This is a genomic window from Desulfovibrio sp. (assembly GCF_019422935.1).
In the GTDB taxonomy this organism is placed as follows: domain Bacteria; phylum Desulfobacterota; class Desulfovibrionia; order Desulfovibrionales; family Desulfovibrionaceae; genus Desulfovibrio.
The window spans coordinates 57,672-173,014 of the sequence record NZ_JAHZCJ010000004.1; the positions used below are offsets into that span (position 1 = coordinate 57,672).

Genomic DNA, 115,343 nt, shown 5'->3' on the forward strand with positions numbered 1-115,343 from the left:
TCCTCTTCGCGCATGTTGTCTTCAAAACGGCGGCACAAGCCCGGCACGATACCAAGGGTTGTGGTGTCGTTTTCTTCACTGCGGTCAAGCAGAATCTGGCAGCCCAGACAGATGCCCAGCAGGGGCTGGCCGCGCTTGACGCACTCGCGCAGCAGCACGTCAAGGCCCGTGGGGTGCAGGGCGCGCATGGCCTGCCCGGCAGCGCCCACACCGGGAAAAATGATGCCGTGGGCGCCTTCCAGTGTTGCGGGGTCCGCCGTGATGGCGCAAGGTATACCCAAATGTTCAAGGGCGCGGCGCACGCTCGTCTGATTGCCTGCCTTGTAGTCCAGAATGGCCAGCATGGTGCATCCTCTGCTTGTTGTTGCCGTGGGGGGATTGGCGGCTGGTGGCGTTGAAAAGTGCATCATACCTTTTTGCTGGTGCGCAGGCAACGCGCAGACTGGCAGGATGCCCCGGCGAAGCAGGGAAAATCAGCGCGCCCACACGCGCCAGCGGTAAACCTTTTGCGGAATGGCGTGACAATTTCAATGTTCACGGTTATTATAGAAACCGTGAACATTAGATTTTCAAGTTCAAAGAAAATTTTTAATATTTAAAAATAGTTATCATGCCATCTGCGCAGGAGGCCAGCATGTATTTTCCAACTGCAGGCATTGAGTGCAACCCGTTTGTTCCTTTTGCGGTGGCCCTTGGCATTTCTTTTTTCACATCCATGGGCGGCATCTCGGGTGCTTTTTTGCTGCTGCCGTTTCAGATGAGCGTTCTGGGCTATACCAACCCCAGCGTCAGCGCCACCAACCAGTTCTTTAACGTGCTGGCCTGTCCCTCGGGCGTATGGCGCTACTGGCACGAGGGGCGGCTTGTGTGGCCGTTGGCCTTTACCATTGCCATTGGCACATTGCCGGGCGTGTTTATAGGGGCCATCGTGCGCATCAATCTGCTGCCCAATCCCCAGAGCTTTAAAATCTTTGCAGGTCTTGTGCTGCTGTACATTGGCGGGCGCATGGCCATGACCACATGGCAAGGCAGGGCCTCGCTGTGGTCGCGCAAGGAAAAGAAAGAAAACATGCCCACCTGCGAAGACAAAAACGGCAGGCTCATGTGCTGTCACGTGCTCTACTGGAACATGAAGGAAGTGGCCTTTGTTTTTCAGGAAACCAAGTATGTTGTCGCCACCCGCGCGCTTATACTGCTGAGCCTTGTGGTGGGCCTTGTGGGCGGCATCTACGGCATCGGCGGCGGGGCCATCATGGCGCCGTTTCTGGTTTCGTTTTTCGGGCTGCCTGTCTATGTTGTTGCTGGCTCCACGCTCTTTGCCACCTTTGTAACTTCCGTGGCGGGCGTATCTTTTTACGCACTGCTCGCGCCCTTTTATCCGGATATGGCCGTTGCGCCCGACTGGCGCATGGGCGTTCTGGTGGGCCTTGGCGGCATGTGCGGCATGTATGCCGGGGCGCGTTGCCAGAAGTTTGTGCCTTCCATTGCCTTGAAGGCTCTTCTGACCGCAGTTTTGCTCTTTACAGCTGTGCGCTATTTGGGCCAAGGTTTCTAGCGCCGCTGCCGCCCGAGTTATTCTGGCCGGAGCGCTTTCGACCTGCCGCAGGGCAGCGCCGGAGGCGCTTCGCCTGTTTTGGGCAGGCAGCAAAGCCCCCAAGGCGTGCGTTTTGCAGTATCGCGCGCGGCACAGTAAAGGAAATTGCAATGAATGATTCTTCCCGGCTGCCCATTGGTCTTTTCGATTCCGGCATGGGCGGCCTCACGGTTTTCAAGGCCCTGGCAGAATGCCTGCCAGGCGAAGATCTGCTCTACCTTGGCGACACCGCCCGCCTGCCCTATGGCACCAAGGGGCGCGACACCATCACGCGCTATACGCTCAAGGCCGCCCAAAAGCTGGTGGACATGGGCGTTAAAATGCTCGTGATTGCCTGCAACACGGCAACCTCTGCGGCGCTTTCCGCAGTGCGGGAGCAGTTTGCCCCGCTGCCGGTCATGGGCGTGGTGGATCCCGGCGCGCAGGCGGCTGCCGCAGCCAGCGCTAACGGTCATATAGTTGTAGTGGCGACAGAGGCCACCATCTCCGGCGGCGCATACCAAAAGGCCATTGCCCGCATCCGGCCTGACGCAGTGGTGACCGGGCGCGCCTGCACCCTCTTTGTGCCCCTTGCCGAAGAAGGCTGGATGAACGGCCCCATTGTGGAAGGCGTTGCAAGACGCTATCTGGCTGACATTTTCCCACTTGAGGGAGCCGCCCCCGCAGGCGATCTGGAACCAGATACCCTGCTGCTTGGCTGCACGCACTTTCCACTATTGCAGGAAGCACTGCAAAACGTGGTGGGGCCGCAGGTGCGCATAGTGGACTCTGCCGCAACCACGGCACAGTGCGTGGCTGACGAGCTGCGGGCCACCAACCTGCTGAGGCATGCGGATAGCGGCGCGCACTACCGCTTTTTGACCACTGATAATGCCGCCCGCTTTGCCCGGACAGGCAGCCTTTTTCTGGGTCGAAACCTCGGCGATGACGAAGTATGCCTGGTTGATCTATAACAGTATTTTTTAATCATTATATTTCGGGTAGATAAAAAACTTCCAGTAAGGGGCAGACTCTTGTACCGAGCCTGTTTGCCCAAACGGTATTTCGTGAAAAGCTAGAGCAGACGCGGGATTCTGCGCTTTTTCGTTGACAGGAAACCGCCCCTAACGTAAGGAAACAAAAGTTCTGACCGCTGCAGAAGCGGTTTTGCTTACGATTCCCCCATGACGTGAAAAAGCCTTGGCGGCTTTTTTGCGGCTGTTTCTTTTGAGTGCGGCGAATCGGCCTCGGCCCCAGACTTCTGGCAGTCGATCCGGTCCGGCTTGCAGGGAATAACCGAAATCCTTTATGGAGTAGCATCATGACCAAAGCTGAGCTCGTAGAAAAGATCCATGCCAAAGCCGGCCTGCCCACCAAGGCCAAAGCCGAAGAAGCTCTTGACGCCGTGGTGGCCTCGCTGCGCGAAGCCCTGGCCTCTGGCGAATCCGTAACCTTCACCGGTTTCGGCAGCTTCAAGGTGGTTGAGCGCGCCGCCCGCAAGGGTCGCAACCCCCGCACCGGCAAGGAAATCACCATTCCTGCCAGCAAGGTTGCCAAGTTCACGCCCGGCAAGGGCCTGAAAGACGCCATTAAGTAAGTGGCGTAGCGACACAATTTTTTCGGCGGCGCTATTGCCTTCACACAGGGTAATCGCGCCGTCGATATTTTCTCCTGCCATGTACGCGGCATTTTGGCCGCCTCTGCATAAAGCCGGAGAAAACACCCCTGCGGAGGGGTGGCAGAGCGGTTGATCGCGGCGGTCTTGAAAACCGTTGAAGGTGTAAGCCTTCCGGGGGTTCAAATCCCTCCCCCTCCGCCAGAAATATCGGCAATTATTGCATTCAAAAGGCGACCCTGACACAGGATCGCCTTTTGACGTTTTAGATAAGGCGTCGGCGCAACAGAGGATCCACAGCAACAGCAAAAGCGTCTTCTCTTCCGGCAGACCGGGCCAGTTCATACGCCTGCGAGGCTTCGGCAAGCCCGTCATCAAGAAGAAAAGTATTCAGGCAGGCTGTGGCGTAAGCCAGACTGGAGCGCCAATCCTCCGGCGCGTCAAGGCTGATCTGCGCCTTGTAATCGAGCGCCAAGGAATAAAATGGCGTTTTATCCGTACATTGCGCTATTTTTTGTACCCACTGGCGGGCGCTTTCGTCCCCTGTGATGAACTGCTGCGCCATCTGGGCCATCTCAAAGGCTGTCTCCGGGCAGTGCCGCGTTCTGTCAAAATGAAATCCCGGCTGACAGATGCGCCCGGTGCCTGCAAGTAAATCGGCCCAGGCAATGCAGGCCTCAAAGAGGTCTCGCGGAACTGGAAGGTCAGGGCAAAGATGCCACTGTTGCTCGAAGCAAGTCAGGAACAACGGCAACTCGCCCAGGCGGAGCGCCGCCACGGCGCAGGCGGTGTGCAGATCAAAGGAGCGTTCGCCGTCATTCGGACGGGAGCTGCTGTCATCAGCTTTCAAAATCATGACAAGCAGGCTCCGTGCGTGTTCCAGCTGCCCGCTTTCCATAAGCAGGCGCAGGCGCATGGCCTGCACATCCGGATGCGGGGGCAGGTGCTCAAGTAGAGCGCCCAGCGCGGGGAGGTGCTTTTCATAAGCGGGATTTGAGCGCGCCCACTGAATGCAGGCCAAGGCAAAGACGCGCTCAGCAGTACTGTGATCCATTGTCTGCGCCGCAAGAGAAGGGAGCATGCCCATGAGCCTGGCAGTCCGGTGCTCGTGAAGGTGGCTCTTCAACACCCGCTGCTGGGCTGCTTTGCCGATTTTCTCTGCAATGGCCGGACGCGCAGCCAGAAAGGAAAGAAGATCGTCCAGCTCGAGAGCATGCTTATATGTCAGGACCTCACTGCCAGGCTCAAAATTTACCGCCAAATCTTCGCCAATGTCTTCGGTGAGCACACAACAACCGCAGGAAGCACCTTCCATGATACGGAAGTTGAATTCCCGGCAAATGGATTCATTGGGCAGTGTGCGGGTGTCGTCATACAAAGCCAGCATGTCCTGAAAAGAAAGAATGCAGGGGACGACACCATGCCTCTGCTCCAGCAGCTGCGCAAAACGGAAACGCTGGAGCCGATTCTGATCGATACGCCCTACGAACGAGGCCGCATGACTGCGCGCGCCATGAGGACGCCACTGACGGGCAGAGCCTGGAATGGCAAGACTGCGTACGTCCCGCAGCCTCCATTCCCCTGGCATTGCGGCGAACAGGCTCTTATGGGGTGTAAGCACCACATCAAATAGCCTCCCGTACCATCGCTGCCAGAAAAGATTGAGATGACTGTCTACCGCCCAAAATATCTTGGGGCAGCCCAGCTCGGCCAAACCGCTCAAAAAAATCCTGCGGCCAATATGCTCCATCTGGATGACCACATCCGGCCGAAAGATTCCTCCTTCTGACGAGGAATCTTCCAATAACCGTTGCACAGGCACAATACCGGCGGCATCAAGATTAACTCTCCGCACATTGTGCCCTGGCATTTCCCCAAGGTCATAATCAATCAACAGAATATTCATACACCTTTGCAGCCGGGTTGATATCTGACAAAAAATCTGAATCCCGTGACTGCGCGCAAAAGCTCATTCAGCAATCTGCGGCACATGGAGATTCCTGCCCTGCGCCACCGTAATGCACTTTCCTTTCAGACGCTATCATTCATTACTGCAGCTGCATTCTACAAGTGAAACGTCGCAATTTGACCATCTTTACACGACTCACGCGCTGTACTCATGCCCTTTTGCTCCAACGTGCGCTTAGCCCACTGGTCATCCCGCATATTGGCTGTTATGTTGCAGCAATCACCGCAATACTGGAACGCAGCATGCCAACCACTCTCATCCAACAAGTAGCAAGAACGCTTGCGCCCCATCCAGAAATCCAGTTGGCGTTCGTGTTTGGCTCCGCAGCCCGTGACACTCTGCGGCCCGACAGCGATGTGGACGTGGCTGTACTTGCGGCATCTCAACTCTCGCCCGAGGCGCGGCTTGAACTCATGGCAGAGCTTAGCCTTGCCGTGAAGCGCGAAGTTGACCTTGTTGACCTGTCCACGGCCTGGGGGCTGATTTTACGTCAGGTGCTGACCACAGGCACACTGGCCCTCAAGCGGTCAGACACTGCACATGCCATGCTGCTCAAGCGCATGCTTTTTGATCAGGCGGACATGGAGCCGCTACGCCAAAGAATCATTGAAAAAAGTCTGGAACGGGGGTTCTGATGGATACGGATGTCATCAAGGCAAAGCTTGTTTCACTCCAGCGCTGCATGGAGCGCATCCGCCAGAAAACCCCGGCAAATGCGCAGCAACTCGCAGAGGACTTTGACCTCCAGGACATTCTCATTCTGAACCTGCAACGCGCAGTGCAGATCAGCATTGATATTGCCACCAGCATCCTTGCCGACTCCCCAGCGGTGCCTTCAACGATGGCGGAGGCCTTTTTGCTGCTGCACCGGCAGGGGGTACTCTCCGAAGCTGTAGCGCGCAAACTCGCCACGAGCGTTGGCCTGCGCAATATCGCCGTGCATGAATACACCAGTCTGGACTGGAATGTGGTCTACGCCGTGGCGCATACGCACATTGAAGACTTTGCGGAATTTGGCCGCGAGATCAGCGCCTGGGTGAAATCGCGGGCATAAATGCTTGCTCATTGCCTTATACAATCGAGAACAGCATGCAAGACCTGTCTTCGTTGCGAGATCAGCTCAGAGCGCAATACCCCGGTATCAGCATTGGGAAAAATTTAAAATTCTTGAGACAGAACTGTCCAATGTTTCAAGGTACATCAATATCTGCGAAGATAATCTAAAAACACATTCCTTTGAGCTTTCTGCCCTCATTCTTCGGGCTTGCACAGACGTAGAAATCATTCGCAAACGTATGACTGAGAAAAAAGATAACGGGAGCGCGGCAACGCGACTGTTTGAGCTATATCCCGACATCCGTGATGCTGAAGTTTTTTTGCCCTTATGGTCACTTACGGTTGCACCGTGGTAAAGCCTACCGGACAGCAAGCCTGACTGGTGGAAAGCCTACGAAGACATAAAGATGACAATCGCTCATCAATACAGGCTGGAAACCTTGAATATTTTTTGAAATCTCTTTCTGGCTTATATATTTTATTACTTTATTATGATCGGCTCCTTTATTCAAATAAAGATGGCAACAAAGACAGTATATATTTTGAGTATGCTGCTATTGAAAGCACATATTTCAAAGCGAGATCTCCCAATATCCACTTGGATATAACTGGTTGGGGCAATATTGCTGTTATTACATGGAGTTCACACGAGTCTCCATAAATATTTATAATATTTAATCTATTATTATAAGTTAGTTGCCCACAAAAACGGCATCGACCACCAAAATAGCCGATGCCGTTAGCGCTACCTCAAAGGCAAAAGGCTGTTGGATACCTAGCACCCCTGCGTATAGAACAAAGCCAGCCCGCCGCGCGCAGTTTCGCGGTAGTCGTCCTTCATGTCGCGGCCTGTCTGGTTCATGGTGCGGATGCAGAGGTCAAGCCCCACAGGGTGCTTGGTGCCCTGCCCGGTGCGGGCCATCATCCAGGCGTTCCATGACTTCACTGAGCTCATGGCGTTGCGCGAAATACAGGGAATCTGCACATAGCCACCCACAGGGTCGCAGGTCATGCCCAGGTGGTGCTCCAGCGCAAATTCCGCCGCATTTTCAACCACATCGGGCGTTTCGCCCATCACCTGCGACAGCATGGCAGCCGCCATACTTGAGGCAGAGCCGATCTCGCCCTGACAGCCCACGTCCGCGCCCGCCACACTGGCGTGCCGCTTGATGAGTGTACCCACCATGGAGGCCACCAGCAGGCCGTCCACAAGGTCGGCCTCTGTTTTGCCACGCTCCTTGATGAGCATGTGCACCACCGCAGGCATGACCCCGGCCGAACCTGCCGTAGGCGCTGTCACAATGGGGTGGCCCATGGCGTTTTCTTCCGACCCGGCCTGCCCGTAGGCCGACAGCCGCGCCGCAAAGGCATCCGCTGGCTCTGGCGAGCTGGCGGCCTGCTCCAGCATGAGCTTGGCCCGGCGCTCCAGACCAAACGGCCCCTTGAGTTTGCCTTCCAGCCCAAGGCCCGTGGCGGCGCAACTGTCCATCACGTGGATGATGCGCTGCGCGCCCTGCCGGATGTTCTGTTCCGACTGCCCGGTGATGGCCATTTCGTTTTCCAGCATAATGAGCGGGATGCTCTTGCCCGTGTTCTTCACGATTTCAAGCAAACCATTCATGGAATCAAAGGCATGCACGGGCTTGCCTTTGTCCGGGGCCTTCCAGCCCTTCCACTGCAAAAATCCGCCGCCCACGGAATAGTATTCACGCGAAGCAAGCTGCTTGCCCTTGCCCAACAACTCAATGATCAGCACGTTGCTGAACGGGGCCTCGATGGTGCCCTGCTCAAAGATCACGTCCGAATCCTTGAGCGGAATCCGGGCCGGGCCAAGCACTACCGTGCGAGTGTCGTCCGGTTTTACAAAAAGGTTGTCCAGAAATTCGGCCTTGCATTCATCGGGCTTTTGCCCGAGCAGACCCGCCGCCACGGCGCGGTCAGTGCCGTGCCCCTTGCCCGTGGCCGAGAGGCTGCCGTACAGATGCACCTTGACGGCGTCCGCCTGAGCAAGCTGCTCCTGCGGCAACTGGGCGCACAGATGGATAAAGTCATTACCTGCCGACATGGGCGCGATGGTGTGCGAACTGGAGGGGCCAGGGCCAATCTTGAACATCTCGAACACGGTCACATCAATGGGATTGGCGCACACGCCACCCGGTTTCCACAGGGGGTCAAAACCTGCCCACGTGAGTGAGGGCAAGCACAGGCCCGCGCCCGTCACAGCCATTGATTGCAGGAAACGCCGACGATTACAGTACATACACGCATCCTCCTGAGTTATCTGGCAGATTGCGAAGCCTACTGCCGGGGCTTTTTATACGAGACCGGGCCGGTGGAATAGTTGGTGCGGGGCAGCCATGCATCAGGGTAGCCGATGTTCTGGGCCATTTTGTCCGGGCTGTTGAGAAAACCCTGACAGTGCCGCGCCACCAGTTGGGGGAAAAATTCTCGCCAGTCGCGCAACGCGCCCTCTGCCTGCGCCCGCAGTGCCTTGGCAAAGGCAGCCTGCGCCTGCGCCGGGGATGATGCCGCCTTGGGGGCCAGTTCCTTTTGCAGCGCGGCTACGCGGGCGGCAAAGGCGGCTTCCATGCTGGCAGCTCTGGTCTGAATCTCCTGAGAAATCACGTCGTAACGGATGTTGGCGTAATCGCTCACCAGGGAATAGGCCCACCATGCGGAATCATTGGCAAAGCGGCGGGTGTCGCCCTGTTCGTAGCCTGCGGGCATGGGGCCGACCGCCAGCGGCACAAAGACAGATTCCGCCGCCGGAGCGAGCGCAACCCAGCACACCAGCGCGAGCGGTTCCGGCACATCGGGCCGATACTGCGCAATGGTCGTGTAGCCCACATAGTACATGCCCATGGGCCGTTCCCACGCGCCTTCAAGCTTGGTGGTCGGGCTCACGTCGCCGCTGGGATCCTTGGGGCCGATAATGCGGTTGGGATTACCAAACGGCCCCGCCGCAGTGCCCTTGGTGAGGTCGAATTCCGTTCCCTCGTAGTGGTCGCGGTGCATGCGCTTGATGTCGTTCAGGCTCAGCAGCTTGTCCGGCTTGACGGAAAAGGGATAGGCGCGAGTTGCGCCGTTTTCCACCCATGCGGGCAGCTTCAGCGAAGGAGCCGCCAGAGAGAGCGCCCGCCACACGCGCCGCAGCGAATAGTAGGGGTGGTTATATTCGCCATCGCTCACAGTGGTCAGCCAGTCCAGAGGCTTGGACGCGTCCTTGGGGCTGCGCATGTTGTACTTGTCCACCGTGGCAAACAGGCTTTTGCCGTACATCTGGTCGGGGTTGCCGGGCGTGATGTCGCGGATGCGAAATTCGTTGGCCGCCACAAAAAACTGACCGTCAGGCACGCGCTGGGCCACCCACAGGCCGCCGGTTCCCGCCGGGGAAGGGGCCATTTCCATAACCCAGGCTTCGTTTTTGTCGGCCACGGGCAGGGTTTCGCCCGTTCCGTAGTAGCCATACTGCTCAATGAGCGCGCCCATCAGCTCAATGGCCTCGCGGGCGGTTTTGCAGCGTTCCAGCGCCACGCGCGCCAGCTCGGATGAATAGAAAATGCGCTTGCCCGGCTCTGCCGTGCAGGTATTGTGCGCCCCATCTGTGCACTCGCCAAACATGAGGCCATGCTCGTTCATGATGGCGTAGTTGCCGTCAATATAGGCAAAGGTGTGCCGCACCTGAGGGATAAAACCGATGGCAACCGTGCGCGGCGTATCCGGGTGGTTATAGCCCGGCGCGCGCTTGGGGTCGGAAAGGCGAGGAACAAGAAAAGTATTGGTGGCGGGATTTTCCTTCACCGCCACGGCGGAATCATATACCGGGCGCTGCGCGCCTTCCGGCCAGTCGCGGGCGGGAACGTATACAATGGACTGGTCGTTGAGATCGTTGTCGTCAGAATGGCTTACCATCACGGAGCCGTCTGCGCTGGCCCCCCTGGTGACAATAAAGGTGGTGCAGGCATGGGCTGCCTGAGGCAGCAGCAGGGCCAGAGAAACACAGCATAAGACGATCAGCCGCTTCATGGAACCTCCATAAAAAAATCAGACCGTAAAATCCCGCATGCTCAAACCGATACGCAAAAACGCCAACAACCCCAGCGGAGGCGCTGAAATGCTGTAAATCAAATCAGCAAACTGTTTTTCTTTTTTGTAACGCAGGGGCGGCAGGGGCACAAGGATTGCGCAGGTCGAAGTGCTTTTTGAATGTAAAACAGTAGCAATCCGAGCCGAGAATTGTTATTGGTAATCTATTGTCATCTCCAGATCAGCACACCCCGCATTTGCAGAAATGCCGGGGTTCCCATCCAGGTTTCAACGGCAGTAATTCCCCGCCCAGCGCTATTTTAAGCGCCCACCCAATGACGGCATGAACCGCCACGGAGGTTTGTCCATGCTTGCTTCTCCCTACAAAGAATTCAAAGAAGCCCTTCTGGACTTTATTCCCAAAGACCGCATCCATACTGATCCCCTGCGCCTGCTGGCCTACGGCACAGACGCCAGCGTGTACCGCCTGATCCCCAAGATCGTGGTGGACGTGCTGGACGAGGCCGAAGTGGTGCAGCTGGTGGCTCTGGCCGACCGCATGCGCGTGCCTGTGACCTTTCGCGCCGCAGGCACCAGCCTGTCCGGCCAGGCGGTGTCCGATTCTGTCCTTGTGCGCATAGGCAAGGGCTGGCGCAACTGGCGCGTGGGCGAAAACGCCGAGCGCATCACCCTGCAACCCGGCATCATCGGCTCCGGGGCCAACAAGATTCTGGCAGAATTTGGCAAAAAAATCGGGCCTGACCCGGCCTCCATCGACAGTTGCTTTATCGGCGGCATCTTTGCCAACAATGCCAGCGGCATGTGCTGCGGCACCTCCGACAACTCCTATAAGACCGTTGTTTCCTCGCGCATGGTGCTGGCAGACGGCACCATGCTGGACACGGCGGACGCCAAAAGCCGCGCCGCCTTTGCCAGAACCCACGCCCATATTCTCAACGGCCTTGCCGACCTGCGCAAACAGATCATGGACAATCCCGAACTTGCCGACCGCATCCGGCGCAAGTTCAAGATCAAGAACACCACAGGCTACAGCCTCAACGCCTTGGTGGATTACGAAGACCCCTTTGAAATTTTGCAGCATGTCATGGTCGGCTCCGAAGGCACGCTGGGTTTTATTGCCGAAGTGACTTACCGCACGGTGGAGGAGGCCCCCTTCAAGGCCTCTGCCCTGCTGCTCCTGCCCACGGTCAAGGCCGCCTGTGATCTGGCCTCTGCCGTGGCAACCCTACCCGTTGCGGCTGCGGAACTTATGGACAGGGCGTCCCTGCGCTCGGTGGAAGGCACCCCCGGCCTGCCCGAAGGGCTGGAAACCCTGGACGACGATGTCTGTTCCCTGCTGGTGGAGACCCGCGCCGCCACCCACGAGCAGCTTGAAAAGAACATTGCCACCATCAATGCGGCTTTCAGCAACGTGACCTTTGTGCGGCCCTACGCCTTTACCGACAAACCCGAGGAATTCACCAAGCTGTGGCTCATCCGCAAGGGCATTCTGGCCTCGGTGGGCGGCATGCGGCCCGTGGGCACCTCCATTGTCATTGAAGACGTGGCCTTTACCCTCGACAGGCTGGGCGAGGCCGCCAAAGACCTGCAGGATCTTTTTGCCCGCCACGGCTACACGGTGGCCCCGCTCTTCGGCCACGCGCGCGACGGCAACCTGCACTTTGTTTTCTGGCAGGACTTTGGCGCTCCGGCAGAAGTGGCCCGCTACAAGGGATTCATGGAAGACTTCTGCAAGCTGGTTACGGAAAAGTACGATGGTTCGCTCAAGGCGGAACACGGCACTGGCCGCAACATCGCGCCCTTTGTGGAGCTGGAGTGGGGCAGCCAGGCCTACGCCATCATGAAGAGCATCAAGAGCCTGCTCGACCCCAAGAACATCCTCAACCCCGGCGTGCTGCTCAACAGCGATTCGCAGGGGCATCTCAAAAATCTCAAACCCCTGCACCCCGCCGACGAACTGGTGGACAAATGCATGGAGTGCGGCTTCTGCGAGTCTGTCTGTCCCTCGCGCGATCTGACGCTCACGCCGCGCCAGCGCATCACCGTCTACCGCGAAATCTGCCGCCTGCGCGAGGTTGCCCCTGATAGCAACGAGCTGAAAACGCTGCAAAAGGGCTACGAATACATGGGCAAGGCCACCTGCGCCACAGACAGCCTGTGCCGCCCCCGCTGCCCTGCGGGCGTGGATACGGGCGTGTTCATCAAGAGCCTGCGCAAAAAGGACGCCGGATCGCTCAGCAAAAAGATTGCCGGTTCCATTGCCGACCACTTTGCGGGAACCTGCAAGGCCATGTCCATTGCGCTCAACAGCGTGGACGCCCTGCACCGCGCCCTTGGCACCACCATCATGCGCGACGGCTCGCGCCTCCTGCGCTGCCTGACCTTCAACAAGGTGCCGCTGTGGAACAAAAACATGCCCAAGGGCGGGGGCTCGGTCTATCTGCCCACGCCATACTCCGGCAATGCCAAGAAGGTCGTCTACTTCCCCAGCTGCATCGCCCGCAATATGGGCCCCGGCGAGGAGCACAGCGACCGCCGTACAGAACCGGAAGCCGTCATCAGCGTGCTGCTCAAGGGCGGGTATGACGTCATTCTGCCCAATAATCTGGACAAGCTGTGCTGCGGCATGGCCTTTGCCAGCAAGGGTCTCGCAGACGCCGCCCACAAAAAAGAGCAGGAGCTGGAAAAGGCGCTGCGTCAGGCCAGCAACAATGGCGAATACCCCGTGCTGTGCGAAACCAGCCCCTGCCTGCTGCACATGAAGCAGACCCTCGACCCCAGCATCAAGCTCATGGAGCCTGTGCAGTTTATCCTTGAGAACCTCATGGACACGCTCAAGCTCAAAAAACTGCCCAAGACCGTGGCCCTGCACGCCACCTGCTCCATGCGCAAGATGGGCCTTGAGGGCAAGCTGGAAGAGCTGGCCCGCAAGTGCGCCGAAACCGTGGTTGTGCCGGACGGCATCAACTGTTGCGGCTGGGCGGGCGACCGAGGCTTTACCCATCCCGAACTCAACGAGGCCGCGCTCAAGGGCCTGCGCATGCAGGTAAGCACCTGCGAGGTGGGCTATTCCTCCAGCCGCACCTGCCAGATCGGCCTGTCGCTGCACGGCGGCATCCCCTACTACTCCATCGTCTATCTGGTTGACGAAGCCAGCGAATAAACAGCAAAGCGGGCGGTTCTCATGAGAGAGCCGCCCGCTGTTTTATGCAGGAAATGAGATGCCGTGCCTGACGGCGTTCCCCTTTACGACTGCCGCCGCTTGAACATCTTTTCCAGCTCGGCTGCGTCCCAGCGCAAGACGCAGGGGCGGCCATGCGGACAATATTCGCGGTCGGGAGTTTCCAGCCACTGCTGCAACAACCCGGCGGCCTCGTCGTCCGCAAGGCGCTGCCCGGCCTTGATGGCCCCCTTGCACGACATGGATATGAACATGTCGGCCAGATCATCCTTACGCCCGGCAAGGGCCTCGCGCAGAAAGTCCCTGGCTTCGGCGCGGGAGAGCACCGGGGGCATGGCGTTGACGCGCAGGTTGCCGCCGCTGACCTCAAGGGCAAAGCCCAGGGATTCCAGCCGGGGCCGCAGTTCAAAAAAACGTTCCGTTTCAGCCGGGTGCAGGGGCAGATCAAGCGGCAAGGCCAGCAACTGACCAGACCCGGCGAATCCACCGCGCCGCAAGCGGGCGTACAGCACTCGCTCATGCGCCGCGTGCTGGTCAAGCAGCAGCAACGCGCCGGATGCGTCCCGCAATACCAGGTAGGTCAGCGCCACCTGCCCAAGGTAGGCAAACGGCCCAACGCTCAAGGGCTGACGTTCCTGCGCGGGCGGGAAAATGTCTTCGCTGTGCTCGCCTGCCGTATCCGCAGCCTGATACGGGGCAGCATCAGGGGTGTGGTGCGCATAGGCAGAGGCGGCTTCCGCAAGGCCGGATACATCTTCCGGCGCGGCAACAAACAGGGCGCTTTCTTTCTGCGCGGGTGCTGACTCATGGGCTGATGCCGCATCACTCTGAACAGAATCGCCCCACCAGTTTGCCGCACTGTCCGGGCCTGCGGCTGGTTCGGGCAACCGGGCCTGCCACGAGGATTCCTCGTCCGGCCTGTCGTCCCGCTCCTGCGGCTTGATAAGAGGCGGGTTGTCCAGCCTGCCCCAGAAACCCTGCGGACGCGGGGCTGCTTGTTGGGCAGAGGGAGCCACGTCGCTTTCCGCTCCATCACCCTCAGGCGCATGCGACCACAGATTTTCGGCCACATCGTAGGAGGTCAGCAACGCCCCCTGCACGGCGTGCAGCACAGCGGAAAATACGGCGGATTCATCCCGAAAACGCACTTCAGACTTGGCGGGATGCACGTTCACGTCCACTTCCGCCGGGTCCATCTCCACAAACAGTGCTACCTGCGGATAATCCCGGCTGGTCATGCGGCCCTTGTAGGCCTCGCGCACCGCTGCCAGCAGGCGCTTGTCCGTCACCGAACGGCCATTGACGTAGAACAGCATGCGGTCGCCGCGCGGCTGACTCACATTGGGCAAGGCGGCCAACCCGCGCACGCGGATGCCGTGGCGGGTGCCGTCAAAGGGGCGCAGAGCCTCCACAATCAGCCGGGGCCAGAGCACGCCAAGGCGGTCGGCAAGGCTTTGCCCCGGCAAAAACCGCAGGGCCTCGCGCTCGCCGGAGCTCAGGCTCAGGCCCACGGCGGGGCGGGCCAGCGCCAGCCGGGCTAGCCAGTCCTGCGCACGTTTGAACTCCGTGGAAGGGGTCTTCAAAAATTTCAAGCGTGCTGGTATGTTGGAAAAAAGATCGCGCACTTCCACCCGCGTTCCCCGGTGCAGGGCTGCCGGGGCGGAAACCGTCAGCAAGCCGTGCTCCACCTCAACCCTGTGCGCCTGTGTCTGCCAGTCCGGGTCAGTCACCGCAGAGGTTATGGAAAAACGGGAAACCGAGGCAATGCTCGGCAGCGCCTCACCCCTGAAACCGTAAGAGCTGATGTGCTCAAGGTCAGACAGGCTGGCGATCTTGCTCGTGGCGTGCCGGGTGACGGCCAGTTCCAGATCGGCCGCGGCTATGCCGCACCCGTCGTCCTGCACGCTGATAAGGCTTTGCCCGCCGTTTTCAAGGCAAACGTCGATCTGCGCGGCATCGGCGTCAAGGCTGTTTTCAACCAGTTCCTTGAGCACACTGGCAGGGCGCTCCACCACTTCACCAGCGGCGATCTGATTGCGCAACTCAGGCGGTAGCAAACGTATATGACGATGTTTTTCAGACATAGGCCCAGTGTATTCGGGCGCGCTCCACAAGGCAAGCGACCCCGCCTGCGGCGCATGCGCGGCTGCGCGTGGAGAATAAATTCCCGTGGCAGGGCTTGCCTCGGCGCACGCTGTGCTTATGTATGGAAGACGAGGCTGCGTATGCGCGCGGCCAGGCTTCTGGCAACACGCAAAGCAAGCCGGGAGGTTTCTATGTACAGCAACACACTGAAAGCCATTGCCGAACCGCTGCGCGGCACACCTGTGCCCGCGGGCTTTGACCCTGAACTGCTCTATGTTGAGTGCGCCCATTGCGGCTCGCCCGTCATGTGGGAGCAGGGCAAGGCCACCCATATTCTCAGCTTGGCGGGCATTGACCCCCTTGAACTCGATTCTTCCTGCATGCTGGTCACAGACGGCTGCCCCATGTGCAGCGGCAAAGATCAGTATACGGTACAGATTTTCCGGGTCAGCGGCGATGCGCAGACGCGCCGCCCCCCATTCTTCGGCAACGCATAGCCAGCGCGGGTCTACCCCGCCCGCGTAAACCCTAGCAAAAGGCTGCCGGATCATGTGCCCGGCGGCCTTTTTGCGTTCTGTCGCAGGCAATACCACACAGGAGCGGCGGACGCGCTTTTTCCAGCCCGGAGGGATTCTCCGGGCTTTTTTTGTTACCCCGGCGGGGAGGCGGAACACAGTGCCCTGGATGGCCTCTCACTAATTAACAAAAAACAACATTTTTTTGATAACATAGATAAAAAGTACGAGTTAACTCCACAAAATCACCCCACTTGCCTTGACGATATCCCCATTCAGGAGCATAACATAAAGCAACAAATTTGAAACAAAATTAACACACACCCGACATACGCCGGAGCCGCCATGTTGCCAGCAGAACGCCGCAGAGAAATGGCCCGCCTCATCAAAAACCGGGGCGCGGTCAATACACGCGAACTTGCCGAAGCGCTGGGCATTTCCACCATGACCGTGCGCCGCGACCTCAAGCTGCTGGAAGAACGCAACCAGCTTGAACTCACCTGGGGCGGGGCTGTGCCCCTGAGTTTTGAAGCCAACGACATCCCCCGCGCCCGCAAGGCCGTTTCCATGCTTGAGGCCAAGCAGGTCATAGCCCGCGCCGCCTGCCAGTTTATCAAAAACGAAGACTTTATTGCCCTGGATGCGGGCACCACCAGCCTTGAGCTGGCCCGCCTGCTGCCCACCCTGCCCCTCACAAGCCTCGGCGTTGTCACGCCTGACCTTGAAATAGCCCTGCTGCTTTCGGGCTGCGACCATATTTCCGTCTTTCTTTCCGGCGGGCTTATTGATCCCGTCAGCCGCGCCTGCAACGACGGCGATGCCGTGGCCTACCTGCGTGGCCTGCGCCTTACCATGGCCTTTGTGGGCACCAACGTATGGGACGCCCACCACGGCGTCACCACCAGCACTTCCGCCAAGATGCATTACAAACGCCAGCTCATGACCAGCGCCGACAAAACTTTTCTGCTGGCGGACGCGTCCAAGTACGCCAAGTTCAGCCCATGGCTGGTGGCCGGAGTGGAACGCTTCGACCACATCATCACCGACAGCGGCCTGACCGCCGAAGCCCGCGCCGCCCTGCAAGACGCAGGCGCTCGCCTGTGTCTCGCCGACTAAGCCCGCCGCCGTCACAAAATCACCGGAAGGTGTCTGTATGATCATAGCTGTTATTGCCGACGATTTTACGGGAGCCAACGACAATGGTGCGCTGCTTGCCGCCAAGGGCTTTTCCAGCGCCACCTGTCTGGGCCTTGCCCATTGGAACCCCAAAAAATTTACGCAGTGCGACGCCGTTTGTCTGAACGCCGAGAGCCGCCTTCTGCACCGCGAAGACGCCCATAAAGCGGTGTATGACGCCGTGATGGAATTCAACAAGGAAAAGCCCGCACTTGTTTCCAAGCGCATAGACTCCACCCTGCGCGGCAATGTGGGCGCTGAGCTTGAGGCCGTCATCAAGGCCATGGATGACACCCACGGTCACAACCAGAGCCTCGCCGTACTTGTGGCGTCCTACCCCCATTCGGGGCGCATCTGCGTGGGCGGATACCAGATCGTGCACGGCGTGCCGCTGGAACGCTCGCCCATTGCCAAGGACGCCGCCACCCCCGTGCACCACACGGCAGTGCTCAAGATCATCGCCGATCAGACCTCCCTGCCATGCGGCTTCGTGTCGCTTGAAAAGGTGCTGGCCGGGCCTGCCGCCGTACGCCAAACCATTGAGGCCGCACGTGCCCAGGGTTGCCGCGCCGTGGTCTGCGATGCCGTGTCGGACGATGACATTGCCGTGATCGCCCAGTCGCTGGCCGATGCGCCCTATCCGCTGGTGTCGCTGGATCCCGGCCCCTTCACATCGGAGCTTGCCGCAGCGCGCATTGAAGCCCCCCGCGCGGAATTTGAAAACCGCATTTTCCTTACCGTGGGCAGCACCAGCGAGCTGACCCGCGTACAGATGGAAACCCTGCGGCTGGCCCACCCCTGCCACATCGTGTCCATGAACGTGCGCAAGGTGCTGGCTGGCGAGGCCGAAGCACAGGCGGAATGCCGCCGCGTGCTGGAGGCCGTGTTTGCCGCGCCCGAAGAAGCCAAGGTTCTTGGCGTATGCACCGCCGCCAGCAAGGAAGACGTTTTCTCTATGCAGGAAATGTCCCAGACCCTCGGCATCGCGCCCAGCGAAATTTCGCGCCGCATCAACATGGCTCTGGCCCATGTGGCTCAGGAAGCCCTGAAAAAAGAGAGCCTGCGCATCGGCGGCCTGTACACCTCAGGAGGCGAAGTGACGGTTTCCGTCATGCGCACGCTCAAGGCCGGGGGCTTTTCTGTGCGGATCATGGTGCTGCCCCTTGCCGTGTACGGCCACATCATCGGCGGTGAACACCCCGACCTGCCCATGATCACCAAGGGCGGCTTTGTGGGTGACAAGGACAGCCTTGTGGAATGTATGGAATACCTGTTCACCAAAATTTCAAGCCGCAAGCGGCCCGCCTGAAGGCTGCGCCGCAGCCAAGCAAGTTCATAACCAACAAGGAACAGATAGATGAAACCCCTGATTTGCGCCCCCATGGGCGACCCCGCAGGCGTTGGGCCGGAAATTCTGGCCGCCTCGCTGGCAGATGCTGCCGTCACCGACATGGCCAATGTGTTGGTGGTGGGCAATACCGAGATCATGCGCCGCGCCGCCGCTATCATGAAGGCGAACCTCGACTTCAACGAGGTGGATGCAGATCTCAATGGCTGGCGCGAGGGCGCTGCCAATATCATCAACATGGACAACGTGGATCTGGCCTCCTTTGCCTATGGCAAGGTGCAGGCCCAGTGCGGCCAGGCGGCCTTTGAATACATCAAGGCCTCCATCGAGCTGACAATGGCTGGCAAGACCGCCGCCGTGGCTACCACGCCCATCAACAAGGAATCGCTCAAGGCAGCCCACGTGCCCTACATCGGGCACACCGAAATCTTTGGCGACCTCACAGGCACCAAGGACCCGCTGACCATGTTTCAGGTGCACAGCCTGCGCGTGTTCTTCCTCACCCGTCACCTCTCGCTGATCGATGCCTGCCGCGCCGTCAAAAAAGACCGCGTGCTTGACTACATCGGTCGCTGCACCAGCGCCCTCAAGCTGCTGGGGCTGGAGAATCCGAGCATGGTGGTGGCTGGCCTCAACCCTCACTGCGGCGAACACGGGCTTTTTGGCAATGAGGAAGACGCCGAGGTGGTTCCGGCCATAGCAGAAGCGCGCCGTCAGGGCTTTAACGTGCATGGCCCCAACCCGGCGGACTCGGTCTTCCATTTTGCGCTCAAGGGCGCGTGGGACGCCGTGCTTTCGCTCTATCACGACCAGGGACACATAGCGACCAAGATGGTGGACTTTGAGCGCACCATCTCCCTTACGCTGGGCATGCCCATTCTGCGCACGTCGGTGGATCACGGCACAGCCTTTGACATTGCCGGGACAGGCAAGGTCAGCGCCGTAAGCATGGTGGAAGCCATCCGCCTTGCTGCGGAATACGCGCCCAACTTCAAACGGGCCTGATCTGCGGTAAAGGATGTGAACTGCGCACCGCATCCGGAGGGCGAGCAGAGTAAAACAAGAGAACAAACTGTAAGAGCGTCAACCGTTCCCCCAACTTTTACCGGCGCGGGCACTGCCCGGGCCGTGTCGCAACCACACCACGGAGGTTGAGATGACTGCCGTCCAATCGTTCGGCATCGGCTATTCGATGACCATGCTCTGCATTTCCATCGCCATAGTCATTGTGCTGTGCATCTGCTTCAAAATACACGCCTTTGTGTCCCTGACCGCAGCGAGCCTGTTTCTGGCGCTGACGCACAACATGGAACTGGCCAAGATCGTCATGGCCTTTGAAGGTGGCCTTGGCAAAACGCTGGGATTTCTTGCGCCCATTCTGGCCCTTGGGGCCATATTGGGCAAACTGATGGAAGTCTCCGGCGCTGCCGAAAGGCTGGCGCGGACGCTCATCAACATTCTCGGCCAGTCAAAAGCGCACTGGGCCATGATGGTTGTGGGTTACATCTGCGGCATCCCGGTTTTTCTTCAGGTGGGCATCATCCTGCTGACGCCGCTCATGTTCTCCATCGTCAAGGAATCCAAGCTGCCGCTCATTCAGGTGGGCATGGCCCTTGTGGTGGCCCTGACCACGGTGCACTGCATCGTGCCGCCGCACCCTGCCGCCATGGCAGTTACCGACCTGCTCAAGGCTGATGTGGGCAAGGTTATCTTTTTCGGCCTTCTGGTGGGCCTGCCCGCCGCCAGCATTGCAGGCCCCATCTACGGCAAGTTCATTGCCAAGCGCCTGCCCGCCGTGCCGCTGACCGGCGTGTACGCCAATACCGAACCGCGCAAAGAATCTGAACTGCCGCCCTTTGGCAGCTCGCTCCTCGTCATGCTGCTGCCCCTGTTGCTCATGATCGCCAAGACCGTGGTGGAACTGACCATCGACAAGCAGAATCCGCCCGCCTACATGCCCTACGTGAACTTTATCGGCACGCCCATGATCGCCCTGTTCATTTCCGCAGTGGTGGCCTACATCGTGTTTGGTCTCAAGCGCGGCTTCAACTGGGATCAGCTGGGCCGCTTCAGCGAACAGGGCATGGCCCCGCTGGCCTCCATCATGCTGGTCATCGGCGCGGCTGGCGCGCTGAACCAGATCATCACCGACAGCGGCGTGGGCGTTGTGCTCAAGCAGGTGCTCACCAGCATCCAGATCAGCCCTCTGATCCTGGCCTGGATTATCGCCATTGCCCTGCGCTTTGCCCTGGGCAGCGCCACTGTTTCCATGATGACCGCCGCCGGGCTTATCCTGCCCGTGCTCAGCAGCAACCCCGGCATTGACCCGGCCCTCATGGCCATTGTCATCGGCGCTGGCGCGACCGGCGCTTCGCACGTGACCGACTCCGGCTTCTGGTTCGTCAAGGAATCCCTCGGCATCCCAATGGGTTCCATGTACGCCACCTATACGGCTGGCACTACCATAGCCTCCGTGCTTGGTTTGTTCGGCACGCTGCTGCTCTCCATGTTCCTGTAAGAACCGCTGCGCCGGGGTCTGGTATTTCACAGGCCCCGGCGCTATTATGGAAAACGTATCCTGTCTTCCACCGCCAGCCCCACCAAGGAACCAGCAATGAAGATCGTCATCGCGCCCGACTCGTACAAGGAATGCCTGTCTGCCCTGCAAGTGGCTGTTTCCATCGAATCCGGCTTTCGCGAGGTTTTCCCCGATGCGGTCTACGTCAAGGTACCTGTGGCGGACGGCGGCGAAGGCACCGTGGAAGCCATGGTTGAAGCCACGGCAGGCCGTCGGGTGGACACCACGGTACGCGGCCCGCTGGGCGACCCGGTGGAAGCTTTTTACGGCCTGACCGGCGATGGCAAAACCGCCGTGATCGAAATGGCCGCAGCCAGCGGCCTGGCCCTTGTGCCGCCCAACTTGCGCAATCCCCTCAAGACCACCAGCTATGGCACGGGCCAGCTTATCCGCTCTGCGCTGGATGCTGGCGCTCGTAAATTTATTCTGGGCATTGGCGGCAGCGCCACCAACGAGGGCGGCGCTGGCATGCTTCAGGCTTTGGGAGTGCGGCTGCTGGACGGTCAGGGACAGGAAATCGAGCCCACCGGCATGGGCCTTGGCAGGCTTGCGCGCATAGACATGTCCGCCTTTGACGCCCGCCTTACCGACTGCGTCATTGATGTGGCCTGCGATGTGGACAACCCCTTGTGCGGCCCACGCGGCGCATCGGCCATTTTTGGCCCGCAGAAAGGGGCCACGCCTGAGATGGTGCAGCAGCTCGACGGATATTTGCAGAATTTTGCGGCCATTGCGCGCCGCGACCTTGGCGTGGACATGGCGGACCTGCCCGGCGCTGGCGCTGCTGGCGGCATGGGCGCGGCCATGTTTGCCTTTTTGAAAGGGCGGCTGCGCCCCGGCAGCGAGATTGTGACCGAAGCCGTTGGGCTGGACGCGCATGTGCGCGATGCCGATATCGTTGTTACTGGCGAGGGCCGCATTGACGGGCAGACGGCCTTTGGCAAGACCCCTGTGGGCGTTGCCCGCGTGGCAAAGCGCCACAACAAGCCGGTTATCGCCATCGGCGGTTCGCTGCGGGCCGATGTGGACGCCGTCTTTGCCCACGGCATCGACGCGGTTTCAAGCGTGCTCTACCGCCCCTGCACCATTGACGAAGCCCTTACCGAGGGCAATGAAAATCTGCGCAGGGCCGCGCGCAACATAGCCGCCATCCTTTCCATGGGACTTGGCATTGGCGCTTCGGGCGCAAGGAAATAGCATATGTTGACCGCCTACAGGCAAAGCTGGCGCACACACCCCGGCTTCAATATCCTTTTTGTCTGCGCCATGCTGGCGGCGTGGGGCATGTATGCCCTGCTGTATGCCACCGACTTGCCCTGGGGCTCGAATCAAGCCAACGTGCTTGTTTTTGTGGTTGCCGCGCTGTGTATGCTGTTTATCTTTGTCACGCCCCGATATGGCTTCAAGCCCACGGCAACGCATTACGCCATCATGGCGGCAACATTGCTGCCCTCGCTGCCCAACGGGCAAGAGATCATCCGGCAGAGCGGCCTGTTTTTCTGATGTGCCGCCGCGCCCCCGGGCGCACGCCATAATAAAAGACGGCCACTCTCAGAGAGTGGCCGTCTTTTATTATGCTTGTGTTCTTGCGGAGCTCACCCCGCAGAGTTTTCTTTTCTGTTTACGCCTTCTTGGCGCGCAGGCCCGCAAAGGCCAGAATCACGCCCAGGGCAATGCCCAGCGCCGCTGCAAACACCACCTGAAAATGGGCGGGCAGCATAAAGGTAATTGTATGCGCGGGAATCCAGAAGAACGGAATGGTCTTCTTGAGTACAAAGCTCCACATGGAATTCCAGTCGATGGTGCGGAACAGGGATGCCACGTCAGGCTTGGTGCACAGGCTGTTGAGCGTGCCGCCGGTGGCCGCAATGTGCAGGTCGGTGAGCTTGTGGGTGATCATCAGCACCGGAGCGAACAATGTGTTGATGAGCACGCTGATGGAAAAAGACATGAGCAGCTTGGCGCCAAAGGTCGTGGGAGCGCCCGAAAGCAGGCCCATTTCGTTGAGCAGCTTGAACGTGCCCGCGCCATACACGGTAAAGGCGATCTTGATGCCTATGCCCAGCAAACCCCAGATAATCGCCTTGGGCAAAATGCCAAAACCAGGCCTGTTATACACGCCCGTGGTGATGCGCAGGGCAATGCATTCGCCAAGGGTCGCCAGAATGGCAAACTTGAGAAAGCTCATGCCAAAAGGATACTGGGCAGTCAGGCTGATAAAGCCCTCTAGCGCCCCGGGCCCAAAAGCCAGCCAACCGAACGCCGCCAAACAAACGCCTAAAACCACAAAATCCTTTTGACGCATACCCTCTCTCCGTATTCTCGTTGACGCTCAGGGACTGTTGACGCTGTGAGAAATTTTGTTCTCTGCCAAGGGTGCAAGCCTTTTTATGAAAGGAGTGTACACATAGGTACTTAACAGGAATAAAAGGCTTTCTGACGCAGGCAGAGGGCAAAAGAGCCATAGCGTGAACAAGACCCAAATCGGTTGGTCCCGCGCCGCACGTAACCGCAGGCGGCGGGGAAGGATCAGCCATAGCCGCGCAAGGGCGCGGGCAATTCGCATCAGCCGAGCAGACGGAGGGGGGCTACCGTCAAGACCGGCTGCCGCATACTAGTGGCATTTTTGCCCCGCGTAAACTCCGGGCTTGCGCAAATCTGCACAGCGGCCCTATTCCTTACCGTAAATCAGGCGTTGGGCCAGCGCACCGGGCGGATTTCCGGGCTGTCTTCGTGCAGCGCGCTCTGCGCCACGGTTCCTTCGGGAGATTCCACGGCCTGGGGCTTCAGCCCGCCGGAAAGCGCCGCCTGCTTGAGCACCTCGCGCGTGCGGGCAAACAGATTGCTGAGAATGGAGTTGGAAACCAGCATGCCGCTGCGGGTCAGCCGCAGATAGCCCTGCCGGATGCGGATAAGCCCGTTTTCGTGCAGGGCCTGCACCAACCGCTGGTGATCGCGCACAAAGTCGCGCCCGGTCATCTCACGATATTCTTTTACGCGCAGGCCCCGCGCCGTGCGCAGGCGCAGCATCAAAAGCTCGAGCACGCGTGTTTCGGGCGTGAGCTCTTCCACAGTCTGGGCCAGTTTGCCCTCGCGGGTGCGGGCGTTCCAGGCGGCCTGGCTTGAAGGATTTGTCCAGCGGCGGTTGTTGATGGTGGACGTGGCCGAAGGGCCAAGACCAAGATAGTCTTCCCCCTCCCAGTAGCCCATGTTGTGGCGGCACTGAAAACCCATGCGGGCGAAATTGGAAATTTCATAGTGCATGTAGCCGTGCTGTTCAAGCATGGCAGCGCCTTCCATGAACATGATGTTCTGGTCGCGCTCCGGAGGCAGGGTCAGGCGGCCCTCTTCCACATCAAGTTCCAGCGGGGTTCCCGGCTCAAGCGTGAGGCCATAGGCGGAAATATGGTCGGGGGTCATACGGATGACATCCTTGAGCGTTTGTAGCCACTGGCGCACGCTCTGCCCCGGCAGGCCCCACATGAGGTCAAGGTTGATGTTGGCGCAGCCCGCCTCCCGCGCCAGAAAGGCCACATGCAGGCTGTCCTGCGCCTTGTGCGGGCGGCCCAACAGACGCAACATGCCCTCATCCATGCTCTGCACGCCGATGGAAAGACGGTTGATGCCCGCATCCAGATACTGGGCCGCGCGGTGCCCGCCGCGCAGGGATTCCGGATTGGCCTCAAGCGTCACCTCGGCCTTGGGCACGAGCCTGAAATACTTGTTAATGCGCTCCATAGTCAGGCCGATGATGCGCGGCGAAAGCAGGCTGGGTGTACCCCCGCCAAAAAAGACAGACTGCACTTCGCTGCCGCCAAGCTGGTCCCCCCAGTGGGCCAGTTCCATGAACAGGGTGTCCACATAGTCGCGCACGGCAGGGGAGCTGGCCGCATCAACGCCGCGCCCCAGCGGGCTTGAATGAAAAGCGCAGTAGCGGCAGCGCGTGGAGCAAAAGGGAACGTGTATATAAAGCAGCATAAGCGATCCTGTGAGTGACAAAAAAACAACGCTCCGCCTGCGCGTAACACCCTGCGGAACAAAGAAAAAGTCAGATTTGCAGCAAATTGGCAACAGATCTGAACAAAAGCTGCAAGGAATATGCCCGCATCTGCCGCCGTGCCGGGAATTCCGCGCGCAGGCAGCTGGCCGCCCTTGGCAAAAACGCGACGGCGAAGTATATTCACCAATTGGAACACGGCGCAAGCGCCCTGCGGCCTTTTGCCGCATCCTTCACCGCGCTGGCGGCCTGTACGCAACGCACTTTCAGGAGAAGCAGCTCTATGGATATACGCTTTCAGAATCTCGGACCGGAACAATGGAAAGGGGACGTTCTGCTGGCCCCCGTCTGCCAGGACGAAGCCCTGCTTGAGCAGGTTCCTGAACTGGACAAGGTTGCTCCCTGGCTGGTCATAGCCCCTGCCTTGCGCGACTTCAAGGGCAAGACGGGCGAACTGGCCCTTCTGCACGGGCATCCCGACCTTTCCGTTCCCCGGGTGCTGGCCGTGGGCCTTGGCCCGAAGGAAAAGGTCTCCACTGCCGACATCCGCAAGGCCATTGCCGCCGCAGTGCAACTGTGCCGCAAGCAGGGCTACACGTCTATAGTGCTGCCCGAACCCGCCCTGGCACGGCTGCCAGGAGGCCGTGAACGACTGGTGGAAGAATGCGTATGCGCCGCCCAGCTTGCCCTGTACCGCTTTACGGCCCTTAAAAAGGCCGATGAGGACGAAACCGCCGACCCGCAGTGGCTGGCCGTGGCCTTTGACGGCCAGGAAGTGCCTGACGCCGCCCACGCCGCCGCCCGCAGGGGCGAAAACGCCGCCTGGGCCGTGAGCCTGGCCCGCGACCTTGCCACCACACCGCCCAATTTGCTCTACCCTGAAATGCTGGCCCAGAAAGCGCAGGAACTGGCGCGCGAAAAAGGCTTTGCCTGCACCGTGCTGGACGAAACCGAGCTGGAAAAGGAAGGCATGGGCTGCCTCATGGCCGTGGGCCAAGGTTCGGGCCGTCCGCCCCGCCTCATCGTGCTGGAGCACGCCCCTGCCGGGCGCGAACAGGACAAGCCCCTCGTGCTGGTGGGCAAGGGCATCACCTTTGATACGGGCGGTATCAGCCTCAAGCCCGCCGCCAACATGCACCAGATGAAGGCCGACATGACCGGCGCCGCCACGGTGCTGGCCACGGTGGCGGCCCTTGCGCAGGAAGACGCGCCCCGCCGCGTGGTGGGCCTGCTGGCCTGCGCCGAAAACATGCCCGGCGGCCGCGCCATGCGCCCCGGCGATGTGGTGCGCGCCGCCAATGGCGACACCGTTGAAATCCAGAATACCGATGCGGAAGGCCGCCTTGCCCTGTGCGATGCGCTGGCCTATGCCCAGAAAACCTGGGTTCCGGCTGCGGTGATTGATATTGCCACCCTCACCGGGGCCTGCGCCGTAGCGCTGGGAAACCAGCTTGCGGGCCTGTTCAGCGATGATGCCGACCTTGCCGAACGCATCCGCGCGGCAGGCGGCGCTTGCGGCGAAGAATACTGGCCCCTGCCGCTATGGAAGCCCTATGTTGAATCGCTCAAAAGCGAAGTGGCCGATATTTGCCACATGGGCCCGCGCGAAGGCGGGGCCATCAACGCCGCGCTCTTTTTGCAACACTTTATTCAAGAGGGCGTGCGCTGGGCCCATCTGGACATTGCCGGGGTAGACTGGGCCGCCAAGGCCACGCCCCTTGCTCCGGTAGGGCCCACGGCCTTTGGCGCGCGTACGCTGCTCGATCTCGCCAGGGGAGGCGTATAATGAAGGTATTTCTCATCGGAGCAGGGCCCGGCGATCCGGGCCTGCTGACCATCAAGGGGCGTGACGCCCTGGCCGCCGCCGATGTGGTGGTATACGACGCCCTGGCAAACGACAGCCTGCTTTCTTACGCCCGCCCCGATGCGGAAAAAATCTATGTGGGCAAGGTGGCGGGCAACCACGCTCTGCCGCAGGATCAGATCAACGCCCTTCTGGTCAGTAAGGCCAAGGAAGGCAACGTTGTGGCCCGCCTGAAAGGCGGCGACCCCTATATCTTCGGGCGCGGCGGCGAAGAAGGCGAAGAACTGGCGGCGGCGGGCATTCCCTTTGAGGAAGTGCCCGGCATCAGCAGCACCATCGCCGCTCCCGCCTATGCGGGCATTCCCGTGACCCACAGGGATTTTGCCTCTTCCGTGACCATCATCACCGGGCACGAAAATCCGGACAAGCCCGGCTCCGTGCACAACTGGAAGGCCCTTGCCGCCAGCGCCTCCACGCTGGTCTTTGTGATGGGCATGAAAAACCTGCCCGACATCGCCCGCAATCTGCTTGAAGCAGGCATGGATCCGCACACCCCGGCGGCGCTTATCTATCGCGGCACAACGCCCTACCAGCGCAGCCTTGTGGATACCCTGGCCCGTCTGCCCCAGGCTGCGGTAGAAGCCAAATTCACCAATCCTTCGGTTATTCTTGTGGGCAAGGTCGCCACCCTGCGCGACACCCTTGGCTGGTTTGAGAAAAAGCCGCTTTTTGGCCGCAGCATTGTTGTGACCCGCGCGCGCGAGCAGGCCAGCGGGCTTGCCCAGAGCCTCACGGCGCTGGGGGCCGAGGTCATCCAGTGCCCCACCATTGAAATCAGCCCTCTTGCCGATTATGCGGAACTTGACGCGGCTCTGGACAATCTTGCCAGCTACGGCTGGGTTATCTTTACCTCGGTCAACGGCGTAAAGCACTTCTGGCTGCGGCTCGCAAAGGCGGGCAAGGACAGCCGCGCGCTCGGCAACTGCAAGGTGGCCGCCATCGGCCCCGCCACAGCCGATGCCCTGACAGAACGCGGCATCATCCCCGATTTCATTCCCGAGCGCTACATGGCCGAGGGTGTGCTTGAAGGCCTGATGGCCCTTGAAAACGGCAACGTGGCTGGCATGCGCTTTTTGCTGCCCCGCGCCGCCAAGGCCCGCGAAGTGCTGCCCGAGGAACTGCGCAAGGCAGGAGCAGTGGTGGACGTTATTTCCGCCTACGAAACCGTACCCGCCGCGCATAAAAGGGACGAAGTGCTCGAGCGCATCAACGCTGGCACACTGAACTGCGTGACCTTCGGCTCCTCCTCCACGGTGGAGAACTTCCTCTCCCTTATCCCGGCTGCAATCCTCAAGATGCACCCGGAAGTGAAGCTGGCCGCCATCGGCCCGGTAACGGCAGAAACGCTGCAAAAAAACGGCCTTACCTGCAACATCATGCCCATGGATTACACCATCCCGGCACTGGTGGACGCCCTGAAAACGTACTTTGCGAGATAAGACATGCCCCTGAAAATCGCCATACTGGCCTCCGGCAGCGGCACAAACGCTCAGGCCATGATCGACAAGGCCACCCAGGGCGTGCTGGACGTGAACATTGCCCTGATCGTTTGCAACCGCCCCGGTGCGGGCGTTGTGAACCGTGCGGAAAAGGCGGGCATCCCCTGCCTTGTACTGGATCACAAAAGCTTCCCCGATCGCGAAGGCTTTGACGCCCGCATGGTTGAGGCCCTGCGCGAAGCCGGGGCGGAGCTTGTGGTGCTGGCGGGCTATATGCGCCTGCTGACCCCTGTGTTCCTTGAGGCCTTTGCCGGAAAGGTCCTCAACATCCATCCGGCGCTGCTGCCAAGCTTTCCCGGCGTGCACGGCGGTGCCGATGCCGTCAACTATGGCGTCAAGGTTTCCGGCTGCACCGTGCATTTTGTGGAAGAAAAGGTGGACAGCGGCCCGGTGCTGATTCAGGCCGTTGTGCCGGTCAACGCTGGCGAAAGCGAGGACGACCTCATGAGCCGCATCCATGTGATGGAGCACCGCATCTATCCTCAGGCAATCCAGTGGCTGGCTCAGGGCCGCATTGACGTTCAGGGGCGGCAGGTGCACCTCAAGCCCGGCAACAGCCCCCGTGCGCCGCACGATGGCGACTGGCTCGTATGGCCGCCGCTGGAGCAGGGTTTTTAATATTGTGATTCGGTAGACTGCTTGCCTACAAGTATTTATAGTTAAGCAGTCTACCGAATCAGCTATTGTTTAACTAAAAAATTTAGAAATCCTTAATCTCTTTTTCCCTAAAATTCTTGGCTTGATTCTTATAATCAGCAACAATTTTATCAACACAATGGGCAAACGAATAAAACTTCGCCTTTCTAAGCTCATGCGCTTTATCTTCATATTGAGATGCAATTTTTATTTCTTCTTCTCCTCCGCTCATAACAAAAACGCCGCGCGAATTGACTGCCTCAATAGCAAAACCAATTTGCATTTCTTTGTAGGTGTCAAGAAATTTTGCTGCCCCCTTGTTTATCCAAAGTCCGCTTGGATCTGAGGGGGCATGAAAAAGAACCTTCCCTATAAGCTGAAATGCAACCTCGAAACGGTCATTTGCTTTGGTCAATTTCAAAACGTCATTAACCCATTGGGAAAAATTTTCTTCCGCAAATGATAGCTCCGCTGGGGCTCGAAGTTGATTCAAAGCTCGCCAACAGATTGAAGCCTTAAGCGTTTCTCCTTCACTCTGCCTTGCTAAATGCTTTTGCTGTTTTGGCTTGTAAGCAGCACAAATTACTTCTGAAAAATATTCCGCATCAGAGAGAAGTCTCTTATTTAAACACTCTGCAACTTCACCGCTTGGGCTGGGAGAGAAAAGCTCAATCCAGCATAGCTCTATGTCTGATAAAACATCATCACAAATTTGCTTTGTTTTATGTAAATATTTTATCACTTCATAAACTATATGAGAATTAGACATCATATTATCATCTGGCTCAAGCAACAATTGCATTGCTTTTTCACGTGGGAAATTTAGTCCATATCTTGTCATATAATATAGCCAACGAAGTGCGTCCCCCCCCCTGCGCACCATAACCATTTTTTCTATAACACGACCAATCTCCCCTGATGTTTTACAAGGATAATAAGCGACTTTCTGCCAATATAGAAACTGAGAGTCTTGGCTAAGTTGCTCCACCAGCTCCCAAGCTAAATCAGAAAACGGTATGTTGAATAAAATTTTTAGTTTGCCAGATTCATCTGTCATACTCCAAATTTTTTTCAGCCACGAGGCCCCACACTGAGCATGGCGCCCTCTTATGTAGGCTCCGATAAAACTTTCCATTCCAGATGGCTCTAAAAAAGACGAATCTTGAAGCGACAGCATTAAAAATTCATCCACATCTTCATCGGCAATTTTAGCTAGTTCTTGCCCAATGATACTGGGCACCTTCACCATTGATACTAGACGCAAAATTCCGGGCAAGCCATCTTCATCAAAAATTAATTTAACATTTTCTTCCTGAGTAGATTTCCATTGTTTGAGTTGAACATCTTGGTCAATCTCGAAATTAAAATTCGGAATTGATTCACCAAAGTAAATTTTTATGTGTTCATATTTATCTACGGGCACAAGAAACTTAAGGACATCTTCTATTACATTCAGCTGGTTACGCTCCAGTCTCCACACAGAACTTTTTGATAATAATTCCCAGGCATTATTACTTTTTGAAGTATTTTTACAATTTCTAAATAACGTTATTATCTGCTGAAAGGCCTGTGGGATAAGCCTTATTCCCTGAATAATATCTTCTAGGGGTAAAAGATCATCCTGCAGCAGAACTTGCAATGCAGGGGATGTTATCCTTTCAAAATTTGACACAAGTTCAATAGAAGAAATATCAGCTTCACAGCGCAAATTTTTTTCTGAAGCATCAAGCCAGTGTGGCATATACACTCCCAAAGATATACTATGGGTATCCCACGGGCTTATAGCAAGAAGAACTTTCCATGCCGTCCGAGGGTATTTTTGAGCAAGTGCTTCAAGGAGGTTGGGGCGCAAGTCAGAATCAATGGCTCCAAACATCCGCCATGGGGCAAAAACTTCTTTTAATGATATCTCTGGCCTGTTCCCGTAATTTTGGGGCAATTCAACTAAAGACAGGTCCCCCAAAAGAGTAACGACCTGTGGCAACCACTCGGGGAACCAAGAAAGAGCTTCCAGCGCCCAAAGGATGCCACAAATTGGCGGGCGGGTGAAAGAGCTGACCTCTGTGCAACTCAGCGCTGACAAAAAGGAGTTTTTTGTAACCTGCTCGGCAAGTTTTTTAAGAAAAATTTGAGGGGCTGCTTCTGCCAAAAGGGGTAGCAATGAGTTTAGATTGACCCACGCAGATGAGCCTTCTATCGAGAGCACGGATTCGACAATTTTGGCCACGCGCATTTCTATCCAGCTTTGTGGCCCATTTTCCCAAAAATTTGCGTTGGTTGCCATGATAGACAACCCCTCTACCATGGCATGAACAAAACCATCAGACGGCAGTATAGCTCCGTCAGATGTAGCCAACAATTTTTGCCATGGATCTAAGAGGGCAGAGCTAGCAACTTGCAGCAGAACACGTTCGACTATTCCAAAAAAGTGTTCCAACTCCTGCTGAGTAAAGATGCTACCCCCAACAAGCCAACCTTCATAGCGCGCAACAAAATAACAGTTCCCATCGCTACGAAGATGAAGAGGAGCAGCAGTTCGCACGGGTAGCAGGGCAAGCTGTTTTTTCCACTCCTCATACTTTTTTCCCGTGACACTCTCTACTGCCGCAACGTCAAAGATATTACGATCATTCCATTCTCCAATGAGGCTTACAAGCGCCAATGATTCTCTTGCGCTGGGGTCGCCCCAGTACATTCCACTCCCATAAATATCATTAAGTAAACGAAGCAGAATTGGGATATTACCATTTGCTTTTGCAGAAATGTGCTGTGCTTCTAGGGGAGGGAAATTGGCATTTTCGAGTGCTCGCTGCAATTCACTGGCACTGGGCATTAATAACACATTGAAAAGATTACCCGGTTTCCCCCCCCAACTTTTAGGACGGATTAACCTATGCCCTTTTTGGCGTACTTGCGCACACCATTTTGGCATTTTATCTAAATCCCCTTCTTCACCGAGTACAAAGACGTGTGGATCTTCTAGATTAACAAAACTGGGCAATTTTTCTGCATCATCAATGAGAAGAACATTATCATAAGACTGAATGCCTTCTTTTCCCTCTTCATTTTTTATCAATGCTGAGATAAAATCTGGCAAATGATTTGGATATCTTGTCTGTATATTGAGATCACCAAGTTCGCTTTCTTGCAAAAACGTCTTTACAGTAGAAATAATTTTATCTCTTCCACATAAAAAAACTTCTGGAGTTAGGGCATGTTTCCCGTGAGATGGTATACTTTCTAATATACTCCATCGCATTTGGGGAGAAATTATTTCACATTCATTATGGGTAATAATTTGGTAAAGCCAACCACAAATAGCTGGAAATCGCGAAATCCAATCACAAAGAATTGTTGCATCAACTATTTTTATGTCTTTCCATCCATCGTTGGCTCTTGATCTTTTCCATTCATCCTGCTTTTTTATTGTGAATTTTGTGCGTATCGCTGATCGGGGCGTTACAAAAACAAACGTAGTTTGAGAAAATGTTGGAGTCTTTGATATTTCACGATAACGCTTATTATAGTCAGAAGTAATTTTATCTTGAGGCTTTCGGCCTGTTCCGATCTCCCAAACACTTATACCAGCAGTGATAAAAGGTTGATACTCTTCATTCACTTCAAGAAGTCCGTCAACACCTGTTTGTCCAATGCTATCACCTTTAGGGAATCTATAAACCTTCGGACGCGGACATTGAGCTTTAACAAGACGAGCTACGAGGTCCACTATGACCTCTTGGGCCTCACGTTCATTCCTGTCAACCCATTCGTCCAGCATGGTTTCTTTGATAATATTCATATAGCTCCAACTTATATATAATTCTTCCACTTTACCTAAACATACTCCCTCCAATAAACAGCTTTATACTACTCAAAACCTATATGTTTATCAATATGCAATCACAAAATTTGCCACAATACCCATAATGACACCTGACATCTCAGGTAATGGGCCAACGCATCCATAACTATAATTTTATTAAATATATTTTAAATTCGTATCGCATTGCCACCGCCGTTCTCGCTGTTTTCATTACTTACAAAAGTTTCAAAACTTACAAATCGAGAATCCGCGTTGCTCAGGAGCGATTTGGTGTGTTATTTTTCACTATCAACAGAGCATACTTTTACTCTTTGCTCAATCAATCAGTTTTTTGCCGCCCTTTCCGCCATAAGCATTTTTTTTGCACAAGCGCTGGAAATAACGGCAAATCCACCTACTTTTGAGGAAACCCTTATGACGCAGCAGTTTACCCGCAGAAAATTTCTGCAATCGGCCTGCATCACCATCAGCGCGCTGACGGTGAACATGAGCGGCATTGAAAAAGCTCTTGCCGCAGCCGCTGGTGTCGGCCCCCTGGCCACCTGCGACATCCTGATCATCGGATCGGGTGGCGCTGGCCTGCGAGCCGCCGTGGCAGCCCTGCAAAAAAATCCCAAGCTCAACGTGGTTGTGGTCAGCAAATGCATGCCTTCGCGCAGCGCCACCTGTATGGCCGAAGGCGGCATCAACGGCGTCACCGATTTCAGCAAGGGTGACTCCTACGAGCTGCACTGCTTTGATACCGTGAAGGGCGGCGACTATCTGGTTGACCAGGAATCCACGCTCAAATTCTGCGAGCAGGCAGGCCCCGCCATCCTTGAACTGGATTATCTGGGCATGCCCTTCTCGCGCACGGCAGAAGGCAAGGTCAAGGCCCGTCCCTTTGGCGGTGCTTCCAAGGTGCGCTGCAACTATTCCGCCGACAAGACCGGCCACATCGTTGCCCACACCTGCCTGGACGATGCCCTGAGCCACGGCGTCAAATTCCTCATGGATCACGAGCTGCTTGACGTGGCCGTGGACAATGGCCGCTGCGAAGGCGCCGTGCTGCGCAACATCCGCACCGGCGAAATCGCCCCTGTGCGCGCCAAGGCCGTGGTGCTTGCCACCGGCGGCTATACCCGCATTTTCTGGAACCGCACCTCCACCCCCTACATTGCCACAGGCGACGGTGTTGCCGCTGCCCTGCGCGCGGGTATTCCCTTCAAGGATGCCGAAATGGTGCAATTCCACCCCACGGGCGTGGTGCACGGCGGCGTGCTGATTACCGAAGCGGCCCGCGGCGAAGGCGGCTACCTGCTCAACAATAAGGGCGAGCGCTTCATGAAGACCTACGCCCCCGCCAAGATGGAACTTGGACCCCGCGACATCGTGGCCCGCGCCATCGAAACGGAAATCCGCGAAGGCCGTGGCTACGGCCAGGGGCTGGAAGCCTATGTGCTGCTTGACCTGAGGCACCTCGGCAAGGAAAAGATCGTCCACGATCTGCCGCAGATTCGCCACGTGGGCAAGCTTTTTGAAAATATCGACCTTGTGGACAAGCCCATGGTCATCCGCCCCACGGCCCACTACTCTATGGGCGGCATTGACGTGAATACCTTTGATGACATGGGCACGGTTGTGCCCGGCCTGTTTGCCGCTGGTGAAGCTTCGTGCGTGTCCATCCACGGCGCAAACCGCCTTGGCGGCAACTCGCTGGCCGATGCGGTGGTGACGGGCAAAATCGCCGGTAACGGAGCTGCGGCCTTTGCCAGCCACGCCGACTTTGGCGCGGGCAAACGCCTCACCGACCTGACCGCCCGCTGGCAGGATCGCTTCCGCAACACCACCAACGGCGGCGATGCCAAGCAGATGTACGCCATCCGCGAAGAAATGGGCGCACAGCTCTGGGACAACATGGGTATTTTCCGCACCCAGTCCAAACTCGACTCCCTGAGCAGCTCCCTGGCGGACCTGCGTTCGCGCTACGACGCCCTGCGCGTCCCCAACGCCAACCCCATCTACAATACGGTGTTCACCGAATATGTGGAGCTGGGCAACATGCTGCAACTGGCCCAGGCCGCCTGCCTTGCCGCCTCCGAGCGCAAGGAATCGCGCGGCGCTCACACCCGCGAGGACTTCCCCAAGCGTGACGATGCCAACTTCCTCAAGCACAGCATGGTCAGCATGGACGACAACGGCAAAATGCGCATGGGCTGGAAAGAAGTGGAAATCACCAAATTCAAGCCTGAGGAGCGGAAGTACTAATGCCCACTATCATCATTGACCGCTTTGACGGCAAAAACAGTTTTGAGCAGAGCTACAAACTTGATCCGGCGGACGTGGCGGGCAAGACCGTGCTCAACACCCTGCTGTTCATCAAGCAGACCCAGGATCCCACGCTGAACTTCACGGCCTCCTGCCGCTGCGCCATCTGCGGCGCGTGCGCCGTGCGCGTCAACGGGCATGCGGTTCTGGCCTGCGACACCAAAATGGACGACCTCGCCCAAACTTATGGCTCGAACACCTTCCACATTTCGCCTCTGGCGAACTTCAAGGTTATTTCCGACCTTGTTGTGGACTGGGAACCCGCCATGGAAAACCTGCGCAAGGTGCATCCGGGCATGGTGGCAAAATCCGAATTCTCCATGAAGGAAGGCTGCCGCCAGAACCAGAAGGAATTCGACCGCATCATCAAGCAGTGGGACTGCATCCTCTGCGGCGCGTGCGCCTCTGAGTGCAACAAGCTCACCGCCGACCGCAGCGACTACATGGAACCCTTTGTCTTCACCCACGCATGGCGCGTGGCCAACGATTCGCGCACCAAGGATCCTCTGCTGCACGGCAAGCCCGCCGTGGCGGGCGGCCTGTGGAACTGCGTGCATTGTCAGGAATGCGCCAGCCGCTGCCCCAAGGGCATCAGCGCTGCCGACGATATCGCCGGCCTGCGGGCCCTGGTTATGGCTAAGGGCATGACCGATGGCGTTGGCCCGGCCCACGCCAAGTCGTTCTACACCGATCTGGTGGAAGACTCCGGCCGTCTCAACGAGGTGCGCCTTGCCCTGCGCACCGAAGGCATCAGCACCATTGCCCGCGCGGGCATGGCTGTGACCCTGCTGCGTCAGGGCAAGATGAATCCGCTTGAGGCCTTTGGCGGCGAAACCATTGAAGGGCATGACGCCCTGGTGAAGATGATTCAGGCGGCCCATGCCGCAGAGAAGGAGTAGCCGTATGCAGACCGAATTCGCCTTTTTTCCCGGCTGCGTGCTGACTCAGGCCGCCAAGGAATCCAAGATGGCTCTTGAGGCCGTGGCCCCGAGGCTTGGCATCAAACTCAAGGAAATCCCCGGCTGGAGCTGCTGCGGCGCTTCACAGGCGCAGGATGTTGACCCCGTGGCGACCCTGGTTGCCAACGCCCGCAACATCGCCCTGGCTGAAAAAATGGGCCTGCCCGTACTGACCTCGTGCAGCACCTGCCTGCTCATGCTGCGCCGCGCCAAGGCAGAGCTTGACGGCGGCAAGAAGGACCGTATCAACACTTTTCTTGCCAAGGGCAACATGACCTATAGCGGCACCAGTGAAGTCACCAGCCTGCTCTGGGTTCTGGCGCAAAACGCCCAAACTCTCAAGAGCAAGGTGACCAAGCCACTTGCGGGCCTTAAAGTGGCTGCCTTTTATGGCTGTCACAGCCTGCGGCCCGAATCCGCCCTCGGCTTTGAAAGCTCGGTGAATCCATCAAGCTTTGAAACCGTGGTGGCCGCCCTTGGCGGGCAGACGGTTCCCTTTGCCAAGCGGCTGGACTGCTGCGGCTTCCACGCCGTGTACCCGGCGGAAAAATCCGTCATGCGCATGACCAGCCAGATTGTGGACAGCGCGGCTACCTCCGGCGCGGCCTGCATCGTAACCCCCTGCCCGCTCTGCCAGATGCAGCTCGACATTTATCAGGAAGCAGCGCAGGATATAGCCAAGTCAAAAGCCCGTGTACCCGTGCTGCACCTTTCGCAGCTTGTGGGCCTTGCCCTGGGTATTCCCGGCAAGGAACTGGGCCTCGACTACAACGTGATTGACGCCACCAAGATGGGCTAACCAGCCCTGATCATAGTGACAAGAGGCGGCCCCTACCCCTGGCCGCCCCATGCGCGCCCCCTCTCGTGTCCCTACCCGAGAGGGGGTTGCGCGTTAAAATCGCCGAGATTTCAATGCAAAAAGGCCCTATCCCATTGACTGACCAATGGGATAGGGCCTTCAGAACATTTTAAGCGATAAGCGGGCTAGCCCCAGGCTTCAGTCACCAGATCATACAATTTGACGGAAAGCACCTTGAGGTCGGGCTTGGTGTACTGCACATCAGCCCCCACAACCGCACACTTTTTGGCCAACGCCTCGTTGATCATGGAAGAGAAGATGGCCACTGGCAGTTTTTTAAGGATTCTTTCGTCCTTGATGTGTTTGCACAGGGCCAAGCCGTCCATGCCGGGCATTTCAATGTCAGTGATGACACCGTGAACGAAATCGGAAATGGGGCGATCTTCGGCTTCACAGCGGTCGCGCAGAACCTTCAGGTAATCCCAGGCTTCCTGGCCGTTGACCTTCTGCGTCACCGTGAAGCGGCCTTCCTTGTTGAGCAGGTCAAGCAGCAGGCTACGGATACTGCTTGAATCGTCCACGTGCAGGATATTGTAAACTTTTTCCCCACTGTGGCGCATGTCTGAGGCGTCAAAACGCATGGCCATGGCCGGATGCAGTTCGGCTACAATGGCTTCAAGATCCAGCAAAAAGATCACGCGCTCTTCCAGCCGCACCACGCCCGTTACCGAGCTGCGGCTCACATTCTGCAAAAACTGCCCCGGTGCTTCCACATCCGTCCAGCTCAGCCGATAGATGCGGTTGACCCCCGACACCAGAAAGCCCGTACACACGCCGTTGAATTCGGTGACAATAACCTTGGCGTCTTCGTTTTCAATGGGCCCGCTGCCCAGAAACTGGGCCATATCAATCAGCGGCACCACACGGCCATTGCGGTGCAGAAACGCGCCCAAAAGTGCTTTATGGCGCATTTCCGGCATGGCAGTCACCGGCTGGCGACGGCCAATTTCAACCACCTTGGCCACGTTAAGGCCATAGTGGGCTTCGTAACCGTCCTGGTTGACGAAAAATTCCACAATTTCCAGCTCATTGGTGCCGGTTTCCAGCAGGATGTTGGTCTGCGCCATGGAAATGCTCTCCGTTGGGCTGAAGCCCGTTAATGTCGGACGGCAGACCTGAACTTGTTTGCTGCCAGCCGGTGAGCGAAGCTTACGCTGACTCTCTTATCGGTTGCCAAGTGCAAATATTTAGCCATGCAGGCCGAAAAGACCGTTTTTTTCATATTTTTCTGTTTCGCACAAAACGGGGAACATATCAAACAGAGAGCACTGGCATTGAAAATACCGTCATAAATCAGGTGCAAAACCAGCTTGCCAGCAGTTTATATTCCCTGAAACAACCGCGTTGACATGTAGCGTTCGCCCGTGTCGCAGGCAAAGGTAACAATATGCTTGTCCTGCATTTCTGGCCGAGCCGCAAGGTCAAGGGCCGCGCGCACGTTGGATCCTGTGGAGATACCAGCCATGATGCCGTTTTCCATAAGCAGGCGGGTGGTTCTTATGGCTTCCTCGCCGTCCACCTGAATAATTTCGTCCAAAAGCGCACGGTCAAGGATGGCTGGCACAAAGTCAGCGCCAATGCCCTGAATAAGATGGGGGCCGGGTTTGCCGCCCGAAAGCACCGGCGAAGCGGCTGGTTCCACGGCAACGACTCTGAAGCCGGGGATGCGCTCCTTGAGGTATCTGCCCACACCAGTGATGGTCGAGCCGGAGCCAACGCCCGCAACCAACACATCCATCTTGCCCACGCTGTCCTTGAAAATTTCCGGCCCGGTGGTCTTGTAGTGGGCCACCACAGCCTGCGGATTGGTAAACTGGCCGAGTACAAAGGCATCCTGTTCATCGGCAATGCGCTTTGCAGCGGCAACGGCACCGCTCATGCCCTGTTCCGCCGGGGTGAGCACAAGCTCTGCGCCCAGCGCCCGCAACAGGTTGCGGCGCTCAACGCTCATGGATTCTGGCATGGTCAGTATGCAGCGAAAGCCGCGCACCGAGGCAACCAGAGCCATACCAATGCCCATATTACCGCTGGTGGCCTCCACCAGCACCCCGCCCGGTTCAACGCGCCCTTCTTCCAGAGCTTCGCCAACAAGGTGAAAGGCCACGCGATCCTTGATGGAACCGCCGGGATTGCGGTTCTCAAGCTTTAGCCAGACAGTGCCGGGCAGGTCGCGTGAAAGGTCGAGCCGCAGCATGGGGGTGTTGCCAATGGTTTGCAAAATGCTAGTTAACATGAAAACATATGCCTCACAGTAAAAAATGCCAGGGAATCCGGCTCTATGGCAGATATTCGCTTTACAATGGAAAAGTTTTGCTTAACTCTTTACACATAACCATAGAAGAATCCGTGCACATTGGCAATTTTCGTTCTGGCCGCCCCAACAGCCCATTCAGGGAGGATATCATGAAGATTCTGCAAGTAACCACCATGTTCATAGCCCTTGTGATTGCCCTTTCAGGCGGGCTTGCCCATGCCAAGGCAGACACCGTGGCGCTCTATACAGAAGCTGTGATGACAGGCGACGTCCCAGCCCTTGAAACCCTGCTGGCCCCCAACTACTGGCACATCAACGCCAACGGGCACATTGAGGACAAGGAACACTTCATCAATACCATCAAGAGCAAGGAACTGGTCATTGACCGCCTGACCTTCACCAATGCCCGCACGGCCCTGATCAGCGACGCCAAGCTCATCACCGGCACAGGCTACCTCAAGGCCAAGGCCACTCCTGCGCTGCCCGAAGGCCTCATGCGCATTACCGTGGTGGTCATTACCAACAAGGGGCGCGAACAGGTGGTGCTGTTCCAGGCTACGCCTGTGATCGCCACCGAAGACTGCAACGACGGCAACTGCAAGATCCAGTAAGGTTTTAAATACATATTGGCCCGCAGGGCCATCAGGCCGGGCATATGCACCCGGCCTTTTTTGTGGAGAATTGATGAATGGAGAAAGTGAAAAGCCGCCCCTGTTAGCAGGAGCGGCTTTTAAACGTAACCCGGGGTATGGCGGGGCCGGATTTCGCGTGGTGAGAAAGATCGGAGGCAGAGAGCAATCATCCGTGAGTTATTTCAGGCATGCAATCATCAAAGCAATGGGCAGAACCAACAAGGCTTGCCCATATCTTGCGGGGGTTCTCAACTCAAAGAACCCCCGCAAAACATCTTGGTATTCAGATGCCTAGGCTGGCGAAACTTCAAAGTTGGCCGCCACCTTCACCCTGTCGCCCACAATGGCTGCCGGGATGTTGGGACCAATACTAAAGTCGCTGCGATTCACCTCGCCAGTGATGCTGAAAGACTGCGTTTCCTTGTTGTTGATGGGGTTGGTGATGCGGTCGCTGGCTGTGATGTTGAACGTCACTTCTCGCGAGGTACCGCGCATCTCGAGCAGACCAGTGATTGTCCCGGTATGATCTGGCCCAAGCCGCACAGATGTGCTCTGGAAAGTAACTTCGGGGTGCTGCGCCACATCAAAAAAATCCGGCGAACGCAAGTGCTCGTCCCGCGCATGCACGTGTGTATCAATGCTCACAGCCTTGGCCGTCATGGTAAAGACTGCGTCAGAAAGATCATCGTTGCCGGTTTCAAGGTCAATGGCAACGTCTGCAAACCTGCCGTTGATGTCGGTAATCATGAGATGCCGCACCACAAAACCAAGGTGCGAATGGTCGGGATCGTTCTTCCAGGTAGCCATAACAACCTCCCGCTTAGTGCAGGTTGCGCTCAAATCTATAGTGTTGTTTTAACGGCAACACCTGCCGTAAAACATATGTTCAAGCTATGAATTTTAGTTAAGGCTCCTCGCCGCCGAGTCAAGCTGTCCCGGATGATTTATCAAAAAAAATTGCGTTGCTGCCGCCCTTGTGGTTTATACGCGGGCTGTGCGGGAGTTCTGCGGCAGACTCAAAGCTAGCCGCAGAACTCCCTGCCAACAGCAAAATACTGTTACAGCCTAAAACACACCCGGCAAACCGTGATCCCGCAAAGCCGCATCACAGGAACCCAGATGGTAGGTGGTGTGCGAGGCCAGCATGGCAATCATGGCCGCATAGGTGAGATCACGGCCAATTTTTTTGCTCACGCGCTCCTGCACCCTGGTCAGGTCGGCATCGGAAAGCGCCGCCAGCCGTGCGTCCACTGCGGCCTTTACGGATTTGCCGTAAGCCTGCATGGCTTCTTTGCTCACAACATCCTTGCCCTGCTCCTTGAGCATCAGCACGCCAATGCTGGCAGGCGCGGGCAAAAAGGTTTCGTCGTCACTTTCAAGAATAAAAAAGTTCAGCACGGCAATGGCGTGGGCCACCTGCTGCCACACGGGCCAGCCGCCGTTGGTTTCGGCCCAGATGTTTTCGGGGCAGATGTCCATATACTGGGCCAACAGGGCCCAGGAGCGCTGATAGGGTTCTTCAAGGGCGGCAACAATGTCTCTGGACATGGCTTTTCCTCTTTTTTCAGGTTTGGCGCACAGCTTGCCTGTGCGTGTAAAAGGCCGCTCAAACACAAAACCGCCGCAGCGCCGCAACTGCGGGCATACGGCGGTTCCATGCGACAAGCGGTGCAGGCAAAGCCTGCCGCGCCATTTATTCGAAGCGGCTTGCCCCGGTGATCAGCACCATATCGGTGGGCACATTTTCATGAAAGCCCACGGTCTTGGTCTTAACCTTGGCAATTTTGTCCACATTCTCCATGCCTTCGGTCACTTTGCCGAAAACGCAGTAACCCCAACCGTCAGGGGTGGGGGAGCTGTGGTTGAGAAAATCGTTGTCCACCAGATTGATGAAGAACTGGGCGGTGGCGCTGTGAGGATCGCGGGTGCGGGCCATGGCCAGGGTGCCGCGCTCGTTCTTGAGGCCGTTGTCGGCTTCGTTGGTCACAGGTTCGCGCGTGGACTTTTCGTCCATGCGCGCGCCAAGACCGCCGCCCTGAATCATGAAGCCAGGGATAACGCGGTGGAAAATGGTGTTGGCGTAAAAGCCGTCATCCACATATTTCAAAAAATTGGCAACGGTTTGGGGGGCCTTGTCGGCATAAAGCTCCACAAGAATGTCGCCGGAGGAGGTCTCCAGCAAAACCGTAGGATTGTCGGACATGGGTGCTCCTTGAATTGTTATTCTGCACAGCGGGCGTTCGCCCCGCCATTGGCGCGAATATAGGGTATGGAAGCGCGGATGACAATGCCCGTTTCCCGGTATAGTCTCGCAGCATGAACCGCAAGACTTCCAAGCCCCATCCGGCAACACTGCCTGGCATGCCGGAACAGGCCGCAACCATCGCGCATCTGCCGCCCCAGGATCACCTAGGCGAACTGCAAAACGCCCTGCTCGGCTGGTTTGCCGCAAACCAGCGCCGCCTGCCGTGGCGGGTCAACTACACGCCCTACGAAGTGTGGATTTCCGAAGTCATGCTCCAGCAAACCCAGATGGAGCGTGGCGTCAGCTATTTTAACCGCTGGATGCAGCGCTTTCCCGACATCGCAACCCTCGCCGCCGCCAGCGAGGAAGATGTGCTGCGTCAGTGGGAGGGCCTTGGCTACTATTCGCGCGCCAGACATATCCTGACCGCAGCCCGCAAAATCATGGCGGAACACGGCGGCGTGTTTCCCTCAGAGCTGGAAGCCATCCGCAGTCTGCCCGGCGTTGGCCCCTACACCGCAGGCGCGGTGGCAAGCATTGCCTTTGGCGAAAAGCTGCCATGCGTGGACGCCAACGTGGAGCGCGTCATTGCGCGCATTTTTGATGTGGACAGCCCCGTAAAGCAGAATCCGGCAGCAGGGATCATCCACCGCTGGGCCTTGCGGCTGGTACCCGAGGGCAAGTCGCGCGAACACAATCAGGCCATGATGGAGCTTGGGGCACTTGTTTGCGGCAAAAGGCCGCGCTGCACAGAGTGCCCGCTGGCCCAGTTCTGCATCAGCCTGCATCTGGGCATCACAGACCAGCGCCCGGTGCCCGGCAAACGAGCCACCATCACGCCCGTCAAGGCCGTGACCGGGGTTTTGCGCTGTGGCAACAGAATCTTTGTGCAAAAGCGCCCGCCTGCGGGCGTGTGGGGCAACCTGTGGGAATTTCCCGGCGGGCGGGTTGAGCCGGATGAAAGCCCGGAGCAGGCCACTGTGCGAGAGTTTATGGAAGAAACGGGATTTGTCGTGCGTGTGGCAGCGCAGCATGGCATTATCCGGCACGGATACACCACCTACCGCCTGACGCTGCACTGCTTTGGCCTGGAGTTTGACAGCACGGACACAACGGTTGACCCGCCTCAGCCGCCGCTGCTTTCCGCCGCAACCGAGGCTCGCTGGGTCACGCCGCAGGAGCTGGACGTTCTGGCAATGCCCGCTGCACACCGCAAGCTGGCGGACAAACTTTTTGCCATTGGAAAAGACAGCACCGTTGCGGCAAATACGGCTGCGCCCCGTCAGGCAACTCTGCCCCTGAAAAAATCATAGCAGACCGCTGAATGTCTTCTCCTAAAAAACAGGGGCGGGCCTTTCGGTCCGCCCCTTGCGCTATTAGTCGGCAATGACCGAAAGCACGGACTTTTGGGGGTTCTGTTTGCAGACCTTCATGATCTGGGTCAGGTTGTTTTCCACAGCGTTGACATCCAGGGTCGTGTCGCCAGTTTTGGCGCTGGCGTAACCATCAAGCCAGAAATAGAACATGGTCATGGTCTGGGCGTCCAACTGCACAAAAGCACTGCAAGGCAGCTTGCCGAAATCTATTTTGTCGTTCTTTGCCGAAGCAGTCATGGGCAAGGCAAGCATGGCCGCCAGCACGATTGCAAAACATACTTTTTTCATCTTGCACTTCCAGTGTTACAGGTTTCAGAACGTACAACAGGCAGCATAAAGAGCGCTATGAAGCATGATCAAATCCATTGCAGCAATGCCTTAAATCTGGATAAAAAGAGAATTAGCACTTTTTATCCAATTATATTCAAGCCCTGCACATTTAAATATATGCCAGATTGGCACTCTGTTTAACCAGACACCACATAAGGCATATGTCCACATTACCCCAGATGCTACGCACGGTATAAAAAAGACTCCCTTATTTTTTATATTTTGTCGATATGCTGTCATAAATTTAAATACATTCATAAATATAATAAGTTTTGCGACTTGTTGCATTAAAAAAACACAAATTACAATATCTGCCAATAACTCGCATATGGTAATTCACAATTCACACAAGCCAGCCCTGCACATTACCACATAAACATAAAATATTCTGCGTTGCAAAAGCCTTGTCCAGCCTGTTTTACTTCTCGATTCTGATTGTTTACGAGCAAAGACTTAAAGATTGATTATATTTTCAGTTCACATGCATTCATCAACAAGAAAACGCGGCTTTGCAGCCGCGTTTTCTTAGCTCGTCCCCAAGGAAAAAAAGTATGTTCACACCTATTTACCGGATGCCCCCGGCGCCATCTTTTTGCGCTCCATAACCTTGGCTACGGCCTCGGCCAGCCCGCCGAGCGAGGTCTCCTTGTAGCGGGACTGCAAATCAAGCCCGGTGCGGTACATGACTTCAATGATATCATCCAGCGAGATCACCCTCTGCCGCCCGTCTTCCAGCCGCGACAACTGGGCGCAGTTGACCGCGCGCTCTGCGGCCACGCCGTTGCGCTCGATGCAGGGAATCTGCACCAGCCCCCCCACAGGATCACAGGTAAGGCCGAGGTTGTGCTCCATGCCGATTTCCGCCGCCACTTCCACCTGCTTGACGTTGCCGCCCGTAACCGCGCAGTACGCGCCAGCAGCCATGGAGCAGGCCACGCCCACTTCGCCCTGGCAGCCCACCTCCGCGCCGGAAATGGACGCATTGAGCTTGTAGAACAGGCCAATAGCCCCGGCAGTGAGCAGAAAATCGCGTGCGCCGTCATCCGTGGCATGGGGGTAAAAATTCAGATAATACAGCAGCACAGCCGGCACAATGCCCGCCGCGCCATTGGTAGGCGCGGTCACAATGCGTCCGCCGGAGGCGTTTTCTTCAGCCACGGCAAAGGCATAGAGCATGGGCCACAGACTGAGGTCGCGCCGCCCGGCTGCTTGCAGGGCACTGACCTTGCGCAGCAGGTTGGGCGCGCGACGGCGCACATTGTACCCGCCCGGCAGCACGCCGTCCGTATAGCAGCCGCGCTCCACGGCTTCACGCATGACGTCTGTGATGGCCGTTACGCGCTCGTTGACCTCGCTTTCAGACCGCCAGAATACTTCGTTGGCCATAACGATCTGCGCGATGGTCTTGTTTTCGCGGGCGCAGATGTCAAAGAGCTCCGAGGCTTTTTCGTAGGGGTAAGGGGGCGTGGCGTACAGTTCGCGCGGGCTGTCAAAATCATCGTCTGTACGGATAAACCCGCCGCCGATGGAATAGAAATTCTTGGAGTATATCAGCGCGCCTTCGGCGCTGAAGGCCGAAAGCGTCATAGCATTGGAATGTTTGGGCAAGAATATGCCCTTGTGCTGGCACACATCGCGCTCAAAATTAAACGGGATGGTGTAGGCGCACATGAGCACCAGATCGGCATTGTTTTGCAGATCCGCGGTGCGGCGGGCCATATGGGCAATGTCCACCTCCTGCGGTTCCTCTCCCTCAAGCCCCGCCAGCACGGCTCCAATGGTGCCGTGCCCTTCGCCGGTAAGCGCCAGCGAGCCGTAAAGCTCCACCTTGACCCGGCCTACCAAGGGCAGCATGCCCAAAACCGCAAGCTCGCCCGCAAAGGCCTTGCCCGCAATCATGGGGCCAATGGTATGGGAACTGGACGGCCCTATGCCGATCTTGAACAGATCAAAAACGCTGAGCATGACGCTCCTCCCGCAAACCGCATGTCAAGGCGCAACGGCCTTTGCCGCAACATATCCCGTAAAGGTCACAAGACACAAGCGCTTAGCGAAAACGGCCCTACTTTCTGAGGGCTGCGGGGCTTGCCCCGCGCAGGGCAGCAGCCTTGTCCGCCACGCGCTGCATGAATTCCAGGAGGTTTTCTTTTTCTTGCGCGTTGAGCACGCTGGTCACGGCATCGTCCCATGTTGCAATAACTTCCATTATCTGCGGATACAGCTCCCGCGCCCGCTCGGTAGGAAAAACCGCCGCCGTCCGCTTGTCTACAGGATTAACCTGCCGCCGGATAAGCCCTTTTTTTTCAAGCTGGGCCAGAGTGCGGGCAACGTTGCTTTTGTTCACGCAGATGCGTTCGGGCAGTTTGTCCTGCGTGATGCCAGGGTCGCGGCACAGGTTGAGAATGAACAGGTACTGGCTGCTGTTGATGCCAAAAGGCGCGAGCGCCCGGTTGAGGTACATGTAGTAATGCCGGTTGGCCAGCGTGATCCATTTGTAGACAAGTTCCATGACATCTTCCTGTGGCTGGTTGTCAGCAGACTCAGCAAGCCAACGCCCAATGGATTGCGGCAGGCAGCACCGCAGAAAAAGGCTACGCTTGTGGTGCTTGCCTTGACAAGGGGCAGTGGACGGGGCCATAAATCGTTGCGAGCGCAACGAACCGCCTTGAACCCTGTTACGGAGGTAAGGCCATGCCCAGGAAACACCTTCACGGCCCAGCAGCCCGGCAGACAGAAGCAGGTTTCATTGAGGCATTTGCCGCCATTTGCCGGGGCAACTTTTTGGTCGTCACCTGCATCAATATGCTGTTGATGACGGACTACTATCTCATCTTTGTCACTGGCACGGCCCATGTGCAAAAGACCTTTGGCACCAGCCTGAGCACAGCAGGGCTGACCTCGGGCATCATGGTCATCGGCTGCCTTGTGGGACGTTTCCTTTCAGGCAACCAGCTCTCCACCTTTGGGGGCAAACCCTGCCTGCTTGCGGGCCTGCTGCTGTTTACCGCAAGCATTGGCGGCCTTTTTATGGTGGATTCTCTGCCCATGCTTTTTATGCAGCGCTTTGCGGCCGGTTTTGGCGTGGGCGTGGCAGGAACCGCCACAGGAGCCATTGTGGCCTACGTGGTTCCTGTACGTTTTCATGGTCTGGGCATTGGCCTTTTTACCATGAGCGCCGCTCTGGCGCTGGCCCTCGGGCCATTTTTGGGCATCTTTCTTTCCCTCAGGTTCGGATACCACACCCTCATGCTGCTCAATGCGGGCATCAGCCTGCTGTGTCTGGGTATTTTCTGCTTTTTGCGCAACCTGCCGCCCATGCGCCATCCTGCGCGCCCGATATTGAGCCTGTACAGCTATATTGATCCGCGTGTGGTGCGCTTTTCGCTGGTAGCTCTTGTAGTCTGCCCAAGCTATGGCTGCATACAGGCATTTTTGCCTTCTTTTGCGGCGGAACACGGACTCACGAGCACCGCCAGCATATTCTTTTTGTGTTACGCCGGGGCGGCCTTGCTCACGCGGCCCCAGAGCGGCCGCCTGTTTGACCGACATGGTGAACACGTGATTTTGTACCCCGCCCTGCTACTCACGGCTCTGGCCCTGTATGTGCTTTCGCGCGCCGAAAGCGCAGCCGTGCTGCTGGGCGCGGGGCTGCTGATGGGCGTGGGCTTTGCCAACTTTCAGTCTGTAGGGCAGGCGGTATCCCTCTCGCTGGTTTCACGCTCGCGCTATGCGCAGGCGACCACAACATTCTACATATTCTTTGACCTCGGAATCGGCCTTGGGCCTTACATATTCGGCCATCTTATCCCCTCAATGGGCTACAGCGGCATGTATCTGACCCTGAGCATCGTAGTTTTGGCTTCTGTTGGTATATATTGCCTTGTCCACGGTGGACGGACGCACTGAAACGGGGGGATGGCGCAGGGGTGCGCAAGCTGCGGGCTTGCCTCTTTTTTCCTCCGGTTGTAGGCTGATGGATAAAGATATTTCCCAAGCCACGAGGAATACATGGCAAACAAAAAGCCCCAAAAAAAGTCCACAGATACTCCCACGGCAGTGCAGCCTTCCGCGCCCGCCGACACCACATCCACCCCGGAAACCGCCCCCCAGGCTGAACAGCCCCACGGTATCAGCAAGGTCAGCAAGGGTGTTTTTTTTGTAGGCATCGCCGTGGCCCTTGTGCTGGGCGTCTATGTGGGCAGCCTTATGCCGTCAGTGTTCACGCAAGAGCCAGCGCAGCAGACGCCCGCAGGCCAGACGCAGACGGCCTCGCAGCCTTCCGGCCAGGCCAAGCAGGACAGCCAGCCTCCCATTCCGCCTGAGCTGGCAGCCAAAATCGCCTCCATGGAACAAAATGTCCTTGCCAACCCCAAGGACGCGCATAACTGGACAGATCTTGGCAACCTCTATTTTGATACCGGTCAGTCGCGCAAGGCCGCCAGCGCCTACGAGCGTTCGTTGGCTCTTGCCCCGGACAATGCCGATGTGCTGACCGACCTTGGCATCATGTACCGCGAGCTTGGCGAATACGAAAAGGCCGTGACGAGCTTCCGCCGTGCATCGAGCGTCAACCCCAAGCATGAAAACGCCATGTTCAACGAGGGCGTGGTGCTTTACTTCGACCTCAAGCGCAAGGACGACGCCATGAAGGCATGGCAACGTCTGCTGGCAGTCAACCCCGCTGCGCGCGCTCCTGACGGGCAGTCCGTTTCTGACGTAATCAGAAACCTGCGCTAGGCACAGCGGCGGCCAAAAGCCGTACCAGCACGACAAACCGCCCCCTGCATCGGATTTGGAGGCGCATTCGCGCCTGAAGGGGGAAAGACCATAGATAGATCGGTGATCTTACAGGCGGAACGACCATGACTCTCACTTCCTCCGGCATTTCGCGTGCGTTGCTGCGCGCCTGCGCCCTTTTTTTGTGCATAGCCTGCGCAGGTATTGGAGCTCCGTCCACGGCGCACAGCGGCATGATTCCGCCCGTGTTGCGTTCAGCAAACACGCCGCTGTTGCCCGACCTGCAATACTTTATTGACGTGACGGGAACCATGGATGTGGAGGAGGCGGCCGCCCCTTCCAACAGCCAGATGTTCAAAGCCCTGAACGTCAAGGAATTGCCGCGAGTCACCGGAGTGATGTGGCTGCGCTTTACCCTCGCCCCGCTGCCTGCGGGGGGGCGCTCGCAGGCCATGCTGCTGGACATGGGACCGGATGTTCCGGCTGACCCTGTTCTGTATGAACCTGCCGCCAACCCGGCGACAGACAGCGTTGAATGGCGCGAGATTCTCCCGAGCCACCGCAATGTGATGCTGCTGCCCGAGCCGGGGGCCGACCCGATCACCTGCTATATCCGCCTGGACGGCCTGCCGGGCATCTGGTTTTCCCCCATGCTGCGCAGCCCGCAGGACGCAGCCTCCAACTGGGGCAGCCTTGCAGGCACTGCCGCCCTGCTGGCTCTTGCAGTGGTCATGCTGCTGTGCCTTTTGCGCGGGCTCTCCGAGAGGGGCCAGTGGCGCATCTGGACAGCGCTTTACGTGGGCGTTGCCTTGGCGCAGGGCATATTTGGCATGCCCGCCTACGGCTCCGGCAGCATAACCCTGAACCAGTCTCTAGCGGTGCTTGCTCCTGGTCTTGCGCTCATGCTCCTGCCCCACGTGGGCCGTCATCTTATGCGCACGAGGGGCCGCTCCCCCCTGCTGGACGCCCAGTTTATATTGCTTTCCCTGCCGGGCGCGGTACTGGCCCTGCTGCCGCTCCTTCCCGGCTTTAGCTGGAGCATCCGTTTTCTTTCTCTCTGGCCTGCCTGCACGGCGATCTTTACCCTGAGCGCCCTTGGGGGGGCCATCATGGGCCTTGGCGGCGCACGGCGTTTTCTTTTGGGTTGTCTTGTGCCTCCCCTGTTTGTGGCTGCGGGCATCATGGGGCTTGATTACGGCTACGCCGCAAACCTGCTGGCCTCTGCTCCGCTTTGGGGCACGGCCCTGAGCGCCCTGCTTATTGCCGGAACAGGCCTGCCGCGTGACGCAGTTCAAACTGAAGAAGCCAACAAAGCCGCAAAACGCGAATCCGCAGCGGCAAGCAAACGCAACTCCGCCGCGCTGGATGCGGCCTTGATCAGCTCCAGCCTTGGCGCCGGGCCAAACGATGGCCCCATCAGTCTTGATACCCCGCTGGACGACCCCAATCTGCGTCTTTTGCCTCCCTCTGCCGTCACAGGCAAAACCGCCGCTGACTTTTCCGCCCTGCCGGTGGATATTTCAGACAATTCCGATCTGGAACCAGTTACAGCGCCTGCCAGAAACCAGAAAAAATCAGCCTCCGCAGTTGACCCAGGCATGTGGGAAAACCTGCTGCGCCCGCCGCTGGATCGCCTCATGCGCGAAGGCGCGGCTCTCGGCCATTGCTCCCTGCCACCTGCGGTGCGCCAGTATGCTGAGAACATGCTTGGCGCTGCTGGAGAGCTTGCCAGAATTATTGATAATCCCGGCAAAGAACTGGATCAGACCAGCGTTGGCGAACAGCGCGTGGCCTTCAACCTGCAGCATCTTGTGCGCGAGGCGCACGATGCCGTGACCACCGCCGCCGAGAACTCGGGTATTGGCCTTGCGTGGTACATGCCCCCGCTGCTGGGACACATGTATGAAGGGCAGGCCAAAGCCCTGCGCGAAACCCTCGGCCTGCTGCTTGAAAGCGCCGTACGCGCCACCACAAGGGGTGCTGTGCACCTTTCTGTGCGGCGTGTGCCCGAAACCGCCGATCCGGGGCATCTGCTGTTCACGGTGACCGACACAGGGGCGGGCATTCCCCCGCGCGACAGATCATCGCTGGCGCTCACCCGCGCATGGGAACTGGCTGGTTCCAACAGCGGGTACCTCAATGTGGAATGCGGCCCGCAGGGAACATCCATTGCCTTTACCCTGCGCCTGAAACCGCTGGAGAACGAAACCGGAACAGAAGCCGCGCCGGAACCGCAACGCGCGCCCACCATTACCGTGGTGGCCGAAAGCGCCGTTGACCGTCAGGCGCTGGCCCACATGATAACCACCCTTGGCTGCAACAGCACCCAGGCCCGCAGCATGCGCGAAGCGCTGGAATGCAACCGCGAAGCTCCCGCACTCATGCTGGTGGCTCAGGACCCTCACGATGGCCCCGCAGAAGCGGACGCTCTGGGCCGCTTTGAGGCAGAAGCCCTCAAGGCTGGTCTGCCCGTATTCAAGGCCCTTGCCGTCACCAAGGACAATACCAGCTGGGATAAGCTGGCTGATACGGGCTACACCCACGCCCTGCTCGAACCTGTGGATGCGGAGGCTTTTGCCGCGACCCTGCGCGAAGTGCTCGACGAAGCAGGATTCACAGACCACGGCCCAGCTGTGTCAGCGGCGTCGGCCCCTGCCCCTGCGGCAGAAGAAAATAATCCTGTGCCGCCCGCAGAAGATATGCCCCTGCCCGTTCACGAGATCGGCTCCCCCGAACCCGAGAACAGACCTGCCGATGCCGCACCCAGCATACCGGCACAGGAGCAGAGCCAGCTGCCCGACCTCTTCGGCCACGAGGCATCCTTGCAGAATGCCCTGCCGGGCACTGGCGCATCCGTGGATACTCAGCCGCTGGCAATGCCACTGCCGAATGACGGCCTGCTGTCCTCTACCCAATCGCTGAATTTTGGCGCAGCCGACCAGTCCGGCATGCTGCTGCCCATGATGGAGGATTCCCCTCAGGCAGAAGAAGACGCGCCCATTGAACTGACGGATCTTTTGCCTCCCGAGAACACTGCGCAGGATGCCGGGCAGGCGCTTGCCACCATGCCGGACACTCCAGAAATTTTCCTCGAGGAACCTGCCTCCGCTGTCCCTGCTCCTTCTGACGATGCCCAGATCAAAAAGGAAGCAGCTCCGGTAGAAGAACAAACCGCGCCACAGCAGGCTGAACCGCTGGATATTTTGCCCGATGCGGCCCAACCAGAGCCTCTGAGCATGCAGGCCGATGCAGAGCTTCAACCCGAAGCGCAGCCGGAAATTATTGCGGAGATCTTGCCGGAGCCATCAACAGAAGAGCCGCAGAAGGCTGACGCGGCACCCCCGCAGCAGGATGCCCCCCAGGCGGCGAACAACACTGACGCAGAATTTATGGCCTCGGCTGGCCTGGAAGGCCCGCAGTGGGCGGCAGAAGCCTCTGCTACCCAGGCAAGCGAGCCTGAGCCTGAACCTGCACGGGAATCCGAAGCGGAGGACGCGGCAGCGCAACAAGAGAACCCCGCCTCTGCACCAGTGGAACAGGCGGAACTCCTCACAGATACACCCGTAGCCACACCTGTTTCAGAAGTAACGGAGCAAATGTCTGCCCCGGCGGACAAGACGCCTGACGCCCTTGAAACTCTTGAATGGCCTGAGCCGGAACAGCATCCCGCCACAGCTCCTGCCGCAAGGGAAACAGTGACTCCGGCAGAATTTCTCGAGGCTTCCCTGCCTTCGGATCCAGATATGCCCGAACCAGCAGAACAGCCCGCAGAACAACCCGCCGCCGAAAGCGCCGCCCCTCTCAAAGCCATGACAGGCAGGGCTGGAGAAGCCACGCTGTCTCCTGTCAACAACGCAGCCTTTGATGTTCCCGCGCCTGCTGGCAAGGGCGCATGGGATACTTACAGCCTTCAGGACGAGTGGGTGGGCGAACCCATGCCCATTGGCACCCCCATCAAAACAGCCAATCCTGCTCCCCAATCTGCGCCCCGACCAGCGCAAGGCTTTGGGCAAGGTTTTGGGCAAGATATGCCCCAGACGTCCGCACGGAATACTCCGTCTGCCGCCACGACCACACCTCCGCTTGCTGCGCCTGTCAGAGAAGAAAAAAGCTATGTCAGCCCAAGCCTCGCGCACCCTGGGGAATGGGTGGGCGAACCCATGCCCATGACCAAACCCGCCATGCAGGATGATGCCTCAGGTGCGGTCGACCAGAATTCCAAGCAGGATTCCGGTCAGGCTGACGATGAAAGACATTCCCGTCAGGTTGAAATGCCGCGCACCGCAACGGGGCGGCTCATTCTCAAACTGCTGGGCAGCGCTGGCGACCGCCCCCTTGGGGCTGACAACGAGCCTCTGCCTGGCGGCAAGCCCGATCTCATGGCGGATCTGGCGGCCATGCCACGTCAGGATGATGTGCAGGCCGAATCCCCTGCACTTGCTGGCACTCCCCGCGCAGGGTCATCTGCCGGAGTTGCGGAACCTCAGCGTTCCGCCGCCCACCTCAAGGGCAAGGCAACTGGCAATTCCATTATGAATTTCATTGCAGGTGCTGCAGAAGCCCTGCGCCATAACGGGCATGACAACGCCCAGCATGCGCCTCAAGGCGGTCACTCCGGTGAAACCATACCTGCACAAGCCCCTGAGGCAGAGAGCCATCGTGCGGCCCCTACGGAGCAGAAAACCGTGGAGCCGCAGCCAGCCGCATTTGCGCCTCAGGCTCCTGTGCAGCCCACAGCCCCGCGTGAAACAGATCAAACAATTCCGCAGCTTGTGGCACGGCTTGATGCCGCCATGGACGATGCCCAGCAGGGCTTCAAAAACCGTCGTTGCGCGGTGGTGGGTGATGCTGCCAACCGCATCGCCACGGAATCCGATGCCTTTGGCTTCCGCGTGCTGGCCCGTATGGCCCGTTGTGTGGAACGCGCCGCCAAGGCCAATGACATGAACGCACTGCGCGACCTGCTGCCCGAGCTGGCCGTGGCGGTTGAACGCAACCGCATCGGCCTGACACCGCGCCGCTGAGCGGCCGCTTTTATCAGGCGCAACCAGCATTAAGATAAACCTTTGACCCAAGGGAAGCCATGTACAAGACCATTCTTATTCCAGTGAGCGGCAAAAACGGCCTGGACCGTGCCAAGTCGGCCCTGAATCACGCCAAAAACCTTGCCTGCGGCGATATTGTCCTCCTGCATATTTTTGAGCCGCTGCCCCAGATTGTGGGTGGCGAAGCCCACGCCGAGCTTTTGGCCGAACAGAAGGCCAAGGGACAGACCCTGCTGAACACAGTGGTGGCGGAAATGGAAAAACCCGCCGGGTCTGTGCGCTGCCGCGTAGAAGAAGGCACCACGGCTGAAACCATCATTCGCGTGGCGCATGAGGAAAATGCAGACCTTATCATCATGTTCACTGACGGACGCGACGGGCTGCAAGACATGCTGCTCGGCTCCATCACAGAGCGTGTTCTGCGCAATACCGATACACCGCTGCTGGCCATACGCCGCTAGGCACAGCGCCACATGTGTTGGCTGAGGCGGCGCAAAATGTTTGCAAAGGCTGCAACATAACGAGCCCTTTACGCAAACGCCCTGCGCCGTCCGGCCTTTAACCGCGCGCACCCACTGCTGACGCGCTCTCACTGTGGAAAAACAATGCTGCTATTTTTTGAAACACTGGGCCTCATTGTCGCCCACATACTTTCGTGGGTTGCCGTCTGCCATGCCCTGCTGACCAAACATGACCCCCGGGCCGCCCTTGGCTGGACTGTCACGGCCCTGTTTCTGCCTGTTGTAGGCCCCATTCTGTACGCCTGCTTTGGCATCAGCAGGGCAGAAAGCAGGGCCAGCCGCATCATGCGGCGGCAGCAACCTCTGGAGCCGGATTACGCCCACCCGCCCTTTTCCAAGGTTCCACCGGAAAATATCCCTGACAGCATAGCCCGCATGGAACACATCGGGCGTGTACTCACCGAGCAGCACCTGAGCACCGGCAATACCGTCACCCCATTGCGCAACGGCGATCAGGCCTACCCGGCCATGCTTGCGGCCATAGACAATGCCAAGGATCACGTTTTTCTCTGCACTTATATTTTCAACGCAGGTCAGGTTGCAACCGCCTTTGGCGAGGCCCTGGCCCGTGCTGCGGAACGCGGCGTGGACGCCCGCCTGCTGGTGGACGGCATCGGCATGCTCTATTCCCTGCGCAAGCCCTGGAAAAAGCTTGCCAAACGCGGGGTGCGCGTGGCTCTGTTCATGCCGCCGCGCCTGCTTCCGCCCAATTTCAGCATCAACCTGCGCAACCACCGCAAAATGCTGGTGTGCGACACCGTGGCCTTTACCGGCGGCATGAACATTGCGGACGACAACATCGCCGCAGGCAAGGCCAAGTACGTGCAGGACATGCACTTTCAGTGCGAAGGCCCCATTGTGGACCAGTTGCGCCGCGCATTTTTGCTCAACTGGGGTTTCTGCACCAATAACTACACCCCCCTGCCGCCAGCCACCACCCTGCCGCGCGGCGAAAGCCGCTGCCGTATCATTATGGACGGCCCCGGCTCCGAGGCAGATATCCTCAACGACATCTACTGCGCCGTCATCAATGCGGCCCGGCGCTCCGTGCGCATCATGACGCCCTACTTTCTGCCCTCGCACGGTCTTGTCTCCGCACTGCGCTCCGCCGGGCAACGCGGCGTGGACGTGCGCGTTGTGCTGCCTGAAAAAAACAATCTGTTCTACGTGCACTGGGCGCAATACCGCCTGCTGCCCACCCTGCTGGAAGCTGGCGTGCGCGTGTGGTACCAGCAGCCCCCCTTTGCCCACACCAAGCTGCTGGCCGTGGACGGCTACTATTCGCAGATAGGTTCGGCCAATCTGGACGCCCGCAGCCTGCGACTGAATTTTGAGCTGAACATGGAAGTGTTCAACCCGGACGTGCACGACCAGATCACCGGCCACATAGACCGGGCCATCATCACGGGACGCGAAATCACCAGGGATTACCTTACCGCCCTGCCCCTGCCTGTAAAGCTGCGCAATGCCGCCTGCTGGATATTTTCTCCCTATCTGTAACCACCCACGCAAAAACCCCCAAGGCGTCTCTCAACCCGCATTATGGGCCAAAAAAACACCTTGGGGGCCTGAGCATGCATCCCTGAACCAAACTGGGGGCTGTTTTCTCAATAAAAGATTTTGCGCCGAGGACAAGGAAAACAGTATTTTTTACGACAGGAGTGGACGCTTTCTGTCCATGACTGGAGTAAAAAATGCTGGATGACGCAGTAATCGGCCAAAAGAATTATTGAGAAACGGCCCTTAGCCAAACACGCGCACAATGTCCCTTGCGTCCATGTCGGGGTGGATGGGCTTGAGCGCCAGACGGCAGAAGTCGTCAGACCTGTCCATATCCAGCTTGAGTTCGGGGCGGCGCAGCCAGTCTTCTTCCGGATCAAACGTGCCTATTTTAAAGCTGGCGGCATTGTCCCATATGTAGTTGAGGCAGTGCTCGCGCTGCGAGGTCTGGGTGGCCTTGGCGTCCAGTTCTTCCAGCAGCTCGCGCGAAAGGATTTCCGCACCCAGGCCATCGGGCCAGAGGTTGTTGCGCGGAATATGGTTATAGGCATAGTCCCAGCCGCCCTGATCGTAAAAATCCACCAACCGGTCAATGGCCCCGCTCCAGATGAGCGGATTATCGGCGCACACGCGCACCACGCGCCCGGCGTCCGCCGTGCGAGCCGCCAGACAGAACCGCGCCAGCACATCGTCCTCCGAACCGGCAACGCAGGGTACGCCGCGCCTTTGCAGATGCTCCATGAGCACACGGTCAAGAGGCGTATCCGGCACAGCCACCATGATGCCGTCAAGCTTTGCCGCCTGCGCCAGCCGCCGCGTTACCCAGTCGATAACGGGCACATCACGCAGACAGAGCAGTGATTTCATGGGGAGCCGCGTGGAGCCGAGGCGGGCCTGAACAATGGCTATAACCTTGCCGGTCTTGCGCATGGGTGTTCCTTTGTGGAGCATGTTATGCTTGCTGCGGTTCTACGGGAGCGGCATTTTCCGCCGCCTGAGGGGCGGCTGCGCCTTCCTGCAGGATATTCTGCATAAGGGCTACAACGCGCCCCTTGTTGGCCGTAAAATTAAGGGAGTTCTGGCGATCCCAAAAGCGTTTGCGCCGGGGATTCTTGAGCATGGCCAGAAAAACATTGCGAATTTTGGCATCGCTGACCCTGTCCATAATGCCCACAAATGCAAAGCCGTTGCGGGGGCGGGCAAAGGTGTGGCGCGCCTCGCGCTCGTGGTGGGCCAGCACCATTGAGGGAATCCGCATATGGGCCAGCTCGTACACCGTGCGCCCTGCGGAGCAGATGGCGAGGTCGGCCCCTTCCATCATGCGGCTCATGACATTGGTGGCCCAGGTAAATTCCACCAGCGGGTTATCCAGCCGTGCCAGATGCGCCTCCATGGCTTCCTTGTGGGCATAGCCCGGCCCCGCCACAAGGCGGATGCGGATGCCGTAGGCCCGGCAGATGGGTTCGATGATGTCCAGCACCCGGCGCGAGCAGTCGTTGAGATCCGTGCCACCAAAGGTGATGAGCACTGTCCTGAGTTCGGGACGGAAGGGATTGCGCGCCGCGCCCAGAAACTCATCCCGCAGGCAAAAATAATCCGGCCCGTAACGCAGGCGCTCGTTGCTGTCCCTGTCTTCGTACAGGGCATTGACCACCAGCCGCGCCCAGTCCGCGCCGGGGCCTTCATCCTCAAAATTGACGCAGCGCACGCCAGCCGTGGTCAGGCGCGCCATGTAGGCCGCCGTGGTGTTCAGAATATCGTTGACCACAAGGTCGGGCCGCAGGCGCAGCACTGTGTCTGCCAGCTCCTCGTTGCCCTGACGCACGATCTTGTAGTCCTTGCGGGCAATGCTTTCCACCGCCAGCTCGCTCTCGCGCGTACAGACAAAGCTGATCTTGTGATTGGTGATCTCGTGCGCCAGCATCAGCGCGCGGAACACATGCCCCATGCCGATGGCGGGCCAGCCCGCCACCACAAAGACCACATGCCGCCGTTGCAAAAGGTGCTCGCAGATCCACCAGTCCTGATAGCCCTGAATTTCAATGGCCCTGTCGTTGAGAAAATACGGCACGATCTTGCCGCGCTCCAGTGTGTGGCCGTTGGCCTTGTCCAGCAGGGCAAGACGCAAAATGATCAGCGCGCGGCTTTCCACCACCAGCATTTTTTCGCTGTCGTGTCCAGCGTCTTCGTCCAGCAGGCTCTCAAGCCCTTCGCCCTGCACATTCCAGATGCGCTGGCGCATGCTTTTGACCGTCACCAGGCTATCGGCCTGTGCCTCGCGAAAGCGCTTCCAGGCGTCTTCCACGTCCACCCAGGTGAGCAGAGGGCAGGAGGCGCGCAAAATCATGCAGTGCTCGTATTCCCGCGCAAGTTCTGTCAGCAGCCCGCGCATTTCGGTGACGATATCAAGGCTGGTGAACCGCAGATCCTTGTTCCAGTGGTGCCGCACGCCCGCGCGTTCGCAGATGAGCGCGATTTCCTGGCTGTCGGTCAGCACAACAATATCATCGCCGGGCAAGACGCCGCGCGCGGTATTGACGGCCCGTTCCACAAGCGTAACCCCGGCCAGTTTTTTAACAAGCTGGTCAGGAATGACGGCATTTTTCTTGATGGCAGGTATGACGATGCAGCGTTCTTTCACGTGTGTTCTCTGCTGTGCGGAAGGAACAGGGCGCAGTGAGCAAACCCCGGACAACATCGTAAATTCCGATGCCGTCCGGGGCAATACAGGCCGCGTTAGCGCAGGCTGGCCAGAACCTCGCGGGTGGAGGCCAGCATGTAGTCAAATTCCTCATCCGTCAGCCAGTGCTGGAAGGGGAAGGAAATCATGGCGTCAAAGAAGGTGTCGGCATTGGGGCAGTCGGCCTTGCCCATGCCCAGACGGCGGTAGTAATCGTAGCGGTCGAGCGGAATGTACTGCACCACGCACTTCACGCCTTTTTCATTGAACATGGCGCGGATAAAGCGGTCGCGGGCTTCGGTGCCCGTGGTCATACGCGCGGCCAGCAGGTGATAGTTGTGGCGGCGGGAATCCTCGCGGTGGAACTCCAGCTCGGGAAAGTCCGCCAGCGCATCAATGAAGCGCAGGGCGCGGGCGCGCTTTTCGTCATTGATGGCGTCGATACGCTCAAGCAGCTTGGCCCCAAGCGCGCATTCCGCTTCGCCAAGGCAATAGTTGTTGGGTTGCAGGGGTTCCCCGTCCAGCATGGGCAGATCGACGTTGCCCATGGCAGGCTTCCAGTAGTCGGGCCGCTCAAAGTCATAGCCGCAATGCCCGTTGTGGCGCAGGGTGGGCACAAGGGCCGCCAGCTTGGGATCGCGCACATAGAGCATGCCGCCCTCGCCAAGAGTGGTGAGGTTCTTGTGCGAATGGAAGGAGAAAACGGCCATGTCGCCAAAGCTGCCAGCCTTTTTGCCGTTCAGCTCGGAGCCGATGGACTGGGCCGCGTCTTCAATGAGGATAAGCCCGCGCTCTTTGCACAGGGCGGCAATACCGACCATGTCTGCCACATAACCGTACAGGTGCACCACCACAACGGCCTTGGTGCGGGGCGTAATGGCTTTTTCGATGCTTTCGGCTGTGACGACCCGGGTAAGAAGGTCAACGTCAGCCCAGGCCATTGTGGCGCCCTTTTTGATGTAGGGGTAGGCAGAGGCCGTAAAGGTATGCGAAGGCATGACAACTTCATCGCCGGGCTTGAAGCGGCACAGTTGGGCCGAAAGTTCCAGAGCCGAAACGCCGTTCATGGTCACAAAGCAGCTGCCCTGGGCAACGCACTGATAGCTGGCAAACTTGCTTTCAAAATCACGCATGTGCACGCCCTGGGTGAGCGTGTCGGCATTGCGCATGACATCGACAACCACGGCGATTTCTTCTTCCGTGTAGCGGATGGCGCGGCCACTGAAATTCACTTTAAGGTCCATGAGGACTCCTTGTGGCAAATGCGCCGCCGGAAGGCCCGACGGCGCACAATATGCGGTTATCACTGCAAGCGGAGGCGCTGGTTGCGCCGCGCGCGGCTACATGCGCTTGAAGCGCTCGATAACGTTTTCTTTGGTGAGGATCTTTTTGAAATCCGGCCCAAGGCGATTGGAAAGGGGCTTTTCGTGCACAATGCTGGCGCCGTAAAGGGCATCGTACTGTGCATCGGTAAGGCCCTGGCAGATGCCCTTGGGCAGGTCGATGCCCTGGCGTTCCATCATGGCCATAAAGTCTTTGTACTCATTGGGGTAGATGTCTTCCAGCACGGTGAGGGCATGGCAGTTGGCAATGCCGTGGTGCATGTGCAGCACCATGCTGAGACCAGCGGAAAGGGGATGCACCACGCCCACGAAACCGGCGGCCATGCCGCCCAGGAAGGAGGCGATCATGAGCTTTTCGCGGTTTTCATCGCTCATCATGTCGCTGGAAAGGTAGACCTGCTTGCTGAGGTCAATGGCCTTTTCAGCCAGGGAATCCACCACCACGTTGCGGTAAGAGCCGGTGATGCTCTCAAAGCAGTGCATGTAGGTATCAATACCCGTGTAGAAATACTGGTTGCGCGGCACGCTGGCGGTGAGGTCAGGGTCGAGCAGCACCTGTTCAAACATGGTGTAGTCGCTGTTCATGCCCAGCTTGATGTTCTTTTCCTCGTTGCAGATGATACCAGTGCGCGAGGTTTCGGAACCCGTACCGGAAAGGGTGGGAACGGCGATTTTGTAGGGAGCGGGGTTCTTGACCAGTTCCCATCCCTGATAGTTTTCAGCCTTGCCGGGGTTGTTCAGCAGGTTGCCCACGCACTTGCAGGTATCAAGAACGCAGCCGCCGCCAAAAGCCAGCAGGGCGCAAGGGGCCGTGCCGTTAAGGAAGGCCTTCACCTTGTCGGTGTAGCCGTCAATGCTGTCAGTGGTGGGCTCGCTGGTGGTGTCCACATAGACCACCATGTCCTTGCTTTCCACGGGCAGCTTGGCAATGAGATCCTTGCCTTCAAAAAAATGGTCAATAAAGAACACGGCAGGGCCGTTCACTGCGGCGCGGCGCGCGCCGATCAGATCGCCAAGCTGGGCAAGGCTGCCCGAACCAATCATATAGTAACCGACATTCTTTGCGTTGCGAAACATAGTTGCCCTCTCAATATGGCAGATGATGACCGGGCCATACGCTATAGCCGAACGTCTGGCAAGATGGCCTGCAATGGGCCATTGGCGCGGATTTTCGCCTGTTGTCGCCGAAGGGCGGCACAACCATGCTATGTTGGCCCTCAGACCCCGCTGTCGTCAAGTGGATCAGGGCCAAAACGGTTGGGTCCGGAGGTTCCTTTAAGCGCATATACGACCATCAGCCCGATGCTCGCGATGCCCACGGCCAGGGCCGCCACAATGTACAGCCACTCGGCATCAGTCACCAGGCCGATCAGGGCAGGCAGCATCAAGACCGCAGGCAGTGCCTGCCACCAGCCGGAAAGGTCGCGGTCGTGCAGCCTGCGCGTTGACACGCTCACCGTTGGCAGCAACAGCCACAGGGCCTGCACGGCGCTGATGATGGAAGCCAGCGCTGGCGCAATAGCGCCCACAATGGCCACTGCAATATTGATCAGCAGCGTGAACAGGCAGAACCACCAGAATTCGGAGCGCGAGGCCCGGCCCTTAAAGCTGCAATACTTCTTGGTCAGGCAGAATTTTACGGCATCCCTGAATTCCATGCGCTCTCCCTCCAGCGGGCAAGATCAGGCCCGGTGCTGCCGCCACGACTGCACGGTATTGCTCAGCAGCATGGCAATGGTCATGGGGCCGACGCCGCCGGGCACAGGCGTGATGGCATGCGCCTTGGGGCTTACGCTGGCAAAGTCCGCATCGCCGCACAGACCTTCGGGAGTGCGGTTGATGCCCACATCAATGACCACCGCGCCCTGGCGCACCATGTCGCCTGTGATGCAGCGCGGCCTGCCCATGGCAAGAAACAGAAAATCGGCCTGACGGCACTGCTCGGCAAGATCGGGCGTACGCGAATGGCATACTGTCACCGTGGCGTCGCCAAAACGGCCAGAACGGGCCAGCAGCATGGCCAGCGGTTTGCCCACAATGTTGGAGCGGCCCACAACCACGGCCTTCTTGCCGCTGGTGGGCAGGTCGTAGCGGCGCAGCAGTTCCATGACCCCGGCGGGCGTGCAGGAGACAAAACCTGGCAAGCCCAGCGAAAGGCGGCCCACGCTCACAGGGTGGAAACCGTCCACGTCCTTTTCCGGATCAATGGCCAGCAGGCATTCCTGCGCGTCCAGCCCCTTGGGCAGGGGCAGTTGCAGCAGGATGCCGTCCACAGCGGGATTGGCGTTGCACTCGGCAATGAGCCGCAACAGATCCTGCTGGCTGGTGGTGGCGGGCAAATGGTGCGGGAAGGAAACAATGCCAGCTTCGGCGCAGGCGCGTTCCTTGTTGCGCACATAGACCTGCGAGGCAGGGTCTTCGCCCACAAGGATAACCGCAAGGCCAGGCGCACGATGGCCCACGGCACAGGCGGCGGCCACTTCCGCGCCAAGCTCCGCCCGGATGTCGGCGGCGGTTTTTTTGCCGTCAATCAAGATCATGTCAAACTCCAAAAAATAAGATAGCCGCCGCAAACAGGGCGACCGCCGCGCTCGGCCGGTGCGACGGTCGCTGGTGGTACCCGCGCCCTTCCAATATGGTTGCGCGCGGGTTGGAGGTCCATACGCGATCAGCTTGTGAAAAGCCCGCAGACCCTGCCGTAGAGCGGCCTGATCTGCGGGCGGATAAACCTAGTCTTCGTCTTCTGCCTGGAGATAGTATTCAGCCATGATGGGGCCGAAGAAGTCCGCATCGTCGTCCAGTTCTTCTTCAATGCGCAACAACTGGTTGTACTTGGCCATGCGCTCGGAACGGCAGAGCGAGCCGGTCTTGATCTGCCCGGCGTTGACGCCCACGGCGAGGTCGGCAATGAAGCTGTCTTCGGTCTCGCCGGAGCGGTGCGAAACAACGGTGCTGTACGAAGCTTCCTTGGCCATTTCGATGGTGTCCAGAGTTTCCGTAACTGTGCCGATCTGGTTGAGCTTGATGAGGATGGAGTTGCCCACGCCCTGATCAATGCCCTCGGCCAGGATGGCGGGGTTGGTCACGAACACGTCGTCGCCCACCAGCTGGATATGGTCGCCCAGGGAGGCGGTCAGCATGCCCCAGCCGTCCCAATCGCTTTCGGCCATGCCGTCTTCAATGGAGATGAGGGGGTACTTCTGGGTGAATTCGGCCAGCCAGTCGCTCATTTCGGCATTATTGAAGGTCTTGCCTTCGCCGCCGAGCACGTACTTGCCGTCCTTGTAAAATTCGCTGGCCGCAGCGTCGATGGCCAGAGCCACTTCGGAGCCGGGGTTGTAGCCCGCTTCTTCAATGGCCTTAATGATGTAGGTAAAGGCCTCGTCATGGTTCTTCAGGTTGGGGGCAAAGCCGCCTTCGTCGCCCACGCTGGTCACGTGGCCGTCCTTCTTGAGGATTGCCTGAAGGGTGTGGAAAATCTCCGCGCCAATGCGCAGGGAATCACGGAAGGTCATGGCCCCCACGGGCATGATCATGAATTCCTGAATATCCAGATTGTTGGGAGCATGCGCGCCGCCGTTGATGATGTTCATCATGGGCACGGGCAGCACCTTGGCGTTGATGCCGCCAAGATACTTGTAGAGCGGCAGGCCAAGAAATTCGGAAGCCACGCGCGCGCAGGCCATGGAAACGCCCAGCATGGCGTTGGCGCCAAGGCGGGATTTGTTGTCGGTGCCGTCAAGATCGATAAGGGTGTTGTCGATCTGCACCTGACGCAGCACGTCCATGCCAACGATGGCCTCGGCGATTTCGCCGTTGACGTTGTCAACAGCCTTGGTCACGCCCTTGCCGCCAAAACGGCTCTTGTCGCCATCACGCATTTCCAGGGCTTCGCGGCTGCCCGTGGAGGCCCCGGAGGGCACCGCAGCGCGGGCACTGTGACCAGATTCCAGCGTCACTTCCACTTCAACAGTGGGGTTGCCGCGCGAATCGAGAATCTCACGGCCATAAACAGAAGCAATGCTGCTCATTGTCTACTCCTTTTGCCCTGGCGGGCTTGTTTACGAAAATGCGTACCACGGTGCAAAGGCCAATGGTCTGCGGATAAGTCGATCAGAAATTTTGCCCGTGAACGTCTGTTCAAAGCCAGAAACCCCGCCTGGCGGGCTGTATTCAAACACTATTCGTCAGTGGCGGGTTCTTCATAGTGCAGTCTGCGCAGGCCCTCGAGCAGGAGCATGGGCAGCACCTGATCAAACACGTTGCTGACCCTGGCGATGGAGGAGGCAAAGCCCCCTGTGCCAAGCACCTTGACCGGGCCGGACATCTGCCGTTTGAGGCGCTGCGTGAGGCCCTCGACCATACAGGCAAAGCCAAAAACAATGCCGTGCTGGATGCTGGTGGTGGTATTGCGGCCAGGTGTTGGCTCGTTGGCACGCACGTCAAGGTTAACTATTGGCAGCTTGGCGGCCTCGCGCGAAAGCGCGGTCAGGGCTGTGCGCGGGCCGGGAAAAATCAGGCCGCCCATGTAGGCATCGCCGCTCACACAGTCGATGGTCACTGCCGTGCCAAAATCGACAATAAGCAGAGAGGGCGTTTCCGGATACATACGGCGCGCAGCGTAAGCCCCTACCAGTCTGTCCGCGCCCACTTCCGCAGGGCGTTCATAACGGTTTTCAAGCGGAACCGGCAGTTCTTTGCCCACGCGTTGCAAAGGGCAGCCCACATAGCGGGCAACTGCTTCACGCAGCAGGGGATCAAAACCGGGCGCGACAGATGACGCAACGCAGGCTTTGAGTTGCGCTGGCGCAACGCCCGCATGCTGCAAAAGAGTGAGAAGGGTAAGACCAAAATTGTCCGCCGACTGGGCGGTATCGGTGCGCAGGGTGTACGAGGTCAGCACATGGCGCTCGTTGCCCAGCCCAATTTTGATGGATGTGTTGCCTATGTCGAAAAGCAGAATCTCGGGCTGCATGTGCGCCTCCGCAAAGGCCTGAAAGGTTACAGAGCCGGATTATGCCCAATTTGCCCGCACTAGGCAAGCCGCACAGAATCAGGGCATTACGGGGCAATTGCCTGCCAGGCGTGATTGAAAATAACACCGGAAGACCGGGCAGGCCGGGCAGGCCGGGCAACAGAGTCACCACGTCAAGCCCCGCGCCTGCCGTGCGGATACATTGGCACGACAGGCGCGGGGCAACTGGCTTCTCGGCAGCGCAATGCCCGCCGGAGCTGATATGTCTATTCCACCGTTACGCTCTTGGCCAGGTTGCGGGGCTGGTCCACATCCTTGCCGAGGTAGTCGGCGGTTTCATAGCTGAAAAGCTGGAGCGCGGGCAGGGCCATAAAGCCCGCCAGAGGCGCGGGCAGGGAGGGGATAACCCAGGTATCTTCCGCGCCAAGGTCAAAACCTTCGTTGGTCAGGGCGATAACCTTGCCCTGCCGGGCCTGCACTTCAACCATGTTGGACTTCACCTTGGGCAACAGGACATCGTCCAGCGCCAGGGCAAAGGTGGGGAACGAGGGGTCGATCAGGGCAATGGGGCCGTGCTTCATTTCGCCAGCCGCATAGCCTTCCGCATGTATGTACGAAAGTTCCTTGAGCTTCAGCGCGCCCTCCAGAGCCAGGGAGTAGCAATGACCGCGTCCAAGGTAGAAGAAATTGCGGGCCTGGGCATACTTGCGCGAAAGCTCGCGCGCCTTTTCGTGCATGGCGGGCAACGAGGCGTCCAGCAGCGCGGGCAGGTTTTCCAGCATGTCGATGATCTTGCGGCGCTCGTCCGCAGACATGGTGCCGTTGCGTTTGCTCCAGTACAGGGCCATGAGGGCCAGCATGAGCATCTGGCTGCACATGGCCTTGGTGGAGGCCACGCTGATTTCAGGCCCGGCCTGGGTGTAGAGCACCGCGGAGGCATCGCGCGCGATGGACGATCCCACCACGTTGCACAGGCCAAGCACGGTCACGCCCTTTTCCTTGGCAATGCGCAGGGCAGCCAAGGTATCGGCGGTTTCACCGCTCTGGCTGATGACGAGCACCATGTCGTCCTTATCCAGCAGCAGGGTGTCCCGATAGCGGAACTCGGAGGCGATTTCCACCTGCACGGGCACATGCGCCCAATGCTCCAGCAGATGCCGCCCCCACAGGCCGGAATGGTAAGACGTGCCGCAGGCCACGATGTGCAGGCGACGCGGCACAGGCAGGCTGTCCAGCTCCGCAAGGCGCACATCGCTGTGGTCGCCTTCAATGCGGCCCGTGAGGCCATCAGTGATAACGCGGGGCTGCTCAAAAATTTCCTTGAGCATAAAGTGGCGGTAGCCGCCCTTTTGCGCGGCCTGCATGTCCCACTGGATGGTCTGCGGCTCGGGCTGCACCGGGCTCAGATCCTTAAGGCGCATGATGGCGTAGTCGGAGGCTGTGGCGCGAACCAGCTCGCCGTCTTCCAGAAACACCACCTGGCGCGTGTAAGGCAGAAAGGCCGGGATGTCGGAGGCCACAAAATTTTCGCCCGTGCCCTGACCAAAGATAAGCGGAGCAGACATGCGCGCGGCGTAGATGACGCCGGGCTCGTTTTTGTCCATGAGGCAGACCGCATACGCGCCGTGCGCTTCGCGCAGGGCGGCGGCAAAGGCGTGCAGCAGGTCAGGCTCGGTCTTGCGGCGTTCGGCGATAAAGTTCACCAGCACTTCGGTGTCAGTCTCGGAGCTGAACGTATAGCCCTTGGCCGTCAGGCCAGCCTTGATTTCCTGATAATTTTCAATGATGCCGTTGTGCACAATGGCGAGCGTGCCATCGTTAGAACGGTGGGGGTGGGCGTTGCGCTCGGCGGGCACGCCGTGCGTGGCCCAACGGGTGTGGCCCATGGCGCTCGTGGGGGTGGTCACGCCTTCTTCGTGGGCGAGCTTTTCTTCCAGCGCGGCCAGCTTGCCGGTGGCGCGCACCACATGCAGATCGCCCTGGCGGGCAAAAGCCACGCCCGCAGAATCGTACCCACGGTATTCCAGACGGCGCAAGCCCTCAACTACAACGGGTACCGCAGGCCTGTGACCCGCATAACCGATAATGCCGCACATAGAGTGCCTCCTTTTATCGCCGGGCAAGGCCCGTTCACAGACCACTCGGTCGACCTGTGAGAAATAGGTAGGTATGTCGTTTTGTAAATATCCCTGCCGCCAGAACGGAGAGGGTTGGGGGGAAATATGCAAGGCCGGAACCGCAATACGCGGTTCCGGTCGGGAGTTCAATGTGTCTGTCGTCTGCGCGCCGGGGGCAGTGGGCCATCGGCAGGGCAGAGCTACATGTTCTTTCTGTCCACAATATCCATGTTGTGCACTTCAACCTTGGCGGTCGAAAGCAGGCGCTGCATGAAAGTTTCATACATGCCCTGAAGGCGTTCGCGCTCCACGGCATTGACCATGATGTCCTTGATCATGTCCCATTCTGCGGGGTCGGGAGGCTGCACAGCGCCAACATGCACGAGCACGGCGCCCTGACCGTCCTTGGGGCTGTTGACGGCAAAGGCCGCAGGCAGCCACTGGCCCACCTTGGCATGGAACAGGGCCGCGGCAAGCTCGGGATCTGCCCCAAATTCTGCCAGGGTTCCGCTTCGATCCATGGGGTTGGCGGTCTTGATGCCCATGCCCGTCTTAACGGTAGGGTTGATGGGGCCGTCCGCAAGGTTCTTGCGGCGTTCCGTTGCCGCGCGCATGGCTTCGGCAAGGGCCTTCTCGCCCTGCAACCGGGCGGTGATTTTATCTTTCACAGTTTCAAGCGGCGCGGTGGATGCAGGCACAGCCTTGAGCACACGGGCCACCACATAGGCATCGCCAGCTTCAAGCGCCCTGTCCACCGGCGAATTGGCCGGGGTCTTTTCAAGACTCGCGGCGGCTTCGGCGTTGATGCCCATCTTTTGCTGCAGTTCCTGCGCAGAGGCCATGCCCGTTTGCTGGGCTTCCAGCCCCAGAGCCTGCGCGCTTTTTTCAAGCGGCTTGCCGAGGATGTTGTCTTCAATGAGGTTATCAAGAACATCGCGCAGTTTGTCTGCGCCCTGTTCTTTGGCAATGGCCTTGCGCACATCGGCGGCAACGCTGGCAAAGGGCTGCGTATCGCCGCCCTTCTTTTCCTCCACCTTGATGATGTGCAGACCGAACTGACTGCGCACAGGTGCGGAAACCTTGCCGGGCTCAAGGGCAAAGGCCGTGTCTTCAAAAGGCTTGACCGTGGTGCCGCGCTTGATCCAGCCAAGCTCGCCGCCGGGGCCGGCAGCATTGGGACCATTGTGGGCATTGGCCACTTCGGCAAAGCTTTTGCCGCTCTTGAGTTCTTTTTCAATGGCCGCAGCAGATTCCTGGGCCTTCTTTACGTCCGCCTCGGCGGCGTCTTCGGCCAGCGGCACAAGAATATGAGAGGCCTTGACCTCTTCCTGCTGGTTGAAGCGGGAGAGATTGGCATCGTACCACTTGCGGGCGTCAGCCTCGCTGATGGCTTCGGGCTTGACCAGATTTTCTGGCGAAATACGAATGTAGGCCACGTCCACCTTGGGAGGAATGGCAAATTCAGCCTTGTGGCTGTCGTAATAGGCGGCTACTTCCGCATCCGAAGGCTTGGCGTTTGCCATGAAATCGGCAGCAGGAATAAAGATGTAGTCAGGCACCCGCTGTTCACGCAGAAAGTTGTAGCGGTTCTGGGCTTCGGCAGGGTCATGCCACGCTGCGGCAGTGACCAGGGCAAAGAGTTTCTGCCGCAGCAGGTCTTCGCTCATGTCGTGCTCGTACTGCGCGGGCGAAATGCGCTGCATCTGCAAAACGCGCTTGTACGCTTCGGGATCAAACTGCCCCTTGGCGTTCTGGAAGGCCGGAATCTGGCCCACGGCAATGCGCAGCTCAAGCGGCGTCACGGTAATGCCCGCGCTGGCAGCTTCCTGACGCACGAGAGTCTGGCTGACCAGATCACGCAGCACCTGACGGCCAAGGCCCTGACGAACCTGCTCGCGCGTTGCGCCGGGGTTGTTGCGCATCACGGATTCTTCCGCATTGCGATAGGCGAGTTCAAAATCACGCACGGTAATGGGCTCGCTGTTAACCATGGCGACCACATTGCCCGCGCCCCGGTCTTTCATACTGCCCACGCCCCAGAAAACAAAGACAAGGATAATGAGGCCAAAAGCCAGTTTGACGCCAAGAGACTGCGAATTGGAACGGATATACTCAAGCATGCTTACTCCGAGATGCGGTATTTCCCAAAAGATAGGGAGGCATCATAAGCGCAAACTGTGGGAAACTCAACAACAGGAACAGTACGAAAGAAAATAGCCACCTACCGGCTTGCGGCACAGAGGCCGGAGAGCAAAAACGTTACCTGTCCATGCCCAGCTTGCGCATCCTGTGTTGCAGGGTAGAGCGCGGCACGCCCAGCAGCACCGCCGCTCCTCGCGGCCCCGAAATTCGCCCGCCGGACTGGCGCAACGCCCGTTCAATATGGGCACGCTCATTTTCTTCAAGTGTGGGGAGGCGCTCCGGGGCTGTCGCCTGCACGCTGCCTGGGCCGCCAGATACCGGGGCAGCAACGCTCCCGGAAATTTCGCCCACCTCAGAAACTGCTGACTCGCAAGGCTGTTTTTCCGCTGTTTCAGGTTCCCACTGGTGCAGGGCCTCCAGGACAAAATCCTCCGTGACAGCCGAATCCAGCGAATGAAGCAGCATACGGCTCACCACATTGCGCAGTTCACGGATATTGCCGGGCCATGAGTGCCCGTGCAGTGCCTGCACCACGGAACGGCTCAGCCGGGGAGGGCGTATTTCGTATTCCTTGGCGAACTGATGGATAAAATGATCCACAAACAGGGGAATGTCGCTTTTGCGCTCCCGCAGCGAGGGCATACGCACAACCACAGATCCGAGCCGGTAGTACAGATCCCGCCGCAGACGCCCCTCGGCCATGGCTGCTGCCAGATCAATATTGGTGGCTGAAATTACGCGGATGTCCACGCCCGTGGATTCAGCCTCGCCCACGCGCTCAAAGGAATTTTCTTCCATGACCAGTAGCAGTTTGCTCTGCATTTCCGGCGCAAGTTCGCCAATTTCATCCAGAAACAGGGTTCCGTGCTGGGCCAGTTCAATACGGCCAATGCGCTTGGCTGTGGCCCCGGTAAAAGCACCCTTTGCATAGCCGAACATTTCGCTTTCAAAAAGCGTGGGGGCGATGGAAGGGCAGTTGACCTTGACGAAGTTTTCTTCCCGCCGCGGGCTGTGACGGTGCAGCCAGCGCGCCAGCATGCTTTTGCCCGTGCCTGTCTCTCCGGTGATGAGCACGGGAATATTCAGCTTTGCAACTTTGCGCACCACAGCCATTGTACGCACCATGGGCGGCGTCTCGAGCAGCTTGGTTTCCAGTAGAATACTGCTTGAGTCATCCTGTATTTTGCCGGAATGCTCCGTCACAGGTCTTACCTTTGCCGTTCGTTCCTCAGCCAGAACTGCGAACAGAAAAGCCGTAAGCACTGGTGTAAGTTCAATGAGGAAGTTCAGAATCTCAACAATATTATCAGGCTGTTTTACAAAAGAAACGTGCAGCGTGCCAATGACCTCGCGGTTGATGATCAGGGGCAGGGCAATAGTTGCGTTAAGGCCCACTGACGAGAGCGGCATGGGGCCATCACCCAGATTATGCACAGAAAGATCATTAATAACAACAGGTTTGCGCGAGGATATGGCAAGACCTGCCACCGTATTGCGCGCTATGCGAGTATTTGAAAGTGATTCTACTACGGTTCCATCCGCAGCGGTGAACAGGTTCAGAAATTCCCTTTCAGCGTCATAAAGATTAATACAAAACCTGTCGTAGTGAAAAAGTTCACGAATCTGTTTTGATAAAATTTGAAAAAAAGCGTTCCTGTCGATTTTTCCTGCCACAATGCGGGCCAGATGGTGAACAACCTGTCCTACAGTGAGAGAGGGATTGCTCAACCCCTTGGGTGTAATTGTATATTTCATAGTAACCGCCTGTATTTGGGCAATTTTGTGCCCAAATATAATCAATTTTACCAACAAATCAAAGCTTTCACTGGTTGTTCAATCAAGTTTGTGAAAATAAATCCATTATTCTCGCAGGATACCGAGCAACACATTTTTTGGCACACCAATTGCTCTATACCCTACAGCAAGGCTTAAAGGCACAAAATATTATTGGTATTTATGTGTGGATATACAATATACCACAGATACAAAACTAATAATTTTGCAAAATATACTCTTGTTTTGCTCATGCTGCCATTAAGTTTTTGCCTGAAAAAACTTTTTTATAGCAATGTTATTAAAGGAGAGCGGTATGGTAACCCATTTTGTGGTTCACGAACCCGGCGACAGCGTCGGTGTTATCGTTGTCGAAGGGGTGAAGAAAGGCGACAAGCTCAATGGCTGGGTCATGGACGGAAACCAGAGCATTGACTTTGAAACGCTGAACGACATTCCGATCGGCCACAAGATTGCCCTTAAGGATATGGCTGTGGGCGACACCGTCATCAAGTACGGCACCGACATTGGCAAGGTTGTGCAGCCCATCAAGCGTGGCGAACACCTGCATGTCCACAACGTCAAAACCAAGAGGTGGTAATCTGATGCAACAGACATTTATGGCCTATCGCCGCGAAAATGGCCGCGTGGGCATCCGTAACCACGTTATCATTCTGCCCCTGGACGACCTCTCCAACGCCGCTTGCGAAGCGGTAGCCAACAACGTCAAGGGCACCCTGGCTCTTCCCCATGCTTATGGCCGCCTCCAGTTTGGCGAAGACCTTGACCTGCATTTCCGCACGCTGATCGGCGTGGGCTCCAACCCCAACGTTGCCGCCGTTATCGTTATCGGTATCGAACCCCAATGGACCAAGCGAGTGGTGGACGGTATCGCCAAGACCGGCAAGCCCGTTGAAGGCTTTGCCATCGAACAGCACGGCGACCTTGAAACCATTTGCAGCGCTTCCCGCAAGGCCAAGGAATTCATGCACTTCGCCACCGAATTGCAACGCACCGAATGCAAGGTGAACGAACTGTGGGTCTCCACCAAGTGCGGCGAATCCGACACCACCTCCGGTATTGCCGCCAACCCCACCGTTGGTAATGCTTTTGACAAACTGTGGGAAAAGGGCGCCACCACACTCTTTGGTGAAACCACTGAGATCACCGGCGGTGAGCATCTGGTTATGGAACGCTGCGCCAATGATGAAGTACGCGCCCAGTTCAAGGCCTTTTTTGACCGCTACGCCAAAGTTGTGGACGACCACAAAACAGACGACCTCAGCGACTCCCAGCCCACCAAGGGCAACATTGAAGGCGGCCTGACCACCATTGAGGAAAAAGCCCTGGGCAATGTGCAGAAGATTGGCCGCAAAGCTCCTGTTGTCGGCTGCCTCGACAAGGCTGAAATGCCCACCGGCCCCGGCCTGTGGTTCATGGATTCCTCGTCCGCCGCTGCTGAAATGGTTACGCTCTGCGCGGCCTCCGGTTTTGTGGTGCACTTTTTCCCCACGGGCCAGGGCAACATCATCGGCAATCCCATTCTGCCGGTGATCAAACTTTCGGCCAACCCCCGTACCGTGCGCACCATGAGCGAGCACATTGATGTTGACGTTTCCGGCATTCTGCGCCGCGAAATAAACCTCGATGCCGCTGGCGACAAGCTGCTTGAAATGATGTTCCGCACCTGCAACGGACGCAATACCTCCGCTGAAGTTCTGGGACACAGAGAGTTTATTATGACCCGTTTGTACGAAAGCGCTTAAGTTGCGTTATGTATCCTGGGAAAGTTGCTTTCCCAGGATACTTTCTTCCCCCAAAAAGGAATGATACTGCTTTCGAAAAGGAGGCCTAGATGAAGTTCAAAGCCATATTACCTTGCCTTTTCCTCGCCCTCTCCCTCATTTTAATGGCTGCCCATCCGGCTGCCGCCGCGTACCCAGACAAACCAGTCAGCATGATCATTGCTTTTACCGCAGGTGGCTCCAGTGACGTTCAAGCACGGATCATGCAAAAATACTGGGATAAATATGTCAAAGAACCCTGGGTGTTTGTGTATAAACCCGGCGCTGGCGGCATTATCGGCTTTACGGAAATAGCCAAGGCAAGCCCTGATGGCTACACCATTGGCGGCCTCAATATCCCGCATCTCGTGCTTCAATCCCTCGCGCAGCGTGCTTCATTCAATGCAGACAGCTTTGAATACATCGCCCAGGTGGTCAACGACCCCCAGTGCATAGCCGTGCTTAAGTCAAGTAAATTCAAGTCGTTCAAGGATATTATTGATGCCGCAAAGGCTTCTCCCAATGCAATCAGGGTTGGGCTTGTCGGTCCGCTGAGCGGACATCATCTGATGTTCCTGGAGTTCAACAAACTCTTCCCCGATGTGAAACTGAGCCGTGTTTTTTATAAAGGAGCCGCTGACCAGAACGCGGCCCTGCTTGGAGGCGAAGTTGACCTGATTTTTGGCAATATCAACGATGTCATGCGCTCCATTGACGAATTTACTGTACTCAATGTTGCGGCAGAAAAACGCAATGACTTTCTGCCCGATGTGCCGACCCTGCGTGAGCAAAACATAGACCTTGTTTCTGACATACGCCGCATTTTTGCCGCCCCCAAGGGCACTCCCGCAGACAAAATGGCATTTTTGCGGGAAACTTTTAAGAAAATCTGCAACGATCCCGGCTATCTGTCAGATATGAAAAAAGCCGGCCAACCTGCTGAGTACCTGGATGGAGCTGCCACAGCAGCCTACATCCGTTCTGTCGAGGAAAAAGACAAAGCTCTGCTCTCGGAAGCTGGCCTACTCAAATAGAATTTTTGGACAGGATGGACACCAGACTGGCCATCCTGTCCCCAGGAGCCACATATGACCGAGTTTATCGTTCCATCGCTTCTGAACCTCATTGATCCCCTGAATATCTTCCTTATGATTGTCGGCCTCACAGGCGGCATAGTCATTGGCGCCCTGCCGGGCCTTTCGGCCACCATGGGTGTTGCCCTGATGGTTCCTGCTACCTTTGCCATGAATCCTACCTCAGGCCTTGTCATGCTCGGCGCCATTTACGTAGGCGCCATTTACGGCGGTTCCAACTCGGCGGTGCTTATCTGCACGCCAGGTACGCCGTCTTCTGTTGCCACAACTTTTGACGGCTGGCCGCTTACGCAACACGGCGAAGCGGACAAGGCCCTGTACACCTCGCTGCTATCCTCTGCCTTTGGCGGCATTGTGGGTGTGTTCTTTCTTTTGTTCCTTGCTGGCGCTCTGGCGCGATTCGCCCTGCAATTCGGCGGGCCGGAAAATTTCTGGCTGTGTCTTTTTGGTTTGAGCACCATCGCCGTCATGAGCCCCGGGAATATGGGCAAGGGTATTGTTTCTGGCGCTATAGGGCTGCTTATCTCCACCATTGGCATTGATCCCAATGCTGGCGTACCCAGGTTCACTTTTGGTTCTTACGGCCTTGTTCAGGGTGTTTCCGTCATTCCGTGCATGATTGGTCTGTTCTCGTTCTCGCAAGTCCTTTACCTGATTGGTACGGATAAAACATTTGTGGCTGACTACAATCCTCGCAAGGGCACGTTTGGAAGAACAGCCTCATACCTCGCCCGCCGATGCAAAAAAATTCTGTTGCGCTCGTCGCTTATTGGCACGTGGGTGGGCATGCTGCCCGGTGCAGGCGGGGAAATTGCCTCCATCATTGCCTACAATGAAAGCAAACGCTGGGCCAAAGATCCTTCCATTTACGGCAAGGGAAGCATCGAGGGTGTTGCCGCGTCTGAAAGCGCCAACAACGCGGTCATCGGCGGTTCTCTTATCCCCATGCTGACCTTGGGGATTCCCGGCAGCGCAGTTGCGGCCGTGATCCTTGGGGCACTTATGGCGCATGGCATCCAGCCCGGATTCAAAATTTTTTCTGCCACAGGCGAACTGGCATACACATTCATCTTTTCTCAGTTTGCCGTAAATCTGCTCATGATTCCCATTGGCTTTGTTCTGTGCCGCTGCATGGCAAAACTGCTGACGCTGAGGCTGACCTTTGTGGCCATTGGTATTGTGGTTCTGTCATATATTGGTGCGTATGCCATTTCCAACAGCATAATCGACATATGGGTTGTCATGGTGTTCGGTTTTGTGGGCTTTTTTGGCGGCAAGCTTGGCATGGACACCGGGGCAATGGCCCTGGGCGTTATCCTGGGGCCCATGATTGAAGAAAACCTTGGCAAGTGTCTTGATCTTGCCCACTCCGTGCCGGGCGGGCTCCCTGCCATCATGCTCAACAGCACCATCAGCAAGGTGCTTGTGCTTGCGTTGGCGCTTTCTTTGGCCACCCCGTATCTGCTGCATCTGAAAAAACTGCGTATGCAGGAAAATGAAGCAAAATGTCGCTGTCAGGATGAACGCCCGGAGAACGCCAATGTGTAAAAGTAATCAAGATATCCTGTGCGGACTGTGCTTTCTGGCAATCAGCGCCGCTTTTGCCGTGCAGATGCATGATCTGGAAGATGTGACGCGCGTCTTTCCTGAGGCACTTCTTACAGTGATCGCGCTTGGCGGGGTGTGGTTTGTCGGTAAGGGGATCTACCTGAAGCGGCGTGACAATTCTTCTTGTGAAACAGAATCCGTTGCCTGGAAAAAGGTAGCAATAATTGCGGCAATAGCCTTGGTTTACGCTGTGTTGTTGTCAGTACTTGGTTTTTTTGTCAGCACGGCTGCCTTTATTTTTTGCACATCCATGATTCTGGGAGATAAAAACAAAGGTATTTGGCATCTGGCCAAGGTCAGCACGCTGTATTCCCTGGTCTTTTGCATCCTGATCTGGCTCAGTTTTGTGAAGTTGCTCAATGTACCAACGCCAACAGGCCTGTTTTTTTAGAAACATGCCAGGATATAAAATTGGCAAGTTTATTGTGATTCACTGCATTACATGGAGATGTACAGGATGAAAATTACTGATGTGCAGGCCATACCTTTGCGCATTCCGCAAAAAATTAAGGCTTCAAAATCTGAAAAGTGTTTCAATACTGAAAGTGACGGCCATGTACTGGTAAAGATTCATACAGATGAGGGGATTACCGGAATTGGTGAAGCCTGGAGGCTCACGCCATGCGCTGTTGCAAAATTCATTGTTGAAGCTCTCAAACCCCGGTTGATGGGGGCTGACCCCACATGCATCGATGCCTTGTGGCAAAAGATGTACATCGCCACCTTCCGATACGGGCGCAAGGGGATGGTACTGAACGCCATCAGCGGCGTGGAAATCGCCCTGTGGGACATTCTGGGAAAAATGAGCGGACTCCCGGTCTACAAACTGCTCGGGGGCGCGCACCACAGTTCCATTCGTGGATACGCCAGCCTCCCCCCATACCCAACGCCGGAAGAAGCAGCAGAAGACGCCGCGGCCCAGGCCGGAGACGGCTATCATATGGTCAAATTGCACCAGCGGGATGTGGCATCTGTGGCAGCAACGCGAAAAGCCATTGGTGACAACGTTGAACTTGCGCTGGATGTTAACGGCTGCTGGAGCAGACGGGAAGCGGTGACCATGGCGCAACGCATGGAAGAATACTCACTCCGCTGGCTTGAAGAGCCCGTCAGCCCCATGGATGATTATGACGGTCTGAGCTTCATACGCGAACGCAGCAACATCAGCATTGCCGCAGGCGAAAATGAATACACCCACTATGGATTCAAAACCCTGATTGAAAAAAACGCCGTTGATATTTTACAGCCCGACGTTATCAAGGCTGGAGGATTGTCCTGCTGCCGCAAAATTCTGGGCATGGCAGAAGCCTGGAATATCCCCCTGATAACACACTCGTTCTATTACGGCGCAGGTGTGGCGGCCACAGCTCATTTTGTGATGTCAAATCCCTTTGGCAACGAAATGGAAATCTGCACCACCCCCATTGAAGAGAACTTCATCAGCCCGGATTTTCGACCTGTCCACGGCAAAATAACTGTTTCTGACGCACCTGGTCTGGGCATAGACGTGAATGAGGACGTTGTTAAGCATTACCGTATAGACATTTGATCAATCCAGATAGTGCAGAAACATTAGCCCCGCTTGGCAAAGGTGGGCAAGCATCCAACGCAGGAAACAAAACATGCGTTACGCCATCAACTGTCAGATAGACCGCCTTTCGTCCGAGATTGTGGGTCAGTACGCTGATCTTGCTGTAGCGGACATCTGCGACGCTCTGGGCCGCAATGCCGCCCTGCCGTCAGCGCTCAAGCCCTTTAGCAACAGCCGCATTCTGGGTAGCGCCTATACCGTCAATCTGCCCGCGAGCGAAAATCTGCTGCTCTACTATGCCGTAGCCAACGCCCGGCCCGGCGACGTGCTGGTGGTGTCCTGCGCGGGCTATACGGAAAGAGCCGTTGCCGGCGAAATAGTGGCGGCTCTGGGTAAGGCGCGCGGTCTGGCAGGCTTTGTCATCGACGGCGCTGTGCGCGACGCCGAAGCCCTGCGACAGACGGATTTTCCCGTCTATGCGCGGGCGGTGTCGCCCAACGGGCCATACAAAGACGCCTGCGGCGAAATCAACGTACCTGTCAGTATGGGCAACGTTGTTATTCAGCCCGGCGATCTGATTGTGGCGGATGCGGACGGCATTGTGTCCATCCGGCGGCAGGAGGCAGCTTCTGCGGCGGAACAGGCCCGCAAAATTACGGAAACTGGTCTAAGAAAGCTGCAATCCATTGAAAAACACGGTTCAATGGACATGGCATGGCTTTATGACAAACTCGCCAAAAGCTGCTGTGACATCCGCAACTAGTGCCCTTCATGGGGGTGGTTGCGGGGAGGGGTAGTCTTGCAAAAGGCCTCCGCGCACCCACCTCCGGATTGAGGCGCCAGCCCGCGCACGCAACGCAAAACGCCCGCATCAGCGGGCGTTTTTATATCTGTCTGGAAAAGTTACCCGGACAAAATCAGTCGATGGGGTGCCCGGCTGCTCGGTACTCGTTCAACTTGTTGCGCAGCGTGCGCACTGAAATACCCAACAGATCAGCTGCCTGTGTACGGTTGCCAGAGGTTACCTCCAGTCCCTTGAGAATCATGATGCGCTCCATCTCATGCAGAGGAATCACTGCGCCCTGGATACGGTTGTCTCCTGCCGATACGCCCGGTGCCGGGGCGTACTCGCCGGAGCGGGGCGCATCAACGTCCTGAACAACCGCAGAAGCTGCCAGCGCGTTGGCATGGGCTTCTTCCACCAGTGCAGCCGACTGGGGAGCTTCTTCTTCAAACAGCGGCCAGTCTTCATTCTCAAGCAGAAAATGGCAGGGCTCAACAGGCCTGCCGTTAGCCAGCAGCACTGCGCGTTCCATCAGGTTTTGCAGTTCGCGCACATTGCCGGGAAAGTCATACTGCTGCAACCATGTAATGGCGCTTTCAGAAAGGGGAGCGGCAGGCAACTGATATTCACGCGTATACATGCCTATAAAAAATCTGGCCAGTTCCAGCACGTCATCCCCGCGTTCGCGCAGCGAAGGCAGACGCAGGGGAATAACGTTCAGCCGAAAATACAGGTCCTGACGGAACTTGCCCTCTTTTACCCAGCCTTCAAGATCGCGGTTGGTTGTGGCAAGCACGCGCACATCAACCTTGATGGTCTCGGTGCCGCCCACGCGGTCGATCTCGCCCTCCTGAAGCACACGGAGGAGCTTTGCCTGCAGGGCCATATCCATTTCAGAAATTTCATCAAGCAGGAGGGTGCCGCCATCGGCAAGCTCAAACTTACCAGGCTTACGGGCAATGGCACCAGTGAATGCACCTTTCTCGTGCCCAAAAAGCTCGCTCTCAAGCAGGTGTTCCGGCAGGGCGGCGCAGTTCACAGCCACAAAGGGCTGCTCCGCTCGCTTGCTCATGGCATGCAGATAGCGGGCAAACATTTCCTTACCAGTACCCGATTCGCCGGTAATCAGCACTGTAGCGCGCGATCCGGCCACCTGACGGGCCAGTTGCAGCACCCGGGCAATGGCGGGGTGATCACCCACAATGCGCGGCCCGGAGCCTTCGTGACGGGCCTTGTGCCCGCCAAGGGTGGACACTGCCGGAACCGGGACAGACTTGCGCTTCTGGCCTGCCACAGCGGCGACGCGGTCCACATCCAGCGGTTCAAGCCAGTAATCTTGCGCGCCCAGCCCCATGAGCCTTTCGGCCTCTTCAGGGTTGCCTTTGTCCGTAATCACGATGACAGGAGGAAAATTGGGATCTTCCGCGCCAACGGCAAGCAGATCTTCCACACGAAAGCCCGGCAATGAAGGGCGTGAAAAAATCACGTCCGGCCCGGACTTTTTTATAAAAACGGAAGCGCCCTTGAGATTTTCTGCAATGCCAAGCTCATAGCCCGCATTTCGCAACGCAGGAAAGACGGCAGTGACTGCCTGAGCGGGAGTAAGAAAAAGAAGACGGCGCGATGACATGAGAATTTGTGTATCGTTTCGCGCTTCACAATGCAACCGCCAAGGCCAAAAACAGGCCATGTTCGGCTACTTGCAGCAAAAATGAGGGGAAAACAGTGTAACTTTCAGCCAGATTTGGCTGTTGCTTGGGCAAAAGCCTGCCTTGGAATGTCAGCATAAAAAATGGGCAGCATGCCATATTTTTCATATAATATACTAAAATAATTAATATTATGTTGTTTATTTATGACAAATGAAATCAGGCCCAACCGCTGGCAATAACGCCAATCCCCACCATGTTGGAGGCGGCAAGCCGCCATTGACTCTGCATAAAGGATTTGGCGCTTTCTTCCGCGAGCAGGGCTTCCACTGCTGCCGTGGAATCATTGATAATCGAGGGGTAGTAGGTAATGGAGTCCGGATTGCCGGGCGAACCCGGCAGCACGGTAACAGAAAGCCCGGATGCTGGGTCATAGTATGTCATAAAGCCCCCCTTGGCGGAAAATCCGCTGCAACGCCGCGCATCCGTTTAACGAGATCTGCGGGCCTGTCGGAAAAAACTTTACGAGCTTAACATGAACTAGTTTCTATGCTTCTTTTTGCGCTTTTCGGCCTTGTGTTCCGGCTCGGATGACTTTTCGGGCTGCGGCAGATCCACCTTGTCGACCACAATACTGTCCACAGTATATTCAGGAAAGGTTTTTTCTCCCTTAAGCGCGGCCAGTTCCACTGCCATAACTTTTTCAAAGGCGCTCATGGCGCTCTTGCTGACCGGTTCACCTCTGGGGTTGATGGCTTTGGCGGGATTTACGAATTTGCCATTCTGCCGCAGCCTGAAATCAAGATGCGGCCCCGTGGCAAGGCCCGTCATGCCCACAAAACCGATAACCTGTCCCTGACGCACCTTCTGCCCGCTTTGCAGACCCCGGGCATAACCGGATAAATGCGCGTACAAAGACTCCAACCCGCCGCCATGACGCACAATAACCTGATTGCCGTAGCCGCCAGCCCAGCCACGCTGCGTAACCACACCTTCACCAACGGCCTTTACAGGCGTACCCGTGGGGGCGGCATAGTCCACACCTTCATGTGGTCTGGTATACCCCAATATGGGGTGGAGCCGATTTTTTGTAAAGCGCGAGGTCACGCGCGTGAACGCCAGGGGGGCCTGAAGCAGTGATTTGCGGACGTTTTCGCCCTTGCTGTTATAATAGCTGGCGGCCTTGTTGCCTTCGCGGAACAGGTAGGCCTCAAAGGTTTTACCCTTGTTGGTGAAATGCGCGGCCAGAATACGACCATAACCCTTGTATTCGCCCTCGCGATAGCGCTTTTCAACCAGCACCGAGAAAGAATCGCCTTCTTGCAGGTCACGGATAAAGTTGATTTCCGAACCAAAAAGCTCTGCCAGCTTAAGGGCCATTTGCGGGCTTTCCCCGGCATCGGCCACTGCCTGAAAAAGATTGTCGTCAATGGTGGCACTCATGGTGGTGAGCAGAGTGACATATTCAATGGCCTCCACCCGGGCCACGGGCTGTTCCATGCCCTCCACCACCAAACGACGGCGGCTGTCTATTTCATATTCAAAACGTTTTACCTTGCCAGTGGTGGCATCGGTCACAACCACATAGGGCTGACCATCGCGAAAAGCCCGCATGGAAAACACACGGCGCGCAGCGCTTATATAATCCTGCACGGCCTGACTGTCTGCCCCGGCAAGAATCTTGATGACAGTATCACCTTTCTCAACCGTGCCCTTGACCACTTCTTCGCCAGGGGCGGCAGATTCTTCATCTGGATTTGCAGCGTCCGGCGCAGCGGATTGCGCCAGGTCTGCTCCGGTTTTTCCGTCACCTTCCTCAATATTTGCCTGAGAGGCGGCTTCTGCCCCCTGGGCTTTGGAAGCATTGGCTGAATCCTCCCCGCCGTCAGCAGACGTTGTCTGGTCAGTAGAAGACTGCCCACTCGCTATGGGGGAGTCAGCTTGCAACGGATCAAACGGGAGCCAACCCTTTTCCCAGGCAAATAAACCTGCAAAAAGCATAAACAGGGCCGCGACCAGTATCCAGCGAATCTTCATGTGCAAAAACATTGCAAACGTATACCTGCCGTGGTGTTCCTTGTCCAGCCGCCGTAACAGCAGTTGAGTTTTTACACAGATTTTAACAGGTAATGCAGTATATTATAAAAACTGTATTCATGCCGTTGGTGGGGATCATCGATCCCCTCTGTTTTTAACGCCGAACAGTGAGCCGGGAGGCCATTGAGTATGGCGGCACTTGTTTCATATTAAGCTTTATGGTATGCATGCTCTTTGTTCCTTCATGGCGAGAACCGCGCCAAATCCGGCAAACAGGGCCTGTGGGTCCTGCCTGAAATGCCAACATGTCTTGGCGCAACGCCCAGGGAGGAACAGTTATCCACAGGCCTATGGACAGGCCATATACGCTATGCTGAAAAACGAGTTACGGGACATACTGGCACAGCAAAAGGCCAACGACAGGGGAGACTGGCTGGAATCCCTTACCCTGCACCATGAAGGCGATACACTAACTGTCGGCTTTCCCCACTTTTATTTTGCCGCGTGGTTCAACCAGCAAAAGCGCGATCTTTTTGAACAGGCGCTTTCCTGCCGCTTTGCCGACAAAAAGCTTCCGCAAATAGTTTATGAACAGCCCGCCCTGGGCCACGCGCAGACATGGTCGCTCCCGCATATGGAGCAAAAAACTGCCGGTCAGAACAAACAAAGTTTTATGGTGCGCACGGATCCCCCCGCAGCGCCCAGAATTGAAAACGACGCATTCACAGCATTTATTGCCAATGCAAAAAATGCCTTTCCCCTGGCTGCCGCCAAGGAAATTGCAGAAAGACGCGCCGATGTGGCCTACAATCCCTTTCTGCTCTGTGGGCACAGCGGCACAGGCAAAAGCCATATTTTGCGATCCATGGCAGCCACTCTGGCAGAAGGGCCTGCAGGCAGCCGCGTTATTATTGCTGCGGCTGCGCGCTTTTGCGCAGACAATCCGGCATGGGTGCGCAGGCCGGAAATTTTCTGGCAGCAGTGCGATGTCCTGCTGCTGGACGATATTCAGGATATTGCTGGCCAGTCGGCCTGGCAACGCAAACTGGTATCCTGCATGGATGCCTGCCCACGCAGTGGCGGACAGGACGGCAAGCCAGGACAGATGGTCTTTGCCTGCACGGGTCAGCCGCAGGCTCTCAAGGCTCTGGACGAACGATTACGTTCACGCCTTGAAAGCGGGCTTGTGGTCGAACTCATGGAGCCTGATCTTGATGTGCGCATGCGCTACCTGCAGGCCATGAGCAAAGAGCGGCATATGAACCTCACGCGGGAACAACTGCTGTTCATTGCCCAGCGCTGTTCGCAGTTTCGTCTGTTGCAGGGGCTGCTGCTCAAGGTGGCGGCCTTTTGTTCCGTTACAGGATGCGAATTGTCGCAGGCAGACCTTGAAAACATTGTGCGTACGGGCGTGGCCGACAAGACGCCGGGCTGTCTGGAAATTCTTGGAGTTGTGTCCCGGGCCATGAACTTGCGGCCCGAGGATGTGCTTGGCGGCAACCGCCGGCCAGACCTCGTGCTGGCGCGGCAGGTTTCCATGTATATATGCAGGCGCAAGCTGGGTCTTTCCTACCCGGAACTTGGGCGGGCCTTTGGCGGAAAGGACCATAGCACTGTCATATATGCTATTAAAAAGATTAAAAAAATTCTAGTTAGTGACAAAGCGCTCCAACAACTAGTGACAGAACTGGAGCTCAACGCACAATAGCAGCCCGCCAACCGGGCGAAAATACGGGAAAATGTTCCTGGCGTTTCCTTGGACGTTGTTGGAATGTTCACTTTATTTTTCAATGATAAAAGCAAGTTAGCTTCCTTAAGAACATAGACACAGACGACTATAATAGTAAGGAAAAAACATATGAAACTTACTGTAAACAAAGAGCAGATCATTGAAGGCCTGCTGAAGGCAGCTGCCATCATTCCTGCCAAGGCAGGGGCGCAGTATCTGCGCTCCATCTGGCTCAAGGCTGAAGAGGGCAGCCTTTCAGTCATGTCCACTGACGCCAACATTGAATTTACCGGGCGTTATCCTGCCGAAGTTGCAGCGCCAGGCCTCATAGGCGTTCAGGGCAGAGCCTTTGTGGATCTTGTGCGTCAGTTGCCCACGGGTGTTCTGCACCTCACCCTTGATGAAGCTTCTGGCAATCTGCTTTTGGAACAGGGACGCCGCACCTACAAACTGCCTGTGAGCGGAGCGGAGTGGTTTCAGAATTTCTCTGCCTTTCCTGCTGAAAATGCCGTCACCTGGTCTGGCGACTTTTTGCAGGACATTCTGGACAAGGTGGGCTTTTGCATCAGCGATGACGACGCCATGGACGCGATTGCCTGCCTGTGCATGAAACCACGCGGCAACGGACGCATCGACGTGTGCGGTCTCAATGGCCACCAGTTTGCCCTTGTTTCCTTTACCCATGACGAGCTGGCCGAACGCCTGCCCGAAGCGGGCATGCTGATCCAGAAAAAATACCTGGCGGACATCAAAAAATGGCTTGGCGTGGATGAAATCGAACTGAACATCACTGACAAGCGCCTGTATCTGCGCAGCCTGGATGGCGCTGAAACGCTCAGCCTGCCCCGTGCCGCCCACGAATACCCTGATTACAACATCTTCATGAGCAAGCTTGCCAGCGAAGACATGCACCCCATGACTCTTGCCCGCAAGGAAGCCATTGAAGCGCTTGGCCGTATTCTCATTTTTAATACCGAGAGCGACCGCTGCACCTACATGGATCTTTCTGCCGGGGAAGCATTGCTTTCCGCCCAGGGGCAGGATGTGGGCTCGGCCAATGAAAGCCTTGAAGTTGCTTATAATGGCGATATAAAACGCATTGCCTTCCCCACGCGCAACCTGCTTGACGTGCTGGGACACTTTGTTTCTGCAAAGATCGACATGATGCTTACCGGCTCTGAAGGCCCCTGCGGTATCCGCGGCGCCGATGATGCCGACTATACCGTTATCATCATGCCCATGAAGGTTTCTGAAACGACCTACTATAGCGAGGAAGACGTTTAATGGCTCCTGAAACCGGCAACGGCGGGTACAACGCCTCTTCCATTACCATTCTGGAAGGCCTGTCGGCTGTGCGTAAGCGCCCGGCCATGTACATAGGCTCTACAGACGCGCGCGGCCTGCACCATCTGGTGTACGAGGTAGTGGACAACTCCATTGACGAAGCCATGGCCGGCTTCTGTTCGCGGGTCACTGTTATTCTGCACGCTGACAACAGCGTGACTGTTCGCGATGACGGGCGCGGTATTCCTGTGGATATCCATCCCAAGGAAGGCGTGCCCGCTGTACAGGTGGTCATGACCAAGCTGCACGCTGGCGGCAAGTTCGACAACTCAAGCTACAAGGTTTCTGGCGGTCTGCACGGCGTGGGTGTTTCCTGCGTCAACGCCCTTTCCGAAGAGCTTACTGTCACAGTGCGCCGCGATGGGAAACGCTACCGCCAGCACTACGCACGTGGCGTACCGCAGGACGAACTGGTGGTTATCAGCGAGGGCTTCGTTGAAGGGCACGGCACCACCGTTCGCTTCAAACCTGACGAAGAGATTTTTGAAGTTCTCGAGTTTTCATATGAAACATTGAAGAAGCGCTTTGAGGAGCTGGCCTATCTTAACAAGGGCCTGACCATCGAGTGCATCGACGAGCGCATCGGTGAAACCCATGTGTTCCACGCCGAGGGCGGCATCCGCCAGTTTGTGGGCGACCTCAACTCCGGCGAGCAGGGCATTCACCCCATCATCTTTGGTGAAGGCATCGTTGATAATGTTACCGTGGATTTTGCCTTGCAGTACAATGCGGGCTACAAGGAAAACATTTTCACCTTTGCCAACAACATTCGCACCAAGGAAGGCGGCACCCACCTTGTGGGCTTCCGTACTGCACTCACGCGCGCCATCAACGGCTACATCAAGGGCCAGGCTGACCTGGTCAAAAAGATGAAGAACACCTCTCTGTCTGGTGATGACGTGCGCGAGGGTCTTACCGCCGTTATCAGCGTCAAGCTGCCCCAGCCGCAGTTTGAAGGGCAGACCAAAACCAAGCTCGGCAACAGCGAGATTGCCGGTCTGGTTGCCGGTGTGGTGTATGACCGCCTGAATGTGTATTTTGAGGAAAATCCCAAGGATATCCGCCTCATTATCGACAAGGCCGTGGACGCCTCGCGGGCGCGGGACGCAGCCCGACGCGCCAAGGAGCTTGTTCGCCGCAAGGGTGCGCTTTCCGACAACTCGCTGCCCGGCAAACTGGCCGACTGCCAGAGCAAGGATCCCATTGAATCCGAACTGTTCATCGTGGAAGGTGATTCGGCAGGCGGTTCTGCAAAGCAGGGGCGTAACCCAAAAAATCAGGCCATCCTGCCCTTGCGCGGCAAAATCCTGAATACGGAACGCACCCGCTTTGACAAAATGCTTGCCAACAAGGAAGTGAAGGCGCTCATTACCGCCATGGGCGCTGGCATAGGCGAGGAAGATACCGACCTCGACAAGCTGCGCTACCATAAAATCATCATCATGACAGACGCCGACGTGGACGGAGCGCACATCCGCACCCTGCTGCTGACCTTTTTCTTCAGGCAGTATCAGGAGATGGTGGAGCGCGGCTTTGTCTACATCGCCCAGCCGCCTTTGTACCGCGTGCACAATTCGCGCATGGAAAAGTTCATCAAGGACGACCCCGAGCTCAACGAATTTCTGCTCACCCGCGTGAGCGAAGACGTGACAGTGGTGGCTTCAAACGGCATGGAATTCTGCGGCAAGGAACTCATCAGCCTCATGGAACACATTGAAAAGCTTGAAAGCCGCGTGAATGATGCCGAAATGTCCGGCACCCCGCGCGACCTCTTCATGGCCCTTGTGACCCATGAAAAGCAGATTGACGCCCAGAGCCTTGAAAATCAGGATAGTGAACTTACCGAATGGCTCAACAGCCACGGATATATGCTCACCCTTGAGCGGGAAAAGAGCGAAGACGAAGAAGAACGCCTGTTTGCCATATTTGAAAATACCGGCGGGCACCACACCCGCAGGGGCATGGAGTTTTTCTCCTCACGCCTTTACAAACAAGGCTGGCAGCTCTTTGACGAACTGCGCCAGCAGTGCGGCTCTTTTGCCTTCAACCTGCGCAAAAAAGACGGTGAAGTTGCCGCGGAAGACCTGTTTGCGCTTATGCGCATGGTGCTTGATGAAGCCCGCAAGGGCATCAACATCCAGCGCTACAAGGGTCTTGGTGAAATGAACCCCGACCAGCTCTGGGTGACCACCATGAACCCGGAAAACCGCGTGCTCCTTCAGGTTTCCGTGGAGGATGCCAACGAGGCTTCTGACGCCTTTGTGGAACTTATGGGCGACCGTGTGGAACCGCGCCGCGATTTTATCGAGCGCAATGCCCTGGCCGTACAGGATCTTGATATTTAAAAGGAAAATCTGTGTGGTGCTGCCCGTGCCGGGCAGTTCCACACTGCTTCCTGTGAATATATCAATAGCGTGAAGCGAAAAGCCCGGTTTTCAACAAGGTTTTTCGCCGCATGACACGTAAAATGGGGATGCAGCAGGGTTCTGGCCCGTTGCATCAGGAGGGGTTTGCCCTTCCAGCCCCCAAATAACAGCAGCGAGGCCCGCAGTGGCAGATATGCAGCAGCCGCAGATCAGCATTGAAACAGAACTCCGCAAATCGTATCTGGAGTATTCCCTTTCGGTCATTATCGGGCGCGCCATCCCGGACGCGCGCGATGGCCTTAAGCCGGTTCACAGGCGTATTCTTTTTGCGCAGTACGAGCTTGCCAACAACTATAACCGTCCGCACAAAAAATCCGCGCGCATCGTCGGTGACGTCATCGGTAAATATCACCCGCATGGCGACGCTGCCGTGTACGATGCCCTGGTGCGTATGGCGCAGGAATTTTCCATGCGCGATCCCCTGGTGGACGGGCAGGGCAACTTTGGCTCCATTGATGGTGATGCCGCTGCTGCCATGCGTTATACCGAAGTGCGCATGTCCAAGCTTGCCCAGGAGTTTTTGAACGATCTGGACAAGAATACCGTGGATTTTCGGCCCAACTACGATAATACCCTGCAGGAACCCACTGTCATGCCAAGCAAGGTTCCCAACCTGCTGGTCAACGGCAGCTCGGGTATTGCCGTGGGTATGGCCACCAATATTCCGCCCCACAACCTGGGCGAACTGTGCGATGCCCTGCAACTGCTCCTTGATAACCCGCAGTGCAGCATCGATGAGCTCATGGATTATGTGAAAGGGCCGGACTTCCCCACCAGGGGCTTTGTCTACGCGGGAAAGGGCCTGTACGACGCCTACCACACCGGGCGCGGCACGGTTAAGGTGCGGGGCCGCATTGAGATTGAAGACCGCAAAAAAGGCGCGCAGAGCATAATTATCCGCGAGATTCCCTTTGGGCTTAACAAAAGCTCGCTGGTGGAAAAAATCGCGGCTCTGGTCAATGACCGCAAGATTGACGGCATCACCGACCTGCGCGATGAATCCGACCGCAAGGGCATACGCATTGTTATTGACCTCAAGCGCGGTACCATTCCCGACATTGTGGTCAACGCCCTGTACAAGTTCACGCCGCTGGAAACGAGCTTCGGCATCAACATGCTGGCCGTGGTGGACAACCGCCCGCAGCTGTTGAACCTCAAGACGGCGCTTTCCTGCTTTGTGGATCACAGGCGTGAAGTGGTCATCCGTCGTACGCGCTACGATCTGGAAAAAGCCGAAGCCCGCGCGCATATTCTGGAAGGCCTGCGCATCGCCATCGACAATATTGATGAAGTGGTGGCCCTTATCCGCGCTTCCGCCAATCCGGAAGAAGCCCGTAATGCCCTGATGGAGCGTTTTGCGCTTTCAGAAGTGCAGGCCAAGGCCATTCTTGAAATGCGTTTGCAGCGCCTTACTGGGCTTCAGCGTGAAGAGCTGATGAACGAATACAAGGATCTGCTGCAGAAGATCGAATTCTACCGCTCCATTCTGGAAAATGCCGAAGTGCTGCGCAGCGAACTTAAGCGCGAGATTGCCGAAATCCGCGAAACCTTCGCCACGCCGCGCCGTACGGAAGTGCTGCGCGAAGCCCTGACCGACATTGATATTGAAGATCTCATCCCTGACGAAGAAGTGGTCATCACGCTGTCGCGCCGTGGCTACATGAAGCGTACCGGGCTTGAGAACTATCAGCAGCAGAAGCGCGGCGGCAAGGGCATTGCGGCCCTGCATACCTCGGATGACGACTACGTGCAGGAATTCTTGTCCACCACCAATCACCAGTATCTCTGCCTCTTCACCAACAAGGGGCGCATGCACCAGCTCAAGGTGCATCAGGTGCCGGAGGGCAGCCGCACGGCCAAGGGCGTGCATATCAACAACCTGTTGCCGCTTGAAGAGAACGAGTGGGTTACGACAGTTCTTGCCCTGCGCGAGTTTGCCGAAGACAAGTTTTTCCTGTTCATCACCAAGAGGGGCATGATCAAGCGTTCCTCCGCCTCGCTCTATGCCAAGTGCCGCAAGACTGGCCTCATGGCTGTGGGCCTGCGTGAGGACGATGAACTTGTGGTGGTGCGCCCCATCCGCGACAACAACCATATTGTTCTGGCCACGGCGGACGGTTTCTCCATCCGTTTTGGCTGCAACGACGTGCGGCCCATGGGTCGCGTGGCCACGGGCGTCAAAGGTATTGCCCTGCGCAGACAGGACTTTGTGGTGGCGGCGGTCATCGTCAAGGATATCGACCAGACCACCGAGATCATGTCCATTTCTGCCAACGGTTACGGCAAGCGCACCAGTGTTGATCTTTACCGCCTGCAATCGCGCGGCGGCAAGGGTATCATCAACTTCAAGGTGACGGCCAAGACCGGGCCTGTGATCGGGGCCATGCCCGTGCGCGACAACGACGGGCTTATCCTGCTGACCTCCTCCAACAAGATCGTGCGTATCGGCGTTGACGATGTGCGCAGCAAGGGCCGCGCCACCATGGGCGTTATGCTCGTGCGGCTTGATGAAGGCGGGCATGTAGTGGGCTTTGACCGTGTGGACGAAGGCGGGCAGACCGGAAGAGACGCCAGCGCCGAAATGGACGATGACAATATGACCGATGTCGCTTCCGCTCCTGCTGTTGCCGAGCCCGAAGGGCTTGCTGACGACAGTGCTGACGATGACGGTGAAGAATAACCACAGCTGATGAAAATATTGCGGCGGGTCTGCGGCAAGGGTTTGATCCTGTGTCTGTGCCTGGTTTTTGCTGGCTTTTTGTGTGCTTGCAAAGACCAGAGCATGGTGGGTGATGACCTTTCCGCAGCCCGCACCGCAGTTTCTTTGCGCGACTGGTCCCTTGCCGAAAGGCTACTTGAGCGTTATCTGCGTGAGGCACGGGATGCAGATTCGCGTTGGGAAGCGTGGCAGCAGTTGCTGGTGGTGCTCAATGCCGCCGGGCAGGAACCTCGTGCCACCCTTGAATGCCTTGAAACAATGCTGGCGGAATTTGCAGACAATGACGCCAGAAGCGCCGTTATTCTGCGGCGCATGGGCGAGGTAAACGAGGGTTTGAGGCGTTATGGCCGTGCTGCGGATGCCTGGAATGCTTATATAGGTCTTGCGGGGTTGTCGGCGGAGCAGACTGTGGATGGTTACCGCAGGCTGGCAGCCATGCAGTTTAACCTGCGCCGGTTTGACGCAGGCGAAGACACCTTGCAGCAGTGTCTTGCTCTGCCCATGGCGGATCATGACAAAATAATGTGCATGTATGATCTTGCCGACCAGAACATGGCAAGGGAACGCTGGCAGGATGTGTCTGACCTCTGCCAGCAGATACTTGATAGCGATCCGGACAAAACTCTGCGTGGTCTGGCGGGCTATTTGCTGGCTGATGCCCTTGAACAGCTCGGTAAGGGAAAAGAAGCCCTGAAAAACTTCGAACTGGCCCGCGACGATTATCCCAATCCGTCGGTCATCGATAATCGCATTGCGCATCTGCGCAAAAAACTGAAGAAGTAAGGCCTATGATCAAGCACGAATGCGGCGTATTCGGCATTTATGACCACGAGGAAGCGGCTCGTCTGGCTTATTTCGGTTTGTATGCACAGCAGCATCGCGGCCAGGAAAGCGCGGGCATAGTTACCTTTGACACCGACGGAGTACACGAACACAAGGGCATGGGCCTTGTGCCCGATGTTTTTTCTGAGGCCCATCTCAAGGCTCTGACCGGTAGAACTGCCATAGGACATGTGCGCTATTCCACCACCGGGCGTTCTTCCAGCAGCAATGCCCAGCCCTTTCTTGCCCATTTCAAGGGGCGGGATGTGGTGCTTGCGCACAACGGCAATCTGGTCAATGCCGCGCAGTTGCGCGAAGACCTTGAAAACGAGGGCGCCATATTTTCCACCAGCAATGACACGGAAGTGTTCATGCATCTGCTGGTGCGCGCGCTCAGGCACAACGACCTGCCCGGCGCAGTCAAGGAAACCTGCGCCCGTGTTCGCGGCGCATACTGCCTTCTGGTTATGGTAGACGGCGTTATGGTGGCGGTACGCGATCCCCATGGCTTCCACCCTCTGGCCTTTGGCCGCATGAACGGAAGCCCCGTGTTCGCCTCTGAAACATGCGCCTTTGATCTGCTTGAGGCCGATTTTGAACGCTCTGTTAAACCGGGCGAAATGATCATCGTTGACGGCAACAGTGTGCGCAGCGATCACCTTATGGGGCCGCTGCCCGAGAAGCCTCGTCAGTGTATTTTTGAACTGGTTTATTTTGCCCGGCCCGACTCCTATATTTTTGACGAGCAGGTCTATCTGTGCCGCAAAAAAATGGGCTGGAATCTGGCTGACGAGTCTGCGCCGGAAGTGGATTATGTGATGCCCTTTCCGGATTCGGGCATTTACCCCGCGCTTGGGTTTGCCCAGCGTTCCGGCCTGCCCTATGAGCATGCCATGATCCGCAACCACTATGTGGGGCGTACCTTTATCCAGCCGTCGCAGAGCATGCGAAGCTTTGGCGTGCGGGTTAAGATCAACCCTGTGCGCGAAATGATTGACGGCAAGCGCATCTGCATTATTGACGACAGCATTGTGCGCGGCACCACCATGATGACGCGCGTCAAAAAGCTGCGCGAACTGGGCGCAAAAGAGGTGCATATCCGTATTTCCAGCCCGCCGGTCAAGTTCCCCTGCTTTTATGGCATAGATTTTTCTTCGCGCGGGGAGCTTATTGCGGCGCAGCATAATCTGGCGGAAATCACCCGCAAGCTGGATGTGGATTCTTTGCATTATCTCAGCATCGCAGGCTTGCTCGGTTCTGTGAGCAAGCCGCAGCATTACTGCATGGCCTGTTTCACGGGCGAATATCCTGTGCCCTGCGACGACTGCGCCGGGAAATTCAGCCTTGAATCCCCTTGCGCCAGCAGGTAGACCATTTCTTTCGCGCCGTCTTGCACATCAGGACAGCCAGTTTTCTATGAGGAAGCCATGAGTATCGCACGTATCAAGGGTTTTGCGGATATGTTTCCGCCGGACAGCGACCAGTTCACGCGCATTGAAAATACCGCGCGCCAGGTTTTTGGGCGCTACGGTTTTGTTGAGTTGCGCACGCCGTTGCTGGAATTTACGGAGCTTTTTTGCCGTTCCATCGGTGAGGAAACCGATGTGGTGCAAAAGGAAATGTATACCTTTCCTGACCGCAAAGGCCGTTCGCTTACCCTGCGGCCTGAAGCCACGGCTGGCGTTATGCGCGCCTATATCGAGAGCGGGCTGACCAATCGCGAGCCTGTGAGCCGTTTGTTCACCACCGGCCCCATGTTTCGTTATGAACGCCCGCAGAAAGGCCGCATGCGCCAGTTCCACCAGATCAACTGCGAGTGCCTTGGCAGCCACAGCCCCATGGCTGATGCAGAACTGGTCAGCATGCTGCTGCGCTTTTTGTCAGACCTTGGCCTTACGGATTTGACGCTCAAGATCAATTCCCTTGGCTGTTCGGAATGCCGCCCCAAATTCAAGGCTGCATTGCTCGAATATCTTGCCGGAGTTGACAAGGACGCCCTTTGCCCGGACTGCGCCCGCAGGGTGGAGACCAACCCATTGCGCGTGCTGGACTGCAAGCAGCCCGGCTGCCGCGCCATTACGGACAATGCCCCCAAGCTTATTGATTATAACTGCCCCGAATGCCGCGCCCACTTTGATACGGTGCTGGAGCTGCTGCAAGGGCAGGGGCTTGCCTTTGAGCTTGATCACAGGCTTGTGCGTGGTCTTGATTACTATTGCCGCACTACTTTTGAGGTGGTAAGCGGCAGCATTGGCGCTCAGGCGGCTGTGGCTGGCGGCGGCAGGTATGACGGCCTTGTGAAAAGCCTTGGCGGGCCTGACGTGCCAGGCGTGGGTTTTGCCTGCGGTATGGAACGCCTTGCCCTCATGATGGGCGAGGGTAGTGGTCAGGCAGCCGATTTTTATCTGGTTGCCATGGACGCGCAGAGCCGCGCGCAAGGCTGGCAGCTTGCCCAGAAGCTGCGTGACGCCGGGCTTACTGGCGAGATGAATTTCAGTGAAGGCGGCTTTAAAAGCCTCATGCGTCAGGCTGGAAAGTCCGGCGCCGGGCATTGTCTGATAATAGGCCCTGACGAAGCCGCTCAGGGCACAGTGGTCGTAAAAAACCTTGAAAGCGGCGAGCAGTGCTCTGTGCCGCAGTCAGGCGTACTCCAATTCTTGCAAACGGGAACCAACAATGACTGAACAGATGCAGACGCAGGACGCGCAGCAGGATGTGCAGCGCGAACACCAGAAATTTGTCACTGAGCTTGGTGACTGGCAGCGCAGCCATTCCTGCGGTCAGTTGACCATTACCAATGATGGTGAAGATGTTTGCCTGATGGGTTGGGTGCAGTACCGCCGCGACCATGGCGGCCTGATTTTTGTCGACCTGCGCGACCGTGATGGCCTCACTCAGGTTGTTTTCAGCCCGGATATCGCTCCTGCCGCGCACGAAAACGCGCATATCCTGCGTTCGGAATATGTGCTTGCGGTCAAGGGCAAGGTGCGTCCTCGCCCCGAAGGCATGGTCAACGCCAATATGGTTACTGGTCAGATTGAAATCGTGGCCTATGAGTGGAAGCTGCTCAATACTTCCAAGACGCCGCCTTTTGCCATTGAAGACCGCAGCGACGCCGGTGAGAACCTGCGCCTTACCTGGCGTTATCTTGATCTGCGCCGTCCGCGCATGCAGGCCAATCTGCGTTTGCGCCACAAGGTTTCGCAGGCCGCCCGCTGTTTTCTGGACGACAACGGCTTTACGGAAGTGGAAACCCCGGTGCTTACCAAGTCCACCCCTGAAGGGGCCCGCGACTTTCTGGTTCCCAGCCGTTTGAATAATGGTGAATTTTACGCTTTGCCGCAGTCGCCCCAGCTGTTCAAACAGCTGCTGATGGTTGCCGGTATGGAACGTTACTTCCAGATCGTGCGCTGCTTCCGCGACGAAGACCTGCGTGCCGACCGTCAGCCCGAGTTCACCCAGGTTGACCTTGAAATGAGCTTTGCCGATGAAGAACAGGTCATGGGCATCGCAGAAGGCCTCATGGCCCGCGTGTTCAAGGACGTGATGGGCAAGGATCTGACTCTTCCCTTCCCCCGCATGCCTTGGGACGAAGCCATGGCCCGTTATGGCGTGGACAAGCCCGATACCCGCTTTGGCCTTGAGCTTGTGGATATTACGGATATTGTGCGTGGCTCCGGCTTCAAGCTTTTTGCCACTGCGCAACTGGTCAAGGGTATGAAGGTTCCGGGCGGCGAGTCCATGACCCGCAAGGAAATTGATGCCTTTACCGAATTCGTCAAGATTTATGGCGCTCAGGGTCTGGCCTGGATCAAGATCAAGGCTGACGAATGGCAGTCGCCCATCGCCAAGTTCCTTTCGGACGAAGAACGCAAGGGCATTGCTGAAGCGCTTGATCTTCAGGTCGGCGACATCGTCTTTTTCCAGGCGGGCGAGGCTTCCATGGTCAACGCCGCCCTTGGCAACCTGCGCGTGCATCTTGCCAACCATTTGAAGCTGATTCCTGAAAACAGCTTTAACTTTCTTTGGGTTACGGACTTTCCGCTGTACGAATACGACGAGGAAGACAAGCGCTACGTGGCCTGCCACCATCCTTTCACCTCGCCCGCGCCCGGTCATATGGAACTGATGGTTACTGACCCGGCCAAGGCCCGTGCCCGCGCCTATGACATGGTGCTCAATGGCTGCGAAGTGGGTGGCGGTTCTATCCGTATCCACTCCGGCGAAGTGCAGCGCCGTATGTTTGAGGCCCTTGGCTTTACGCCTGAGCAGGCAGAAGAGCAGTTCGGCTTCCTCATTCAGGCGCTTGATCTCGGTGCGCCGCCGCATGGCGGTTTGGCTTTTGGCCTTGACCGTCTGGTCATGCTGCTTTCTGGTTCGTCCAGCATCCGTGATGTCATTGCCTTCCCCAAGACGCAGAAGGCAACCTGCCTCATGACCAACGCGCCTTCTCCTGTTTCTTCCCGTCAGTTGCGGGATCTCGGCCTGCGCTTGCGCGAAGTACCCGGCACAGAGCAGAAAAAGGACGGCGCTACAGCCGATAAAGTTTAGGAGGCGGACGTCCGCATGATTCTTGATATTGTCACCTATCCTGACCCCAGGCTCAAAGAGCTTTGTGAACCTGTTGCCGAGGTGACGGACGACATTCGTCAGCTTGCTGCCGACATGCTTGAAACCATGTACGCTGCTCCTGGTGTTGGTCTTGCTGCGCCGCAGGTTGGGCGCAACATCCGCATGCTTGTGATGGACCCGGCCATGAAGGACGAGGAAAAACAACCCCGGGTGCTGATTAACCCTGTGCTGACCCTCTCCGGCGAAGAAGTTCTGAGCGAACAGGAAGGCTGCCTTTCTGTACCCATGAACTATAGGGCCGACGTCAAGCGCATGAGCAATGTGCATCTGCATGCGATGGATCTGGACGGCAATATCATTGATGAAGATCTGGACGAATTCCCGGCCATTATCATTCAACATGAATATGATCATCTGGACGGCATACTGTTTATCGACAAGATAAGCCGCCTGCGCCGCACCCTGTACGACAGCAAGGTGAAAAAATGGCTCAAACGCAAAAGTGCCGTATAGTCTTTATGGGTACGCCCGAGTTTGCCGCCGCCAGCCTGAAAAGGCTGGCGGCCTGGCCTCGTGGCGAAATTGTGGCGGTATACACCCAGCCGGACAGACCGGCAGGGCGTGGCCACAAACTTGCTGAATCGCCTGTTAAGAAGCTTGCTTTGCAGCTTGGTCTGCCTGTCATGCAGCCCGCCAGTCTCAAAAGTGCAGAGGCACAGGCGGAGCTGGCGGCTTTCAAGCCTGATCTGCTGGCTGTGGCGGCCTATGGACTCATTTTGCCGGATGCCGTACTTGCCATGCCGACTCTGGATACAATCAACGTGCATGCTTCGCTTTTGCCGGGCCTGCGTGGCGCTGCACCCATCCAGCGGGCTGTGATGGAAGGCTGGCAGCAGGGTGCCCGGGCTGGCATTTCCATCATGCGTATTGTGCGCAAGCTTGATGCCGGGCCTGTTTTTGCAACAGATGGTCTGCCTATTGGGGAGCATACGGCAGGCTCCCTGCACGATGCCCTTGCTGGCATTGGCGCAGAACTGCTAGTGCGCGTTTTTGACGATATTCTTGATGGCAAGGCGCAGGCGGTGGAGCAAGACGATGCTCTCGCAACCCATGCCCCTAAAATTTCCAAGGAAGACGGCTTTATCGACTGGTCGCTCCCAGCCGCCCAGGTTCATGCCCGGGTGCGGGGAGTTACCCCGTGGCCCGGCGCGCGCACTGTGCTGGAAACAGTGGACTGTGATGGCAAGCAGCGCGAAGCGCTTTCGCTCATTCTTGCTCCAGGCAAGGTGGGGCAATCGGCGCAGGGTCATTCCCCAGGCTCATTACGGGTTGATGCAGACGGTTTGAGCATTGCTTGCGCTGATTGCTGGTATGTGCTCTCTGCGGTCAAGCCTCAGGGTAAAAAAGAGATGTCGGCACGCGACCTGCTCAACGGAGTGCTGCGCGGGTTGCCCAAGGGAGTTTGTGGTCTGGCAAGAGTTCCCGAACCTGGGGAGTAATGTTTTTTTTCGCAATGGGTATTTTTAATGAGGCTCTTTTGAGCCTCGTTTTTTCTTTTTTTGACCTATGTATCGCGTTGCGAGCTTGCGCTTTTCATAGGGTCAGTTTTGTGCGATTTTGAGGCTCACGACGGTTTTTTGCTTCTGACTTTTCAAACCGAGGCCACATGTTTCGTAAATCGCCCTTTTCCTTGCCGCCAGAGCAGTATGGTGGAGCGCGAAAGCGCGTTTTTATCGGGCTCATGCTTGCCTCGTGCCTTCTGCTGTGCCTTGGTGTAGCTTTTTTTCTTATTTTGCCCTGGATTGGCTTTTTCTCAACGCAACACTGGCTGCCATCACTCAGTATGGGTTTTGGTTTTGTTATTATTGTGGCCCTGTTGTGGCTTTGCATTATCCTTATATTTCATATTTATACTGGAAAATCATTGCCGGGTGTGGACAGTGTGCGGCATGTCACCATACGGCTTTTCTTTCCGCTTATGGAATTACTTGCCAAGGCTGTTGGTATTGATAGAGGAAGAGTGCGGCGCAGCTTTATTAAAGTGAACAACGAGCTGGTGCTTGCCAGTGGCTGTACGGCACAGCCGCACGAGCTTTTGCTGCTTTTACCGCATTGCGTTCAACAGGCTTTGTGCCCGCAACGGCTCGTGCACAATCCGGATAATTGTCAGCGCTGCGGCAAATGCCCGGTCGGTGAGCTGCTTGCATTGAGGGACAAGTATGGCGTGCGGCTTGCCATTGCCACAGGCGGCACCATTGCCCGCCGCATTGTGGTGCAAACGCGACCGCGCTGCATTATTGCTGTTGCCTGCGAGCGCGACCTTACATCCGGCATTCAGGACAGTTACCCTTTGCCTGTCTTTGGTGTTCTCAACCTGAGGCCGCATGGGCCGTGCGTTGATACGCTTGTGCCCATGAAGGCACTGGAAGATGCCGTTCGTATTTTTCTTGGCCTTTCACAACCTTTGCATCGGGGCAGGGCATAGCATGAACAAAATTAGTTTTGCCCAGTCTAGTGCTGCTGTTGCGACCTTGCCTGGCAAGATTCGCAAACTTTCTCCCACGGCCCGTCATTGCGCGCTGTGGGCGTTAATTTTGGTTGATTCAGGCATGACAGCCCAGCAGGCTCTTGCAGCGGCTTTGTCCAGTGCGTCCGCAATAGCTACAGCTCCTGGCACAGAAGCATCAGGCCTTGCCGCGGTTGAGCGCAATCTCTGCTCTGAGCTTGTCTATGGATACTTGCGCACGGAACTTCGCATTGCGTTTATTTTGTCCAGGGTACTGCCGCGCCCGCAATCTTTGCCACGCCCTTTGCTTCATGTGCTGGGGCTTGCGGTGTATGGCCTGCTTTTTCAGGACAAGGTGCCGGATCATGCCGCTGTTTTTAGCGCTGTAGAGACTGCACAGGCCTTGTACGGTCAAGGGTTGGCTCGTGTAGCCAACGGGGCTTTGCGTTCAGTACAGCGCCTTGCAGACGCTCCCATGCATGAGGATTTTTATCTGCCCAAGGGCGTGGAAGCCGGATGCGCGGAGCACATGGGACTTTTCTATTCTTTGCCGCTGTGGATCATGGGGCACTGGTACAAACACTACGGACGTGGTGCCGCCTTGCAGCTTGCACGACGTTCGTTTGAGCGCCCCTGGAGCGCAATGCGCGTCAACGCCCAGCATGCCGATGCCGTGGTGTTGCGTGAGGCATTGCTCGCCGGCGGTGGAGAAGCGGTAGGGCACTGGGGGATTGCTTTTGCACCAGGTGCACAGCCGCACGCTGCTTGTGGCAAGACACTGCATGCCTTGCAAACTGAAGGCGCACTTTCGTATCAATCCGCTGGTTCGCAGCTTGTTCTTGAGGAGCTTGGCCTCTACGACTGGGACAAACCCGTTTGGGATGTCTGTGCTGGTTTTGGCGGCAAAACAGTTGCCCTGCTTGAACGGGGAATTGCGGTTCCTTTTGCTACAGACCGCAGTATGCAGCGTCTTGCCGGCTTGCCGGGGCAGTGCGCACGGCTAGGTCTTGCCTGCCCCTCAGTTGCACTTACCGATGCAGTCACGCCACCGCTTAAGCATTGGAATGGGCACCTGGTTGTGGACGCCCCTTGCTCAGGGCTTGGCGTGCTTGCCCGCAGGCCAGATATCCGCCGCAGGCCGCCGCAGGAGGCCATTGACCATGAGGGCTTGCAGCAATCCATGTTACGCAATCTTGCGACAAGGATGCGTTCGGGCTGCAAGATTGCTTATATTACCTGCACCCTTCGGCCCAATGAAAATGAGAAACAGATTGACCGCCTTGTGCGCGAATCAAGCGGTTTGCAGGTGCTCAAGCAATGGCAGACGCCACATGAGCATCCTTGGCTTGAGGGCATGTTTGGCGCGCTTTTGCTCAAGGCTTGATCTCTACAAAAAATGATAAGCGCAACCGGAGCATTCCGCATTGCGCTTATCATCGTATTGGCAGGGCAGGGTATCTGTTCTGCTCGCGTATTTTTCCCGCTGCTTATTCGGCGGGATTTTCTGTAGATTCTTCTTCAACTTCCGGCAGGGTCACGCCCAGTTTTTGCAAAAGCTGCTCAAGCTCTTCGCGGCTTCCGTATGCAAACGCAATGCGGCCGCTGTTTTCGTCGCCGCTTACCTGGGTTTTGCAACCAATGCTGGAGCAAAGATTTATTTGCAGCGTCTTGAATTGCGGGCTTTTCTTTCTGGGGGCTTTGGCGCGAGGCTGCGGGCTTGTGTCTTCCTGTTCCCAGGGCAGGGCGTTGTGCCCTCGCCAGAAGGCGGCGGCGTCTTCTGCTTCGCGAACAGTAAGTTTGTGGCTCAGGATGCGCTGGCGCAGGGCTTCGGAAGCAATGGGCGCGTCAATGCCCAACAGGCAGCGCGCGTGCCCTGCGCTGAGCAATCCAGCCTGAATGTCGGCCCGGGCGTTTGCGCTCAGTTGCAGCAAGCGCAATGCGTTGGCGATTGCTGGGCGGCTTTTGCCAAGTCGACTTGCCAGTTCCTCCTGCGTTAGCTCTAGGGCATCCCGCAATGCCTGGAGGGCTTCGGCTTCTTCAATGGGGTTGAGGTCTTCGCGCTGCAGGTTTTCAATAAGAGCTGCTGCCATAACCTCTTTGTCGCTCAGCTCGCGCACGTAAACGGGTACTTCTTTGAGCCCCGCCAGTTGCGCTGCACGCCAGCGGCGCTCACCCGCAACAATCTGATAGGTGTTTTCTCCACCCAGCGGGCGCACAAGCAGCGGCTGGATAATTCCCTGCGATTTGATGGAATCGGCCAGTTCCCGCAATGCGGCATCGTCAAAGTGTCTGCGCGGCTGATTGGGGTTGGGGTGCAAGGCCGTAATCGGCATCAGGTTCACTGCGCTTTCCTGCCCTTGCGGTTCCTGCTTTGGCGCGGTTCCACCAAACAGTGCGTCAAGCCCTCTGCCCAATCCCTTGCTGCTGCTCATTTTTCTTCCTCCAGCATAAGCTGTGGTTGCGGCAATACAACCATTGTTCCGGACCCCAGTGGTGCAGGTTCGTTGCCATTGCGGACTACCATTTCAGCAAGCCGCTTGCGTGATTGCCTTTATCCAAAATTTGTATGTGCAGAACGTTTACTGCACGATGCAGGGTCTATTTTTGGTCGCAATCTCATTGCGTAAACCACCTGAACTTGGTTGCTGTCTTCTTGACATTTGCCCTTGGGGCACGGCACCTTATGCGCTATTGTTTTTGGGCAGAAACCTGCTTGGCTGATCAGTTGCGCAATGGGCTGTTTTTTGCCCTTGTGTGAGGCGTATTTTTTGTTCCAAAGTTCGACTTTGGCATGCCCCCGCTTTTTACTTCAAGGACTTGTTATGCAGGATAACCCGCAGCTTCAGTACATCACCGATATCAAGGGCAATATTTCTTCTGTGATCATTCCCTGGCCCCTTTGGGAAAAAATGGAGCCCAAGGTTCGCAGCATATTGGCAGCAGACGCAAAGCCGCAAGAGCTTGAACAGGCAGCTGGCCCGCTGGAAAGTTTTGAAGAGCTCATGAAGTTTTGGGATTTCAAGTATCCCTATAGCCCTTCAGTCACCTGCCCCCACTGTGCTGCTAACACCGATGATTGGCGCAACGATCCGCAACGTCCGTTTATCCTGACTAACGCAAACGTTGGCGGCCTGCTTGTTTTTCATTGCCGCGCATGTGGAACCACAATCAGGCAGAAGCATTTTCATAACCACGTTGCGCTGGAGCATACCACGCCCAAAGAATAATCTTGCGCCTATTGCAGAACCGTATTTTTTTTGCTTGGTCTGCGCAGTACGATTTCTTTGGCTAAGCCAAGGTAGGCTTCCGCACCCTTGGATTTTATATCGTAATGGATGATGGATTTGCCGTGGCTTGGCGCTTCTGAAAGGCGTACGTTGCGGGGAATGACGGTTTCAAACAGATGCTCGGGGAAGCAGCGGCGCACCTCGTTTTTAACTTCGCGAGTCAGGCGATTGCGTGTGTCGTACATGGTCAGCACCACACCCAGCAGAGAAAGATCCGGGTTGAGTCTTTTTTTCACCTGCTCGTAGGTTTGTAGTAGTTTGACGATGCCTTCAAGTGCAAAAAATTCACATTGCAGGGGAATGAGCAGTTCGCGTGACGCGCAGAGGGCGTTGAGTGTCAAAAGTCCCAGAGAAGGAGGGCAGTCGAGAATAATATACTCATAGTCGTTGCGCACGCTTTTGAGGCATTCGTCCAAAAAAAACTCGCGCGCCATTTTGTCCACCAGTTCCAGTTCAACTGCCACGAGGTTGGTGCTTGCGGGCAAAATATCCAGAAATGGGGAACGGCTTTTGGCTATATTTTCTTTCAGCTTTTCTGGTTCATAGAAGGTATTGTAAAGATCGCCGTGCAGGTCTTCCTGGTGCAGGCCTATGCCGCTGGTGCTGTTAGCCTGCGGATCACAATCAACGAGCAGAACTTTTTTTTCCATAACTGCAAGTGCAGCGGAAAGGTTGATGGCAGTGGTGGTTTTGCCCACCCCACCTTTTTGATTCGCGATGGAAATAATGCGCGCCATTGAGGCCTCCCAGTCATTTTGACTGATTTTAGAGGAACTGCTGCTTCAACCATCAGGCGAACCTGTCAGGAGCAGATACTTCAACGAGCATGAAATTTCTGGCTTTGCCGCCTTTTTCATGGTTCACATGAAGAGAAAAACTTCGTGTTTCACATGAAACATGGGGGCGGCGCTGAAAGCTGCAATGGGTTGTTTGTAAAAGAGAGAATTGAGAGCGTCAAGGCTAAAAGCAGATTGAGCAACAAAACTTGCCCCATAAAGGTAAAGCGCGTAAAAAAAATGGCACAATCTCTTGGCTGGAGAAAGTATGGAACTAGCAAAAGTGCTGTTGGTTGATGATGAATCAGATGTAACACGGATACTCTCCAAGCGCCTTGGTCGCCGAGGGTATGAGTGCCAATCCGCTGCCAACGGGCAACAGGCCGTGGATGCCATGGAGCAGTTCCCCTTTGGCATTGTAATCATGGATGTAAAAATGCCGGTAATGGATGGCATGTCCGCCTTGCAGATTATCCATTCCCGCTGGCCAAAAACTCAGGTGATTTTGCTTTCAGGTCATGCAGACATGCAGCTTGCGGTTCAGGCCATGAGCGAGGGGGCGTTTGGCTATCTGATGAAGCCTGTTGACATTGATGAGCTGCTCTTTAAAATTGAAGATGCCGCTACCCAGATCCGCCTTGAAGCGGAGCAGGGCTAAGCGAGAGCGCAGAAAATAAGGATAGTGTATGGTTAGTAAAAAAATGATGGCGTCCTTCATACTGGCCTCAAGCCTGGCCGCCGGGATTGTGCCCGGCATGATCGCCGTTGCAAATGCAGTGGAAGTCACGGAAGAAAACCTGCCAAAGCTACTTGAAAAACTGTTCCGTGATCGGCCAGAGCTGGTCATGGATGTATTGCGCAGGCAAAGCGAGTCTGTGCTCGATATTGCACAGCAAGGGTCAAATTTGCGCCGTCAGCACAGCCTTGAGGCCCAGTGGGCGCAAGACATGAAGGTAACCAAAACGGTTAAAACCGAGGGGCGTCCTGTTATGGGCGCGCCCAAGGCCAAGGTGCGCATTGTGGCTTTTTCTGATTTTACCTGCCACTTTTGCCAGCAAGCCTCCAAAACTGTGGATGCCATTTTGCAGGAATACGGCAAGGACGTGAGCCTTGTTTTCAAAAACATGCCTCTGGACGACAAGGGCCCGGCCAATATTGCTTCGGCATATTTTGTCGCCATATCGCAGCAGAGCGAAGAAAAGGCATGGCAGTTCTATAAGGCGCTCTTTGCTGATCGAGACAAGCTCATTGCGGAGGGTGAAGCCTTCTTGAAAAAGACCGCTGAAGGCCTCAATGTGGACATGAAGCGTCTCGCCAAGGATGTGCACAGCAAAAAAGTTACGGATATCATCGCTGAAGATCAGATGGATGCCCAGAAGCTCGGCATTGAGGGTACTCCGTACTTCCTCGTAAATAACCTGGTGGTTCGTGGAGCCCTGCCGCTTGATCTCTTCAAGAGCGCCGTAGATATGGCGCTGAAAAACAGCAAATGACACATGATAATCCTGCCAGCCTGTGAATTCGATTTACCGCAGATTTTGGCCCTGCAAAAGGCTGCGTTTGAAAGCGAAGCGAGGTTGGTAGAAAATTGGGATATTCCGCCACTCACGCAAACGCTTGAGAATCTGGTGGAGGAATGGCGCACTGGCGTCACACTCAAGGCATTGGATGGGCAGACGCTGGTAGGAACGGTCAGGGCGCGCACTACAGAAGACACTGTCCACATTGGCCGCCTTGCCGTGCTGCCGCAATGGCAGGGCAGGGGGTGCGGTTCAGCTTTGATGACGGCAATTTTGTCCGCAACAAAGGCCGCACGGTACGAACTCTTTACCAGCGCAAAGAGCGAACGCAATTTGCGGTTATACCAAAAGCTCGGGTTTGTTCCTTATAAAAAGGCCCAAACAGCAAACGGGGTTGAACTGGTCTGGCTGGAAAAGATCAGCAACCTCGGTAGGGAGTGACACGCCTCAGAGCGATGTTTTGCGGAGTATTCCGCAAGCAGAAAGGCCGCGCAATTGCGCGGCCTTTTTCATGTTCATTGGCAAAATTTATTCTGATTGTCCTGATCCACCGCGATTGCGGATAACCTTGGTCATCCATGAGCGCAACTGATCAAGGTCGGCTTGTTGCGTTTTTTCCGACGAATCAAGCAGAACGCGCAAGTTTGCAACTTCCTGGCGCAACTGTCCAACCTCTGGCGCAGTGTTGCCGCTTGGGGCGGGAAGTCGCTGTACAACAAGTTGCAGCAAATGGGCAATGCCCTCAATGGCGTTTGTCTGGCGCTCCAGAATCTGAAGCGCGGCAGAAGGGAAAAAGTCATTGCTCGAAGGAACTTCAGCAAGGGCTGTGGAAGAATCAGCATCCGCAACAGCAACCGCATTTCGCGGAAAGCGCGCGTTGAGCGCATCTTCAACCGCCGCTGCCGTGCGGGATTTTTGCATCTGTTCAAGCACAGCCGCAATGACATCCAGCGTTTCGCGCCGATAGCGGCGTCTGCGGCCATCGCCAACGCTGGGAATAAAATGGGCAAACCGTTTGCAGTAATAGCGGGTGGTGGATTCTGGCAAGGAAAAATGGCGTGAAATATCCGCAATACTCAACAGGCTTTCAGCAACTACAGCCTTGCGAGCCATGTCTCCTCCCGCGCCGGGCAAAGGACGCTTGAAACACGCTACGAGGCGCGTCACCCGGAAATTTGAATCGGATAAAGGGAGTGGGCAGAAAAGGAAATCAGCAACAAAGTGATTCCGATGTAATTCTTTTTGAAATACTCCAAACAAAATTTAATAGCAAGTCAGCAAACAGAAAAGGCGGTACAGCATATGCCGTTACCGCCAATAAAATAAACAATTGCGTGGTTACGCGGTGGCGCTGCTGCTGATCAGTACACCACCCGCCTCACCGCGATAAGCTTGTTGCGCCAATACGGAACATCAAGGCTCTCAACCCTCACATTTTCGCCGCGTCTGGGGCTGTGGATAAAGGAATTGCCACCAGCATATATGCCAGTGTGCAGCCCCCTTGGGCCGGAACTGGTGCGAAAAACAAGGATATCTCCCTGCCGGACAGATGAAAGCGGCACCTGCTGCCCTGTGTGTGCCTGATCAGTTGTTATACGCGGCACTTTTACACCGTTCTGATTATATGCCCACCAGATCAAACCGGAGCAGTCAAAGCCCTTTTGCGGTGAGGCTCCGCCAGGTCTGTATTTTTTGCCCATTTGCGTATAGGCCGTTTTAACAACCTTGCGCGCGGACTCAGGTGCTGGCCCGCTATCGGGCGCGGATCTGAAAGCTCCGCAGCCTGTCAGAAGTACGGCGCAGGCCAAGAGCAACGCAAAATTGCGCCATCTTCGCCAAGTGTTTGAGTGTATTGCTGCTTCCATGCTGCAACCTACTGTGTTTGCAAACAATTTTGCAAAAGTCAAAAATATAACACATATGTGCTGCATAGGATTTAGCAATTTGTGTGCCTGAGCGGCAGGCTGCGAGGATTATTGCTGGCAAACCCCCAATAATAATGGGCTAACAAGCTGCAATAACACCAGTATTCATACTTTTGGAGATCAAAACAGCAAGGCCCCTCTTCAGGGGCCTTGCTGTTTTGAAGGTTATGCAGTGCCGCGTAACCGCATGGCCTGCATGCAACTACGGGCTACTGGGCAGGCTTTGCCTCAGAAGTGATCCTTGTCTGATTGTCCCAAACCTGATCAGCTTTTGGCAAAGTGGGCAGCAGCTTGGTCCAGGGGTTCTTCTTGAGGAATTCGGGGTCCTGCTGGAGCTTGCGGCTCATTTCCAGAATGGGCGGCACAGTTTCCTTGATATCCTTGGAAAGCGCTTCAGCGATGCCAAAATCCGTAGCCTTGGTGGCAAGGTCAACAGCCTTCTGGCTGCATTCCATAGAGGTCATGAGCGTATCAAGCGTCTTGGCGGGGTTGTGGAAACCAACGCTGTTTTCCGCAGAAACGTAATCCCAGAACAGCTGGCCCTTGCGCACCATTTCGCGCGCTTCGGTCATCAGGGCGTCGTAATCGGCTGCGCGCTTGCCTTCGTAGGCATTGGCAAGACGAACAGCTTCATGCGCCTTAACCGAGATTTCCTGCGCTTTCAGCAGCTGTTCAAAGGCTTTCTTCTGGGTGTATTCCACGCGGCCGCGCAGGTAGTCAGCAGTTTTGTCGGCGTGGCACTGACGGCAGGCGCGCAGTTCCGGATCCTTGAGAGGCGAGGTCATCCAGTGACTGGAAACCTTTTTGCCGCCTTCACGCATGTAGGGCATGTGGCAGTCGGCGCAGGCAACTCCGGCAGCGCCGTGGGGGCCGTCCTGGAACATTTCATAGTCAGGATGCTGCATCTTGATCATGCCGACCTTGGAGGCCGCGTGCGTCCAGTCAACAAAAGGTCCGGGCTTGCCATCAGCGCCCTTGGGGCCGTGCCCCTTGTAGTACTGGTACATGTCTTCGGGGTTAAAGCCGTTGTCCCAGGGGAACACGGGCTTGGCGGCGGGGCCGTTGTCCTTGTGGGTGAAGTAGTATTCCACGTGGCACTGGGCGCACACGAGGCTGCGCTTCTGGTTGCGCGAAAGCTTGGCCCAGTCTTGTCCGCTGCGCTTCAACCAGTCTTTGAGCGGCTCGGAGTAGGGGCGCAGCTCCATGGTCACAGGATCGTGGCAGTTGGCGCAACCGATGGTTTCATCCATCTCGTTGATCTTGTCTTTACTGCGGAATTCATTGACGTCTTTTGACCAGAAGGCATCGCCGTACTGCTTGACCCATTCCATCATCTTGGGGGTCTTGCAGTTCCAGCAGGTGGCGGGCAGACCGCCCTTGCCGTCAGCGGCAAAGCGGTTGATACGGTCAATATTGAGAAAATCTTCTATGGCGTAGGTGTGCCCCCGCGCCTCATTGTATTCATACATGAAGGGATAACCCAGCCACAGGTTTTTGAGATAGGGCTGGGCGTGTTTGAAGCCCTTAGGCAAAGGATTGATGTTGTCGTTCTTGTGATAGGGTATGGAACCCTTGTACTCGGTCATGACCGAGGATTCGTTGTTCTTCATGTACGAGGCATACTGCTGCGGAAAATCTTTCTGGAAAGCAGAAATACGGGTTTCACTTTCAGGAATGGAAGTTTTGTACTTGGGGGGCTTAAGGTCAGTGGAAACATCCTGACAGCCCGCAAGCAAAGCTATGCCAAGCAGGGCCGCCACTCCCAGGGCCTTGTGTATGTTGCTCTTAGTCATTGGCTACCGTCCTTGTGCTTATAGGCATCATGCGCATGTGGGCCATACCCTTGTGGCAATCCACGCAGTAGGGTTTGGCGTCCATGCTGGCCACATTGACATTGGTCTGACTATGGCAGGCCATGCAGTTGGCATTGACCACATCCTTGGTGCGAACACTCAAAGGACGCGGAATGTCGTGGCCTGAAACATTGCCGATAACGTCGCGCAGGCCTTCCTGGGCCTTGAACGGCAGCTTGGCCAGCAGATTATGCGGGGCATGGCACTCATTGCAGGAGAGCTTGGCGTGTGATCCCATTTTCTGGGTCACGGCCGCTTCCTGCATTATGTGACAACTGGCGCAAAAAGGTCGCTGGTCAGTTGTCGTCATGGCGTACGCAAGCACACCCAAAAGCACCATTCCCGCCGCAACGCCGCCCAACAGCACCTTAAGCCATGGTCCATTGCGGGGTGTTCCCATAGAGCCTCCTAACTCGCTCCTTGTGTGCCGCCCCCATGGCGGCATCCCGGTTAAGAAAACAAGAAACGTACCAAAATTAGCAAATAAAATAAAAAAATAATTAGTAGATAAATAAGCTAATTGTATGAAATCAGAAAAGAAGCCGTGATTTCGGTCACAGAAAAATTCAGAAAAAAAAGACAGATTCAGAAATAAATGACAACACCACCGGAAGGATGAGCGATGCTGCGCGAATCATTTGTAAAGTCGAAGAAGATGCCGTGGTTGGTTCTTATTGCCAGTCTGGGCTGGCTTGGACTCACTGGTTTTCTTTACAGTCAGGCAGTGCAGGTCAATGCTGAGCATAGCCTTGAGTTGGAGCATACACGACTTTCAACCATGGCGCAGCAATTAATGGACGCAAGAAACTGGAATGCAGCGCACGGCGGCGTATATGTTGAAAAAAGTGATTACGGTCAGCCAAACCCCTGGTTGCCGGAATCTGAACGCACCGTAACCACGCAGGATGGCCGTACCCTAGTGCTGGTCAACCCGGCATATATGAGCCGCCAGTTGGCGGAGCGCAGCTCGCGCGAAGGGCTTACCATCAGCGTAATTAGCAGTGCGCCGCTACGGCCGGAAAACATGGCGGATGTGTGGGAAAAATCAGCGCTTGCCCGCTGTGCGGAAGAAACCCCCGAAGTGTTTACGGCACCTCAGCCGGGCAATGGTCAAAGCCTGCGTCTGCTGAGTGTGCTTATGGCACAGCAAAGTTGTTTGCGGTGCCATACAAACAAAAAAGTGGGGGAAGTACTTGGCGGCATCAGCGTGAGCCAGGATGCAAGCTCATTCCACAGAGGACTGGAAAGGCAACGCTACAACATGCGTCTGTTGTATGGCCTGCTTGCGTTCACAGGGGTGCTTGCCATCGGGGGCCTGACCTTCAACCTCACGCATCGGCGCTGGCTGGCGGAAGAAGCCAGCCGCATGAAAAGCTCGTTCATGGGACACCTCAGCCACGATATGCGCACACCGCTGACAGCCATTGTGGGAATGAGCGAACTGGCCCAGCGCACTGATCTGCCTGAAAAAGAACGCAATAAGGCTCTGGGCTATCTTGCACAAGCCGCAGAGGCGCTGCGGGAAATGGTAGGCGATATAACTGACCACGCAGCGCTTGAACAGGGAACTCCCACGCTTGAAGCCTTGCCGTTTGACCTGCGGGAGTGCCTTGCAAGCTGTGTCAGCCTGTACAGGCCCATTGCCGACAGCAAGGGGATTTCCCTGACGCTCGGGATAGACGAAAATTTACCGCAATGCGCGGTGGGCGACAGCTTTCGGCTGCGGCAGGCTCTGGGCAACATTGTCAGCAATGCAGTCAAATTTACAGAGGCAGGTTCTGTTCGCATTTACGCCACAGCCCTTGAAAGCACCAGTGAACATCTGAAGCTGGCAGTTTCCGTCACGGATACCGGCCCCGGCATGTCGCAGGAAGATCAGGAAAGGGTGTTTGAGAGCTTTCAACGGGGGCGTGACACTGCCCGTACACCGGGGACAGGCCTTGGTCTGAACATTGCCCGCACTCTTGCACGGCTCATGGGCGGTGATGTGGAACTTGCTTCCCGTACAGGGCAGGGGGCCTGCTTTACACTCCATGTGCTGCTTTCACAGTGTGCGCAACCCTGGCAGAACAAAGGCCAAGAGAATGTGTCCAGGCCAAATTTTGTCATGCCAGCGGCGCAGGAGAGCGCAAAGGAGTCGCTGTCCCACAAAAAGGTACTGGTGGCGGAAGACACCGCATCCATTGCCTATGCCATGCAGCATATGTTGCGAGGCATGGGGGCAGAACCCGTAGTGGCTGAAACTGGCGAAAAGGCACTGGAATTGTTGCGTGATCCCAGGCAGGGGCCGTGGAACTTGCTTGTGCTCGACAGCCGGTTGCCCGGTATTGATGGGCTGGATGTGCTGCAAGCTTTGCGGAATGGCGATACTTTGTCCCCGGCAAAAACCCTCGCCGTTGTTTATACAGCGACTACAAGTGATTCCTTTTTGCGCAAATGCGAGGAGCTTGGAGCTGATGGCGTATTTTTAAAACCCTTGAGTTTTAAGCAGTTGCGCTATGAGCTGGAAAAACTGATGGCAGAAAGGAAGCCAGAAAAGCCAACAGCTTGTCCAGACAGGTCCCAAAATGTCACCGAGAAAAAAAGCGCAATGTCGTATATCTCAACAAGGGTACAAAACAAGCAACAATTAGCTGATATACAGAACAAAAACGCTATCTGGAACCGCAATGGCGCGCTTGAAGCGCTGGATGGCGATGAAGGCGTGCTGAAAAGCCTTGCCAACGTATTGGAGCGCGAACTTCGAGAGCGTCTGCAAACCCTGGACGCCGCCATTGCAACGGGGGATTTGGAGCAGATGCGCCGCATGGCTCATGCCTGCAAAAATTCGGCAGGCGTCATGCGGCTTGACCATTTGCGCGCTGCAGCGGCGGCTACAGAAGGTGCGGAATCAGAAACTATTGCAGAAGAAGCGCAAAAATTGCGCTCCGCAATGCAGGAAGCAGTTCAGGTGCTCGCGGCAGATATGAAGCAGTGCAAGATTGCATAGGGCACATGTCCTCGGCAGAATTTGCTGGCAGGCGCGGTAAAACGTGCAGACTGAAAAATCAGCAGTAGCAGGATCGCAGGGGGAACAAGCTGATGGCCAAAGTGCTTGTGGTGGACGATGAAGGACTGATGCGCACAATGGTGCAGGTGGTCTGCAACCGCATGGGGCATGAAACCCTGCTGGCCGCCTCCATTCAGGAGGCCTTGCGCATGGTCAGCGAGCCTGTGGATGTGGTCTTGCTGGACGTATGGCTCCCGGACGGCAACGGTCTTGAATATCAGGCTGATTTTGCGCATCTGCCCGGTGCGCCGGATGTGGTGGTCATCACCGGTAACGGCGATGGTGATAATGCCGAGGCCGCCTTACGCTCGGGAGCCTGGGAATTTCTCACCAAGCCCCTGCAGATGCGCGATATTGAGCAGTGTTTGCGGCAAATTCTGCAATTCAGGCAAAACCGCACTCCAGTACCAGAAGCTCTTGTTGTGGACAGCGGGCATATCCTTGGCAGTGGCCCAGGTATGAGCCGCGCCCTCAAGCTGCTGGCGCAGGCAGCAAAAAGCGAAGTAAATGTGCTTTTGCTGGGAGAAACCGGGGTCGGCAAGGAACTCTTTGCCCGGGCGCTCTTTCGCAACAGCGCAAGGGCTGCAAGGCCTTTTATAACGGTTGATTGCGCTTCACTGCCAGAAACTCTGGTGGAAAGCCACTTGTTCGGGCACAGCCGAGGTGCGTTCACTGGTGCGGACAGGGCGCGCGAGGGGCTGCTGCTTGCGGCAGACAAAGGCACGCTGTTTCTGGATGAAGTGGGTGACCTGCCACAGCCCATGCAAGGGGTGTTTTTACGCGCGTTGGAGCAGAGGCGCTTTCGCCCTGTGGGCGAGGTGCGCGAGGTCAGCAGCGATTTCAGGTTGGTGGCAGCCACCAACAAGAATCTGGAGCACATGGCCAAGGAAAACAGCTTTCGGGCAGATCTGCTCTACAGGCTGCAAGGCCTCACCATTGTAATCCCGCCGTTGCGCGAGAGGCTTGATGAAATCCCCGCGCTTGCGCGGCAGGCCATTGCGCGGTTTTGTCTGGGCAGCGACCAGCCGGAAAAGACACTTTCCAACGAGGCGCTGGATGTGCTGCTGGAATATGCCTGGCCCGGCAATGTGCGTGAACTGATCCATTGTCTTGAGCGGGCATGCCTCACGGCTGGCAAAAGTGATCTGATCCTGCCTGCACATCTTCCCACGCGCATGCGTGTGGACTCCGTGCGGCGTCGCATGGGGCAGGGGAACGCACAGCCCAGCAAAGAAAACGGCGGGCTGCACGGGAATGGCAGCGCGGGGATAAATGCGGCCGAAAACGGGTTTCTCGTCAGTGATACGTTGGGGCAAAAACCGCCCAGCCTGCGAGAATGGAAATCTCAGGCTGAAAAAGCCTACGTGCGGCAGGTCTGGGACATGTGCGCGGAAGATGTGCGAAAAGCCTCGGAGGTGGCAGGTATTTCGCGCGGGCACTGGTATGAGCTGATGAAAAAAAACGGCTTGTAGCAAGGGCTTCAGACAGGCTGAGCAAAAAAACGCGGCAAACAGCCAGGGATGCTTGCGTCAGAAAATAAAAGGAGCTATAGGCGAGAAAAATCGGCATTGAAAGGCAATGTTAGAGCTTATGAACAAGAGTCCCATTACTGTCAGAGGGTATGTTGCGGCAGTGCCGCGTTCTGTGGATGCGCGCCAGGCCCGTGTCGCTGTTGTGCAGGATGATGTGGAATACCGCATTGTGCCGCGCGGCGCCGGGGTTGACCTGGATGAAGAGGTCAGCGTGCCCGTGGAAGTTTCAGGCATTATGGATGAAGCGGATGGCGTGGTGTACCTCACCGTGCGCGGTTACAAGGTGCTTGAAGACGACTCCTGGCTGGAAGAATAAACGGCTTCATTGCGTCACATTGTGGCGCACTCTTGAGCATTTTTGCCGGGTGTGGCGTTTGTCAGGCCGGACAGCCTGTTGCGCCCTTGTTCCCGGGGCGCGTGGCGGGAGCAAGCGCGATGCAATGCCCCTGTGCCCGATATGGCCCGTTTATTCGCCCGTCTCTGCCTCAGGCCGAAATCAATCCCGCAACTGCAAAGCGCCTATGGCGCTTTTTTTTTTGTTCCTTATCCCGCCGCTGATAGCGTGGGCGGAGCCGGGGATCAGAGCAGGCTGATCTGTTTTTGTTCCTTGCGGGTGCGCGTTGCCAGGGTGCTGTGCCGGCAGAATTCACATATCTGGCCCATGAAGGGCGAGGGCTGCAAATGCAGGGTGCGCCCATAAAGAGTGCGCTGCGCGCAATGACTGAGAAAAAGCGCCCGCGCGGCTCGCGTCAGACCCACGTACAGTAGACGGCGTTCCTCTGCCTCGTTGGCTTCGCCTTGGGCGCTGCTGGTGGCGGCATCCGCGGCAGGGAACAAAAGTTCACGGCGCAAAGGCAAAAGACCGTCTTCAAGCCCAGGCAGAAAAACAGCCTGAAATTCAAGCCCCTTTGAAGCGTGCAAGGTCAGAATCTGCACACTCTCGGCCTTGGCGCGCACAAGCTCGGCCTCCTGAAGCCATGCCAGCTGCTCAAAAAAGCCCGCCCAGTGACCGCTCTTGTTCCAGAGGCGGCACAGTTCACGCCATGGGCGGCTGCCGGTAAATACTTCCCCCGCCCAGGGCTGCTCCGCCAGCCAGGGGAGCATGCGCTCCGGCGCAGGCAGGCTCTCTGCTGCTGTCCAGCTTAGCGGCAAGGTATCCTGTTGGTCCTGATCCTCGATGGGCACCCGCGCAAAACCGCAATGAGAGCCAAGCAAGCCCAGCAGGCGCGCGCAGACGGCGTCTTGCCAGAATCCATCCTGTGAGGGCGCGGCGCAGGGTATCCCCGCCTGTTCAAGGGCGGCGCGCAAAGGGGGAATCTGCGCTTTCAGACGTACAAGAACCGCAATGTCGCCGGGCGCCAGTGCTCCGGCCAGACCGTGCAGGTCGTCCCCCTTGATGTGATCCAGCAGGGTGTGGGCCGTAGCGCCCAGCAGGTGGCGAACCCGCTCTGCCACCCAACGGGCCTCGGTGCGCTCGTCGGGTGCGGAAAAGAGCCGCAGTTCAGCCGTGAGCGATTGCGCGGCCAGCAATGGGCCACACTGCCCCTTGTGGTGCAGAAGGCTGCGGGCCATGTCCAGCACGCTCTGGCTGGAACGGAAGCTCTGCCCAAGGCGGAAGACGTTCAGCCCCGGCCAGCAGGCGCGCAAACTTTCCTCGCTTTGGCCCGTAACGCCACGGAATCCGTAAATGGCCTGATCCGGGTCGCCAATGCCGAAAAATCCATGACCATCCGCAGGCAGCAAGGCGCGAACAATGGCAAGTTGCACTGCGGAAAGATCCTGCACTTCATCTACCAGCACGTGCTGTGGGCGCTTGTTTTCGGGCAGGGTGCGGGCGTGTTCCAGCCACCAGTCCAGAAGGTCGGCGTAGTCCACATAGCGTTGCCCCATGTTCTTGCGCGCAGCGTAGTTGGCAGCAGCTCGGGCCAGAGGGCTTTGAGCAGGTTCCTGGGCAAGAAGACCGCCCTCGCGCGCCAGAGCAAGGGCATCCCAAAGCTTGCGCGCATCGCGCTTTTCCAGCTCCGAATTCGCAAGGCAGAACAGATTGAGCGCGGCATCCTCGCCAAGCAGGAGCGGGGGATTATCGGCGCTGGCAGCGCGCAGGGCCGCCCAAGCCATGCCGTGCAGGGTGTCGCACAGGGGGAGCGCAGCTTGCGAGGTTCCCGCAAAGGCCTTGCCCAGTCTCTCCCGCAGTTCATCCGCAGCGCGCCGTGTAAAGGTGACAGCCAGCACCCTGCGCATGTCTGCGCCCTGTTCCGCCAGCCATTGCAAGCGGCCCACCAGAACGCGGGTTTTGCCCGCGCCGGGGCCAGCCAGCACCAGCACTGGCGCTGGCCCTGCTGCAAGCGCCGCCTGCTGTTCGTCAGAATAGGCAAAGACCTGCGCAGGTGTGTCAGCTGTCGCTGCGGATTTTACTGCAGAAAAATTGCTTGTGGCTCCTGCGTTGGTATCACCGGCAAGGGGGAGGCTCGCCCGACGCACGCGCACGGATGCGGTCTGGCCAGATGCAATCTGCGTGGCAGTTGCCTGTGCATTCGCAGCCTCAGGCGGCTCAGCCTTTTTGCGTCCCCTTTTGGCAGGAGCTTTTACGCCCGGAAGGGTGCCGCGCGCATCGGCCAGCTCCTCCGGGGAGAAAACACGCACAGTGCCGTATTCGCCGTCATAGCCGCCCTCACGGTAGACCTGGCCACGCCGCATGCGGGCCACGGCTTCGCCCAGCGGCTCCCAGTGAGCGCGGATGTCGGCTTCCGGCAGGCTGCAAAGGATATCCAGCTCCGGCCCCAGCTCGCGCAACAGGCTGCTGTAACGCTCCTGCACCCGGCGCGATGCCGGGCCAACGCCGAGGATTTCACCCACGACTTCGGCCAGTGGAATCAGCGGGCGCACTTCTGGTTCGCGCTGGAGCTCCGGCGTGGTTTCCCTGTCTGCCAGTTCCAGCACACGATGCAGTACGCCGACAGTGAGCGGCTTGCCGCAGACCGGGCAAATATTGCCAAGAGCCAGGGACTCCTTGGGCTCCAGTACCACGTTGCAGGCGCGGTGCCCGTCAAGATGGTATTTGCCTTCATCTGGATAGAATTCCATGGTGCCGAGAAAACGGCAGTCCAGATTGCTCTGGTCTTCCCGCCGGGCAGAAGCGCGCAAGGCAGCAAACATGCCCGCATAGCTGGGGCGGCCCGCAAACAGATTGGCCTCGCGCCCAAGGTTGGCCCCGGAATGCGCGTCTGAATTGGACACAAGAGCGTAGCCGTCAAGCCTGCTGATCAGGCGGTTCATGGCCGGGTCGGACGAAAGGCCCGTTTCCAGCGCAAAAATGTGTTCCGAAAGATCGCCGTAGCAGTCTTCCAGCCTGTCAAAGCCTGACTTGGAGCCGAAAAGCGCAAACCAGGGCGTCCACACATGGGCGGGGATCATCACTGAACCGGGCGCGCATTCCAGCATGATTTCAAGCAGGTCACGCGAATCCAACCCCAGAATGGGGCGGCCATCGGCATTGAGGTTACCGATCTGCGCCAGGCGCAAAGAAAGGCGCGCCGCATCCTCAAGTGTGGGCACAAACACAAGGTTGTGCACCTTGCGCACCTTGCCGCCGCGTTTGTAGATGGAGCTGATTTCCGTTTGCAGCAAAAACAGCGGGTCGGCGGATTCCTGCATGCCGGGGCCGGCCTTGGCATCCATGAACTCAAGCGTTTCCGGTTCCACCGCCAACCTGTACAGGCCCGTGTGCTCGTCCAGCACAAGCTGCTCCGCCAGTTCCGCTCGCCACTGGGGATGCGTAAAATCCCCGGTGCCCAGTACGTTGATACCTTTGCAGCGCGCCCATGCCGCCAGATGGCGAGGATTGAGGGCCTTGCTTGTGGCGCGCGAGAAACGGGAATGGATGTGCAGATCAGCTATAAAATTCATAATTCACCCTGTGGGGATGGAATCTGTGCGGGATTGATTGCAATAAAGCCTGCGTCAGGCCAGCCAGGGGCAGAAGCGCAAGGCTTGCTCAGACCATAGAGGCCCGTCCTTGCCGCCACATGTGAGCTTGCTG

At 57.0% G+C, this 115,343-nt stretch carries 90 protein-coding genes and 1 tRNA gene (2 of these 91 cut by a window edge); 53 read left to right on the forward strand and 38 right to left on the reverse strand.

Translation table 11 applies throughout. The annotated features are described in order from the left end of the window. Positions 1–344: the 5' portion of an imidazole glycerol phosphate synthase subunit HisH gene (gene hisH, locus QZ383_RS06885; RefSeq protein ID WP_291444163.1), read on the reverse strand. 295 nt of this gene lie to the left of the window's left edge; 344 of the gene's 639 nt are visible here — the first part of the coding sequence; it begins with the start codon at positions 342–344; the stop codon falls past the left edge of the window. A 290-nt stretch (positions 345–634) separates the two neighbouring features. Between hisH and QZ383_RS06890 the strand changes: the two genes are divergently transcribed. From QZ383_RS06890 to QZ383_RS06905, 4 genes are all read left to right on the forward strand, one after another. Next, positions 635–1,555 carry a sulfite exporter TauE/SafE family protein gene (locus QZ383_RS06890; protein WP_291444165.1) on the forward strand — a complete coding sequence of 307 codons (921 nt, stop codon included), beginning with the start codon at positions 635–637 and terminating at the stop codon, positions 1,553–1,555. Between the two features lie 149 nt (positions 1,556–1,704). Further along, positions 1,705–2,547 (forward strand): glutamate racemase, encoded by an 843-nt coding sequence (murI, locus tag QZ383_RS06895; RefSeq protein ID WP_291444167.1) that lies wholly within the window; start codon positions 1,705–1,707, stop codon positions 2,545–2,547. Between the two features lie 347 nt (positions 2,548–2,894). Further along, positions 2,895–3,170 (forward strand): HU family DNA-binding protein, encoded by a 276-nt coding sequence (locus tag QZ383_RS06900; protein WP_022659096.1) that lies wholly within the window; start codon positions 2,895–2,897, stop codon positions 3,168–3,170. A gap of 132 nt (positions 3,171–3,302) precedes the next feature. Beyond that, positions 3,303–3,392, forward strand: a tRNA-Ser gene (locus QZ383_RS06905). Positions 3,393–3,453: 61 nt separating this feature from the next. Here the strand turns inward: QZ383_RS06905 and QZ383_RS06910 are convergent. After that, positions 3,454–5,094 (reverse strand): glycosyltransferase, encoded by a 1,641-nt coding sequence (locus tag QZ383_RS06910; RefSeq protein ID WP_291444169.1) that lies wholly within the window; start codon positions 5,092–5,094, stop codon positions 3,454–3,456. 305 nt (positions 5,095–5,399) lie between these two features. On the opposite strand from QZ383_RS06910, the gene QZ383_RS06915 reads away from it, so the two are divergent. Beyond that, entirely contained in the window at positions 5,400–5,792 is a 393-nt protein-coding gene (locus tag QZ383_RS06915) for a nucleotidyltransferase domain-containing protein (RefSeq protein ID WP_291444171.1), read from the forward strand. Continuing rightward, positions 5,792–6,211, forward strand: coding sequence for a DUF86 domain-containing protein (locus tag QZ383_RS06920; protein WP_291444173.1), 420 nt, complete (start codon positions 5,792–5,794; stop codon positions 6,209–6,211). The genes QZ383_RS06915 and QZ383_RS06920 overlap by 1 nt, the downstream gene beginning before the upstream one ends. Before the next feature lie 777 nt (positions 6,212–6,988). On the opposite strand, the gene QZ383_RS06925 is transcribed toward QZ383_RS06920, so the two are convergent. Further along, entirely contained in the window at positions 6,989–8,473 is a 1,485-nt protein-coding gene (locus QZ383_RS06925; protein ID WP_291444174.1) for an L-serine ammonia-lyase, read from the reverse strand. A gap of 38 nt (positions 8,474–8,511) precedes the next feature. Then, the gene (locus tag QZ383_RS06930) at positions 8,512–10,239 is read right to left on the reverse strand and encodes a C69 family dipeptidase (protein WP_291444175.1); all 1,728 of its coding nucleotides are present in this window, start codon (positions 10,237–10,239) and stop codon (positions 8,512–8,514) included. Positions 10,240–10,606: 367 nt separating this feature from the next. Between QZ383_RS06930 and QZ383_RS06935 the strand changes: the two genes are divergently transcribed. Then, positions 10,607–13,423: an FAD-binding and (Fe-S)-binding domain-containing protein gene (locus QZ383_RS06935; RefSeq protein ID WP_291444176.1), complete on the forward strand. Its 2,817-nt coding sequence runs from the start codon at positions 10,607–10,609 to the stop codon at positions 13,421–13,423. Between the two features lie 83 nt (positions 13,424–13,506). Here QZ383_RS06935 and mutL read toward each other — a convergent pair whose 3' ends face one another. Then, positions 13,507–15,525, reverse strand: coding sequence for a DNA mismatch repair endonuclease MutL (gene mutL, locus QZ383_RS06940; protein WP_291444178.1), 2,019 nt, complete (start codon positions 15,523–15,525; stop codon positions 13,507–13,509). Between the two features lie 192 nt (positions 15,526–15,717). Between mutL and QZ383_RS06945 the strand changes: the two genes are divergently transcribed. The 7 genes from QZ383_RS06945 to QZ383_RS06975 all read left to right on the forward strand — a co-directional run bounded on the left by QZ383_RS06945 (position 15,718) and on the right by QZ383_RS06975 (position 22,646). Next, on the forward strand, positions 15,718–16,023 hold the full coding sequence (locus QZ383_RS06945) for a hypothetical protein (RefSeq protein ID WP_291444180.1): 306 nt from the start codon (positions 15,718–15,720) through the stop codon (positions 16,021–16,023). Positions 16,024–16,386: 363 nt separating this feature from the next. After that, complete coding sequence (locus QZ383_RS06950; protein ID WP_291444182.1) at positions 16,387–17,157, forward strand: DeoR/GlpR family DNA-binding transcription regulator; 771 nt, start codon at positions 16,387–16,389, stop codon at positions 17,155–17,157. 37 nt (positions 17,158–17,194) lie between these two features. After that, the gene (locus tag QZ383_RS06955; protein ID WP_291444184.1) at positions 17,195–18,526 is read left to right on the forward strand and encodes a four-carbon acid sugar kinase family protein; all 1,332 of its coding nucleotides are present in this window, start codon (positions 17,195–17,197) and stop codon (positions 18,524–18,526) included. A 48-nt stretch (positions 18,527–18,574) separates the two neighbouring features. Beyond that, entirely contained in the window at positions 18,575–19,570 is a 996-nt protein-coding gene (pdxA, locus tag QZ383_RS06960) for a 4-hydroxythreonine-4-phosphate dehydrogenase PdxA (RefSeq protein WP_240823321.1), read from the forward strand. Positions 19,571–19,721: 151 nt separating this feature from the next. Then, complete coding sequence (locus tag QZ383_RS06965; protein WP_240823320.1) at positions 19,722–21,083, forward strand: gluconate:H+ symporter; 1,362 nt, start codon at positions 19,722–19,724, stop codon at positions 21,081–21,083. A 96-nt stretch (positions 21,084–21,179) separates the two neighbouring features. Beyond that, the gene (locus QZ383_RS06970; protein WP_291444187.1) at positions 21,180–22,340 is read left to right on the forward strand and encodes a glycerate kinase; all 1,161 of its coding nucleotides are present in this window, start codon (positions 21,180–21,182) and stop codon (positions 22,338–22,340) included. Positions 22,341–22,343: 3 nt separating this feature from the next. Next, on the forward strand, positions 22,344–22,646 hold the full coding sequence (locus tag QZ383_RS06975) for a hypothetical protein (RefSeq protein ID WP_240823318.1): 303 nt from the start codon (positions 22,344–22,346) through the stop codon (positions 22,644–22,646). Between the two features lie 118 nt (positions 22,647–22,764). On the opposite strand, the gene QZ383_RS06980 is transcribed toward QZ383_RS06975, so the two are convergent. After that, positions 22,765–23,448 (reverse strand): hypothetical protein, encoded by a 684-nt coding sequence (locus QZ383_RS06980; protein ID WP_291444190.1) that lies wholly within the window; start codon positions 23,446–23,448, stop codon positions 22,765–22,767. Positions 23,449–23,831: 383 nt separating this feature from the next. Beyond that, a complete protein-coding gene (gene hemW / locus QZ383_RS06985) occupies positions 23,832–25,121 on the reverse strand; it encodes a radical SAM family heme chaperone HemW (protein ID WP_291444192.1) in 1,290 nt (429 codons plus the stop codon). Positions 25,122–25,423: 302 nt separating this feature from the next. On the opposite strand from hemW, the gene QZ383_RS06990 reads away from it, so the two are divergent. Genes QZ383_RS06990 through purN form a run of 3 tightly spaced genes read left to right on the forward strand, consistent with a single transcriptional unit; the run spans position 25,424 to position 29,121 of the window. Further along, entirely contained in the window at positions 25,424–26,926 is a 1,503-nt protein-coding gene (locus QZ383_RS06990; RefSeq protein WP_291444193.1) for a leucyl aminopeptidase, read from the forward strand. Next, positions 26,926–28,443 carry a uroporphyrinogen-III C-methyltransferase gene (cobA, locus tag QZ383_RS06995; protein ID WP_291444194.1) on the forward strand — a complete coding sequence of 506 codons (1,518 nt, stop codon included), beginning with the start codon at positions 26,926–26,928 and terminating at the stop codon, positions 28,441–28,443. Before QZ383_RS06990 ends, cobA begins: the two co-directional genes overlap by 1 nt. Positions 28,444–28,446: 3 nt before the next feature. Then, positions 28,447–29,121 carry a phosphoribosylglycinamide formyltransferase gene (gene purN, locus QZ383_RS07000; RefSeq protein WP_291444196.1) on the forward strand — a complete coding sequence of 225 codons (675 nt, stop codon included), beginning with the start codon at positions 28,447–28,449 and terminating at the stop codon, positions 29,119–29,121. An 82-nt stretch (positions 29,122–29,203) separates the two neighbouring features. On the opposite strand, the gene QZ383_RS07005 is transcribed toward purN, so the two are convergent. After that, positions 29,204–32,938, reverse strand: a complete 3,735-nt coding sequence (locus tag QZ383_RS07005; RefSeq protein ID WP_291444197.1) for a hypothetical protein — start codon at positions 32,936–32,938, stop codon at positions 29,204–29,206. A 438-nt stretch (positions 32,939–33,376) separates the two neighbouring features. On the opposite strand from QZ383_RS07005, the gene sdhA reads away from it, so the two are divergent. Genes sdhA through sdhE form a run of 3 tightly spaced genes read left to right on the forward strand, consistent with a single transcriptional unit; the run spans position 33,377 to position 37,027 of the window. Then, positions 33,377–35,209 carry an 8-methylmenaquinol:fumarate reductase flavoprotein subunit gene (gene sdhA / locus QZ383_RS07010; RefSeq protein ID WP_291444198.1) on the forward strand — a complete coding sequence of 611 codons (1,833 nt, stop codon included), beginning with the start codon at positions 33,377–33,379 and terminating at the stop codon, positions 35,207–35,209. Next, a complete protein-coding gene (locus QZ383_RS07015; protein ID WP_291444199.1) occupies positions 35,209–36,168 on the forward strand; it encodes a succinate dehydrogenase/fumarate reductase iron-sulfur subunit in 960 nt (319 codons plus the stop codon). The genes sdhA and QZ383_RS07015 overlap by 1 nt, the downstream gene beginning before the upstream one ends. A gap of 4 nt (positions 36,169–36,172) precedes the next feature. Beyond that, complete coding sequence (gene sdhE, locus QZ383_RS07020; protein WP_291444201.1) at positions 36,173–37,027, forward strand: 8-methylmenaquinol:fumarate reductase membrane anchor subunit; 855 nt, start codon at positions 36,173–36,175, stop codon at positions 37,025–37,027. Between the two features lie 185 nt (positions 37,028–37,212). On the opposite strand, the gene QZ383_RS07025 is transcribed toward sdhE, so the two are convergent. Both QZ383_RS07025 and cysK read right to left on the reverse strand, forming a co-directional pair. After that, complete coding sequence (locus tag QZ383_RS07025) at positions 37,213–38,154, reverse strand: chemotaxis protein (RefSeq protein WP_291444203.1); 942 nt, start codon at positions 38,152–38,154, stop codon at positions 37,213–37,215. 254 nt (positions 38,155–38,408) lie between these two features. Beyond that, positions 38,409–39,320, reverse strand: a complete 912-nt coding sequence (gene cysK / locus QZ383_RS07030; RefSeq protein ID WP_291444205.1) for a cysteine synthase A — start codon at positions 39,318–39,320, stop codon at positions 38,409–38,411. 170 nt (positions 39,321–39,490) lie between these two features. Here cysK and QZ383_RS07035 point away from each other — a divergent pair, with 170 nt between their 5' ends. Further along, positions 39,491–39,952 (forward strand): nuclear transport factor 2 family protein, encoded by a 462-nt coding sequence (locus QZ383_RS07035; RefSeq protein WP_291444207.1) that lies wholly within the window; start codon positions 39,491–39,493, stop codon positions 39,950–39,952. A gap of 312 nt (positions 39,953–40,264) precedes the next feature. Here QZ383_RS07035 and QZ383_RS07040 read toward each other — a convergent pair whose 3' ends face one another. The 3 genes from QZ383_RS07040 to QZ383_RS07050 form a co-directional block, all read right to left on the reverse strand. Beyond that, on the reverse strand, positions 40,265–40,780 hold the full coding sequence (locus tag QZ383_RS07040) for a YceI family protein (protein ID WP_291444208.1): 516 nt from the start codon (positions 40,778–40,780) through the stop codon (positions 40,265–40,267). A gap of 258 nt (positions 40,781–41,038) precedes the next feature. Further along, complete coding sequence (locus QZ383_RS07045; RefSeq protein ID WP_291444210.1) at positions 41,039–41,521, reverse strand: DinB family protein; 483 nt, start codon at positions 41,519–41,521, stop codon at positions 41,039–41,041. A gap of 145 nt (positions 41,522–41,666) precedes the next feature. Continuing rightward, positions 41,667–42,176 carry a peptidylprolyl isomerase gene (locus QZ383_RS07050; protein WP_022659070.1) on the reverse strand — a complete coding sequence of 170 codons (510 nt, stop codon included), beginning with the start codon at positions 42,174–42,176 and terminating at the stop codon, positions 41,667–41,669. Positions 42,177–42,289: 113 nt separating this feature from the next. On the opposite strand from QZ383_RS07050, the gene mutY reads away from it, so the two are divergent. Then, entirely contained in the window at positions 42,290–43,531 is a 1,242-nt protein-coding gene (gene mutY / locus QZ383_RS07055; protein ID WP_291444211.1) for an A/G-specific adenine glycosylase, read from the forward strand. 63 nt (positions 43,532–43,594) lie between these two features. Here mutY and QZ383_RS07060 read toward each other — a convergent pair whose 3' ends face one another. The 3 genes from QZ383_RS07060 to QZ383_RS07070 all read right to left on the reverse strand — a co-directional run bounded on the left by QZ383_RS07060 (position 43,595) and on the right by QZ383_RS07070 (position 46,433). Then, complete coding sequence (locus tag QZ383_RS07060) at positions 43,595–43,882, reverse strand: HdeA/HdeB family chaperone (protein WP_291444213.1); 288 nt, start codon at positions 43,880–43,882, stop codon at positions 43,595–43,597. A gap of 603 nt (positions 43,883–44,485) precedes the next feature. Continuing rightward, positions 44,486–45,889, reverse strand: coding sequence for an L-serine ammonia-lyase (locus QZ383_RS07065; protein WP_291444215.1), 1,404 nt, complete (start codon positions 45,887–45,889; stop codon positions 44,486–44,488). 97 nt (positions 45,890–45,986) lie between these two features. After that, entirely contained in the window at positions 45,987–46,433 is a 447-nt protein-coding gene (locus QZ383_RS07070; RefSeq protein ID WP_291444217.1) for a MarR family transcriptional regulator, read from the reverse strand. A gap of 182 nt (positions 46,434–46,615) precedes the next feature. On the opposite strand from QZ383_RS07070, the gene QZ383_RS07075 reads away from it, so the two are divergent. From QZ383_RS07075 to QZ383_RS07095, 5 genes are all read left to right on the forward strand, one after another. Then, entirely contained in the window at positions 46,616–47,830 is a 1,215-nt protein-coding gene (locus QZ383_RS07075; RefSeq protein ID WP_291444218.1) for an MFS transporter, read from the forward strand. A 102-nt stretch (positions 47,831–47,932) separates the two neighbouring features. Further along, positions 47,933–48,661, forward strand: a complete 729-nt coding sequence (locus tag QZ383_RS07080; protein ID WP_291444219.1) for a tetratricopeptide repeat protein — start codon at positions 47,933–47,935, stop codon at positions 48,659–48,661. 125 nt (positions 48,662–48,786) lie between these two features. Then, on the forward strand, positions 48,787–53,685 hold the full coding sequence (locus QZ383_RS07085; protein WP_291444221.1) for a response regulator: 4,899 nt from the start codon (positions 48,787–48,789) through the stop codon (positions 53,683–53,685). A gap of 59 nt (positions 53,686–53,744) precedes the next feature. Beyond that, positions 53,745–54,167 (forward strand): universal stress protein, encoded by a 423-nt coding sequence (locus QZ383_RS07090; RefSeq protein ID WP_291444223.1) that lies wholly within the window; start codon positions 53,745–53,747, stop codon positions 54,165–54,167. Positions 54,168–54,311: 144 nt separating this feature from the next. Next, entirely contained in the window at positions 54,312–55,727 is a 1,416-nt protein-coding gene (locus tag QZ383_RS07095; protein ID WP_291444224.1) for a phospholipase D-like domain-containing protein, read from the forward strand. A 243-nt stretch (positions 55,728–55,970) separates the two neighbouring features. On the opposite strand, the gene QZ383_RS07100 is transcribed toward QZ383_RS07095, so the two are convergent. The 11 genes from QZ383_RS07100 to QZ383_RS07150 form a co-directional block, all read right to left on the reverse strand. Beyond that, complete coding sequence (locus QZ383_RS07100; protein ID WP_291444226.1) at positions 55,971–56,678, reverse strand: NTP transferase domain-containing protein; 708 nt, start codon at positions 56,676–56,678, stop codon at positions 55,971–55,973. A 1-nt stretch (position 56,679) separates the two neighbouring features. Further along, a complete protein-coding gene (locus QZ383_RS07105; protein ID WP_291444227.1) occupies positions 56,680–58,368 on the reverse strand; it encodes a cytidine 5'-phosphate N-acetylneuraminic acid synthetase in 1,689 nt (562 codons plus the stop codon). Between the two features lie 95 nt (positions 58,369–58,463). Beyond that, a complete protein-coding gene (locus QZ383_RS07110; RefSeq protein ID WP_291444229.1) occupies positions 58,464–59,651 on the reverse strand; it encodes a DegT/DnrJ/EryC1/StrS family aminotransferase in 1,188 nt (395 codons plus the stop codon). A gap of 96 nt (positions 59,652–59,747) precedes the next feature. Beyond that, complete coding sequence (locus QZ383_RS07115; RefSeq protein WP_291444231.1) at positions 59,748–60,827, reverse strand: iron-containing alcohol dehydrogenase family protein; 1,080 nt, start codon at positions 60,825–60,827, stop codon at positions 59,748–59,750. A gap of 140 nt (positions 60,828–60,967) precedes the next feature. Beyond that, a complete protein-coding gene (locus QZ383_RS07120) occupies positions 60,968–61,408 on the reverse strand; it encodes a DUF805 domain-containing protein (protein ID WP_291444233.1) in 441 nt (146 codons plus the stop codon). Between the two features lie 24 nt (positions 61,409–61,432). Next, positions 61,433–62,290, reverse strand: a complete 858-nt coding sequence (gene folD, locus QZ383_RS07125) for a bifunctional methylenetetrahydrofolate dehydrogenase/methenyltetrahydrofolate cyclohydrolase FolD (protein ID WP_291444234.1) — start codon at positions 62,288–62,290, stop codon at positions 61,433–61,435. 189 nt (positions 62,291–62,479) lie between these two features. Continuing rightward, positions 62,480–63,781 carry a phosphopyruvate hydratase gene (gene eno, locus QZ383_RS07130; RefSeq protein ID WP_291444236.1) on the reverse strand — a complete coding sequence of 434 codons (1,302 nt, stop codon included), beginning with the start codon at positions 63,779–63,781 and terminating at the stop codon, positions 62,480–62,482. Between the two features lie 149 nt (positions 63,782–63,930). Continuing rightward, the gene (locus QZ383_RS07135) at positions 63,931–64,725 is read right to left on the reverse strand and encodes a type III pantothenate kinase (RefSeq protein ID WP_291444238.1); all 795 of its coding nucleotides are present in this window, start codon (positions 64,723–64,725) and stop codon (positions 63,931–63,933) included. A gap of 266 nt (positions 64,726–64,991) precedes the next feature. Continuing rightward, on the reverse strand, positions 64,992–66,821 hold the full coding sequence (gene glmS, locus QZ383_RS07140; RefSeq protein WP_291444240.1) for a glutamine--fructose-6-phosphate transaminase (isomerizing): 1,830 nt from the start codon (positions 66,819–66,821) through the stop codon (positions 64,992–64,994). Positions 66,822–67,042: 221 nt separating this feature from the next. Continuing rightward, positions 67,043–68,962 (reverse strand): SurA N-terminal domain-containing protein, encoded by a 1,920-nt coding sequence (locus QZ383_RS07145; protein ID WP_291444241.1) that lies wholly within the window; start codon positions 68,960–68,962, stop codon positions 67,043–67,045. Between the two features lie 139 nt (positions 68,963–69,101). Further along, entirely contained in the window at positions 69,102–70,739 is a 1,638-nt protein-coding gene (locus QZ383_RS07150; RefSeq protein WP_291444242.1) for a sigma-54-dependent Fis family transcriptional regulator, read from the reverse strand. A gap of 334 nt (positions 70,740–71,073) precedes the next feature. Here QZ383_RS07150 and QZ383_RS07155 point away from each other — a divergent pair, with 334 nt between their 5' ends. From QZ383_RS07155 to QZ383_RS07185, 7 genes are all read left to right on the forward strand, one after another. Then, on the forward strand, positions 71,074–71,358 hold the full coding sequence (locus tag QZ383_RS07155; protein WP_192113150.1) for a UxaA family hydrolase: 285 nt from the start codon (positions 71,074–71,076) through the stop codon (positions 71,356–71,358). Between the two features lie 4 nt (positions 71,359–71,362). Continuing rightward, positions 71,363–72,523 (forward strand): UxaA family hydrolase, encoded by a 1,161-nt coding sequence (locus tag QZ383_RS07160; RefSeq protein WP_291444245.1) that lies wholly within the window; start codon positions 71,363–71,365, stop codon positions 72,521–72,523. A gap of 89 nt (positions 72,524–72,612) precedes the next feature. Beyond that, positions 72,613–73,575 (forward strand): tripartite tricarboxylate transporter substrate binding protein, encoded by a 963-nt coding sequence (locus QZ383_RS07165; protein WP_291444247.1) that lies wholly within the window; start codon positions 72,613–72,615, stop codon positions 73,573–73,575. 54 nt (positions 73,576–73,629) lie between these two features. Continuing rightward, on the forward strand, positions 73,630–75,183 hold the full coding sequence (locus tag QZ383_RS07170) for a tripartite tricarboxylate transporter permease (protein WP_291444249.1): 1,554 nt from the start codon (positions 73,630–73,632) through the stop codon (positions 75,181–75,183). Next, the gene (locus QZ383_RS07175) at positions 75,176–75,634 is read left to right on the forward strand and encodes a tripartite tricarboxylate transporter TctB family protein (RefSeq protein WP_291444251.1); all 459 of its coding nucleotides are present in this window, start codon (positions 75,176–75,178) and stop codon (positions 75,632–75,634) included. Before QZ383_RS07170 ends, QZ383_RS07175 begins: the two co-directional genes overlap by 8 nt. A gap of 66 nt (positions 75,635–75,700) precedes the next feature. Then, positions 75,701–76,792, forward strand: coding sequence for a mandelate racemase/muconate lactonizing enzyme family protein (locus QZ383_RS07180; RefSeq protein ID WP_291444253.1), 1,092 nt, complete (start codon positions 75,701–75,703; stop codon positions 76,790–76,792). A 73-nt stretch (positions 76,793–76,865) separates the two neighbouring features. Continuing rightward, on the forward strand, positions 76,866–77,537 hold the full coding sequence (locus QZ383_RS07185; protein WP_291444255.1) for a dimethylmenaquinone methyltransferase: 672 nt from the start codon (positions 76,866–76,868) through the stop codon (positions 77,535–77,537). Between the two features lie 154 nt (positions 77,538–77,691). Here the strand turns inward: QZ383_RS07185 and QZ383_RS07190 are convergent, their stop codons facing one another. The 3 genes from QZ383_RS07190 to QZ383_RS07200 all read right to left on the reverse strand — a co-directional run bounded on the left by QZ383_RS07190 (position 77,692) and on the right by QZ383_RS07200 (position 81,244). Next, on the reverse strand, positions 77,692–79,188 hold the full coding sequence (locus tag QZ383_RS07190) for a sigma-54 dependent transcriptional regulator (RefSeq protein ID WP_291444257.1): 1,497 nt from the start codon (positions 79,186–79,188) through the stop codon (positions 77,692–77,694). A 238-nt stretch (positions 79,189–79,426) separates the two neighbouring features. Next, positions 79,427–79,651, reverse strand: a complete 225-nt coding sequence (locus QZ383_RS07195; RefSeq protein WP_291444259.1) for a hypothetical protein — start codon at positions 79,649–79,651, stop codon at positions 79,427–79,429. Between the two features lie 96 nt (positions 79,652–79,747). Next, positions 79,748–81,244, reverse strand: a complete 1,497-nt coding sequence (locus QZ383_RS07200) for a M23 family metallopeptidase (protein ID WP_291444260.1) — start codon at positions 81,242–81,244, stop codon at positions 79,748–79,750. A gap of 370 nt (positions 81,245–81,614) precedes the next feature. Between QZ383_RS07200 and QZ383_RS07205 the strand changes: the two genes are divergently transcribed. From QZ383_RS07205 to QZ383_RS07260, 12 genes are all read left to right on the forward strand, one after another. Beyond that, positions 81,615–82,952, forward strand: coding sequence for a DnaA/Hda family protein (locus QZ383_RS07205; protein WP_291444262.1), 1,338 nt, complete (start codon positions 81,615–81,617; stop codon positions 82,950–82,952). A 150-nt stretch (positions 82,953–83,102) separates the two neighbouring features. After that, positions 83,103–84,257, forward strand: a complete 1,155-nt coding sequence (dnaN, locus tag QZ383_RS07210; RefSeq protein WP_240823278.1) for a DNA polymerase III subunit beta — start codon at positions 83,103–83,105, stop codon at positions 84,255–84,257. Continuing rightward, complete coding sequence (gene gyrB / locus QZ383_RS07215) at positions 84,257–86,662, forward strand: DNA topoisomerase (ATP-hydrolyzing) subunit B (RefSeq protein ID WP_291444264.1); 2,406 nt, start codon at positions 84,257–84,259, stop codon at positions 86,660–86,662. The genes dnaN and gyrB overlap by 1 nt, the downstream gene beginning before the upstream one ends. Before the next feature lie 214 nt (positions 86,663–86,876). Continuing rightward, complete coding sequence (gyrA, locus tag QZ383_RS07220; RefSeq protein ID WP_291444422.1) at positions 86,877–89,423, forward strand: DNA gyrase subunit A; 2,547 nt, start codon at positions 86,877–86,879, stop codon at positions 89,421–89,423. A gap of 9 nt (positions 89,424–89,432) precedes the next feature. Continuing rightward, complete coding sequence (locus QZ383_RS07225; RefSeq protein ID WP_291444265.1) at positions 89,433–90,245, forward strand: hypothetical protein; 813 nt, start codon at positions 89,433–89,435, stop codon at positions 90,243–90,245. Positions 90,246–90,250: 5 nt separating this feature from the next. Next, positions 90,251–91,654: an amidophosphoribosyltransferase gene (purF, locus tag QZ383_RS07230; protein WP_291444267.1), complete on the forward strand. Its 1,404-nt coding sequence runs from the start codon at positions 90,251–90,253 to the stop codon at positions 91,652–91,654. A gap of 57 nt (positions 91,655–91,711) precedes the next feature. Further along, the gene (hisS, locus tag QZ383_RS07235) at positions 91,712–92,968 is read left to right on the forward strand and encodes a histidine--tRNA ligase (protein ID WP_291444268.1); all 1,257 of its coding nucleotides are present in this window, start codon (positions 91,712–91,714) and stop codon (positions 92,966–92,968) included. Continuing rightward, the gene (gene aspS, locus QZ383_RS07240) at positions 92,961–94,835 is read left to right on the forward strand and encodes an aspartate--tRNA ligase (RefSeq protein WP_291444271.1); all 1,875 of its coding nucleotides are present in this window, start codon (positions 92,961–92,963) and stop codon (positions 94,833–94,835) included. Before hisS ends, aspS begins: the two co-directional genes overlap by 8 nt. A 15-nt stretch (positions 94,836–94,850) precedes the next feature. After that, positions 94,851–95,369 carry a peptide deformylase gene (gene def, locus QZ383_RS07245; RefSeq protein WP_291444273.1) on the forward strand — a complete coding sequence of 173 codons (519 nt, stop codon included), beginning with the start codon at positions 94,851–94,853 and terminating at the stop codon, positions 95,367–95,369. After that, positions 95,342–96,355 (forward strand): methionyl-tRNA formyltransferase, encoded by a 1,014-nt coding sequence (fmt, locus tag QZ383_RS07250; protein ID WP_291444275.1) that lies wholly within the window; start codon positions 95,342–95,344, stop codon positions 96,353–96,355. Before def ends, fmt begins: the two co-directional genes overlap by 28 nt. A 167-nt stretch (positions 96,356–96,522) precedes the next feature. Then, a complete protein-coding gene (locus QZ383_RS07255; protein ID WP_291444276.1) occupies positions 96,523–97,341 on the forward strand; it encodes a DUF116 domain-containing protein in 819 nt (272 codons plus the stop codon). A 1-nt stretch (position 97,342) separates the two neighbouring features. Beyond that, positions 97,343–98,746 (forward strand): transcription antitermination factor NusB, encoded by a 1,404-nt coding sequence (locus tag QZ383_RS07260; protein WP_291444278.1) that lies wholly within the window; start codon positions 97,343–97,345, stop codon positions 98,744–98,746. 103 nt (positions 98,747–98,849) lie between these two features. Here QZ383_RS07260 and QZ383_RS07265 read toward each other — a convergent pair whose 3' ends face one another. Then, a complete protein-coding gene (locus QZ383_RS07265) occupies positions 98,850–99,794 on the reverse strand; it encodes a ParB/RepB/Spo0J family partition protein (RefSeq protein WP_291444279.1) in 945 nt (314 codons plus the stop codon). Between the two features lie 336 nt (positions 99,795–100,130). Here QZ383_RS07265 and QZ383_RS07270 point away from each other — a divergent pair, with 336 nt between their 5' ends. Further along, positions 100,131–100,589 carry a hypothetical protein gene (locus QZ383_RS07270; protein ID WP_291444280.1) on the forward strand — a complete coding sequence of 153 codons (459 nt, stop codon included), beginning with the start codon at positions 100,131–100,133 and terminating at the stop codon, positions 100,587–100,589. A gap of 8 nt (positions 100,590–100,597) precedes the next feature. On the opposite strand, the gene QZ383_RS07275 is transcribed toward QZ383_RS07270, so the two are convergent. After that, positions 100,598–101,386, reverse strand: a complete 789-nt coding sequence (locus QZ383_RS07275) for a ParA family protein (RefSeq protein ID WP_022659024.1) — start codon at positions 101,384–101,386, stop codon at positions 100,598–100,600. A 307-nt stretch (positions 101,387–101,693) separates the two neighbouring features. On the opposite strand from QZ383_RS07275, the gene QZ383_RS07280 reads away from it, so the two are divergent. Genes QZ383_RS07280 through QZ383_RS07290 form a run of 3 tightly spaced genes read left to right on the forward strand, consistent with a single transcriptional unit; the run spans position 101,694 to position 103,386 of the window. Next, positions 101,694–102,083, forward strand: coding sequence for a response regulator (locus QZ383_RS07280; RefSeq protein ID WP_192113131.1), 390 nt, complete (start codon positions 101,694–101,696; stop codon positions 102,081–102,083). 28 nt (positions 102,084–102,111) lie between these two features. Next, positions 102,112–102,918: a thioredoxin domain-containing protein gene (locus QZ383_RS07285; protein ID WP_291444281.1), complete on the forward strand. Its 807-nt coding sequence runs from the start codon at positions 102,112–102,114 to the stop codon at positions 102,916–102,918. Positions 102,919–102,921: 3 nt separating this feature from the next. Continuing rightward, positions 102,922–103,386 carry a GNAT family N-acetyltransferase gene (locus QZ383_RS07290; RefSeq protein WP_291444282.1) on the forward strand — a complete coding sequence of 155 codons (465 nt, stop codon included), beginning with the start codon at positions 102,922–102,924 and terminating at the stop codon, positions 103,384–103,386. Between the two features lie 87 nt (positions 103,387–103,473). Here the strand turns inward: QZ383_RS07290 and QZ383_RS07295 are convergent, their stop codons facing one another. The 4 genes from QZ383_RS07295 to QZ383_RS07310 all read right to left on the reverse strand — a co-directional run bounded on the left by QZ383_RS07295 (position 103,474) and on the right by QZ383_RS07310 (position 107,123). Then, entirely contained in the window at positions 103,474–104,058 is a 585-nt protein-coding gene (locus QZ383_RS07295) for a MerR family transcriptional regulator (RefSeq protein ID WP_291444283.1), read from the reverse strand. A 248-nt stretch (positions 104,059–104,306) separates the two neighbouring features. Then, positions 104,307–104,876 carry a C40 family peptidase gene (locus QZ383_RS14480; RefSeq protein WP_365861378.1) on the reverse strand — a complete coding sequence of 190 codons (570 nt, stop codon included), beginning with the start codon at positions 104,874–104,876 and terminating at the stop codon, positions 104,307–104,309. A gap of 203 nt (positions 104,877–105,079) precedes the next feature. Next, positions 105,080–106,663: an ammonia-forming cytochrome c nitrite reductase subunit c552 gene (locus tag QZ383_RS07305; RefSeq protein WP_291444284.1), complete on the reverse strand. Its 1,584-nt coding sequence runs from the start codon at positions 106,661–106,663 to the stop codon at positions 105,080–105,082. Then, positions 106,656–107,123 carry a NapC/NirT family cytochrome c gene (locus QZ383_RS07310; protein WP_215647502.1) on the reverse strand — a complete coding sequence of 156 codons (468 nt, stop codon included), beginning with the start codon at positions 107,121–107,123 and terminating at the stop codon, positions 106,656–106,658. The genes QZ383_RS07305 and QZ383_RS07310 overlap by 8 nt, the downstream gene beginning before the upstream one ends. A gap of 222 nt (positions 107,124–107,345) precedes the next feature. Between QZ383_RS07310 and QZ383_RS07315 the strand changes: the two genes are divergently transcribed. From QZ383_RS07315 to QZ383_RS07325, 3 genes are all read left to right on the forward strand, one after another. Beyond that, a complete protein-coding gene (locus tag QZ383_RS07315; RefSeq protein ID WP_291444285.1) occupies positions 107,346–109,712 on the forward strand; it encodes an ATP-binding protein in 2,367 nt (788 codons plus the stop codon). Positions 109,713–109,804: 92 nt separating this feature from the next. Next, a complete protein-coding gene (locus QZ383_RS07320; RefSeq protein WP_291444287.1) occupies positions 109,805–111,244 on the forward strand; it encodes a sigma-54 dependent transcriptional regulator in 1,440 nt (479 codons plus the stop codon). Between the two features lie 118 nt (positions 111,245–111,362). Next, positions 111,363–111,620 carry a hypothetical protein gene (locus QZ383_RS07325; protein WP_291444288.1) on the forward strand — a complete coding sequence of 86 codons (258 nt, stop codon included), beginning with the start codon at positions 111,363–111,365 and terminating at the stop codon, positions 111,618–111,620. 263 nt (positions 111,621–111,883) lie between these two features. Here QZ383_RS07325 and QZ383_RS07330 read toward each other — a convergent pair whose 3' ends face one another. Further along, entirely contained in the window at positions 111,884–115,210 is a 3,327-nt protein-coding gene (locus QZ383_RS07330) for a UvrD-helicase domain-containing protein (protein ID WP_291444289.1), read from the reverse strand. A 54-nt stretch (positions 115,211–115,264) separates the two neighbouring features. Then, a protein-coding gene (locus tag QZ383_RS07335; protein WP_291444290.1) for a methyltransferase domain-containing protein crosses the window boundary here: on the reverse strand, positions 115,265–115,343 show its final stretch. The gene runs 776 nt beyond the window's last position; 79 of the gene's 855 nt are visible here — the last part of the coding sequence; its start codon lies beyond the right edge, outside the window; its stop codon occupies positions 115,265–115,267.

Bases quoted from the DNA above. Each gene is read 5' to 3' on its own strand.
- QZ383_RS06945 (WP_291444180.1), top strand. From the start codon at position 15,718: ATGTACAGCAACACACTGAAAGCCATTGCCGAACCGCTGCGCGGCACA.
- QZ383_RS07035 (WP_291444207.1), top strand. From the start codon at position 39,491: ATGAAGATTCTGCAAGTAACCACCATGTTCATAGCCCTTGTGATTGCC.
- QZ383_RS06965 (WP_240823320.1), top strand. From the start codon at position 19,722: ATGACTGCCGTCCAATCGTTCGGCATCGGCTATTCGATGACCATGCTC.
- QZ383_RS07190 (WP_291444257.1), bottom strand. From the start codon at position 79,188: ATGTCATCGCGCCGTCTTCTTTTTCTTACTCCCGCTCAGGCAGTCACT.
- QZ383_RS07090 (WP_291444223.1), top strand. From the start codon at position 53,745: ATGTACAAGACCATTCTTATTCCAGTGAGCGGCAAAAACGGCCTGGAC.
- QZ383_RS06935 (WP_291444176.1), top strand. From the start codon at position 10,607: ATGCTTGCTTCTCCCTACAAAGAATTCAAAGAAGCCCTTCTGGACTTT.
- QZ383_RS07200 (WP_291444260.1), bottom strand. From the start codon at position 81,244: ATGAAGATTCGCTGGATACTGGTCGCGGCCCTGTTTATGCTTTTTGCA.
- QZ383_RS07175 (WP_291444251.1), top strand. From the start codon at position 75,176: ATGTGTAAAAGTAATCAAGATATCCTGTGCGGACTGTGCTTTCTGGCA.
- cysK (WP_291444205.1), bottom strand. From the start codon at position 39,320: ATGTTAACTAGCATTTTGCAAACCATTGGCAACACCCCCATGCTGCGG.
- QZ383_RS06890 (WP_291444165.1), top strand. From the start codon at position 635: ATGTATTTTCCAACTGCAGGCATTGAGTGCAACCCGTTTGTTCCTTTT.
- QZ383_RS06900 (WP_022659096.1), top strand. From the start codon at position 2,895: ATGACCAAAGCTGAGCTCGTAGAAAAGATCCATGCCAAAGCCGGCCTG.
- QZ383_RS07075 (WP_291444218.1), top strand. From the start codon at position 46,616: ATGCCCAGGAAACACCTTCACGGCCCAGCAGCCCGGCAGACAGAAGCA.
- QZ383_RS06970 (WP_291444187.1), top strand. From the start codon at position 21,180: ATGAAGATCGTCATCGCGCCCGACTCGTACAAGGAATGCCTGTCTGCC.
- QZ383_RS07255 (WP_291444276.1), top strand. From the start codon at position 96,523: ATGTTTCGTAAATCGCCCTTTTCCTTGCCGCCAGAGCAGTATGGTGGA.
- QZ383_RS07040 (WP_291444208.1), bottom strand. From the start codon at position 40,780: ATGGCTACCTGGAAGAACGATCCCGACCATTCGCACCTTGGTTTTGTG.
- gyrA (WP_291444422.1), top strand. From the start codon at position 86,877: ATGCAGCAGCCGCAGATCAGCATTGAAACAGAACTCCGCAAATCGTAT.
- QZ383_RS06925 (WP_291444174.1), bottom strand. From the start codon at position 8,473: ATGTACTGTAATCGTCGGCGTTTCCTGCAATCAATGGCTGTGACGGGC.
- QZ383_RS06920 (WP_291444173.1), top strand. From the start codon at position 5,792: ATGGATACGGATGTCATCAAGGCAAAGCTTGTTTCACTCCAGCGCTGC.
- QZ383_RS06915 (WP_291444171.1), top strand. From the start codon at position 5,400: ATGCCAACCACTCTCATCCAACAAGTAGCAAGAACGCTTGCGCCCCAT.
- QZ383_RS06955 (WP_291444184.1), top strand. From the start codon at position 17,195: ATGATCATAGCTGTTATTGCCGACGATTTTACGGGAGCCAACGACAAT.
- QZ383_RS07135 (WP_291444238.1), bottom strand. From the start codon at position 64,725: ATGCAGCCCGAGATTCTGCTTTTCGACATAGGCAACACATCCATCAAA.
- QZ383_RS06910 (WP_291444169.1), bottom strand. From the start codon at position 5,094: ATGAATATTCTGTTGATTGATTATGACCTTGGGGAAATGCCAGGGCAC.
- QZ383_RS07095 (WP_291444224.1), top strand. From the start codon at position 54,312: ATGCTGCTATTTTTTGAAACACTGGGCCTCATTGTCGCCCACATACTT.
- QZ383_RS07065 (WP_291444215.1), bottom strand. From the start codon at position 45,889: ATGCTCAGCGTTTTTGATCTGTTCAAGATCGGCATAGGGCCGTCCAGT.
- QZ383_RS06930 (WP_291444175.1), bottom strand. From the start codon at position 10,239: ATGAAGCGGCTGATCGTCTTATGCTGTGTTTCTCTGGCCCTGCTGCTG.
- QZ383_RS07305 (WP_291444284.1), bottom strand. From the start codon at position 106,663: ATGACTAAGAGCAACATACACAAGGCCCTGGGAGTGGCGGCCCTGCTT.
- QZ383_RS07060 (WP_291444213.1), bottom strand. From the start codon at position 43,882: ATGAAAAAAGTATGTTTTGCAATCGTGCTGGCGGCCATGCTTGCCTTG.
- QZ383_RS07180 (WP_291444253.1), top strand. From the start codon at position 75,701: ATGAAAATTACTGATGTGCAGGCCATACCTTTGCGCATTCCGCAAAAA.
- QZ383_RS07005 (WP_291444197.1), bottom strand. From the start codon at position 32,938: ATGAATATTATCAAAGAAACCATGCTGGACGAATGGGTTGACAGGAAT.
- glmS (WP_291444240.1), bottom strand. From the start codon at position 66,821: ATGTGCGGCATTATCGGTTATGCGGGTCACAGGCCTGCGGTACCCGTT.
- purN (WP_291444196.1), top strand. From the start codon at position 28,447: ATGCCCCTGAAAATCGCCATACTGGCCTCCGGCAGCGGCACAAACGCT.
- QZ383_RS07025 (WP_291444203.1), bottom strand. From the start codon at position 38,154: ATGGCGCAGACCAACATCCTGCTGGAAACCGGCACCAATGAGCTGGAA.
- gyrB (WP_291444264.1), top strand. From the start codon at position 84,257: ATGGCTCCTGAAACCGGCAACGGCGGGTACAACGCCTCTTCCATTACC.
- QZ383_RS07320 (WP_291444287.1), top strand. From the start codon at position 109,805: ATGGCCAAAGTGCTTGTGGTGGACGATGAAGGACTGATGCGCACAATG.
- QZ383_RS06990 (WP_291444193.1), top strand. From the start codon at position 25,424: ATGGATATACGCTTTCAGAATCTCGGACCGGAACAATGGAAAGGGGAC.
- QZ383_RS07160 (WP_291444245.1), top strand. From the start codon at position 71,363: ATGCAACAGACATTTATGGCCTATCGCCGCGAAAATGGCCGCGTGGGC.
- QZ383_RS07275 (WP_022659024.1), bottom strand. From the start codon at position 101,386: ATGGCGCGCATTATTTCCATCGCGAATCAAAAAGGTGGGGTGGGCAAA.
- folD (WP_291444234.1), bottom strand. From the start codon at position 62,290: ATGATCTTGATTGACGGCAAAAAAACCGCCGCCGACATCCGGGCGGAG.
- aspS (WP_291444271.1), top strand. From the start codon at position 92,961: ATGACTGAACAGATGCAGACGCAGGACGCGCAGCAGGATGTGCAGCGC.
- cobA (WP_291444194.1), top strand. From the start codon at position 26,926: ATGAAGGTATTTCTCATCGGAGCAGGGCCCGGCGATCCGGGCCTGCTG.
- QZ383_RS07290 (WP_291444282.1), top strand. From the start codon at position 102,922: ATGATAATCCTGCCAGCCTGTGAATTCGATTTACCGCAGATTTTGGCC.
- fmt (WP_291444275.1), top strand. From the start codon at position 95,342: ATGGCTCAAACGCAAAAGTGCCGTATAGTCTTTATGGGTACGCCCGAG.
- QZ383_RS07185 (WP_291444255.1), top strand. From the start codon at position 76,866: ATGCGTTACGCCATCAACTGTCAGATAGACCGCCTTTCGTCCGAGATT.
- QZ383_RS07015 (WP_291444199.1), top strand. From the start codon at position 35,209: ATGCCCACTATCATCATTGACCGCTTTGACGGCAAAAACAGTTTTGAG.
- QZ383_RS07115 (WP_291444231.1), bottom strand. From the start codon at position 60,827: ATGTTTCGCAACGCAAAGAATGTCGGTTACTATATGATTGGTTCGGGC.
- sdhE (WP_291444201.1), top strand. From the start codon at position 36,173: ATGCAGACCGAATTCGCCTTTTTTCCCGGCTGCGTGCTGACTCAGGCC.
- QZ383_RS07170 (WP_291444249.1), top strand. From the start codon at position 73,630: ATGACCGAGTTTATCGTTCCATCGCTTCTGAACCTCATTGATCCCCTG.
- QZ383_RS07205 (WP_291444262.1), top strand. From the start codon at position 81,615: ATGCTGAAAAACGAGTTACGGGACATACTGGCACAGCAAAAGGCCAAC.
- QZ383_RS07085 (WP_291444221.1), top strand. From the start codon at position 48,787: ATGACTCTCACTTCCTCCGGCATTTCGCGTGCGTTGCTGCGCGCCTGC.
- hemW (WP_291444192.1), bottom strand. From the start codon at position 25,121: ATGCTGCTTTATATACACGTTCCCTTTTGCTCCACGCGCTGCCGCTAC.
- QZ383_RS07265 (WP_291444279.1), bottom strand. From the start codon at position 99,794: ATGAGCAGCAGCAAGGGATTGGGCAGAGGGCTTGACGCACTGTTTGGT.
- mutL (WP_291444178.1), bottom strand. From the start codon at position 15,525: ATGTCTGAAAAACATCGTCATATACGTTTGCTACCGCCTGAGTTGCGC.
- QZ383_RS07195 (WP_291444259.1), bottom strand. From the start codon at position 79,651: ATGACATACTATGACCCAGCATCCGGGCTTTCTGTTACCGTGCTGCCG.
- QZ383_RS07280 (WP_192113131.1), top strand. From the start codon at position 101,694: ATGGAACTAGCAAAAGTGCTGTTGGTTGATGATGAATCAGATGTAACA.
- pdxA (WP_240823321.1), top strand. From the start codon at position 18,575: ATGAAACCCCTGATTTGCGCCCCCATGGGCGACCCCGCAGGCGTTGGG.
- QZ383_RS07260 (WP_291444278.1), top strand. From the start codon at position 97,343: ATGAACAAAATTAGTTTTGCCCAGTCTAGTGCTGCTGTTGCGACCTTG.
- QZ383_RS07330 (WP_291444289.1), bottom strand. From the start codon at position 115,210: ATGAATTTTATAGCTGATCTGCACATCCATTCCCGTTTCTCGCGCGCC.
- QZ383_RS07165 (WP_291444247.1), top strand. From the start codon at position 72,613: ATGAAGTTCAAAGCCATATTACCTTGCCTTTTCCTCGCCCTCTCCCTC.
- QZ383_RS07310 (WP_215647502.1), bottom strand. From the start codon at position 107,123: ATGGGAACACCCCGCAATGGACCATGGCTTAAGGTGCTGTTGGGCGGC.
- QZ383_RS07100 (WP_291444226.1), bottom strand. From the start codon at position 56,678: ATGCTCCACAAAGGAACACCCATGCGCAAGACCGGCAAGGTTATAGCC.
- QZ383_RS07080 (WP_291444219.1), top strand. From the start codon at position 47,933: ATGGCAAACAAAAAGCCCCAAAAAAAGTCCACAGATACTCCCACGGCA.
- QZ383_RS14480 (WP_365861378.1), bottom strand. From the start codon at position 104,876: ATGCAGCACATATGTGTTATATTTTTGACTTTTGCAAAATTGTTTGCA.
- QZ383_RS06950 (WP_291444182.1), top strand. From the start codon at position 16,387: ATGTTGCCAGCAGAACGCCGCAGAGAAATGGCCCGCCTCATCAAAAAC.
- QZ383_RS07150 (WP_291444242.1), bottom strand. From the start codon at position 70,739: ATGAAATATACAATTACACCCAAGGGGTTGAGCAATCCCTCTCTCACT.
- dnaN (WP_240823278.1), top strand. From the start codon at position 83,103: ATGAAACTTACTGTAAACAAAGAGCAGATCATTGAAGGCCTGCTGAAG.
- QZ383_RS06980 (WP_291444190.1), bottom strand. From the start codon at position 23,448: ATGCGTCAAAAGGATTTTGTGGTTTTAGGCGTTTGTTTGGCGGCGTTC.
- QZ383_RS07295 (WP_291444283.1), bottom strand. From the start codon at position 104,058: ATGGCTCGCAAGGCTGTAGTTGCTGAAAGCCTGTTGAGTATTGCGGAT.
- murI (WP_291444167.1), top strand. From the start codon at position 1,705: ATGAATGATTCTTCCCGGCTGCCCATTGGTCTTTTCGATTCCGGCATG.
- QZ383_RS07070 (WP_291444217.1), bottom strand. From the start codon at position 46,433: ATGGAACTTGTCTACAAATGGATCACGCTGGCCAACCGGCATTACTAC.
- QZ383_RS07155 (WP_192113150.1), top strand. From the start codon at position 71,074: ATGGTAACCCATTTTGTGGTTCACGAACCCGGCGACAGCGTCGGTGTT.
- QZ383_RS07145 (WP_291444241.1), bottom strand. From the start codon at position 68,962: ATGCTTGAGTATATCCGTTCCAATTCGCAGTCTCTTGGCGTCAAACTG.
- purF (WP_291444267.1), top strand. From the start codon at position 90,251: ATGATCAAGCACGAATGCGGCGTATTCGGCATTTATGACCACGAGGAA.
- sdhA (WP_291444198.1), top strand. From the start codon at position 33,377: ATGACGCAGCAGTTTACCCGCAGAAAATTTCTGCAATCGGCCTGCATC.
- QZ383_RS07285 (WP_291444281.1), top strand. From the start codon at position 102,112: ATGGTTAGTAAAAAAATGATGGCGTCCTTCATACTGGCCTCAAGCCTG.
- def (WP_291444273.1), top strand. From the start codon at position 94,851: ATGATTCTTGATATTGTCACCTATCCTGACCCCAGGCTCAAAGAGCTT.
- QZ383_RS07050 (WP_022659070.1), bottom strand. From the start codon at position 42,176: ATGTCCGACAATCCTACGGTTTTGCTGGAGACCTCCTCCGGCGACATT.
- QZ383_RS07120 (WP_291444233.1), bottom strand. From the start codon at position 61,408: ATGGAATTCAGGGATGCCGTAAAATTCTGCCTGACCAAGAAGTATTGC.
- QZ383_RS07110 (WP_291444229.1), bottom strand. From the start codon at position 59,651: ATGGACCTTAAAGTGAATTTCAGTGGCCGCGCCATCCGCTACACGGAA.
- QZ383_RS07325 (WP_291444288.1), top strand. From the start codon at position 111,363: ATGAACAAGAGTCCCATTACTGTCAGAGGGTATGTTGCGGCAGTGCCG.
- hisS (WP_291444268.1), top strand. From the start codon at position 91,712: ATGAGTATCGCACGTATCAAGGGTTTTGCGGATATGTTTCCGCCGGAC.
- mutY (WP_291444211.1), top strand. From the start codon at position 42,290: ATGAACCGCAAGACTTCCAAGCCCCATCCGGCAACACTGCCTGGCATG.
- eno (WP_291444236.1), bottom strand. From the start codon at position 63,781: ATGAGCAGCATTGCTTCTGTTTATGGCCGTGAGATTCTCGATTCGCGC.
- QZ383_RS07045 (WP_291444210.1), bottom strand. From the start codon at position 41,521: ATGTCCAGAGACATTGTTGCCGCCCTTGAAGAACCCTATCAGCGCTCC.
- QZ383_RS07225 (WP_291444265.1), top strand. From the start codon at position 89,433: ATGAAAATATTGCGGCGGGTCTGCGGCAAGGGTTTGATCCTGTGTCTG.
- QZ383_RS06975 (WP_240823318.1), top strand. From the start codon at position 22,344: ATGTTGACCGCCTACAGGCAAAGCTGGCGCACACACCCCGGCTTCAAT.
- QZ383_RS07315 (WP_291444285.1), top strand. From the start codon at position 107,346: ATGCTGCGCGAATCATTTGTAAAGTCGAAGAAGATGCCGTGGTTGGTT.